Source organism: Roseibium sp., assembly GCF_051016195.1.
GTDB lineage: Bacteria > Pseudomonadota > Alphaproteobacteria > Rhizobiales > Stappiaceae > Roseibium.
Genome location: NZ_CP134616.1, coordinates 3421792 through 3536517, shown reverse-complemented (window position 1 = coordinate 3536517; position 114726 = coordinate 3421792). Strand labels below are relative to the sequence as shown.

107 protein-coding genes, 1 tRNA gene and 1 pseudogene (2 of these 109 cut by a window edge) are annotated in these 114726 nt (G+C 57.8%); 43 read left to right on the top strand and 66 right to left on the bottom strand.

Annotation, left to right across the window (positions count from 1 at the left end; genetic code table 11):
• Positions 1 to 599 carry the 5' portion of an acyl-CoA dehydrogenase family protein gene (locus tag RDA78_RS16135; RefSeq protein WP_434050844.1) on the bottom strand. It extends 562 nt beyond the left edge of the window, so only the first 599 of its 1161 coding nucleotides appear in the window; the start codon lies at positions 597 to 599; its stop codon lies off the left edge, out of view.
• Between the two features lie 284 nt (positions 600 to 883).
• Here RDA78_RS16135 and RDA78_RS16130 point away from each other — a divergent pair, with 284 nt between their 5' ends.
• Together RDA78_RS16130 and RDA78_RS16125 are read left to right on the top strand one after the other, a co-directional pair.
• Positions 884 to 1624, top strand: a complete 741-nt coding sequence (locus tag RDA78_RS16130; protein WP_434050843.1) for a GlxA family transcriptional regulator — start codon at positions 884 to 886, stop codon at positions 1622 to 1624.
• 201 nt (positions 1625 to 1825) lie between these two features.
• Positions 1826 to 3778 (top strand): multiheme c-type cytochrome, encoded by a 1953-nt coding sequence (locus RDA78_RS16125; protein WP_434050842.1) that lies wholly within the window; start codon positions 1826 to 1828, stop codon positions 3776 to 3778.
• 137 nt (positions 3779 to 3915) lie between these two features.
• Here RDA78_RS16125 and RDA78_RS16120 read toward each other — a convergent pair whose 3' ends face one another.
• The 14 genes from RDA78_RS16120 to RDA78_RS16055 all read right to left on the bottom strand — a co-directional run bounded on the left by RDA78_RS16120 (position 3916) and on the right by RDA78_RS16055 (position 15479).
• Positions 3916 to 4245 carry a hypothetical protein gene (locus tag RDA78_RS16120; RefSeq protein ID WP_434050841.1) on the bottom strand — a complete coding sequence of 110 codons (330 nt, stop codon included), beginning with the start codon at positions 4243 to 4245 and terminating at the stop codon, positions 3916 to 3918.
• A complete protein-coding gene (locus RDA78_RS16115; RefSeq protein WP_434050840.1) occupies positions 4242 to 4640 on the bottom strand; it encodes a hypothetical protein in 399 nt (132 codons plus the stop codon). Before RDA78_RS16115 ends, RDA78_RS16120 begins: the two co-directional genes overlap by 4 nt.
• A complete protein-coding gene (locus tag RDA78_RS16110) occupies positions 4640 to 5554 on the bottom strand; it encodes a glycoside hydrolase family protein (protein ID WP_434050839.1) in 915 nt (304 codons plus the stop codon). Before RDA78_RS16110 ends, RDA78_RS16115 begins: the two co-directional genes overlap by 1 nt.
• 77 nt (positions 5555 to 5631) lie before the next feature.
• Positions 5632 to 6093, bottom strand: coding sequence for a hypothetical protein (locus RDA78_RS16105; protein WP_434050838.1), 462 nt, complete (start codon positions 6091 to 6093; stop codon positions 5632 to 5634).
• A 308-nt stretch (positions 6094 to 6401) separates the two neighbouring features.
• The gene (locus RDA78_RS16100) at positions 6402 to 6872 is read right to left on the bottom strand and encodes a hypothetical protein (protein ID WP_434050837.1); all 471 of its coding nucleotides are present in this window, start codon (positions 6870 to 6872) and stop codon (positions 6402 to 6404) included.
• A gap of 289 nt (positions 6873 to 7161) precedes the next feature.
• Positions 7162 to 7986, bottom strand: coding sequence for an ABC transporter permease (locus tag RDA78_RS16095; RefSeq protein WP_434050836.1), 825 nt, complete (start codon positions 7984 to 7986; stop codon positions 7162 to 7164).
• Positions 7979 to 8746 carry an ABC transporter ATP-binding protein gene (locus tag RDA78_RS16090; RefSeq protein WP_434056158.1) on the bottom strand — a complete coding sequence of 256 codons (768 nt, stop codon included), beginning with the start codon at positions 8744 to 8746 and terminating at the stop codon, positions 7979 to 7981. The genes RDA78_RS16095 and RDA78_RS16090 overlap by 8 nt, the downstream gene beginning before the upstream one ends.
• 94 nt (positions 8747 to 8840) lie before the next feature.
• Positions 8841 to 9857: an ABC transporter substrate-binding protein gene (locus tag RDA78_RS16085; RefSeq protein ID WP_434050835.1), complete on the bottom strand. Its 1017-nt coding sequence runs from the start codon at positions 9855 to 9857 to the stop codon at positions 8841 to 8843.
• 26 nt (positions 9858 to 9883) lie between these two features.
• Complete coding sequence (locus RDA78_RS16080; protein ID WP_434050834.1) at positions 9884 to 10564, bottom strand: GntR family transcriptional regulator; 681 nt, start codon at positions 10562 to 10564, stop codon at positions 9884 to 9886.
• Positions 10565 to 10692: 128 nt separating this feature from the next.
• The gene (locus tag RDA78_RS16075; protein WP_434050833.1) at positions 10693 to 12162 is read right to left on the bottom strand and encodes an aldehyde dehydrogenase; all 1470 of its coding nucleotides are present in this window, start codon (positions 12160 to 12162) and stop codon (positions 10693 to 10695) included.
• A gap of 9 nt (positions 12163 to 12171) precedes the next feature.
• A complete protein-coding gene (locus RDA78_RS16070) occupies positions 12172 to 13206 on the bottom strand; it encodes an LLM class flavin-dependent oxidoreductase (RefSeq protein ID WP_434050832.1) in 1035 nt (344 codons plus the stop codon).
• 2 nt (positions 13207 to 13208) lie between these two features.
• On the bottom strand, positions 13209 to 14132 hold the full coding sequence (locus tag RDA78_RS16065) for a flavin reductase family protein (RefSeq protein ID WP_434050831.1): 924 nt from the start codon (positions 14130 to 14132) through the stop codon (positions 13209 to 13211).
• Positions 14129 to 14908 (bottom strand): alpha/beta fold hydrolase, encoded by a 780-nt coding sequence (locus RDA78_RS16060; RefSeq protein ID WP_434050830.1) that lies wholly within the window; start codon positions 14906 to 14908, stop codon positions 14129 to 14131. Before RDA78_RS16060 ends, RDA78_RS16065 begins: the two co-directional genes overlap by 4 nt.
• Positions 14880 to 15479, bottom strand: a complete 600-nt coding sequence (locus RDA78_RS16055) for an amino acid synthesis family protein (RefSeq protein WP_434050829.1) — start codon at positions 15477 to 15479, stop codon at positions 14880 to 14882. The genes RDA78_RS16060 and RDA78_RS16055 overlap by 29 nt, the downstream gene beginning before the upstream one ends.
• Before the next feature lie 116 nt (positions 15480 to 15595).
• Here RDA78_RS16055 and RDA78_RS16050 point away from each other — a divergent pair, with 116 nt between their 5' ends.
• Positions 15596 to 16465, top strand: coding sequence for a LysR family transcriptional regulator (locus tag RDA78_RS16050; RefSeq protein ID WP_434050828.1), 870 nt, complete (start codon positions 15596 to 15598; stop codon positions 16463 to 16465).
• A gap of 61 nt (positions 16466 to 16526) precedes the next feature.
• Here the strand turns inward: RDA78_RS16050 and RDA78_RS16045 are convergent, their stop codons facing one another.
• The 3 genes from RDA78_RS16045 to RDA78_RS16035 form a co-directional block, all read right to left on the bottom strand.
• A complete protein-coding gene (locus tag RDA78_RS16045; RefSeq protein ID WP_434050827.1) occupies positions 16527 to 16907 on the bottom strand; it encodes a hypothetical protein in 381 nt (126 codons plus the stop codon).
• A gap of 88 nt (positions 16908 to 16995) precedes the next feature.
• Positions 16996 to 17187, bottom strand: coding sequence for a ribosome modulation factor (locus tag RDA78_RS16040; RefSeq protein WP_434050826.1), 192 nt, complete (start codon positions 17185 to 17187; stop codon positions 16996 to 16998).
• Between the two features lie 162 nt (positions 17188 to 17349).
• A complete protein-coding gene (locus tag RDA78_RS16035) occupies positions 17350 to 17622 on the bottom strand; it encodes a hypothetical protein (protein WP_434050825.1) in 273 nt (90 codons plus the stop codon).
• Between RDA78_RS16035 and RDA78_RS16030 the strand changes: the two genes are divergently transcribed.
• Positions 17623 to 17760: a hypothetical protein gene (locus RDA78_RS16030; protein ID WP_434050824.1), complete on the top strand. Its 138-nt coding sequence runs from the start codon at positions 17623 to 17625 to the stop codon at positions 17758 to 17760.
• Positions 17761 to 17765: 5 nt separating this feature from the next.
• Here the strand turns inward: RDA78_RS16030 and RDA78_RS16025 are convergent, their stop codons facing one another.
• Positions 17766 to 18170, bottom strand: coding sequence for a hypothetical protein (locus RDA78_RS16025; RefSeq protein WP_434050823.1), 405 nt, complete (start codon positions 18168 to 18170; stop codon positions 17766 to 17768).
• 100 nt (positions 18171 to 18270) lie between these two features.
• Between RDA78_RS16025 and RDA78_RS16020 the strand changes: the two genes are divergently transcribed.
• Both RDA78_RS16020 and RDA78_RS16015 read left to right on the top strand, forming a co-directional pair.
• Positions 18271 to 18996, top strand: coding sequence for a LexA family protein (locus RDA78_RS16020; protein ID WP_434050822.1), 726 nt, complete (start codon positions 18271 to 18273; stop codon positions 18994 to 18996).
• 179 nt (positions 18997 to 19175) lie between these two features.
• Positions 19176 to 19475: a hypothetical protein gene (locus tag RDA78_RS16015; RefSeq protein WP_434050821.1), complete on the top strand. Its 300-nt coding sequence runs from the start codon at positions 19176 to 19178 to the stop codon at positions 19473 to 19475.
• A gap of 54 nt (positions 19476 to 19529) precedes the next feature.
• Here RDA78_RS16015 and RDA78_RS16010 read toward each other — a convergent pair whose 3' ends face one another.
• Positions 19530 to 20297 carry an IclR family transcriptional regulator gene (locus RDA78_RS16010; protein ID WP_434050820.1) on the bottom strand — a complete coding sequence of 256 codons (768 nt, stop codon included), beginning with the start codon at positions 20295 to 20297 and terminating at the stop codon, positions 19530 to 19532.
• Between the two features lie 165 nt (positions 20298 to 20462).
• Between RDA78_RS16010 and RDA78_RS16005 the strand changes: the two genes are divergently transcribed.
• The 10 genes from RDA78_RS16005 to RDA78_RS15960 all read left to right on the top strand — a co-directional run bounded on the left by RDA78_RS16005 (position 20463) and on the right by RDA78_RS15960 (position 29183).
• On the top strand, positions 20463 to 21302 hold the full coding sequence (locus RDA78_RS16005) for a cyclase family protein (protein WP_306143040.1): 840 nt from the start codon (positions 20463 to 20465) through the stop codon (positions 21300 to 21302).
• A gap of 62 nt (positions 21303 to 21364) precedes the next feature.
• Positions 21365 to 21712 carry a cupin domain-containing protein gene (locus RDA78_RS16000; RefSeq protein WP_434050819.1) on the top strand — a complete coding sequence of 116 codons (348 nt, stop codon included), beginning with the start codon at positions 21365 to 21367 and terminating at the stop codon, positions 21710 to 21712.
• Entirely contained in the window at positions 21712 to 22512 is an 801-nt protein-coding gene (locus RDA78_RS15995; protein WP_434050818.1) for an SDR family NAD(P)-dependent oxidoreductase, read from the top strand. The genes RDA78_RS16000 and RDA78_RS15995 overlap by 1 nt, the downstream gene beginning before the upstream one ends.
• 3 nt (positions 22513 to 22515) lie before the next feature.
• Positions 22516 to 23439, top strand: a complete 924-nt coding sequence (locus RDA78_RS15990) for a 3-hydroxyacyl-CoA dehydrogenase family protein (RefSeq protein ID WP_434050817.1) — start codon at positions 22516 to 22518, stop codon at positions 23437 to 23439.
• A 42-nt stretch (positions 23440 to 23481) separates the two neighbouring features.
• A complete protein-coding gene (locus RDA78_RS15985) occupies positions 23482 to 24768 on the top strand; it encodes an ABC transporter substrate-binding protein (protein ID WP_434056157.1) in 1287 nt (428 codons plus the stop codon).
• 64 nt (positions 24769 to 24832) lie between these two features.
• Positions 24833 to 25561, top strand: a complete 729-nt coding sequence (locus tag RDA78_RS15980) for an ABC transporter ATP-binding protein (RefSeq protein ID WP_434050816.1) — start codon at positions 24833 to 24835, stop codon at positions 25559 to 25561.
• Entirely contained in the window at positions 25548 to 26258 is a 711-nt protein-coding gene (locus tag RDA78_RS15975; RefSeq protein ID WP_434050815.1) for an ABC transporter ATP-binding protein, read from the top strand. The genes RDA78_RS15980 and RDA78_RS15975 overlap by 14 nt, the downstream gene beginning before the upstream one ends.
• Positions 26259 to 26350: 92 nt before the next feature.
• Positions 26351 to 27214: a branched-chain amino acid ABC transporter permease gene (locus tag RDA78_RS15970; protein WP_434050814.1), complete on the top strand. Its 864-nt coding sequence runs from the start codon at positions 26351 to 26353 to the stop codon at positions 27212 to 27214.
• Positions 27214 to 28242, top strand: coding sequence for a branched-chain amino acid ABC transporter permease (locus tag RDA78_RS15965; RefSeq protein WP_434050813.1), 1029 nt, complete (start codon positions 27214 to 27216; stop codon positions 28240 to 28242). The genes RDA78_RS15970 and RDA78_RS15965 overlap by 1 nt, the downstream gene beginning before the upstream one ends.
• Before the next feature lie 2 nt (positions 28243 to 28244).
• Entirely contained in the window at positions 28245 to 29183 is a 939-nt protein-coding gene (locus tag RDA78_RS15960) for a 3-keto-5-aminohexanoate cleavage protein (protein ID WP_434050812.1), read from the top strand.
• A gap of 124 nt (positions 29184 to 29307) precedes the next feature.
• On the opposite strand, the gene RDA78_RS15955 is transcribed toward RDA78_RS15960, so the two are convergent.
• Complete coding sequence (locus RDA78_RS15955; RefSeq protein WP_434050811.1) at positions 29308 to 29787, bottom strand: RNA polymerase sigma factor; 480 nt, start codon at positions 29785 to 29787, stop codon at positions 29308 to 29310.
• A gap of 498 nt (positions 29788 to 30285) precedes the next feature.
• On the opposite strand from RDA78_RS15955, the gene RDA78_RS15950 reads away from it, so the two are divergent.
• Positions 30286 to 30597: a hypothetical protein gene (locus RDA78_RS15950; RefSeq protein WP_434050810.1), complete on the top strand. Its 312-nt coding sequence runs from the start codon at positions 30286 to 30288 to the stop codon at positions 30595 to 30597.
• Between the two features lie 282 nt (positions 30598 to 30879).
• Positions 30880 to 32136, top strand: coding sequence for a hypothetical protein (locus RDA78_RS15945; RefSeq protein WP_434050809.1), 1257 nt, complete (start codon positions 30880 to 30882; stop codon positions 32134 to 32136).
• A 302-nt stretch (positions 32137 to 32438) separates the two neighbouring features.
• Here the strand turns inward: RDA78_RS15945 and RDA78_RS15940 are convergent, their stop codons facing one another.
• The 5 genes from RDA78_RS15940 to RDA78_RS15920 all read right to left on the bottom strand — a co-directional run bounded on the left by RDA78_RS15940 (position 32439) and on the right by RDA78_RS15920 (position 38422).
• Complete coding sequence (locus RDA78_RS15940) at positions 32439 to 33845, bottom strand: exonuclease domain-containing protein (protein WP_434050808.1); 1407 nt, start codon at positions 33843 to 33845, stop codon at positions 32439 to 32441.
• A gap of 5 nt (positions 33846 to 33850) precedes the next feature.
• Positions 33851 to 34372, bottom strand: coding sequence for a hypothetical protein (locus tag RDA78_RS15935; RefSeq protein WP_434050807.1), 522 nt, complete (start codon positions 34370 to 34372; stop codon positions 33851 to 33853).
• Positions 34373 to 34430: 58 nt separating this feature from the next.
• On the bottom strand, positions 34431 to 36260 hold the full coding sequence (locus tag RDA78_RS15930) for a DUF294 nucleotidyltransferase-like domain-containing protein (RefSeq protein WP_434050806.1): 1830 nt from the start codon (positions 36258 to 36260) through the stop codon (positions 34431 to 34433).
• Between the two features lie 102 nt (positions 36261 to 36362).
• Positions 36363 to 38150, bottom strand: coding sequence for a sodium:solute symporter family protein (locus RDA78_RS15925; protein WP_434050805.1), 1788 nt, complete (start codon positions 38148 to 38150; stop codon positions 36363 to 36365).
• Between the two features lie 11 nt (positions 38151 to 38161).
• Entirely contained in the window at positions 38162 to 38422 is a 261-nt protein-coding gene (locus RDA78_RS15920) for a DUF4212 domain-containing protein (RefSeq protein WP_434050804.1), read from the bottom strand.
• A 439-nt stretch (positions 38423 to 38861) separates the two neighbouring features.
• On the opposite strand from RDA78_RS15920, the gene RDA78_RS15915 reads away from it, so the two are divergent.
• The 3 genes from RDA78_RS15915 to RDA78_RS15905 all read left to right on the top strand — a co-directional run bounded on the left by RDA78_RS15915 (position 38862) and on the right by RDA78_RS15905 (position 40799).
• A complete protein-coding gene (locus tag RDA78_RS15915; RefSeq protein ID WP_434050803.1) occupies positions 38862 to 39269 on the top strand; it encodes a hypothetical protein in 408 nt (135 codons plus the stop codon).
• A 9-nt stretch (positions 39270 to 39278) separates the two neighbouring features.
• Positions 39279 to 39824, top strand: a complete 546-nt coding sequence (locus RDA78_RS15910) for a TlpA family protein disulfide reductase (protein WP_434050802.1) — start codon at positions 39279 to 39281, stop codon at positions 39822 to 39824.
• 255 nt (positions 39825 to 40079) lie between these two features.
• Complete coding sequence (locus RDA78_RS15905) at positions 40080 to 40799, top strand: VPLPA-CTERM sorting domain-containing protein (RefSeq protein ID WP_434050801.1); 720 nt, start codon at positions 40080 to 40082, stop codon at positions 40797 to 40799.
• A 140-nt stretch (positions 40800 to 40939) separates the two neighbouring features.
• On the opposite strand, the gene RDA78_RS15900 is transcribed toward RDA78_RS15905, so the two are convergent.
• From RDA78_RS15900 to RDA78_RS15885, 4 genes are read right to left on the bottom strand one after another with little or no spacing between them, the layout of a single operon-like run.
• Positions 40940 to 43168: a glycosyltransferase gene (locus RDA78_RS15900; protein ID WP_434050800.1), complete on the bottom strand. Its 2229-nt coding sequence runs from the start codon at positions 43166 to 43168 to the stop codon at positions 40940 to 40942.
• A 14-nt stretch (positions 43169 to 43182) separates the two neighbouring features.
• A complete protein-coding gene (locus tag RDA78_RS15895) occupies positions 43183 to 43644 on the bottom strand; it encodes a hypothetical protein (protein ID WP_434050799.1) in 462 nt (153 codons plus the stop codon).
• A 17-nt stretch (positions 43645 to 43661) separates the two neighbouring features.
• Positions 43662 to 46547: a caspase family protein gene (locus RDA78_RS15890; RefSeq protein WP_434050798.1), complete on the bottom strand. Its 2886-nt coding sequence runs from the start codon at positions 46545 to 46547 to the stop codon at positions 43662 to 43664.
• 38 nt (positions 46548 to 46585) lie between these two features.
• On the bottom strand, positions 46586 to 46879 hold the full coding sequence (locus RDA78_RS15885) for a hypothetical protein (protein ID WP_434050797.1): 294 nt from the start codon (positions 46877 to 46879) through the stop codon (positions 46586 to 46588).
• Positions 46880 to 47029: 150 nt separating this feature from the next.
• On the opposite strand from RDA78_RS15885, the gene RDA78_RS15880 reads away from it, so the two are divergent.
• From RDA78_RS15880 to RDA78_RS15870, 3 genes are read left to right on the top strand one after another with little or no spacing between them, the layout of a single operon-like run.
• The gene (locus tag RDA78_RS15880) at positions 47030 to 48103 is read left to right on the top strand and encodes a glycosyltransferase family 4 protein (RefSeq protein WP_434050796.1); all 1074 of its coding nucleotides are present in this window, start codon (positions 47030 to 47032) and stop codon (positions 48101 to 48103) included.
• Positions 48100 to 48534, top strand: a complete 435-nt coding sequence (locus tag RDA78_RS15875) for a hypothetical protein (protein ID WP_434050795.1) — start codon at positions 48100 to 48102, stop codon at positions 48532 to 48534. The genes RDA78_RS15880 and RDA78_RS15875 overlap by 4 nt, the downstream gene beginning before the upstream one ends.
• Positions 48503 to 49465, top strand: a complete 963-nt coding sequence (locus RDA78_RS15870; RefSeq protein WP_434050794.1) for a hypothetical protein — start codon at positions 48503 to 48505, stop codon at positions 49463 to 49465. Before RDA78_RS15875 ends, RDA78_RS15870 begins: the two co-directional genes overlap by 32 nt.
• 283 nt (positions 49466 to 49748) lie before the next feature.
• Here the strand turns inward: RDA78_RS15870 and RDA78_RS15865 are convergent, their stop codons facing one another.
• The 11 genes from RDA78_RS15865 to RDA78_RS15815 form a co-directional block, all read right to left on the bottom strand.
• Complete coding sequence (locus RDA78_RS15865) at positions 49749 to 50174, bottom strand: universal stress protein (RefSeq protein ID WP_434050793.1); 426 nt, start codon at positions 50172 to 50174, stop codon at positions 49749 to 49751.
• A gap of 71 nt (positions 50175 to 50245) precedes the next feature.
• Positions 50246 to 51259 (bottom strand): Ldh family oxidoreductase, encoded by a 1014-nt coding sequence (locus RDA78_RS15860; protein ID WP_434050792.1) that lies wholly within the window; start codon positions 51257 to 51259, stop codon positions 50246 to 50248.
• A gap of 48 nt (positions 51260 to 51307) precedes the next feature.
• Positions 51308 to 52489, bottom strand: coding sequence for a UxaA family hydrolase (locus RDA78_RS15855; protein WP_434050791.1), 1182 nt, complete (start codon positions 52487 to 52489; stop codon positions 51308 to 51310).
• 12 nt (positions 52490 to 52501) lie between these two features.
• Positions 52502 to 52792, bottom strand: coding sequence for a UxaA family hydrolase (locus RDA78_RS15850; protein ID WP_306143073.1), 291 nt, complete (start codon positions 52790 to 52792; stop codon positions 52502 to 52504).
• 10 nt (positions 52793 to 52802) lie between these two features.
• Positions 52803 to 53798, bottom strand: a complete 996-nt coding sequence (locus RDA78_RS15845) for a zinc-dependent alcohol dehydrogenase (protein ID WP_434050790.1) — start codon at positions 53796 to 53798, stop codon at positions 52803 to 52805.
• Positions 53795 to 54547, bottom strand: a complete 753-nt coding sequence (locus tag RDA78_RS15840) for an SDR family NAD(P)-dependent oxidoreductase (protein WP_434050789.1) — start codon at positions 54545 to 54547, stop codon at positions 53795 to 53797. Before RDA78_RS15840 ends, RDA78_RS15845 begins: the two co-directional genes overlap by 4 nt.
• 4 nt (positions 54548 to 54551) lie before the next feature.
• Positions 54552 to 55865 carry a histidinol dehydrogenase gene (hisD, locus tag RDA78_RS15835; protein WP_434050788.1) on the bottom strand — a complete coding sequence of 438 codons (1314 nt, stop codon included), beginning with the start codon at positions 55863 to 55865 and terminating at the stop codon, positions 54552 to 54554.
• A 7-nt stretch (positions 55866 to 55872) separates the two neighbouring features.
• Positions 55873 to 57204, bottom strand: a complete 1332-nt coding sequence (locus RDA78_RS15830; protein WP_434050787.1) for a TRAP transporter large permease — start codon at positions 57202 to 57204, stop codon at positions 55873 to 55875.
• An 11-nt stretch (positions 57205 to 57215) separates the two neighbouring features.
• The gene (locus RDA78_RS15825; protein ID WP_319383235.1) at positions 57216 to 57731 is read right to left on the bottom strand and encodes a TRAP transporter small permease; all 516 of its coding nucleotides are present in this window, start codon (positions 57729 to 57731) and stop codon (positions 57216 to 57218) included.
• Positions 57732 to 57844: 113 nt separating this feature from the next.
• The gene (locus RDA78_RS15820; RefSeq protein WP_434050786.1) at positions 57845 to 58987 is read right to left on the bottom strand and encodes a TRAP transporter substrate-binding protein; all 1143 of its coding nucleotides are present in this window, start codon (positions 58985 to 58987) and stop codon (positions 57845 to 57847) included.
• Between the two features lie 30 nt (positions 58988 to 59017).
• Positions 59018 to 59233 (bottom strand): hypothetical protein, encoded by a 216-nt coding sequence (locus RDA78_RS15815; protein WP_434050785.1) that lies wholly within the window; start codon positions 59231 to 59233, stop codon positions 59018 to 59020.
• 83 nt (positions 59234 to 59316) lie between these two features.
• On the opposite strand from RDA78_RS15815, the gene RDA78_RS15810 reads away from it, so the two are divergent.
• On the top strand, positions 59317 to 60408 hold the full coding sequence (locus tag RDA78_RS15810; protein ID WP_434050784.1) for a LacI family DNA-binding transcriptional regulator: 1092 nt from the start codon (positions 59317 to 59319) through the stop codon (positions 60406 to 60408).
• An 86-nt stretch (positions 60409 to 60494) separates the two neighbouring features.
• Here the strand turns inward: RDA78_RS15810 and RDA78_RS15805 are convergent, their stop codons facing one another.
• The 5 genes from RDA78_RS15805 to RDA78_RS15785 all read right to left on the bottom strand — a co-directional run bounded on the left by RDA78_RS15805 (position 60495) and on the right by RDA78_RS15785 (position 65616).
• Entirely contained in the window at positions 60495 to 61316 is an 822-nt protein-coding gene (locus RDA78_RS15805) for a citryl-CoA lyase (protein WP_434050783.1), read from the bottom strand.
• Positions 61313 to 62506: a CaiB/BaiF CoA transferase family protein gene (locus RDA78_RS15800; RefSeq protein ID WP_434050782.1), complete on the bottom strand. Its 1194-nt coding sequence runs from the start codon at positions 62504 to 62506 to the stop codon at positions 61313 to 61315. The genes RDA78_RS15805 and RDA78_RS15800 overlap by 4 nt, the downstream gene beginning before the upstream one ends.
• A 28-nt stretch (positions 62507 to 62534) precedes the next feature.
• A complete protein-coding gene (locus RDA78_RS15795; protein ID WP_434050781.1) occupies positions 62535 to 64058 on the bottom strand; it encodes a tripartite tricarboxylate transporter permease in 1524 nt (507 codons plus the stop codon).
• A 1-nt stretch (position 64059) separates the two neighbouring features.
• The gene (locus RDA78_RS15790) at positions 64060 to 64551 is read right to left on the bottom strand and encodes a tripartite tricarboxylate transporter TctB family protein (RefSeq protein ID WP_420333363.1); all 492 of its coding nucleotides are present in this window, start codon (positions 64549 to 64551) and stop codon (positions 64060 to 64062) included.
• Positions 64552 to 64635: 84 nt separating this feature from the next.
• Positions 64636 to 65616, bottom strand: coding sequence for a tripartite tricarboxylate transporter substrate binding protein (locus RDA78_RS15785; RefSeq protein ID WP_434050780.1), 981 nt, complete (start codon positions 65614 to 65616; stop codon positions 64636 to 64638).
• 114 nt (positions 65617 to 65730) lie between these two features.
• On the opposite strand from RDA78_RS15785, the gene RDA78_RS15780 reads away from it, so the two are divergent.
• Genes RDA78_RS15780 through RDA78_RS15770 form a run of 3 tightly spaced genes read left to right on the top strand, consistent with a single transcriptional unit; the run spans position 65731 to position 68788 of the window.
• Positions 65731 to 66396 (top strand): response regulator transcription factor, encoded by a 666-nt coding sequence (locus RDA78_RS15780; protein ID WP_434050779.1) that lies wholly within the window; start codon positions 65731 to 65733, stop codon positions 66394 to 66396.
• Positions 66393 to 67778 (top strand): sensor histidine kinase, encoded by a 1386-nt coding sequence (locus RDA78_RS15775; protein ID WP_434050778.1) that lies wholly within the window; start codon positions 66393 to 66395, stop codon positions 67776 to 67778. The genes RDA78_RS15780 and RDA78_RS15775 overlap by 4 nt, the downstream gene beginning before the upstream one ends.
• Positions 67748 to 68788 carry an ABC transporter substrate-binding protein gene (locus RDA78_RS15770; RefSeq protein ID WP_434050777.1) on the top strand — a complete coding sequence of 347 codons (1041 nt, stop codon included), beginning with the start codon at positions 67748 to 67750 and terminating at the stop codon, positions 68786 to 68788. The genes RDA78_RS15775 and RDA78_RS15770 overlap by 31 nt, the downstream gene beginning before the upstream one ends.
• 3 nt (positions 68789 to 68791) lie before the next feature.
• On the opposite strand, the gene rraA is transcribed toward RDA78_RS15770, so the two are convergent.
• The 3 genes from rraA to acnA are packed head-to-tail and all read right to left on the bottom strand — an operon-like array spanning position 68792 to position 73022.
• Entirely contained in the window at positions 68792 to 69292 is a 501-nt protein-coding gene (rraA, locus tag RDA78_RS15765) for a ribonuclease E activity regulator RraA (RefSeq protein WP_434050776.1), read from the bottom strand.
• Positions 69289 to 70443: a PrpF domain-containing protein gene (locus tag RDA78_RS15760; protein WP_434050775.1), complete on the bottom strand. Its 1155-nt coding sequence runs from the start codon at positions 70441 to 70443 to the stop codon at positions 69289 to 69291. The genes rraA and RDA78_RS15760 overlap by 4 nt, the downstream gene beginning before the upstream one ends.
• Positions 70443 to 73022 carry an aconitate hydratase AcnA gene (acnA, locus tag RDA78_RS15755; protein ID WP_434050774.1) on the bottom strand — a complete coding sequence of 860 codons (2580 nt, stop codon included), beginning with the start codon at positions 73020 to 73022 and terminating at the stop codon, positions 70443 to 70445. Before acnA ends, RDA78_RS15760 begins: the two co-directional genes overlap by 1 nt.
• Before the next feature lie 89 nt (positions 73023 to 73111).
• Here acnA and RDA78_RS15750 point away from each other — a divergent pair, with 89 nt between their 5' ends.
• Positions 73112 to 73786, top strand: coding sequence for an IclR family transcriptional regulator (locus RDA78_RS15750; RefSeq protein WP_434050773.1), 675 nt, complete (start codon positions 73112 to 73114; stop codon positions 73784 to 73786).
• 97 nt (positions 73787 to 73883) lie between these two features.
• On the top strand, positions 73884 to 74759 hold the full coding sequence (locus RDA78_RS15745; RefSeq protein WP_434050772.1) for an isocitrate lyase/PEP mutase family protein: 876 nt from the start codon (positions 73884 to 73886) through the stop codon (positions 74757 to 74759).
• 52 nt (positions 74760 to 74811) lie between these two features.
• Here RDA78_RS15745 and RDA78_RS15740 read toward each other — a convergent pair whose 3' ends face one another.
• The 4 genes from RDA78_RS15740 to RDA78_RS15725 all read right to left on the bottom strand — a co-directional run bounded on the left by RDA78_RS15740 (position 74812) and on the right by RDA78_RS15725 (position 78883).
• Complete coding sequence (locus tag RDA78_RS15740) at positions 74812 to 75591, bottom strand: IclR family transcriptional regulator (protein WP_434050771.1); 780 nt, start codon at positions 75589 to 75591, stop codon at positions 74812 to 74814.
• A gap of 9 nt (positions 75592 to 75600) precedes the next feature.
• Positions 75601 to 76959: a TRAP transporter large permease gene (locus RDA78_RS15735; RefSeq protein WP_434050770.1), complete on the bottom strand. Its 1359-nt coding sequence runs from the start codon at positions 76957 to 76959 to the stop codon at positions 75601 to 75603.
• Positions 76959 to 77627 (bottom strand): TRAP transporter small permease, encoded by a 669-nt coding sequence (locus RDA78_RS15730; RefSeq protein WP_434050769.1) that lies wholly within the window; start codon positions 77625 to 77627, stop codon positions 76959 to 76961. Before RDA78_RS15730 ends, RDA78_RS15735 begins: the two co-directional genes overlap by 1 nt.
• A 92-nt stretch (positions 77628 to 77719) precedes the next feature.
• The gene (locus RDA78_RS15725) at positions 77720 to 78883 is read right to left on the bottom strand and encodes a TRAP transporter substrate-binding protein (RefSeq protein WP_434050768.1); all 1164 of its coding nucleotides are present in this window, start codon (positions 78881 to 78883) and stop codon (positions 77720 to 77722) included.
• Positions 78884 to 79060: 177 nt separating this feature from the next.
• Here RDA78_RS15725 and RDA78_RS15720 point away from each other — a divergent pair, with 177 nt between their 5' ends.
• A complete protein-coding gene (locus RDA78_RS15720) occupies positions 79061 to 80659 on the top strand; it encodes a GMC family oxidoreductase (protein WP_434050767.1) in 1599 nt (532 codons plus the stop codon).
• A gap of 95 nt (positions 80660 to 80754) precedes the next feature.
• Here the strand turns inward: RDA78_RS15720 and RDA78_RS15715 are convergent, their stop codons facing one another.
• Genes RDA78_RS15715 through RDA78_RS15705 form a run of 3 tightly spaced genes read right to left on the bottom strand, consistent with a single transcriptional unit; the run spans position 80755 to position 84214 of the window.
• Positions 80755 to 82368, bottom strand: a complete 1614-nt coding sequence (locus RDA78_RS15715; protein WP_434050766.1) for a 5-guanidino-2-oxopentanoate decarboxylase — start codon at positions 82366 to 82368, stop codon at positions 80755 to 80757.
• Positions 82356 to 83555: a pyridoxal phosphate-dependent aminotransferase gene (locus RDA78_RS15710; protein ID WP_434050765.1), complete on the bottom strand. Its 1200-nt coding sequence runs from the start codon at positions 83553 to 83555 to the stop codon at positions 82356 to 82358. Before RDA78_RS15710 ends, RDA78_RS15715 begins: the two co-directional genes overlap by 13 nt.
• 2 nt (positions 83556 to 83557) lie before the next feature.
• Positions 83558 to 84214 carry a TetR family transcriptional regulator C-terminal domain-containing protein gene (locus RDA78_RS15705; protein ID WP_434050764.1) on the bottom strand — a complete coding sequence of 219 codons (657 nt, stop codon included), beginning with the start codon at positions 84212 to 84214 and terminating at the stop codon, positions 83558 to 83560.
• Positions 84215 to 84495: 281 nt separating this feature from the next.
• Here RDA78_RS15705 and RDA78_RS15700 point away from each other — a divergent pair, with 281 nt between their 5' ends.
• The 3 genes from RDA78_RS15700 to RDA78_RS15690 all read left to right on the top strand — a co-directional run bounded on the left by RDA78_RS15700 (position 84496) and on the right by RDA78_RS15690 (position 89986).
• Positions 84496 to 85659, top strand: coding sequence for a M20 aminoacylase family protein (locus RDA78_RS15700; RefSeq protein WP_434050763.1), 1164 nt, complete (start codon positions 84496 to 84498; stop codon positions 85657 to 85659).
• Positions 85660 to 86282: 623 nt separating this feature from the next.
• Positions 86283 to 86765, top strand: a complete 483-nt coding sequence (locus RDA78_RS15695; RefSeq protein ID WP_434050762.1) for a toxin-activating lysine-acyltransferase — start codon at positions 86283 to 86285, stop codon at positions 86763 to 86765.
• 50 nt (positions 86766 to 86815) lie between these two features.
• Positions 86816 to 89986, top strand: a complete 3171-nt coding sequence (locus RDA78_RS15690) for a hypothetical protein (protein WP_434050761.1) — start codon at positions 86816 to 86818, stop codon at positions 89984 to 89986.
• A gap of 86 nt (positions 89987 to 90072) precedes the next feature.
• On the opposite strand, the gene RDA78_RS15685 is transcribed toward RDA78_RS15690, so the two are convergent.
• The gene (locus RDA78_RS15685; RefSeq protein ID WP_434050760.1) at positions 90073 to 90954 is read right to left on the bottom strand and encodes a bile acid:sodium symporter family protein; all 882 of its coding nucleotides are present in this window, start codon (positions 90952 to 90954) and stop codon (positions 90073 to 90075) included.
• Between the two features lie 3 nt (positions 90955 to 90957).
• Positions 90958 to 92679, bottom strand: coding sequence for an AMP-binding protein (locus RDA78_RS15680; protein ID WP_434050759.1), 1722 nt, complete (start codon positions 92677 to 92679; stop codon positions 90958 to 90960).
• A 355-nt stretch (positions 92680 to 93034) separates the two neighbouring features.
• On the opposite strand from RDA78_RS15680, the gene RDA78_RS15675 reads away from it, so the two are divergent.
• Both RDA78_RS15675 and RDA78_RS15670 read left to right on the top strand, forming a co-directional pair.
• Positions 93035 to 95155 (top strand): GNAT family N-acetyltransferase, encoded by a 2121-nt coding sequence (locus RDA78_RS15675; RefSeq protein WP_434050758.1) that lies wholly within the window; start codon positions 93035 to 93037, stop codon positions 95153 to 95155.
• Positions 95145 to 95576 carry an ASCH domain-containing protein gene (locus tag RDA78_RS15670; protein ID WP_434050757.1) on the top strand — a complete coding sequence of 144 codons (432 nt, stop codon included), beginning with the start codon at positions 95145 to 95147 and terminating at the stop codon, positions 95574 to 95576. Before RDA78_RS15675 ends, RDA78_RS15670 begins: the two co-directional genes overlap by 11 nt.
• A gap of 268 nt (positions 95577 to 95844) precedes the next feature.
• Here RDA78_RS15670 and RDA78_RS15665 read toward each other — a convergent pair whose 3' ends face one another.
• The gene (locus tag RDA78_RS15665) at positions 95845 to 97233 is read right to left on the bottom strand and encodes an adenylate/guanylate cyclase domain-containing protein (RefSeq protein ID WP_434050756.1); all 1389 of its coding nucleotides are present in this window, start codon (positions 97231 to 97233) and stop codon (positions 95845 to 95847) included.
• A gap of 86 nt (positions 97234 to 97319) precedes the next feature.
• Entirely contained in the window at positions 97320 to 98192 is an 873-nt protein-coding gene (locus RDA78_RS15660; protein WP_434050755.1) for a DUF4437 domain-containing protein, read from the bottom strand.
• Between the two features lie 121 nt (positions 98193 to 98313).
• Between RDA78_RS15660 and RDA78_RS15655 the strand changes: the two genes are divergently transcribed.
• Positions 98314 to 99216, top strand: coding sequence for a LysR family transcriptional regulator (locus RDA78_RS15655; protein WP_434050754.1), 903 nt, complete (start codon positions 98314 to 98316; stop codon positions 99214 to 99216).
• Between the two features lie 210 nt (positions 99217 to 99426).
• On the opposite strand, the gene RDA78_RS15650 is transcribed toward RDA78_RS15655, so the two are convergent.
• Both RDA78_RS15650 and RDA78_RS15645 read right to left on the bottom strand, forming a co-directional pair.
• Positions 99427 to 100050 carry a VPLPA-CTERM sorting domain-containing protein gene (locus RDA78_RS15650; protein WP_434050753.1) on the bottom strand — a complete coding sequence of 208 codons (624 nt, stop codon included), beginning with the start codon at positions 100048 to 100050 and terminating at the stop codon, positions 99427 to 99429.
• Between the two features lie 837 nt (positions 100051 to 100887).
• Positions 100888 to 103122: a hypothetical protein gene (locus tag RDA78_RS15645; RefSeq protein ID WP_434050752.1), complete on the bottom strand. Its 2235-nt coding sequence runs from the start codon at positions 103120 to 103122 to the stop codon at positions 100888 to 100890.
• Between the two features lie 405 nt (positions 103123 to 103527).
• Here RDA78_RS15645 and RDA78_RS15640 point away from each other — a divergent pair, with 405 nt between their 5' ends.
• On the top strand, positions 103528 to 104163 hold the full coding sequence (locus RDA78_RS15640; protein WP_434050751.1) for a recombinase family protein: 636 nt from the start codon (positions 103528 to 103530) through the stop codon (positions 104161 to 104163).
• Between the two features lie 1435 nt (positions 104164 to 105598).
• Here RDA78_RS15640 and RDA78_RS15635 read toward each other — a convergent pair.
• Positions 105599 to 106183 carry a hypothetical protein gene (locus RDA78_RS15635; protein ID WP_434050750.1) on the bottom strand — a complete coding sequence of 195 codons (585 nt, stop codon included), beginning with the start codon at positions 106181 to 106183 and terminating at the stop codon, positions 105599 to 105601.
• A gap of 222 nt (positions 106184 to 106405) precedes the next feature.
• Between RDA78_RS15635 and RDA78_RS15630 the strand changes: the two genes are divergently transcribed.
• The 4 genes and pseudogenes from RDA78_RS15630 (at position 106406) to RDA78_RS15615 (ending at position 112068) form a co-directional block, all read left to right on the top strand.
• Positions 106406 to 107083, top strand: a complete 678-nt coding sequence (locus RDA78_RS15630) for a metallophosphoesterase family protein (RefSeq protein WP_434056156.1) — start codon at positions 106406 to 106408, stop codon at positions 107081 to 107083.
• A gap of 50 nt (positions 107084 to 107133) precedes the next feature.
• Positions 107134 to 107514 (top strand): annotated as a pseudogene (locus RDA78_RS15625) (integrase core domain-containing protein); the annotation flags it as partial.
• 1438 nt (positions 107515 to 108952) lie between these two features.
• Positions 108953 to 110932 (top strand): hypothetical protein, encoded by a 1980-nt coding sequence (locus RDA78_RS15620; protein ID WP_434050749.1) that lies wholly within the window; start codon positions 108953 to 108955, stop codon positions 110930 to 110932.
• Complete coding sequence (locus RDA78_RS15615; protein ID WP_434050748.1) at positions 110932 to 112068, top strand: hypothetical protein; 1137 nt, start codon at positions 110932 to 110934, stop codon at positions 112066 to 112068. The genes RDA78_RS15620 and RDA78_RS15615 overlap by 1 nt, the downstream gene beginning before the upstream one ends.
• Positions 112069 to 112310: 242 nt before the next feature.
• Here the strand turns inward: RDA78_RS15615 and RDA78_RS15610 are convergent, their stop codons facing one another.
• The 3 genes from RDA78_RS15610 to RDA78_RS15600 all read right to left on the bottom strand — a co-directional run bounded on the left by RDA78_RS15610 (position 112311) and on the right by RDA78_RS15600 (position 113422).
• Positions 112311 to 112700 carry a hypothetical protein gene (locus RDA78_RS15610; protein ID WP_434056155.1) on the bottom strand — a complete coding sequence of 130 codons (390 nt, stop codon included), beginning with the start codon at positions 112698 to 112700 and terminating at the stop codon, positions 112311 to 112313.
• A gap of 163 nt (positions 112701 to 112863) precedes the next feature.
• Positions 112864 to 113235: a DUF6538 domain-containing protein gene (locus RDA78_RS15605; RefSeq protein ID WP_434050747.1), complete on the bottom strand. Its 372-nt coding sequence runs from the start codon at positions 113233 to 113235 to the stop codon at positions 112864 to 112866.
• Between the two features lie 110 nt (positions 113236 to 113345).
• Positions 113346 to 113422 (bottom strand) — tRNA-Ile (locus tag RDA78_RS15600).
• Between the two features lie 296 nt (positions 113423 to 113718).
• On the opposite strand from RDA78_RS15600, the gene RDA78_RS15595 reads away from it, so the two are divergent.
• Positions 113719 to 114726, top strand: partial view of an AI-2E family transporter gene (locus RDA78_RS15595; protein ID WP_434050746.1) — the 5' portion only. It continues 39 nt past the right edge of the window; only the first 1008 of its 1047 coding nucleotides appear in the window; the start codon lies at positions 113719 to 113721; the stop codon falls past the right edge of the window.

Genomic DNA, 114726 nt, shown 5'->3' with positions numbered 1-114726 from the left:
TCACGCACTTCGAAACCGGGCGTGCCACGATCCACGAGAAAACAGGTGATCCGCTTCTTCGGTCCCTTCGGTGTTTCATCGACGCCGGTTGCGACGAACACAATGAAGAAATCTGCATGTTCGGCCCCGGAAATGAAATGCTTCGACCCGGAAACCACCCAGTCGCCGCCAACCCGGACGGCCTGACACTTCATGCCCCTCACATCGGACCCCGCATCCGGCTCCGTCATCGCCAGGGCATCCATCTTGTCGCCGCGAACAGCCGGCAGAAGGTAGCGCTCGCGTTGCTCGCCGGTACAGGCCATGAGTATGTTCTGCGGCCGGCCGAAAAAATGCGTCAAAGCCATGGAGCCGCGTCCGAGTTCACGCTCCACGAGCGTGAAGTCCAGGTGGCTCAAGCCGGCCCCGCCGACTTCCTCTGGAAAGTTGCAGGCATAGAACCCGAGATCGAGGCACTTGCGCTTGATCTCCTCCCCGAGATCCGCCGGAACCTGTCCTGTTTTTTCGACAAGGGTTTCATGAGGATAGATTTCATTTTCGACGAACGAGCGCACCGTCGAAACGATCATGTCCTGCTCGTCGCTCAAACCAAAATGCATCTTGTCCTCCTGTTGCCACCAGAGATGAAAAGTGAGACAACAGGCAAGCACATGATGTGCAGTTTTGGTACTATAATATGCAGAAATCAAACAAATTGTCTCAGTGCCGGTCGATCCATGTTCTGCTGTTCGACAATTTCTCAAATCACTGTCTGGCAAACGCAATTGAGCCCTTTCGAGCAGCCAATACGATTGCGCGTCAAGAACTGTATGTTTGGGAACATTTCAGCCTTCCAGGTGGAAAGGTCACATCCTCAAGCGGCTTGCCGGTCGAGACCAGTCCGATGGCCGGTAAGGCACACCGCGGCGACTACTTTTTTGTCATGCCGAGCTACGGTTATGGCGAATTGTCAAATCCAAAGACGAGCCAGTTGCTGCGTGCTGCGCGTCGTCGTTATGGCATGATGGTCGGGATGGATACCGGCGCCTGGCTCCTGGCAAAGGCCGGGCTGTTGGACGGCTGCAGGGCAACAATCCACTGGGATGAATTTACAAGCTTTATGGAAGCGTTCCCGGATGTCAGAGCGGTTGAGGACAGGTTCGTTATCGAAGACGGTTTTGCGACCTGCGGTGGCGCGTCAACCACGTTCGAACTCACCCTGGAACTGATACGCCGCGAACACAGCCCGATGTTCGCGCTGGAGATTGCGGCTCTGTTCATGCATGGAGACAAGCTGGACATGCAGGACCCGCTGCAACGCTGGTCGTCCGATGCGCTTGTTCGCAGCGCGACAGCGCTCATGCGGAGAAATCTGGAACAGCCCTTGACCATTCCCGAACTGGCAAGACAGCTCCGCTCCGACCAAAGATCGCTGGAAAAGCGGTTTCAGCAGGAAATGCAAAGCACACCGCTCTCTGTTTACCGGGGAATTCGATTGCGTGAGGCTCGCCGCCAGGTGGAACTGACAAGATTGAGCATCGCGGAAATCTCAGAACGGTGTGGTTACCGGAACACGAGTGCGATGATAAGGGCATTTCGTCAGGAATTTGGGCACCCACCAGGACACTACCGACGCATATCGTGAAAAATCACTTTGCCCTCGAACCAGGAAACGGCGCCGGACCCGGACTACTCATAGGCCCGTATGCCCGGGAACGCACCTTGACAAAACTCCCGCGACGATACCCGATGCCCTTAAGCGAGCAGGCAGGGTATTGGTCAAGCACCGTTCATTGACACGCGCTTTGTGCTGAATTGAACAACAGTCAGACCGGGATAAACGAATATGTTGGCATTCGTGCGCAGTGTCGCAATTCTTCTGACCCTCTCCGGGCTCTTTGGCTCAGCACAAGCACAAGCACGAGAAGACAATGCGCCCCAATTCGTTGGCACCGGATCATGCGCGCAATGCCACGAATCCGAGGTCAAGTCCTGGCAATCGTCGCACCACGCCCTGGCCTGGACAGAACCGAGCGACGAAACGGTTGACGGTGATTTTGACGGCTCCGAGTTCGTCCAGCTCGGCCGCACGAGCAGGTTCTTTCGCCAGGATGGTGCATTTTACATCGAGACCGATGACTTCAAGGATGGGACCACGACATTCCAGGTCATGGGCGTCGGGGGCATCGCGCCGCTGCAGCAATATCTGATTGAGACGGAACCGGGGCGATTGCAGTCTTTCGATGTTGTCTGGGATCAAATCAGGAAAGAATGGTATCATCTGTATCCGTCTCAGGAATTACCGCCGGAAGACGGCTTTCACTGGAGCGGTCCCTACAAGAACTGGAATGCACGTTGTGCAGAATGCCACTCCACGGATTTCCAGAAGAACTACAGCCTTCGCGACAGGAAATATCAAAGCGCGTGGAGTGAAATCGGTGTGGGTTGTGAAGCCTGCCACGGGCCGGGTGAAGCGCATTTGGCCTGGGCAAAACAGGAGACAGTCGGCGAGAGCCCTTTCCCGGGTGTCAATGAAAAAGGATTGTTGGTTGAATTTTCTCCCGACAACGCACAAACCGAGATACAGCAATGCGCCGCTTGCCACTCGCGACGAGAGCCGTTTCAAGCATCAAGCCCACTTCCCGGAACGCCTTTTCACGACGCCTACCGCTTGGCACTTCTGAGGGAAGGCCTCTACCACCCGGACGGTCAGATCCTGGACGAGGTCTATGTCTACGGCTCTTTTCTGCAGTCAAAAATGCATCAGAGCGGTGTGCGCTGTTCGGATTGTCACGAACCGCACAGCGGTCAATTGAGGGCCGAGGGCAACGCGATGTGCACGCAGTGTCACTCGCCCGCCGGAAACAGCGGGTTTCCGAGCCTGACGATGAAAAACTATGACGACCCGGCGCATCACTTCCACGAAACGGGATCCGAAGCTGCACAGTGTGTCAGCTGCCACATGATCGAGCGCACATATATGGGTATCGATGGCCGGCGCGATCACTCGTTCAGAGTTCCGAGGCCCGATGTTTCATCCAAGGCCGGAACCCCGAACGCCTGCACCGATTGTCATCAGGACAAGACCGCCGAATGGGCGGCCGAAGAACTTGAAGCCCGTTTTCCCGACAGTCGGCATAGGGATCCACACTTCGGCGAGGTGTTTGCTTCCGCACGCAAGGGGACCGCCGGGATTGGCGAGAACCTGTTGGCGATTGCAAATCAGCCAACCTATCCTGCAATCGTCCGTGCCACGGCGCTCGACCTCTTGATGCGCAATGCAGATCCGGCACTTGCCGAGCGCGCGGGAAACCTGCTGGGTGATCCGGACCCTTTGGTGCGAAGTGCAGCCGTCGCGACACAGCGCAATGCACTGCCTGAAACGGCCGCCCGGAACATTGCGCGCGCGCTCGATGATCCGGCGAAAGCCGTGCGTATCGCGGCGGCACGCCAGCTATTGACGCTTCCGCGCGGACAATCGTCCGCACTCTCTTCGGACCCGGCGCAGTCTGCCACGCGCGAATGGCAGCAGTCGCTTGCGGCAAAATCCGATTTTCCGGAAACCCACATGAGCCTCGGCGGCACCGCCTTGGCAATGCGAAATCCCCGCGCAGCAGTTTCCGCCTTTGAGGAAGTGACCCGGCTGGACCCGCAACTCGCAGAGGCCTGGGTGTTTCTTGTGCGGATACACCTTGCGCAGCAAAACCTCGCGGCTGCAGAATTCGCTCTCCAGAAGGGTTTGGTTCAAAACCCGGAAAACGAAGACCTGCTGACTTTGAAGAACCAGTTTTTCAGATAAATGCCGGCGGGTCTCCCACGCATTGGTGATGCTCCAATCGAGCCTTGCACGGACAGGGTTCGGCAAAAGAAACCGAAGGGAAACGACGGCTTTCCTGAAGCCGTCGACACAACGCGTGGAAGGTTCTCAGATACCGGTTATTCACCGGGCTTCCGGCGCCATAGCTCCAGCAACACCTTTCCGGAGCCCACGGGATCACGGGAAACCCTCAAGATGAAAACGGCAAGGTTGCGGCCCGTCATGGCAAGAATACCTGCCATTCCGAATGCCCAGCTGTCAGACATCGACAGGACTTCACGTAGCGGTTCGCCGAACACCATCGCGGCCATGAAGCCGACAAAGAAAGTCATGAGCCGGTCGCGAGGAGACAGGTCCTTTGGAAGAGCTGCCCCTATCACGGCGAAAATGGCAATGACGGCAACCTTTGTAAGCGGCATTGCGACGAACCAGTCAATAGCAATTTTCAACGCCGCCCCCTGATCGCGCTCGCGATTGCCTGGCTTGCAAGGGCGACACCGCCGGAACCAAAGATGGATGCAAAGATGAGATTCGCCTTCGGTTGGATACTGTCCGGCAGATCGGCAATGCCAAGCCGCACGTGAAACACGCCGGTCAGGGACGTGTCGATCAGCACAAGGGACCACCAGAACCCGAGCGGGAACACGAACAGGCCCCAGGCAACCCAGAAAATGCGGTACTTGCGCGCGTCCGAGCGGTCCAGGACAGCCGTTTCCGCGTACTTGTTCAGCGCATTCGCTCGAATGCCTTGCCGCTGTGTTTCGTTGTCGATTGCATGATCCACCGTATCGAAGATCCGGTTGAACGGACCTCCGAGAAAGATTTGTGCAATTTTTGCCAGCATCACGTGACCTCCCGGCCGGTTTTTGTATTGAACCGCCGCTGGATCACGTCCCGATAGCTCCAGGCGAAAAACACCAATGCCAGAACGGCCACCAGGGCCGCAACCCAGCCCCAGGGAAGTCCGGAAAAGAAAGCACCGAAACCGGACAGGAACGTCAGTCCCCCGCCCTTCCCGGCTGCGGTCTTGAGGGCGAGGCCGTCCCGGCGAAGCTGTGCCATCGTGGCCGGTCCAATGATGCCGTCGTTTTCAAGATGCGGATGCGTCTTCTGATAGGCTGTGACCGCTGCTTTCGTGTTCCTGCCCATCCAACCGTCGATTTCACCCGGATCGAAACCAAGACGTTTCAACGACGCTTGCGCATCCTTCAGGATCGGGTCCGGGTCAACAGGCTTTTGATCGGCGACACTATGTTGTGCGGTCCCGTTGATGCCGACATACTCACCCGTGGAAAACAGCTGAGCCTCTTCTTTCCGGCGACGGACCAGGCCCGGCAGTTTCCGCCCGCCAGCCGTGTTGTAGTTGTTTGCCCAATAGGCAGCAGCCGCCTTGCGTTGTCCGCTCTTCCAGAGCCTGGCAGCTTTCCACTTCATGAACCGTCCTCCGAGATTGAAGGTCGCCGAGACGGCCGCATCAAACTCGTGCTGCAATGCGTCTGGCGGCATTCCCGCGGCAACGGGCGGCTCAAACTCGTTTGCGAGCGCGGCTTTCAGGATCTTCCGGTTTTGCTCGCGTGTGATCGTGTCGCCTGGTTTCAGCGGACGGCCGTGCTTCCGGATCCAGTACTGCCGGAAGACATCGCTTCGATTTGTAAAGCCGGTGCCAATCGTCAGAACGTTCACAGGGTCAAAATACGCGCGCGCAACAAACCCCTCGTGCGCCTCGATGAAGGCCACACCCTTTTCACTGGTCTGCATTTGAATTCCTTTCAGGCGCACAAAAAAACCGCCTCAGGGGCGGTTCACTTGTCACACTCTGCTGTTGATTTGTTTGTTTAGGTGCTCGCAACAGCTTCCAACTGTGCGGCATAGTCAGCCGGTATCGGGCTTATGGCTTCCAGTTCATCCGATTTGGCACGTATCGCCTTGACCGTGGTCCAAAGCGCTTGCATGGCCGTTTCTTCGGCTTCTTCTTCTGGTGTCAACGTGCCGCCAGTTTGAACCTTGCGGATGAGTTCAGAGCCGCGCGCGATGTAATTCCGCTGTTGCCAGTCCGGCGCAAGGGACAGGATCAGCCGGGAAGCCGCCGCCTTGACGCCTTCCACCGTCCCCGCCGGCGGGCTTTCCGTCGCGGTTTGACCATCAATATAGAGGTCGGCAATCAGCCACCCTTGGTCATTGTGAAACGAAAACCCGCCTTGGGCCGCAACATGCGCGTCCGCGTCGGCCTGATTGTCGAAGTCCATAAACTTCGTGACGCGGTTGTTTTCAACCGAAACAATAGCGAGATAATCCATCACCTGTACCTCAGATGTGCATTGCCAGCGACACCGGTATTTGTGCCGTCGCCAGTGATGCGGACACGATCAATCCGTTCAGTGAGATTTTTCCGGCCGAACCCGTAAAGCGCACCGGCCGTGGCACGCTTTCCGCTCAATTCAGCCACCCAGGATTTGCCCCCAGTCCCGAGTGCCGACAGTTTGAGCACGAAACTGACCGCGACTGCCGGGTCAGCCCCGTTTTGCGATGGCGATCAATCCGTCCAGCCCGAGGTTTTTCATGATCGGGCCGATCTCAGAGGCATCTATGGCTACAATCGTCGCCATCACTCCGTCTCCCCTGAAAAGGCGACATAAAGTGGATAGTGCTCCTTGATATAGTCCTTGGCCTGTTCGGTTTTCAAAGACGTTAACTTTCCTTCCTCCATGCGAATCGCCAACCATATCGCAACGATCAGGTTGCTGTCGTCGAAGGGAAACAGTGCTTTCATCAGGTACCACCGCTCAAACGCAATAAATGTGTCGTGTGCCTCAATCGGATTTTGCTCCCAGAATTCATCCTGGTGGGGTTCCAGATCGTGCTCTTCCGCGTAGTCACGAAACCAGATTTTTTTCCGCAGTGCCTCATGCAGTTCTTCGTCGGCGAAGATCAGATCAACCATCTGCACCACGTTTTCATAAGGCATCTTCACGCCGCGATAGCGCTTGTTCCCGGCAAAAAAGGCCCTTCCCTCTTCCGTCTTTTCAAACGCCTCCAGCTCTTCCCGCCAGCCGGTGATATCGTCAAAATCTGCCATTGCTTTTGTTCCTGTTCATTCGCCGCACTATGTTCATGAATTGTTCCGAAGCGCAACCTTTGCGCGAAAGCCTTTCAAGGCAGCGCGCGCACGCACACGGCCGTCAACGCGGCTTAAAGCGCAATTTCCCAATGTACTGGAATAGCGGCACTTTTAGCCGCGTTTTGACGAACTGTCCACGAAGGGCTCAGATCTCAAACACTGTTTCAGACAGTGTGCCCTTAAAGTCCGTTTTGTGTCAGCACCTTATCTCGGGTTGACTGCTTGGCGTTTTGAGGCGGATTCCAGGTCATACCCGCCATCCGAGCAGCCGCTTTTCCAGAAGACCGATCAGAGCGCTGACGAGAACGCCCAGCAGCGACAGGATCACAACCCCTGCGAAAAGACGTTCCAGATCATAAAGCGAGCCGGCCTCGAGGATATACGCCCCGATGCCGTATTCAGCACCGAGCATCTCCGCTGCCACCAAGAGGATGATGGCAATCGCGAGGCTGATGCGCAGGCCGGAGAGAATGCCTGGCATGGCGCCGGGCAAAACGATCTTGCGCACGATCGAGGACCAGGAAAGACCGAAGCTCTGGCCCATGCGGATCAGTGACCGGTCGACATTGTCGACCGCGCCATAGGTCGCGACCACCGTCGGTGTGAAGGTGCCGAAGGCGATCAGAGCGTATTTCGAGCCCTCGTCGATCCCGAACCAGATCACGAAAAGCGGCAGAAGCGCGATCTTCGGGATCGGAAAAATCGCTGCGACCAAAGGCACCAGTCCGGCGCGGACATAGGAAAACAGTCCGATCAGAACCCCGATCGCGATCCCGGTGCTTGCGCCGAGAGCTGCGCCGATCACGAGGCGTGTCAGGGAGGGTTGGAGGTGTTTGAAGAGAAGACCGCTCTCCCAAAGCTGGACGAAAGTTGCCAGCACATCGGTCGGCTTGGGGAGTGTCAGAGCGGAAATCCAGCCGCTCTCGGTGCCCCACTGGATCAGCCCGATCAGCACAATGAAGACGGCAACGCCCACCCAGCGGAGCGATCTCGGTGCAAAGCCGCCGCCGCGGAACCGGACCTCGATCGGCGTGTCCTGCTCCCGGCTTTTCCCGGTCTCCGTTTCAGCCATCGATCAGTTCCTCATCGGCTGCGCGCGCCTCCTCACGCATGAGGTCCCAGAGAAGGTCGTGTTTGGTCTGGCAGACGGGGTCGCCCGCTCGGCGTTCGCCGATCGGCGTATCGATCCTGACAATCTCGCGGATCCGGCCTGGCCGGCGCGACAGCACCACGATCGTGTGCCCGAGCCGCACCGCTTCGGCCAGGTTGTGGGTGACGTAGACGGCGGTGAAGGGCTGGCGGGTCCAGAGCGCCACAAGGTCGTCCATAAGCAATTCACGCGTCTGCGCATCGAGCGCCGACAGGGGCTCGTCCATCAGCATCACCGCCGGGTTGACCGCCAGCGCGCGCGCGATCGCAACCCTCTGCTTCATGCCGCCCGACAGCTGTTTCGGAAGCGCGTCCGCGAAATCGGCGAGTTTCGTGCGCTTCAGGACATCGTCGATGATTGCCTTGGACCGCTTGCCCCGAATGCCATGATCCTCCAGGACCAGCGATATGTTGCCCTTGACGGAGCGCCAGGGCAGCAAGGCAAAATCCTGGAACACGAATGTCAGTGGATTGAGGCTGTCGGCAGGGGGCGCGCCAAGCTGGAGCACCCGCCCGCCACTAGGCCGCTCGAGCCCTCCGATCAGCCGCAGAAGCGTCGACTTCCCGCACCCCGAAGGACCGACAAGGCAAACGATCTGCCCTGTCGGGATCTCCAGCGAAATGTCGCGCAACACTTCGGTATCGCCATAGGAATGGCAAATGCCGTCCAGCCTGATATCCATGCCCATGGGATCGCCGCCCGTTCGCATTCCGTTGATGACGGTGGCGGCCGCCACGGTATGCCGCGACAGCCCCCTCCGTCGTTCCGCCTCGCGCCTAGCCTTCGTAGGTTTCCACGTAGCTGGCGTCCACAAGGGTGTCGAGCGTGATGTCCTTGCCGACGAGGTCTTCGGACTGGAACCACTCCAGTTGATCCTTGAGCGAGGCCACGTTCAGACGTGATCCTTCGTTGATCCGCATCGTTCCGTTGATGATGGATGGGGCCGCCTTTTCGCGCGGACGGTCGGTGTAGACGTATTGGTGGATCAGATCGACCATCTCGTTCACGCCGGCATCGCCGCCTGCCTTGTCGATCATCGTGGAATTGTAGTCGCCGACACCCTTGCCGAACCCCGCCAGGAAATCTTCCGTCTGACCGCGTTCGTCGGAGGCATTCTTGGCTGACGTAAAGACGGTCGTCACCTGGTAACCCGGCAGATAATCCGAGATGTTGCCGATGATACGCACCGCGCCGGACCCGGCGAGCGGCTTGGCGATATGGGGAACGATCGACCAGGCATCGATCTGGCCGGACTTCAGCGCCCCGATGATCGCTCCGACCTTCTGCAGCGGCTTGAAGGACATGTCGACACCCTCGGCCTGTGCAACTTTGGAGCCCATGTAATGGAAGGACGACCCGGCCGTCGACATGCCGAATGTCTTGCCACCAAGCTGCGCCGGCGACGTCAATCCCGCCTTGTGGGCCGCATCGGACGCCAGGATTTTTTGCCCGTCAATGCCGTCCTCCTCGCTGAGAGCACCACCGATCACCTTGATCGCGCCCTTGTCCGCCAGTGAAATCAGGCCACCGGAAACGGCCGTTACGGCGTAATCCACGTCACCGGAGGCAATCGCCACGGCCATCGGCTGCGCCGCCTGAAAGAACTTCAGTTCCACATCGAGGCCTGCATCGGCAAAATAACCGCGTTCAACCGCAATGAAGCTGCCGGAATGCGATGTGAAACGCAGCGCGCCCACGACGATTTTCCTGTTCTGCGCAATCGCCGGTGCCGCCAGCGTCGTCGCTGCGGCGGCCCCGATCAGGCCAAGGGTCTGGCGTCTGTTGAATCTCATGGTCTGGTCCTCCCATACTGTTTCATTCAAGTTGTTCTTTGTCCTGCGCCGAGATCGGCGCGAATGTCATCTTCAAGCAGCGCAAGCGCTGTCTCTTCATCCCTTCCGAGCACGGCATTTTGCAGCTTTTCCATCCGCCTTGCGCGCGCTGTAAAGTCGATCCGTCCTTCCCGCAGAAGCGCAAGACGGAAGCGCCGCGACTGATTGTAGAATTTTCCGGCCATTTGAATAAGCCGCCGCGACCCGCAGGCGGACAAAAGCGTTTCGGACACCGCACGGCAGGCCTCGTCCCACTCCAGAGCCGATAAGTCATCCGGGCGCTCGAGGACTGAAGCTTCCGCACGGCTGAGCGCATGAAACGCGGCGACCACCCGCGACTCCCAGGTAACGTCTCCCCGCTCCATCGCCCGTTTCAACCCCAGTTTCTCGGTTTGAAGCCGCATCAGCAGAATGTCTTCCAGATCTTCCTGTGTCGCTGACATGACCCGGAAACCGCGCTGGCTGGTCGCTTCGACCAACCCTTCAGCCGTCAGCATCCGCAAGGTTTCGCGCATTGAATGATTGGAGCCGCCATAGGCCTGGCGAAGCGCCTCAATCTTGAGCTTCTCGTCTGGCGGCAGAACGCCGAACGAGATGTCGCGGCGGATCGCGGAGGCAAGCATCGCCACAACCGTCTCGTCATCCTTGTCGCGTCCACCGAAAAGCATTTTGTGCCTCGATTTGAAAAAAGTTGGATATTTTTCCGATAACCGACAAAGCACTGTCAAGTGCACCAGCACATGACACCGTCGCCGCACGCGATGCAAATTAAGGTTTCGACAGAATGGAGCCCGGTTCAGCGCATGACGAACGGATTGCTCATGGGCGCTTCCGACATGTTGATCCAGGTCGTTTTCGTGCGTGTGTAGTCGAGGATTGCCTCTAGCCCTGCTTCCCGTCCATAGCCGGACTGGTTGAACCCGCCGAAGGGCGCGATCGGAGACACGGCCCGATAAGTGTTCACCCAACAGATCCCGGCCTTCAATTGCGACGAAACGCGATGGGCACGCGCGACATTCTGCGTGAAGACGCCCGAACCGAGGCCGTAAGGTGTGTCATTCGCAAGAGCGATGGCCTCTTCCTCCGTGTCAAAAGGCAGGAGCGACATGACCGGTCCGAACATCTCCACATGAAGTGTCGCCGTCTCCGGCGTGCTGCACTCCACAAGCGTCGGAGCCATGTAGTTGCCGGGCCGGTCGAGCGGCTCGCCGCCAAAACGGATTTGGGCCCCCTGGCCCCTCGCCGTGTCCAGCGTTGCCTTGATCCGCTCGACCTGCGCGCCCGTGCAAAGCGGCCCGACATGTGTCGCCGCCGCGAGCGGGTCACCCACCACGATGCCTTCGGATTTTTCAGCAATGCGCCTTGCCAGCTCTTCAAAGACAGGCCGCTGAACAAGGCCCCGCGTCCCGGCGACGCAGCTTTGCCCCGATGCGCCGAAATTCCCGGCGATCAGACCATTTGCGGCCCCTTCAAGATCCGCATCCTCAAACACGAGGATCGGAGATTTACCGCCAAGTTCGAGCGTGGTCACAGCGAAATTCTCTGCCGAATTGCGCACCACGTGCCGCGCGGTCTCCGGCCCGCCGGTAAACGCGATCCTGTCGACATGCCTGTGCCGCGTGAGCGGAATAGCGCAGTTCTCTGCATCACCTGTGATCACCGAGACGACACCTGCCGGAAACCCCGCTTCCTCGATAAGCCGGGCGAATTCCAGCATCGGTGCCGGCGCGATCTCCGAGGCCTTCAGAACAACGGCACACCCCGCCGCCAGCGCAGGGCCAAGCTTCGTTGCCGTCAGGAACATCTGCGCGTTCCACGGCACGATCGCGGCAACGACGCCGATAGGCGCACGCTGCGTGAAGACATGCATGTCCGGTTTGTCGATCGGCAGAACCTGGCCCTCGATCTTGTCCGCCAGCCCTGCGTAATACCGATAGTAATCGCCGACATATCCGGTCTGGCTGGCGGTCTCGGCAAGCAGTTTGCCGCTGTCCGTTGTCTCGATCTCCCCAAGCTTCGCCGCATTTGCTTCGATCAACTCCGCCAGCCGATAAAGCAATTTGCCACGCGCGGTCTGGGTCATGTCCCGCCATGAAGGGTCCTCAAGTACCCGCCGGGCAGCGGCAACCGCCCGGTCGACATCGTCCGCAGAAGCGCAGGCAAAGGTCGCCCAGTCTTTTCCCGTTGCCGGATTTTGCGACGACATCACCTGACCGTTGCTGCCCTCGGTCCAGACGCCGTCGATGAAAAGCTGATAATGCTGCATCTTATTCCCTCAGCTGAAAGCCGGCATGACGTCATCGATGAACCGGCTGAGAGACGCTCGCTTGCGCTCCGCGCTCATGCCGCTGTCTATCCAGAATGAAAACTCATCATAGCCCAGATCCTCGTAGCGTTTGATCCGGTCGATCACCTCATCGGCCGTGCCGATCGTGAGGTCCCTTGCAAGGTTCTCCGGCGCCATCATCCGGTTTCCGGCGATTTCCTCTTCCGAAAGCTCGGCAATCAACCCTTGCGAGACGGGCCGCTTGTTCTGGAACCAGGCACCGAAATAACAATAGAAACGGGAAAGCTCCTGGGTGGCGAGATACACGTCATCGCCGTCGGCGCCGACATAGGTGTGATGCAGAAGCATGATTTTTGGCCTCGGCCCATCATATGTGGCACAGGCATCGTTGAACCGCCCCATCAGCGTCTCCACCTCGTCATGCCCCTGCCAGAGCGGGGTGACCTGGATATTGAAGCCTTGATGCACACCGAACTCGTGGCTGTTCGGGTCCCTGGCTGCAATCCAGATGGGGGGCCCATCTTCCTGGACCGGTTTTGGCGAAGAGGTGGAATCGGGAAAGTTGAAGAATTCGCCGTCATGCGCGTGATCGCCCTGCCAGAGTTTCCGCAGGAGAGGCGTCGTTTCCCGCATTCTCTGCCCTGCCTCCCACGCGTCCATTCCGGGCATCATCCGTTCGTACTCATAGGAATAGGCACCCCGCGCAATTCCCAGTTCGATCCGCCCGCCGGTCATCAGATCGGCAGCTGCGGCCTCGCCTGCAAGCTTGATCGGGTGCCAGAACGGGGCAACGATCGTGCCGGTGCCCAGGCGGACATTCTTTGTGTGGTGTGCGAGATCCACGAGTGACAGAAACGGGTTGGGGGCGATGGTGAATTCCATGCCGTGGTGTTCGCCGGTCCAGATCGCGCGCATCCCGCCCTCATCCGCCATTTTGCAAAGCGAGAGGAAGTCTTCGTAAAGCTTGGCGTGCGGTTCCTCCGGAGACAGCCGCTCCATATGCGCAAAAAGGGAAAACTCCATGGTCAGGCCCTTGCCTGGATCTGGTGCGTCTCGCCCGAGACGGCATCGCCCAGATAGAGATTGAAATTGCGTGTCCGGGCTTCTTCGGCGAACCGCTCCAGCATGTGCGCGGTTGCTGCCGAACGGAATGTCAGGCCCGATAGCTCTGAGAACGGGATGTTTTCATAACCTGCCGTTGAAGCAACGTTCGTCGCCTGTGCGCGCAGGTAGGCAAAATGAATGCCCTGGGACTGGTCATCGAAGACGGAGTAGACCGGCCCGAGTTCAACATCCATTCCCAAACCCTGCAGCTCATCGCGAAGACAGTCCCTGAGCGATGTCCTGTCCGGGGCGACGCATTCCGGCAACCTGTATCCCTCCGGCGACGGCTTGAGCAGCACGCCACCATTGGCCTCGACCAGGGCGCCACAGATGTTCGTTCTGGCTCCGGGATCTCGCGCCTTGTGTTCCAGACCGAGACTGAAGAACCGTCCACCCGCGTAGCCCAGCCCGCGTCCCTCACTTTGCGAGAAGTCCATAACCTCACCGATCAGGATCGCATGATCACCCGCCGGCATGACCTGGTGGGTCCGGCATGAGAAAGACGCAACGGCCCCTTCGATAACCGGAACACCCGAGGCGTCGATGGCGTGGCCCACACGCGAAAACCGGTCGCCCTTGTAACCGGCGAACACGTTGGCAATGTCTTCCTGTCCCTCGCTCAGCACACTGACGGCAAACCTCTCACACGCGTTGAAAGCCTTGAAACTCGTGAGGAATTTTCCGGGACAGACAAGCAGCAGCGGCGGCGTCAGGGACACGGATGAAAACGAATTGGCTGTGAACCCGACGGGCCGGCCCGTTTCATCGAGGCATGTGACGACTGTAACGCCGGTCATGAACTGCCCGAAGGCGTCCCTGAGAGCGCGCGGCTCGATCTTTTTCATTCCTGGCACCTCTTAGCAAACGCGAGCAAGGCCCGGTTGACCTCTTCCGGATGTGTCATCGGCATCATGTGCGCAGCGTCTTCGACAACCATCGCCTTGCCGCTTGGCACAAGCGCGGCCATGGCGCGGCTCATTTCAGGCGTGGAGTTCTCTTCCCTGCTACCCGTCATGAAAAGTGCCGGGCAAGACAGGGTCCTCAGCGCGTTCTCATCCGGCCCGTCTTCGCCGGCAAAGACGGAGTAGGCTGCCTTGTATCCGGGTGGATCCACGGATGTCAGCCAGTCGCGACAGGCCGACCGCTCCGGGCTCGGCGCGTCGCCGAACCATCGTGCGAGCGTCGCAGCCGGATCGGAAACGCTTTTCCCATCGAGTGCGGCAGCGCGTTCTTTCACCGCTGCACGGGCGGCACTGCTTCGTTTGAAAATCGCATTGAGGGCCACCACCCCTTTCACTTTGCCGGAATAGCGGTTGGCGAGATCGAGCGCGATCATCGCGCCCATGGAGTGCCCTACGACCACGGCCGGTCGATCAAGCAGTTTCGCGATGCAGTCACCGAAATCCTGCAAACCCGCAGAACCAGGCAATGCAGCACTGGCGGAATGTCCCGGAAGGTCAGGTGCCAGAATTTCGTAATGCAGGCTCAGGTCGGCAATCTGCGCATTCCACGCCTCCGCCCGCAGACCGACGCCATGAATGAGCAAAATGCGCGGACCCGCGCCTGAGGTTACGACGGCAAGGCCGTTGACGTCAGACCGCGGCCGGGTTGTCCAGGTCATGGCCCATCTCTTCCAGATCCTGATACCTGTCGCCGATCCGGTGAAACGGCCGGCCGCTCGTGGCCCCGCCAAGCACCACGACGATTTCGTCGGCGCGCGGAGCATCGGGAATGGCAAACTGGATGGTCAGATAGTGAGACCGGCGACCGGCGTCATTCTTGTCCATCAACGGCACCATGATCGGTGCATTGGCGGGGCCACGCGTGTTGGTGAACGCCAGGTAGGACTTTGCGCCAACCGCATGCCGGTAGTGGTTGCCGAACCGAAGGGTGTGGATCAGGCCGGATGCGTGTTCCACCTCGCCGTCCAGCCCGACCACGGCGGCCTTGCCATAGGCCTCGATCGCGTCGCCGCTGCCTGCCTGCTTGATCATTCTCTCGGTCATGAGTTCGCCGAGGACCGGACCGAAACTCCGGATTTCCGGACGAAGGTCCTCGACGTAGCGGCCAGCCCACGGGTTTTGCACCACGGCTGCCACGGCAAACATCCGCCATGGAACATCCGTCTTACGAAAGCCTTCGATGAAGACTTCCTCGTCAAAGGTCACGATTTTCCTGATCTCAGGATCCATTCCGTCCTCCGAAATCCCCTCCCGGTGTCTCAGGCCAGTATCGAGTGCCTTGACTTTACGAACAAACGAATGATTTTCAGTCTCATGTATTAGTCAGACTAATGGGTAACTTGATCATGGCGCCGGCTTTGCCACCCCTGAATTGGTTTCGCGCGTTCGAGGCCGCTGCCAGAAACCTCAGTTTCACGTCAGCCGCCGGCGAAATCGGCATGACACAGTCAGCCGTGAGCCAGCAGGTCAAATCGCTGGAAATGCGCCTCGGCGTCCCGCTTTTCGACCGCAAGGCGCGCGGCCTTGCCCTAACCGACCACGGCCGCCGGCTGCTCCCCCAGGTGGACAGTGCGCTGGCCACCTTGACCGGAGCCACTGCCGCCTTCGTCGCCGATCAGGCCTCCGACCTTCTGACGGTTTCAGCTTCGATCAGCGTTATTCAGTGGGTCATTGCCCCGAGGCTTCCGGACTTCACCGAAAAGCATCCTGATGTCGCGCTTCGCCTGATCGGCGCTGTCTGGCCGGACGAATTCACACAGACGGCAGCCGATGTCGAAATTCGGTTCGGATCCCGCAAACAGGCCGGTTCCGACGCCGAACTGCTGGGCACAGACAAACTGGTTGCCCTGAAATCTCCGGCTCTGCAAGGGGACTTCGAACACATGCCTTTGATCGAGGCAGTCGGAACCTCGGACGGCTGGAAACCCTGGGCGCTGGCAGCCGGAGTCTCACCGCTATCGCCAAGCCTTTTTGTGGATTCCTATGGACCGGCGCTGCAAATGGCCATCCACGGGAACGGTGTCTGCCTTGTCCATGAACATCTGGCGATCGCGCCCCATCGGCAGGGCCTGATCGAATTCGCGCACAAGGCCACGCTAACAGCAAACGAAAGTTACTATCTCTCTATCAAATCGAAGACCGAGGCGGCAGTTGCGTTCCGAGACTGGATTGTCGCATCTGTCGCCAAGGCCGATACTTCGGGCACTTTCGACTGAGCGCAGAACCTTCTTCCGGAAAGCGCATAAACCTTCCTGGTAGAATCAAGAACCGGCTAAGTCAGTCGGTCACCGCAAGTTTCCGCGCAAGTTCGTTCAAGACCACGCGGTTCCGGCTCGTTACGGTGGATCTTTTCCATCCGTATGTGTCGCAGATGCTGCTGAAGCGCCCACCTCCTGCCTTGCACAGAACCTCGAACTGCAATGCACGCCGGCTGTCCGGGTCATCAACGAGGGCAAACCAGGTAAGCGCCTCCTCCGCCAGCGAAATCTGCCGCGGCTCAAAGGTCCTTTTGCGCCGGGCGATTTTGCGCTGGTATTCAGGCCACGCGGACAAAATGGACCTGGGACCGTCACCCTTGGCCGTGCAGGCAACAACGACCATCGCTTCCACCAGCCGCGACATGATCTCCTCGGCATCCAGGGAAAAGGACCCGCTCATCTCGGCTGCCTTTCCAACAACCCGTAAGCGGAAAGGACAGGTTTCCGGTCTCTCGCAGGCACGCGAAGAAGGCAACGCTGCAGATCGTTTAGTGCTCTGGAAGTGGCCGTTGCTCCGCGCTTCGGTCCTTCTGCTGTGCCTGCTGATAACCCTGCATCCAGAACGTGAAATAATCCGCTTCGCGCGGATAGGGATTGTCGGTCTGCGACTTTCCCTTTCCATAGGCCTGAAAGCCCCGTTCGAACGCATGGACCTGCGCCTTTGTCTGATAAACACTCATTTGCCCCACCAAAGATCGGCGGCTTTTGTCCGATTATACCGCCCTGCCTGAGTCCCCGTCCGGATCCGCGCACCAAGTTTGGTGCGCCTTGCCACATTCCATCCACACATCTTCTGATTGCCGATGAAAGTGTAATCAACCCTCCCCTCATAACAAGCACTCTCACGCCACTTTCCCCGTTAAAATTGTTGATACGGACAGATCCAACTCATACGCGAGAAGCACCGCCAGTGTGATTGTCGGCGCACTCGGATTGATTTCCTTGGCGCGTTCGAGCATTTCGTCGAGCTTGAGCAGGTCGAATTGCGCAACAAAGGCCGGATGCCCAACGAGATCGGGCTTGTTCAACACCAGCCATGAGACGGCGGAAAGAACTTGTGAAGACCAGTTGCCGCGGTTGGCCGGTGTATTGATCAGGCCGAAAACCAGGCGCAAATGTCCCGGTCCGTGCTTTCTCAGCAAGGTCTGGCACGTCCGGCGCGCCTTGCACTGGTTTCGCCCGTCAATGCGCCTGTCCGGAGCTACGAAATGAACGCCGAATTCGGCAGCGAGCCTGTCCAGGAGACCGCCTGACGCCATCAGCAACCCTCCGGTGTTTTGATCTTCTTCCCCTGAAGTGCGGCGAAAGAAGCCTCTGCCCTTTCCCGGGTGCCAAGGCTCAAATGTTTATGTTTTGTTCTCATTACCTCGCCCACACGCGGATTGCAGGAAGAGCGTTCACCGCCTTTTATGGCGCAGCCTCTACCTTGTTTTCCCGAGTGATCAATCGACCTCATCTGCGACTTCAGGTTTTTCAGTTCGAGCGTCAGCAATCGTGTCCTCGCCTTTTCCAGTGCATACGCATCTTCCAGGCGCGCACTCGGTCTTTCTGCGCGCAGACGGAAATGAGCCACGCGATCCCTTGCCTCTTCAATTTGATCCTTGAGTCCATCCACCAAGCCTACCCTTTCCAGCTCTGAATCAACTGACTTCAGCGTTGCCAAAACGCAATTCAAGTTTGTACGTATTTAGCGTACACTTGTCAACGCAAATTTCATACGGTAAAAGAGAAGCCAATCCTCTAGAGATCACGGCACCAACGACATGAACCAGTCCGAGACAACGCTGCGCGACAAGCTCCAGCAACTGAAGGAAAGATCAGGCCTGTCTCTCCGGGCAATCGCCAGAGAAATGGGATATTCGCAGGCGTCATCAATCCAGCGCTATTTCTCTGCCGACTATCCGGAAACAGGCCTTCCCGCGAATTTCATCAGCAAACTCCTGGCAGCCCTGCCCGGAAAAGGCGATCCGGCCATTACACGCGAAGACATCCTCGCCCTGGCAGACGGTTCAGTTGCGGAAATCCAGAAAAAGGTTCCGGATCTGCCGAAGTCCGGCGTCCCGATTGTCGGTGAAGTTGCCGCCGGCCTTTGGATGGAGGCAGCGCTTTTCGAAACTGAAAATGCTTCGGAATCAACAATATCTTATGATGTTCGCTTCCCTCCGCAAGCCCAGTTCATTGTCAGGGTTCGCGGCGAATCCCTAAACAGGATCGCGGGCAACGGCGATCTGCTTTTGTGCGTCGACTATCTCGCCGCCGGTATTGAATTGAAGGAAAATGACCTTGTCCTCGTCGAACGCTCAAGGGACGAGGGCATGACCATCGAACGCACAGCCAAACGCCTCATAAACGTGAACGGCCAGTCCGAACTCATGCCGGAGTCCGACGACCCGAGATTCCAGGACACCATTGTCTATCGCGAGGGCGATGCCGACCATACCGAGGTCAAGATCAAGGCAAAAATCGTCATGGTGTTCAAACCCCTCTGACGCTTGAACCGCATGGTAACTCGCAGATCGCACCAACGTTTCAATCCCGCGCATCGGCATGTTTTTTGTACGCATAAACGTACAAGGAAAACAAATCTTCTTGATTTGTACGCATTTTGCGTATAATCTCATGTGAAATGTAAGGGAGGAACTTCGTGCGACCCAACCTGGATAGAACAATGTTCTCGGTCATCTGCGAAATCGAGACGTGCCTGTACACGCCGGAACTTGAGCTGGCAGACATGCGCAAACACAAACTCGTTGATGACATCAGAAACGGACAACTCGAACGGGTCAGGGCCGTTCTGGAATTCAACGCCGTGGAGGGTTGGTGCAACGACATCACCGAGGATGTAATGAGCGAAGCCTTCCCGGACCCGCAGGACCTGTGGTCCGATACCAGGGAAGACTGGTCCGACTATCGCGCCGAACGCATCGAGAACCGGCGCGCAGGCGTGTCTGCACGTGTGGCTGCGTGAAACTGGGCCGGCTTGAGGGAGGGCGCGCACCGGCAATCGCGCCTTCAAGACGTTTCAGACCAGCTTGAGCACAGCCGTGCGCGCTTCGGAAAGCTGCTCCGCCAGGCTTTCCTTCAAGGTGCCAAATCGATGCGAAGGAACCGGAACCGAGATTGCATAAGTCAGTCCGACCGGATCCTGAAAGGCAAAACCCGCGGCCGAGATCCCCTGGGTATGCTCATCAAGATCCCACGCTATTCCCGCCTCCCGAATATCTTCAATCTCTCTCAGAAAGTCGGACAGGGGTCGCTGACTTTCTCCGCCACTCTTCAGCTCCCGGCTGGCGATTGCGACAACGCGATCGTCTTCAAACAACGACAGGGCCGCTTTGCCGTTTGCCGTATCGGTCATGGGAAACACCTCTCCGACCGCCGAAACCGTCCGCAGTCGATGTGTGCCCACAACCTGGTCCAGAAACACCATGTGATCGTCGCGGAAAACCGCAAGGTCGACGGTCTCCTTCATGCGCCTTGCAAGATCTGTCAGGACCGGATGAACCAGTTCTGCCATGTTCACGCGCCCGGCTGCCGCCAGCGATTGAATTTCTGAACCGAGGCGGAGCCCGCCTTCGGCCGAAGATGACATGACGAGACGCTCGGAAAGAAGCGCGTTGACGATCCGCTGTACCGTAGAACGGGGCAGTTGTACGCGTTCTGCAATCTGCCCCAGACTGAGACCACTGTTGTCGTTTTTCAGAACGCGCAGAATTTCAGCCGCGCGCGATATGACTTGCACGCCCTGATTTGATTGGGCTTTTTTCTCGGATTCCATCGCCAAAACCATTGCTTGCCCTCTTTGACCGGACGCTGGATTCGCTTTTTTGCACAGCGCTGAATGCAGCATATAGGTCAAAATTTTTGCCGTGTCGAGATTTCGACTTGACCACATTACGATGCATCTGTACCGTTTAGCAATACAGTGATACGCTGACTGACGGGAGGAACGCATATGTCAGTGACTATTCGCGGCATCGAGTTTCAGGACAATCTGAACAACGATATGGGCGTCGAATTCTACAACCTGTCCCACCGCTACGGCTTCCAGTGCCCGAACTGGCCCTATTTCCAGGACGTCCAGATCGACCGGAAGCACTACATGGCCAAGTCCGGCGTGCTCTCGCAGACGATCACGACGACGATGCATGTCACGACGCACATTGATGCGCCGGCTCACGTGGTCCAGGGCACGCCGTTCATCGACGAGGTCCCTCTGCCCCACTTCTTCGGATCTGGTCTTGTTGTCTCCGTTCCAAAACAGAAATGGGAACAGATCACGGCCGACGATCTCGAAAAGGCCTGCGGCCACGCCATTCGCAAGAATGACGTCCTGATTATCAACACCGGCTGGCACAAACAGTATGAAGACGGCGATTATTTCGCCTACTGCCCCGGCCTCGTGCCGTCTGCCGCTGACTGGATGGTTGAAAAGGGTGTCAAGGTCGTCGGTCACGACACCCAGGCAAACGATCACCCGCTGGCAACCGCGATCGGGCCCCAGCGCAACGGTCCGATCCTGCCGCATCTGGAAGCGGAATATCTGGAATGGTCCGGCGGGCGCGATTGGAAAGACGACTTCCCGGAGTGGGAACCGGTCCACAACACCCTCTTTTCCAACGGCATCCTCGGGATTGAAAACGTCGGTGGAGATCTTGATGCCGTGACCGGGAAACGCTGCACCTTCGCGTTCTTTCCCTGGAACTGGGACCGCGGCGACGGCTGCATCATTCGCCTCGTTGCCATGATCGACCGCGGTCAGCAGTACCGCATCGAACCGGGTGAAGACTTCTGATCCCTTGAAAATGCGAACCGCCGCGCGGCGGCGGTTCCGTATGCAGCGTCTGGGAGGAAGCGATGCATGTGAAGCGTTTTGAAGACGCACAGCCTTACGAGGCACCCAATCACCGCGGCGTGGTCGGCCTGCGCCTGCAAGGCTTTGAAGACGGCGGGCCTCAAAACCAGTGGATCGGCCTGAGCCAGTTTCTTCCGGGAGGCGGTGCCGGACCGGACTCGACCCCGTTCGAAAAGGTATATGTCGTTCTCGAAGGCGAAATGACCGTAGAAACCGGCGGGACAACCACCGTCTTGAAAAAATACGACAGCTGCACGATCGCCCCCGACGAGCTGCGCACGATCGAAAACCGGTCAAACCACACCTGCACCATGCTTGTCGTCATTCCTTATCCGCCGGAGACAAACTGATGGCTGACGTCTGGACCCATCCGCTCGAACTGTTCGACATCAAGGGCAAGGTCGCACTTGTCACCGGAGCAACCGGCGCATTCGGCGCTGTCGCCGCAAATGCACTCGCTGGCGCCGGCTGCGATCTCATCTTGGCCGCAGGAAACAGCGAAGCGCTTGAGAAAATCGCCGAGCAATGCCGCGAGAAAGGCGCGGCCGTCGAAACGGTCAACAAGCGCCCGTCAAATGCGGAAACCTGCGAAGAGATGGTTGAGAACTGTGTCAGGCATCACGGCTCTCTCGACATCCTGGTCGTCGCCTCCGGCATGAACAAGGTCGCCAAGATCAATGACATGGCACCGGAAGACTTCTCCAGTGTCATGGAAGCCAATGTCACCCAGTCCTGGCTGCTCGCCCGCGCGGCAACCGCGCAGATGATGAAGCAGCCTCTCGGTGGAAAGATCGTGCTGGTGTCATCGGCCCGGGGACTTCTCGGTCATCCGGCGGGTTACACCGCCTATTGCGCCTCCAAGGCAGCGGTCGACGGCATTACCAAGGCGCTCGGCTGTGAACTGGGAGCTGACAACATCACCGTCAATGCCATTGCACCCACGGTTTTCCGGTCTCCCCTGACTGCGTGGATGTTCGAGGATGACGAACTCGCGAAGGGGTTCCGGGACGGCTTTTTGGCGCGGGTGCCAAAAGGACGGCTCGGTGAGCCGGAAGACCTGATCGGCCCGCTCCTGTTCCTGTCCTCGCAAGCGTCCAACTTCTACACCGGACACATTCTCTACGCCGATGGCGGCTACACGGCAGGTTAGGCGATGAACGGGACCAGAAACATCGCAGTCCTTGGAGCCGGTCTGATGGGCCACGGTATCGCGCTGTCATTCGCGCGGGCAGGTCATCAGGTCCGGGTCTACGATGCCTTTCAGAACAGTCTGGACACCTTGCACGAAAGGGTGCGCGCGAGCCTCGCATCGCTTGGCGCCGATGACGCTGAAATCGCGTTGTCTGTCGCCCGTATCGCGCCGGTCTCCGACTTGCCCGACAGCGTTCGGGATGCCGACTTCGTCTTCGAGGCCGCCCCTGAAAAACCGGAATTGAAGCGCGCCCTCTTTGCCGAAGCCGAACGCCATGCTCCGGCAGACTGCATCTTTGCATCAAACACCTCGGTGATCCCGATCACCACAATCATGTCGGAGCTGGGCGAACGTTCGCGGGCGCTCGGAACCCATTGGTGGAACCCGCCGCATATGATCCCGCTGGTCGAGGTCATCCGGACCGAATGGACCTCCGAAGCGGTCGTGAATGCAGCGATGGAGCTCCTGGCCTCGGTCGGCAAGACACCGGTGCGTGTCGAAAAGGATGTTGCCGGTTTCATCGGCAACCGGCTGCAGCACGCGATGTGGCGCGAGGCGATCAATCTCGTTGAAAAGGGGGTTTGCACCGCCGCCGACGTCGACACTGTGGTGAATACAAGTTTTGGCCGACGCCTGTCGGTGCTCGGTCCGCTGGCGAACGCGGATCTGGTCGGCACTGACCTGACCCTCGACATCCATGAAAACGTTTTGGCCGATCTCGACAATCGGCCCGCACCTTCTCCTTATCTGCGCGCTCTTGTGGAGGCAGGAAAGCTCGGAATGAAGTCTGGTGAAGGTTTTCGGAGTTGGACACCAGAGGAAGCGGACCAGCTCCGCCTGCGTGTTTCAACTCACTTGCGCAAGCTGGACACCATCTTGGAGTGAAGCAGCCTGCGACCATGTAAAGCGCATCCGGGAGGATAGATGATGACGCTCATTGGAAAGAAACTGGGCATTACGCGCCGAGGCTTCATTGCCGGTGCAACAGCGGGACTGGCAGCACCTGCCATCCTGACCAGGACCCGGGCATATGCAGCCGATCCTGTGATTAAAATCGGCCACGTGAGTCCGCGTACCGGTCCCCTGGCAGGGTTCGCCGAAGCGGACGATTATGTGCTTGCCGGAATTCAAAAGGCCCTTGCAGGCGGCGTTGAAAACAACAACAGGTCCTACAAGGTCGAGATCATCTCCAAGGACAGCCAGTCCAATCCGAACCGGGCGGCCGAAGTCGCTTCGGAACTGATCCTGAGCGACGAAGTCGATATTCTGGTCGGGGCGTCCACGCCCGACACCACGAACCCGATCTCCGACCAGGCGGAGCTCAACGAAGTCCCCTGCATCACCACCGATTGCCCGTGGCAGCCCTACTTCTTCGGCCGCAACGGCGACCCGGCCCAGGGCTTCGACTACACCTATCACTTCTTCTGGGGACTGGAAGACGTCATCAAGGCCTTTCTGGCACTCTGGGAGGAAGCCGGGGTCGAGCGAAAGGTTGGCGGACTGTTTCCCAACGACGCGGATGGGAACGCCTGGGGCGACGACAAGGTCGGCTTCCCCCCTGCCCTTGTCGGCAGCGGTTTCGAACTGACCGATCCGGGCCGTTACCAGCCCCTGACAGACGATTTTTCCACGCAGATCTCGGCCTTCAAGGAAGCCGGATGCGAGATTGTCACGGGCAACATGATCCCGCCCGACTTTGCAACCTTCTGGTCCCAGTCGGCCCAGCAGGGTTTCCAGCCCAAGGTGGTCACCATCGGAAAGGCGCTCCTGTTCCCGTCGGTCATTGAGTCCCTCGGTGATCGCGGTGACGGACTGACCTCTGAAATCTGGTGGACGCCGGAACATCCGTTCTCGTCCTCGCTGACCGGCGAAAGCGCCAGGCAGCTGGCAGACGGATACGTCGCCTCTTCCGGGCGCCCCTGGACCCAGCCTATCGGCTTCAAGCATGCGCTTTTCGAAGTGACAACCGATGTCATCAAGCGAACCGCAGACCTCGAAGACCCGAATGCGATCCTCGAAGCCATTCAGGCGACGGATCTTCCGACGGTGGTTGGACACGTCAACTGGGGTTTCGGCCCGGTGAAGAACGTTTCCAAGACACCGCTGGTCGCGGGCCAGTGGCAGAAGGGCGCCAATGGCATGGAACTGGTCATTACGTCAAATCACAGCGCGCCGGAGATCCCCACAACCGGCAAGCTGAAACTGCTGGCGTAATGCCCCATCGGCGCACGGCTTCACCGCCGTGCGCCCAGGTTTTCTCCCCCCGCAAGAGGTGCCGATGGCCCCCGTTCTCGAACTCAAGGACCTGTCCAAATCCTACGGTGCAATCACCGTGGCCGATCAGTTGTCCTATCGGCTCGATCAAGGCGAAGCTCTTGGGGTCATCGGGCCCAATGGTGCCGGCAAGACCTCCATGTTCAACCTGATCACGGGAACTGTGCGGGCCGACAGCGGGCAGATATTTTTCAGCGAAGAAGACATAACCCGGCACTCGGCCGCACGAAGATGCAGACAGGGCATCGCCCGCTCTTTCCAGATCCCGCAGCCGTTTTCAGGCATGACCGTATTCGAAAACGTCCTTGTCGCGGCAACGCACGGCGCCAAACTGCCTGCACAAAAGGCCGACCGGCATTGCCTTGAAATGCTTCACCTCACGGGACTGATCGACAAGTCCAACGATGTGTCAGGCTCCCTGACCTTGCTCGGCCGCAAGCGCCTGGAACTGGCCCGTGCACTGTGCGCGCAGCCGAAACTGCTGCTGCTGGATGAGATTGCCGGCGGCCTGACCGAGAACGAATGTCACTCGCTGGTCGAAACCATCAACACGATCCGGGCGACTGGCATTTCGATCATCTGGATCGAGCACATCGTTCATGCACTTCTGTCGGTTGTTGACCGTCTGATCGTGATCGATTTCGGCCGGAAAATCGCCGAGGGCGATCCGAAGGAGACGATGGCAAGCCGGGAGGTGCAGGAAATCTACATGGGAGTGGATGCCGATGCCTGACGCCCTCCTTGCCACGCATGCGCTCACGGCGCACTACGGCGACTTCCAGGCCCTGTTCAACGTCGATATCAACGTTCGGCCCGGCGAAGTCGTTGCCATCATCGGCGCGAACGGCGCGGGCAAGACGACACTCATGCGGTCCATCACCGGTCTTTTAACCAACGGGCCGGGCATGGTCACGTTCAACGGTTCCGAGATTGGTGCGATGCGCGCAGATCAGGTGGCCAGAACCGGCATCGCCATGGTGCCGGAGGGCAGACAGCTTTTTCAGTCGCTCTCCGTGGAGGAAAATCTGGTCATCGGCGGACAGATGGGACGCAAGGGCGCATGGGACCTGGAGAAGGTCTATGCGCTCTTCCCGGTCCTGAAGGAAAGACGTCTGGTCCAGGCAACCGCACTTTCCGGCGGCCAGCAACAGATGGTCGCCATCGGACGCGCGCTCATGTCCAACCCGGAACTCATCCTGTTCGACGAGATCAGTCTGGGTCTTGCACCGATCATTATCAAGTCGATCTACGACGCCCTGCCCGGCATCATCGGCCAGGGCATGAGCGCCGTCATTGTGGAACAGGATATCGCCAAGGCACTGAGTGTCGCGGGCCGGGTCTATTGCATGCAGGAAGGCAGGATCTCGCTTGAAGGGCGTTCGGACGAACTGACCCGCGAGCAGATCAGTGCTGCCTATTTCGGGGTGTAGACAATGAACGGCCGAACCAGACGACCGCGCTGGAAACGCGCATTCCCAAAAATCGGAACGGACGGTTTCAAGGACCGCGGAAAGGCACTTGGATGGATTGGGTAAACGCCATCTTGCAAGGCGTGCTGCTGGGGGGTCTTTATGCGCTTTTTGCAGCCGGCCTGTCGCTCATATTCGGCGTCATGCGCCTGGTCAACATCGCGCATGGTGACTTTATCGTCCTTGCGGCCTTCCTCGCGCTGACGACGACAACCACCTTGGGCGTCAGCCCGTTGCTCGCCCTGGTTTTTGTCGTGCCGCTCATGGCCCTTCTTGGCTATGTGCTCCAGCGCGGCATTCTCAACCAGACCCTCGGCGACGATATCCTGCCACCGCTCCTGGTCACCTTCGGCCTCTCCGTGATCATCCAGAACGGGCTTCTCGAGATTTACAGCGCCGATCCGCAGAAGATGAACGCGGGAGCGATTGAGACCGCCAGCCTTGCGCTTCCGGGTGATCTCAACATCGGCGTGTTGCCGCTGCTCATGTTTCTCGTGTCAGTCGCCGTCATTGCCGCTCTGCAGTGGATTTTTTACCGCTCGGCACTCGGGCGGGCCTTCCGGGCGGTATCGGACAAGCAGGACATTGCCCAGTTGATGGGCCTCAACAAGGCCCATGTTTTCGGGCTCGCCATGGCTCTATCCCTCGCCGTCGTCGGCATAGCAGGGGTCTTTCTCGGCATTCGCACCAGTTTCGACCCGTCGATCGGTCCAGGCCGGCTCATCTTCGGCTTCGAAGCCGTCATCATCGGCGGACTGGGCAATCTCTGGGGCACCCTGATCGGCGGCATCATTCTTGGCGTCAGCCAGAATATCGGCGCACAGATCAATCCCGGCTGGCAGCTCCTGGCCGGTCACATTGCCTTTCTGATCGTTCTCGCGGTGAGACCGCGCGGCCTGTTCCCACGGATCGACTGATGACATCGGCAACCTACACAATATCGAGATCGTCGCCCGCAAGCCGCATCGCTGCGCTTGTCGGCATCCTTTTCCTTGCGGCCCTTATTGCCGCTCCCTGGTGGGCGGGCCGCGCCGATATGCGGCTTTTGAGCGAGATCTTTCTCTACCTCTCCCTCGCCTGTCTCTGGAACCTGCTTGCCGGATATGCCGGGCTTGTCTCGGTCGGCCAGCAGGCCTTTGTCGGCTTCGGAGGCTACATGCTGTTCGCGCTGGCCATCTTTGCAGGATTGTCACCGCTGGCAGCAATTCCGATTGCCGGGCTTCTCGGTGCGCTCGTCGCCGTGCCCGTCGCCTTCCTGATCTTCCGGCTTCGCGGGGCCTACTTCGCCATCGGCACATGGGTGATCGCGGAAGTGTTCCGCCTCAGCTTTGCCCAGATTTCCGCGCTTGGCGGCGGCTCCGGCACCAGTCTGCCGGTCGCCATCGTCCGCTCCATGGCCTCGAGCCGGTCCATGCGCGAGGCAACGACCTATTGGCTCGCCCTCGGCATGGCCGTTCTCGTCCTGGCCGTGATCTATGTTCTCCTCAGATCGCGAAACGGACTTGCTCTCACCGCCATCCGGGACAGCGAAGTCGCCTCCAACAGCTTCGGCATCGACATCTGGCGCCACAAGTTCATCGTCTATGTCGTGACCGCTGGCCTTACGGCATCGACAGGCGCCCTGATCTTCCTCCAGAAACTCCGGATTTCGCCGGACGCCGCCTTCAGCGTGAACGACTGGACCGCGTTCGTGATTTTCATTGTGGTCATCGGCGGCATCGGCACGCTCGAAGGCCCGATCATCGGTGTGATCGTCTTCTTCCTGCTGCGCGAAACGCTCGCGGATCTCGGCACGACCTATCTCCTGCTGCTCGGCCTCGTTGCCATCGTGGTCATGCTGAAGGCCCCAAGGGGGATCTGGGGCTTCGTCAAGGACAGGACCGGTCTGGAACTTTTCCCGCTGTCGCGGCGGGTCGTGGACCAAAATCAGAAAAACGGGAAGTAGAGATGGCTCGCAAACGCAAAAAGACAATCATTACCTGCGCCGTGACGGGCGCCATCCACACGCCGACCATGTCGGATGCGCTTCCCTTCACCGCCGAGGACATTGCCGATCAGGCGATCGAAGCGGCCAAGGCGGGCGCTTCCATTCTCCACCTGCATGCACGCAATCCGGAAAACGGATCCGTCTCGATCGCACCCGATCACTTCAAGGCGTTCCTGCCGGTGATCAAGCAGGCAACGGACGCCGTTGTGAATGTCTCGACCGGCGGCAGCCTCGTCAACACGATGGAAGAGCGGATCGCGCCGGCCAAATGGGCGTCTCCCGAAATGTGCTCGTTGAACATGGGATCGATGAACTTTTCGTTCCACCCGATCGCCGACCGGATCAAGGACTTCAAATACGACTGGGAAGAAGACTACATCCGCAACTCTGAAGGCTACATTTTCAGGAACACTTTTGCGGATATTCGCTTTGTCGCAAACGAACTTGGTGGATCACATGGTGTCAAATTCGAGCATGAATGCTACGACGTCGGCCATCTCTACAATCTGAAATTCTGCATGGATGCAGGCCTCTTCAAGGCACCTGTCTTTATTCAGTTCATATTCGGCATTCTGGGCGGCATCGGCCCGGACATCGACAATCTTGTCTTCATGAAAAGAACGGCGGATCGCCTGTTCGGTGACGATTATCAATGGTCCGTTCTGGGAGCGGGCGGCGCTCAGATGCCTTTCGCCACGACCGCCAGCCAGATGGGCGGCAACCTGCGCGTTGGTCTGGAAGACAGTCTCATGATTGCCCGCGGCCAGCTTGCCAAATCCAATGCGGAACAGGTCACCAAGATACGGCGCATTGTCGAGGACCTCGGCTGCGAAGTGGCAACCCCGGACGAAGCACGTGAGATGCTGGACCTGAAGGGCGGAGACCGCGTCGCGTTCTAGGTGTGGATTCTAAAAGAGGTTGTTCATTCCATCGATCCTGAAACTGATTGTATTTGGTCACCAACCAGTCTCAGATCTTCAATACGGGTGAACAGCCTTTTTTGGATTCCAACACTTTGGGTCGTTACGCGGCGAGCGCCTGGCGGGCACGCGACAGCCGGCTCTTCACGGTGCCGATGGCAACGCCCATCTGGCTGGCAATCTGGTCATGGGACAGGCCCGAAAAAACACAGAGTTCGAGGACGTCCCGCTCTTCCGGACGAAGGTTTTCCAGGCTCTTGGCAACATCGCCGAGCTCGACGTGCTTTTCCTGCGCGGGTGCAGCCGTCACCTGCTCATACCATTCCTCGATCGGGACATGGTGTCCCCTGCGTTCCACTTTTCGGAATTCATCCAGCTGCGCGTTGCGGGCGATTGCAAAGAGCCAGCTTCTGAGCTTGGTTCCTTCCGCATATTGAGCCCGGTTGCGCAGGGCCCGCTCCAGGGCGGTCTGCATCAGGTCGTCGGCTGCTTCGGACGAAGTTGAGATGGATCGGGCAAAACGCCACAAGTGCGGAATTTCAGATTGCAGGTCTGCTGAGAAGCGATCTTGTAAACGGGTCATCTAGCCCTCCCTGGCGGCTGTTGCGATGACCAGCATCTAATGTTGGAAACGAACTTGTTTTAGATCTTTCAAAGGAAGTTCATGACGAGTTGATAGTCCGTGCGCAAGATCGGCTCAAGACTTCGAACCACGCAAAAGTTACTTGTAGTGATCCGGAAAAATCCAAGATGTCTAACGTACGGATGAGTAAGCGAAACTTTCAGTGACGCATCACCTCAATGAAGCAGCGCCATGAAAAAACCTCGCGCCATGAACGGCTTCAATAACTAACACACAAGTTGATGAGTGATTTATATCACAAAATAAATAGTATAGATTATGATTTTAATCCAAAAGAAAACAAGAAATTTTTCTCTCTATTATAATGAGTGCGTTTTATTAAAAGATTTTGGGAACCTTTACATACCCCAGGCGTTCATATGCTGTAACCGAGGTGCAAACGCAGGCCAATCGCCACGCACCTCAAACAGACACAAGCATATGAAAAGGAACATACCAATGCGTACCAGCAAGAAAATCATTTCGTCCGTTATCGCAGCAGTCTTTGTTTCCGGTGCATTCGTCGGCACGGCAAGCGCAATCGACTTCGGTGGTCTCTATGGCGACTCCAACGGTTCCGAGCCGGTGTTTTTCACCAGCAACCAGCAGAACATCAACAACAGCCAGCTGAGCCGTTCCACGAACCGCGCCAAGCAGCCTGACGCCCGCATTTTTGCCGACTTCGCCGACCAGGCCTACGGTGATCTGAATGGCAACCAGCCGGTTTCCGTCCGTCGCCTGCAAGCCGACAACGCACGGGCTCTGCGCTGATCCCGAAAAGGATGCGAACGGACTGACTGTCCGCATCCGCTGATATCAGCCGAACACCAAATGACAGCCCCGGAACCGGGAGCCTGTCGACAAGAAAGGGCCACGCATCGCGCGTGGCCTTTCTGTTTGGAAAGGAGCAACTTGGCTCGGCTGGCTCAGGAAAAACGTCTGCGTCAGCCACGTTGCAAAACGGTCATCTGCAATCGATTGACGGGTAAAGTGCGATCCGGCCTAATGGAAGCGCCAACACGAAGATCGTGACACACCGGGGACCTGAGCATCATGGACGCGCTGCCATTCGACTATTCCGATTACGAACCCAAGGGTGACAAGAAGAATTCGGAATTCTTCGAGGAATATTTGCCGAAAATATATGACCGCCGGGCGAAGACCGGCGTGAACGATCTCGTCGGTGCGATGAAGGCGGTCGTTATTCAGGTCGAGACCGGCGACGGCGTTCCGACAATGGCCGAACTGCACCGGATGACGCCGAACCGGTACCACTCCAGCTACATTTCCGGAACGCACAAGTTTCATGTGCTGCACAACAGGCCGGAATTTCCGGCGGTCATTCTGATGGAGCCGCTTTCAGACAGTTACGAAGACTACATCAGGCGCCTCAACGTGCTCTACCCGTTGTCGCGCCAGAAGCCCAATACCCGCTATGTCGGTGAGGTATTTCATTGCTCCGATACCGCAGAACTCCAGAAAACCCTGGAAGCGCAGAGCATCCGCTTTGATTACCCCGGCGATACCGAAAACGATGTCTACACGTCGAAGGGCATGGTGTTCTCCACACCCTCGGATTTCACCGGCAACCGGATCGGCTATTCCAACCATGATTTCAACGATCCGGAGAGCCTCGCGCTGGGCGAACGGGTCGAGTTGACCGAGGCCGAAAAGACATCGCTGCAGGACGGCATCGCCTTTGCCGAAAAACACGGTCTCAACGAACTGATGCTTGGCTATGACCACATGGCCACGCGCATCCTGGCAGGTGAGCGCGAAGACGCGATCCTCGAATTCCAGACAATGGTTCCCTATTATTTCTGGGGTGCCTACAACATCTCCGACATGAACTCCTCCACCAACGTGAACCGGTGTCCGATTGTCGGTGATGACAAGCAGTCACCGGCCAAGGTGTTCACGGCGAACAACACGCCGTCCTTCGTCAATTCATTCGAGAACCTGCCCATGCCGACGGAAGACTTCGTGCGCAATTACGGGCGAAGAATGCATCACATGGCGGTTGAAATCCTGGACGGCGACCATCCTTCGAACCAGAAGAATGTCGACTATGTTGTCGGCCTGCTCGGGCAGCAGGGCATCCCGTTCCTCGCGCATGTCGTCGGCGAGTGCAAGGATTCACCGGATCTGAAACAAATTTTCTCCAAACACTCGAAACACACCCTGCTTATCACCGAGTATATCGAACGCTGCAAGGCCTTCGACGGCTTCTTCACCAAATCCAACGTCGCCGCCCTGACCGAAGCTGCCGGCAAGGATGAACGGTATAAGCACGGCCACGTGTTCGACTAGGTGATGGACCGATAAATAAGACCGTAATGGTTTGAGGCGGCTTGCTTCTCATCAAGGCGCGGAAGCGCAGGAAATGTCCCTCATTTTCAAGCCTTTCGCAACGCTGAGGAGGAGCAAGCCGGTCAAATCCGAAGGACATGGAAATGGCTTCACCCCGTGGCGTCAGCGTGCTTGACCGGGCAAAAAGCCCGTTCCGCACACCCTTCCCAACGGGATTTCGCCATTTCGCATGCCATTTCAGTCTCATTTATGGGTCCATCACCTAGGGTATGGACCCGGAGTTCGGGCACCAAAACTGCCTGTCAGTTCAGGTCTTTCAACAGCCTGCCGTGTTTGCGGGTCTGCTGAATGACCTCGCCGAATGTCTTGTACCCGCGTGACGACAGGATCGGCAGCATCTTGCACAGCGCCTCGGCCGTCGCCTGCGCGTCTCCGAGCGCGGTGTGCCGGTGCTCGGGCGCAATCGTGATATCGAGCCGCTTGCAAAGGGCATCCAGAGAATGCTCTTCCGTCTCGCCGAAGAGAACAGCGGACAAGAGCACGGTATCAAGCATCGGGTGATCCCAGGAAAGGCCGCAAACCCTGGCGTGCCGGTTCAGGAAGGCCATGTCGAAAGGCGCATTGTGCGCAACCATGACACAGTCGCGGGCGAAGCCGTGGAACCGCGTCACCGCAGCGCCCGCATCCGGGGCACCGGCGACCATTTCGTCCGTGATCCTGTGTACCTTCGTTGAAGCCGGGGGTATGTCGCGGCCGGGATTGACCAGTTGATCCACGGTTTCGCCGGGTACAATCCTGCCCCTTACGACACGAACCGCACCGATCTGGACAATTTCATCCTTGTTCGGCATCAGGCCTGTGGTTTCCGTGTCGAAAACGACAAATTGCAGATCCTGCAACGGCCTGTTTTCCAGCGCGCGTTCGCTTTCCTGTTCATCGAGATCGAAATCATAGATCAGAGGGCGCTCTGCCTCCGGTGCGATCTGTGCTTTTGTTCCATCAACCAGGATCATATAGCCCGGGACCTTCTTGAGTTTCTTGAGGCGAAGCTCAAAACTCAATTGTCCCTTGCTGCCGCTGATTTTGGCAATAACCTCGGAGCGCCCTTCGGTAAGTTTCGCCTGGGCCGCGCGCAACTCCTCTTCATTGAAATAGTCGAAAACAGACGCGCTGAGGCGCGGAACATGGACCTGGCCCAGAACATCGGCGGCCTGCCCGTCATAGAGCATGATCCGGTGGTTTGGACTGACCAGGATGATGGCGACCGGAATTTCGGTCAACAGCATGGAAAGATGTGCTTTTTCCGCCATGAGCCGCGCGGTTTCGTTCGCCACCATGTCATCGGTTTCCGCAGATACCTCCGAGAGCTTTCCCGTCACTGCCTGAATGGCCGGTCCAAGGTCACCGAGAAAGCGGGATCCGTGCAGATCCACCAGTGCATCGACGCCAGCATGCGCGCGCGTCCGGATCGTGGCGGCCAGGTGATCGATGGGCTTGGCGACATTTTCATCGAAAAGCAGCCAGACCCTCGTGGTCACTGCAAGGATCGCGAAGGCCGAGAGCGAACCTGAGATCAGGAACGCGGAGACCGCGCCGCCCTCGTCCAGCCGGTTGAACGCAAAGTAATGAGACAGGACGACAAGTAGGGAACACAGAGCCGCGGAACCTGAAAAGAGCATGAAGGTCCGCATTCTCAGACTGAGCGACATCAGCATCATTCCGCTCCGCAGATTGTGGAAACGATCGGGTCATCGGCAGGAACGTGGATCCAGTCCGCACCGGAGACGGCACCACCCTCAACAAACGCAATGGCATCTGCCAATGCGGCTCGCCGGTTGCCGGCGCAGTCCGCAAGCACCGTGAGTTTGTTCACCGGCGACCATCTGCCGAAAAAGTAGGTCTCTCCGAGACGTTCACCCGGCCGGTCCGGATGCGTTTTTATGGTGCCGACATCAACGGCGACAAAACGCTCCACGAAAGGTTGGATATATGTCCAGGGCCTGTAGAACGCCCTGTTTTCGATTGTCTGTGCGATCACGATGCCCTCGGGCAAGGCCTCCTTGGTCCGGGAAAACCAGCCATATTCATTGGCAATCGTGGTGACAATCATCGCAGCGCCGGCAGCAACCGGAGCAAACCAGCGCGGCAGCCGTCCGCCCAGCAGGCGGTTGACCAGCATGACAACGCCTGCGGCCGCGATGCCGGCGACAAAGGCTGCAATCAGCTCGACAAACATGTCTTTCCTCCCGGACAGGGTCCTGTTTCCGCCCCGTCCATTCCACTTCCGCAGTGATTTAGCCCAGCATTCCGCGACCATGTCCTATCGAGGACTGCATTGTTTTGACCACGACAAATGCATCCCGCAAATGACTTCGCTCAAAATCCGACAGTGCCGAGGGCTGCAGAAAGTTGTCCGGCTTCTGTCCGAGCTTGATGAGACCCGCCTGGTGCAACAGCCGGGTTTCGGCGATCAGGTCATAAGCGTCCAGCAAATCACTGCCACCGGATTGGCTGAGCCGCCCGTTCGCACGTGCTTCCACCAGGCGTGCCTTGGTGTTGACAGCGGTAATCTGCCCCTGCAGCGCATAGATCCGCGCAAGGTCGACAATCGGCACGACGCCGTTCAGCTTGGTATCAAGCGTATTCTTGTTTTCGCCGGAGCGGATCGTCGCCAGTCCCCTGAGCAGGTTGAGGGGTGGATGGTGCTTGAGCGAGTTGCTGACCATATGCGCAACGAAGATGGAATTCGATGCAGCAGCCTTCAGCGTTTCTTCCTGGAGATTTTCGAAAAGCTTCTTGTCACCGCCAATCGGCCGCAGATCGAACATGACCGAACTCAACATCTGTGCTTCCGGATCCGGCTTCTGGATCCAGCCTTCGAAATAGCTTCTCCACACATGCACGGGCTGACACCAGCGCGGGTTGGTCGCCATCATGTCGCCCGGGCAATAGACATAACCGCTCGTGTTCAGACCATCACACACGAAGCGGGCAAGGTCGGCGAAATAGCCTTCCCTGTCACCGTCAGTCACTGCGTCGTCGAGGAACAGGCAGTTGTCCTGATCACTGACGCCCGTTTGCTCCTGCCGCCCCTGGGAGCCGCAGGCAAGCCACAGATACGGCACGGGCGGCGGCCCGAGCGCTTCCTCCGCCAAAACCAGAAGGCGGCGCGTAACGGTATCGGCGATATCGGTAATCAGCCGCGTGACCACTTCGTGCGGGCTGCCTGCAGCCACGAGCTGCAGCAGAAGTCGCGGAATGTTGGCCGTGACCGCAGCCATCTTCTCGGCCGTCGCTGCGCGGGTGATCTGGCCGACCATGTCCGCCGAGCTGATTGCCTGGAAACGGGTCAGGTCGGTCTGCGTCACCATACCGACCAGGCGGCCGCCTTCGACAATCGGAATATGTCCGATCCGCTTTTCCATCATCAGGTGCAGGATATCGGTCCCGATCGCAGATGGAGCCAGCGCCAGCGGGTTTGGTGTCATGATCTCGGTTATGCCGGTCGAACCCGGCAACCCTTCCGCAAGGACCTTTCCTGAAAGGTCCCGCGTGGTCACGATACCGAGCAGTGTTTCTTCCTGGTCCGCTACGCAAAGCGAGGAAATATGCCGGTCGCGCATCATGCGTGCGGCGTCCTGAACCGATGCATCGGGCGAACATGTGATCGGGTTCCGCGCCATCAGCGTTTCGGCAAGCGTGGTCGCGAGATCTCTGCTGCGGATGCTTGCCTTGCGCGCCCTGTCGAAAAAGCGCGCCACGATTTTCTGTTCATCCAGGAGTTTGCGGAAATCGGCGGGTGGCAGAACCAGGAGCACGGACGACTCGTCTGCCTGTGCCGACGTCGCAGCCGTCCCGTCTTTCAAGAGGCCGCGTTCGCCAAACGTGTTCCTGTGAACCAGATGGCTGACGACGACGCTGTTTTCGTCCCGGATCTTGACCCCGCCCTCGTAGATGACGAAGAGGCCTGGCAACGGGTCGCCGAGTTTGTAGATAGGCGCATCCTGTTCAACGCGATGCACCTGGAAACGCTCGGCCAGCTTTTGCTGCACATCATGCGAAAGCGCATCGTAAGGATGAAGCGATTTCAGGAACCCCAAAATCTGGCTGACGCTTAAGGACATTCAAACCGCCTCGCACTGAAAGATTGTCCTGCCCGGCAAAGACCGGGCAGGACCGGATCATACGGGGCTGGACGGCTGGAAACCAGCCGCCAGCCGGGGTGATCAGTGGTCCTGCGCGACGCCCGCACCACGCGGAATGCGCACGCTTTCGACCAGTTCCTTGATCGCCTGCGGTGTCTCCTTGGTCATGCCGGAAACGACATAGGCGACCAGGAAGTTCACAGCCGCGCCGATTGCTCCGAAGGAGGTCGACTTGATCGGTCCGAGCAACGGATCGGCATCCGTGAAGGTGTTGGTGCCCGGGATGAAGAACCAGCCCTTGTGCAGGAAGATATAGACAAGGGTCACGATCAGGCCGGCCAGCATGCCGGCAACGGCGCCGGTGTTGTTGATGCGGGTCGAGAAGATCCCCATCATCAGCGCCGGGAAGATCGATGCCGCCGCCAGTCCGAAGGCCAGCGCCACCGTTTGCGCGGCGAAGCCCGGCGGGTTCAGTCCCAGATAGGTTGCCACCACGATGGCGACCGCCATCGCGACCCTCGCTGACAAGAGTTCCCCCTTTTCGGAAATCCGGGGATTGAAGGCCCCCTTGATCAGGTCATGACTGACCGCTGACGAGATTGCCAGCAACAGCCCGGCAGCCGTTGAAAGCGCGGCGGCAAGCCCCCCTGCTGCCACAAGCCCGATCACCCAGCTTGGAAGGTTGGCAATCTCCGGGTTTGCAAGAACAAGAATGTCACGGTTGAACTTTGTCAGCTCGTTTCCAACCCAGCCCTTTTCAGCGGCAAGGGTCTGCATTTCGGCATTCTGGTCGTTGTAGTACTGGATCTTGCCGTCGCCGTTCTTGTCTTCCCAGTCGAGAAGACCCGTCTTCTGCCAGGTGTCCATCCAGTCATACTTCGGATCTTCGGCGATCGTCTCGACCGCGACCGCGCCGCCGTTGATCCCGCCATTCGGCCACATCATTTCCGTGATGTTGAGGCGCGCCATGGCACCGACGGCCGGAGCGGTCAGGTAAAGCAGCGCAATGAACACAAGCGTCCAACCGGCGGACCAGCGCGCGTCGGAGACCTTCGGCACCGTGAAGAACCGCATGATCACGTGCGGCAGGCCAGCGGTGCCGATCATCAGCGACAGCGTGAACAGAACCATGTTCAGCGTGTTGGAGTGGTGAGCGGTGTAGGAGTTGAACCCGAGTTCCGTCACCACCTGATCCAGCTTCTCCAGCAGAGGAACACCACTGGCGACATCATTTCCAAACAGGCCAAGGCCCGGGATAGGATTGCCGGTCAGTTGGAGCGAGATGAAGATCGCCGGAATGGTATAAGCCGTGATCAGGACCACGTACTGTGCCACCTGGGTATAGGTCACGCCCTTCATGCCGCCAAAGACGGCATAGGCAAACACGACACAGGCCCCGATCAGCAGACCGGTGGTGTTATCGACTTCCAGAAAACGCCCGAAGGCAACGCCAACGCCGGTCATCTGACCGATAACGTAGGTCGTCGAGGCAACGATCAGGCAGACAACGGCCACGATCCGGGCGGTCTGGCTGTAAAACCGGTCGCCGATGAATTCGGAGACAGTGAACTTGCCGAACTTGCGCAGATAAGGCGCGAGCAAGAGCGCAAGGAGCACGTAGCCGCCGGTCCAGCCCATCAGGAAGGAGCTGTTGTCATAACCGGTAAACGCGATCAGGCCCGCCATCGAAATGAACGACGCCGCAGACATCCAGTCCGCCGCCGTTGCCATGCCGTTGGTGACCGGATGCACACCGCGGCCGGCTGCATAGAATTCGGAGGTCGAGCCCGCCCGGGCCCAGATAGCGATGCCGATGTAGAGCGCAAAGGAGCCGCCCACAAACAGCAGATTGATAGTAAACTGATCCATCTGTCAGGCCCCTATTGTTCGTCGACACCGTGGTCGCGATCGACCTTGTTCATCCAGAACGCGTAAAAGAAGATGATCGCGAGAAAGACAAGGATCGAACCTTGTTGCGCGAACCAGAAGCCGAGATCCGTCCCGCCAACGGAAATCCCGCTCAAGAGCGGGCGCAGCAGAATGCCGAACCCGAAAGAGACCAGCGCCCATATCACGAGGCTGATCGATATGATCCGCATGTTCGCAGACCAGTATCCATTGTTGGATGAGTTTTCGGACATGGTGTCTCCTCCACTTCGTCCTGCCGCAGGCAGCGGCCGACGGCTATGTGCGGCGCCCTGCATTTGCTGCAATTGCTTTCGTCTTCGACCAGAATCTCCCGCATCGCACAAAGCGAACGCGAAACCAGAAGGTGAGGCATTGAAATTCATGATCCGTTTGGAGTGGAGACTGAACAGCGGTTACACGAACTGTACCTGCGCCTGCCCCCAGCAAGACAAACTTGGAATTTTACTCGAAAATTGCTTCGATATTTTCGTGAAATCCGCCTCACATGGACCCACAATCGAAAACAACTTGATAGAGCAAAACTGAAGTGATCAGAATTGAGTTCGGGACACTAGCAGCGCAAATCTCGTTTACAACACTACTTACGAATTACGCTACTTAGGTATAATCATACGTATGAACACTATCATTCCGACGAATTAATACTTAGGTATGATTGCTCTCAGCCCGCAGAAATCCGTCATTTTGAGCGGGTGCGGAAGGCTACGCGCCTTGCACACGACCAAAGGACACTCCGAAAACAGGGTTTTCGTAACGAACATCAATTCGCGTATTCAACCAATTGATAATGCACTGCAGCATATCAGTGTCATCACTTCGCGGTGGCGGTACATGCAGGGGGATTTCATCATCAAGACCGCAAGCCGATTTACATGGAAAGGAAACGCTGTAACCGGCGCGCGGTGTACTGCCCAGGCAATGGTCATAATCAGCGATGTGATCGCACACACGTTTTTGATCGCCGCCACCATCGACGGGGACACCAAACCTGATAACTCAAGTGGGATCTTGGCCCACGCCAATTTTCCTTTAGCCGCCTTGAAGCCGAATTCGACCTGAGCTTATTGCATGCGTTCATCACTCACGACGTTCCTGGTACTGATCGGCAGCTTCGTTCTTGTCGCGAATGTCTATCCGCTTCTGTTCAGCAAGCAGTTGCCCCCGGGCCGGTTCACCATGCTGGACACCCCAAAAGACCTGCCCGTAACGGAGTTCTCGAGTGCATCGGGAGAAGCGCTGAACCTGGGCGATTTCAAGGGGGCTTACCTGATCGTGAATGTCTGGGCCACATGGTGTGAGCCGTGCCGCGAAGAAATGCCTGCCCTCGATCAGCTTGCACGCAATCTGGATGACCGGAACATTCGCGTGATGCCGATCTCCATCGATACGACCGGTTCCGGAAACATCGAAAGCTTCTACCGGCTCCACAAACTGACAGACCTGCGCGTTTACCTGGACCCGTCCCAGAATACGATGCGCACCCTCAATGTCTTCGGCATACCGACAACGGTTCTGATCGACCCCGAAGGACGCGAAATAGGCCGCATGGTTGGACCAGCTCAATGGGACAGTCAGGAAACACTGGACCAGTTGTCCAATATTGTCGGGCCTTGAGAAACCGGATCAAGCCATTCTTTGGAACGATCCCCGCGAAGAACGCTCGTTGCGAAGGCCCTTGGGCGCGTTGAGGGAATGCCATTCAAGGCATATTGCGTGACTGTTTCGCGCCATGAGTGCGTGCCGGTTGTGCGTAGTTAAGGTGTTTGCCCCAGCGGCACTTTTGGATTGACTGTCAGCGAAAAACTGCTAAATATTTTGTTAATACTAATAAAAATTGCGCTTAGATATTGCAATGAGAGGAGACCCCCCATGCTACGCAGCGTTTTGCTGGGTGCTTTTGCCCTGATTTTCAGTGTGCCGGTTGCATCGGCTTTGACCGTTGTCGAGAGATATAGCGTGATGAGCTACAACATGAACCAGCACAGTCTTTTCATGAACAACAACAAGTACCATTTCTTAAGCGGCGCAGTCTTCGAACGTTATGATGACGGCACCGGTAAGTTAACCGGAACCGCAACCAAGAATGCCAATCCAGGCGCAGAAGGTTTTAAGGTGAGTTTGGATTTTGGAAACCTGAACAACACATACACCGACTTCAGAACGTGGTCAGAGCAACAGGCATTGGGATCCGGCGCAAAAACAGGTGGTGGGAACAACGTGCAGGATTGGACCTATATGGATCTGCTCCCCAGCTCAACACTTATGGGCCTAAACGGCATTTCAGCGACCTACAACCTGATCATGAAACCGCTTGCGTACGGCTCGGCCACTTTCCAATACGGAATCGGCGCAAATGACAAACAGGCTAATGTGCTCGGTCTCTCGGGGTGGTTTTATACGGCCGGGACCAATGCGAATGGTACTGGTTATCCTTGCAAAAAGAACGCTAACAATAACGGCGGATCGACTTGCGACTTCAATCTCAAGCTGACACCAATCCCCGTACCGGTCCCCGCCGGCATTGCACTTCTCCCGGTCGGTCTTGCCGTTCTCGCCGGAATGCGGATGCGCAGACGCAAGGCTGCCTGACAAAGGCACTGAAGCTGTAACATCACTTTGAAAAACAAAACCGGGTTAGTTTCTGACCCGGTTTTTTGTTGCATTCGGACATAGGTATTGGTCAGAGCGGTTTTGTTCCGTCCGATCCGTCCGCATCCGTCTCGGCACTCTCAAGAGGGGAAGTATCCGGCTGCGCTGCCGCCCGAAGCTTCCCGGACCATTATCGTTTCACACAGGCTGGCGATCGCCTCGGCCGCCTCGCCCGCACCGTTTTCGGCCAGAGTTTGACCGATACCTGCATGAGCCGCACGCATTGCCTCACGGGTTCCCGGCTCAAGCATCCGATCGAGTGCATCCTTGAGCGTGAAATCTGCCCTGTGCCGGACGAGACGCCCGAAACCTTTCGCTTCGGCAAAACGTCCCCTGAGAATTTGCCGATCCTGCTGCGCGTGTTCGTTGGGCACCCAAACTGTTGGAAGCCCTTCCGCCATATGTTCCGTGAACGTGTTGTAGCCCGCCGCGGCAACGGCAAAATCGAACGCCCCAAGGTACTTGCCGAACGGATATTCGGTAAGTCGGTTCACGCCTGCCGGAAGATCGCTTTTTTCACCGGCAATGCGCCATTCCGCGACAGCCGTTCCGACCCCGGTTCGCCCGTGGAGGTGCGCCAGCGTCCGGGCCGTGATGCGTCCGGTGTCCGTGTTGTTGCCCGACCCGAGTGCGACAAGCACATTGACATGCCCCGGGTCCAGGCCGAGTTGTGCGCACGCGGCCTGCCTGTCCAACAACTGGTTCCCGTCCAATAGCCGCACAGGCGGCACCAAAAGCACTTGATGCCGGTAGTCCGTGGTCGGTCCGTCATCGCGCGCCCATGCGAGTTCCAAAGGCTCAACGACGAGGTCGAAAGATGCCCCGCGTTCCAATGCGTCGAGATCGCGGTTCGGGCCCCAAAAAGCCCGCCGGATCCAGACCCTAGCCACCTCGGGGCAAGTGTCCATTGCTCTCATGAGCCCCAGAAACGGAACGTTGCCATCGAAAACCAGGGCACTGGGGCCGTAGAAGTCCAGAGCCGCTGTCAAGGCATCCGAAAGCGCAACGTCCCAATGCTCCTTGCGTTCTCCGTAAGCCGAGTGATATGGCAGATGTTCACCTGCATACCCATAGCCGTGCACGATATCGACGGCCTTGGAGTGGCTCAGAAAAACGGGCGTAAGGCGGGAAGGCAAGCGCCGGGCAATCGCAAGCTGGCGCGTCAGGTGCCCAAGACCAATCCCGTTTGTCGAATAAAAGAGCACCCTCCCCCCTGTAGCCGTGTGCACTGCCGGTGCATGAGGATTGTCTCGCGGTTTGCCGATAAGGTCCCGCACCCTCGAAACGGCGGCTTCGGCCGAAAACAGTTTTTCAACGAGTTCTGTTCCGCTGGCCCGCAGATCGCTGGCGAGCCCGGGCTTCTCGTGAAACTCAAGCGCACGCTGGGCGACCTCCGAAGGACGCCCGTAGATCGCCGTTCCGGCAAAAACGGATCTGTAGTCAGGCTCAAGAAAAGGGACAACCCCGTTTCGAAGCGCGCAAAGGACTTCGACTGGACAAGGGTCGTCGGCGGCATGATCGGCATTCGCAAGAATGTCGATCTTGCCAAGGAAATCCGGGAAGGTGATCTGATCATCCGGCCAGATTTCGATTGGCGATCCTTGCGGCCAGGATGGACGCTCCGCATCGGGCGCGGCCAACAGCCGCCAGAGGACATTGGCGGACTGGAAAGCACGTGCCCCTGCACCCGCGGACACGATCCACGGCACCTGCCGTGTCCGTACATGGCGGCCCAGGCCGACCGTCGGCCGTGCGCGTTCGATCCGATCGCGGCGTGAACCGCCTCCGGAAGGAGCCGTCGGCAGCCACTCGACACGGGTTGTCGGCCAGTGCGGGACGCAATAGGACAGAGCATCCCTGGCGATCCGGGTCGACGGTGCCCAGAGAACCTGTCCCCCGAGAACCTCACTGACATTCTCCGCCACCCGCTCAAGCTGCGCGGGACTCATCGACGCAAAATCCGCAGGCCGTTCAAGCGTGACGATACGATGATCAGCCTTGATGGAGCACACCTTGGAGAGCGGGAGCGCAAACAGGCGCGCGTCAAACCCGAGCGCAAGCGCGCATTCAGCGCGGACGCCTCGTCCCAGCCTCTTTACACTGCCGTTGGTGAAAAGCCGGCGATAAGTGGCGTCAATCGAATACGGGTCCGCTTTTATTGCGGCGGGCGCGAGCGGAAGCACGCCGACCCGGTACCCGGCATCAGCCAGTCCCTCGAGCATGGCTGCGTGACAGGGCGCTGCGACATCGCCGCTGCGAATATCGGCAAGCACGAAAACATCAAGCCGCAAGACGGATGACCGTGTCACCTACGACAGTCCGGTCAGGCTGCGCGGCATGTCAATCCCGAGCGGAAGGTAGCCTGGCTGCGAGGCCCGAACTTGATCCCGGTCAGGCTGGTGTTCGCGCCCCGGCCCCGTGTCTTAATGGTTACGATGTAGATGCCGTCACGCCCCGAATTGCTCAAGATACCGTCTGATCGGGGCGTGAGTTGAAGATAGGCATCGAGTGTAATGGTTTGCGTCTGACCATCTGCCGTGCGCCGACTCGCAGGAATGCGGGCGAAGCTGTTAGAGCCGCGCTTGCATTCCACGGCTGCATTGACACGCCCGCTATAGCGCAGAATGCGCGTCCCGTCTGATGTCCGTGTCACCTGCCGGAACCCCAGTTGACTGAGACGGGCAACCTCTTCATCGATGGACACGTCGGGACGGCTGACTGAGGAACTGACACACCCAGCCAGGAACACAGTTAGGACGAATAGAGCTGCAATGGTCTTGATCATTGGTTCCCGCCTGTCTTTCATTCCATTTGTGTCAGTCTCGACAAAACATCGAGGGTGATGTCATCTCCGGGCGGTGTCAGCCCGCGCTCCGCGAAAGCTTCATTGACGGCACGGCGCGTTGCCGGCCCAAATTGCCCGTCCGCCGGACCGGACAGTACTCCGAGCTCCGACAGGATTGTCTGGGCTGCCGCGACAAACTCTTCCCGACCGTAGGAAGATGTGTTCTTGGCAACGGTGTCGGCCAGATTTGCATTGTCGCTTAATCCGAGCGCCGTGGCGTACCAGATCAGCGCAGCGCGCCTGTCCTTGGGAACCCCGCGCCCGGCTTCCGACAGGCGCGCCAGATCGAGCGCCGCCCAGGGGACACCCCCCTCAGCCGCGATCCGGAACCAGCGCGCCGCCTCCGTCAAATCCGGTTCGGCACCGTCTGCGGAAGCCCAGGCACGCCCCGCATCGCGCGCGGCCCAGGGATTCTTTTCAGCCTCCGCAGCAAAAAGTTCACGCGCCCGGTCCACGTCCTTTTCAACACCCCGTCCTTCGAAAAGCAGCCGGGCCAGGCCACGCTCTGCTCCGAACACCCCGTCCTGCATCGCGCGTTCGAAGAGCGCGGCTGCACGCGTCGGATCGTCAAACAGCGGATGCCCGGAGGCATAGACACGGCCCAGCCTGAAATAGGCTTCCGCGTCGTTTTCCCGTGCAGCCCGCGTAAACAGCCGCACGGCGGCTTCCACGTCCTTGTCCAGACCCTGACCATTCTCGTACATGATCCCGAGCCGCGTAAGAGCATTCGGCACACCGCGGCCCGCAGCGGTTTCAAACCAGAAACGGGCCTGTTCGAAATCCTTCGGGATGCCGTCGCCGACCTGATACATCCGCGCAAGACGTGTTTGCGCTGTCAACTCGCCGCTCTTCGCGGCAGCGGTGTACCAGGTAACCGCCTCGTCCGGGTCCTTTTCGACGCCAAAACCCTTCTGGTAGAACTCGGCAATATTGGTCATCGCCCAGTCGTTTCCAAGATCGGCCCCTTCCCGGTAGAATTCCAGGGCCTGGTCATAGTCCTGCGGAACACCGACGCCCGCACGATAGATCCAGGCAAGAGCGGTATAGGCGGCTGTTTCGCCCCGGTCGGCCGCCTCCTCGAAAAGCGCCTTGGCACGCGGATAGTCGCGCGGGACGGCCTGGGCATCCAGGTACATCTGACCCAGGTAAACCATGGCGGATGCATAGTCGGCATCAACCGCTTTTTGCTGCCATTCGATCGCCTTTTCATAGTCTCCCGCCGAACGATAGGCGCGGGCAAGCTGTGCCCAGAACCGTTCCACGTCCGGGTAATTCGCAACGGCAATTTCGCAGACTTCAATGGCGGCATCAAAATTGCGGTCAATAATGAACTGGCGCGTGCCGGCAGTGACCCGCTGGCTGTCATAGGGATTGCCGGCGAGGATATCGCAGGCGTCGACATAGACGTCGAGCTGTGCCTCGAGCGGGGCAGTATTCCCTTCTTCCTCCAGGGCAAGGCTGCGGAAGGAATCGCGGCCGCCGTTGGAACCGACCTGCGGCGTATAGGACAGCTGATTGTCATTCGAAAGCCAGTGGACCGTGCCGCCGTGAAGTGCCTTGCCGGAACCTTCTGTCACGACGCCAAGACGCGATGCGCTTTCGACATAGACCCAGCCATTATCAGCGGAACTGGTCTCCAGCTGCTTTTCGCCCACCCCGATCGGAACGTTCAGACGTGCGCTGTCGAGCGCTGCAATGATGTCGTTGCGGCCATTGTCACCCGCGGGCGCGGTTCTGGCAGGTGCGACGTCCGGCAGCGCCGTGTCGGAAACCAGAATACTGTCGGGGTCACCTCCAAGTTGCCTGAGCTGCTCCTTGGCGTCCTCGACGAAGGCGCCCCGCGGCATGGTGCGGATATAGGAGGCAAACGCTTCCGACCGCTCGCTGTCGCGAATGGATCGCCAAAAGGTCCGGTCGATGATACGGCGCGGTGGCAGACCGCCCAGCGTATCGGACGCAATGGACATGCCCGTCGTTGCGGCGCGCAGATCGTCCACAAGCGGAATGAAATAAAACCGGCTCTCCAAAGTGCTCGTCGTCCAGGTGATCTGTTCCCCGGCCGTATTCTCGCGCACACTGCCGCGGATCCTGCGGAAAAGATCGATGATTTCGAGCCCGGGCTCGCTGATATTGTCGGCAATCGCCTGCGTATAGGGGCTATGCCGGCCTTCACCGTCATAGGCGACGGAGCCCGGCGCCGTCGCGAAACTGATAACGGTTTCCGTACCACCCGCCGTCATTTCAGCCAGCCCTCCCCGGCTGGATTGGGACAGCTGCTCCAGGCCTCTGGAGACTTCTTCGCGCGACGCGCCCAGGCTGATGGCGCGCGAGGCGATCGTCTCCGATTCCGCATCTGTTATCTCACCGAAGGGATTGTTGCGGCACGCATCCAGAAGCACGATGTTCAGTTTGGCTCCTGAGTTGGACATGATGTCCACGAAAAGCTGCGCATCGATCGACTGTTCGATCAGTTCTTCAACGGACCTGGGTGCGACGGAAACAGGCAGAAGGTAGTTGCGGCCGCCGATCTGAACACCATGTCCGGCATAGTAGAACAACGCCTCGCTGCCTTCCCGGAGGCGGCTGCGGAATGTTGCGAGATCGGCGAGCATCTTCTCCCGGTCGCCATCCAGCGTTTCGATCACCTCGAACCCGGCTTCCCAGAGCTTTTCCGCCACCAGTTCGGCATCATTGACAGGGTTGGGCAGAGGCGCAACCGAGCGATAGGCCGAATTTCCGATCACCAGGGCGACACGGGACGTGGAACCTGCAAGTGCATCAGTTGTCTGCGCTTTCGCAGGCGCAAGCAGAACCACCGCAGCGATCGCAATGGCTCCGGTCAATTTGAAAGATACCCGAAATGCCCACCACATGGTTTTTCTCAATAGAGGCCGGGAGTCGGAGCCTGACGCGGTCCGGTGGAAGCCGATGTGTTCTGGTTGAATATCGCGATCATTTCGTCGCGTGACAATCCGGGATTTTCGCTCATCAGCCGAAATTGGACGAGTGCCAGAAACGCCGCATTGGCCTGTGGCCCGTCGGGATTCGCTCGCAGATATGCCCTCGCGGAAGCGGGTGAATCGAATTGCCGGACGTTCTGCGCCGCAGCGTTGCACAGCGGAATGCCGAGAACACTCAGCAAGGCCAGGACTTTTCCGAGAACCCTACGTGGCATGCTGCCTTCACCTGAGATTTTGACATTAATAGAAATATGCAAAAGATTAGAAGCGACGACGGATAACGTGTCAAGTCAAACACCGATGAGTTTGATATCGGCTGATGGCCCCTGGCCGGCCAACCACGGACGCTCGGAATTGCCGCCATCATGACCGCCCAGTACCTAACTTCTCAGCACATAACGTTTTTCCCGGACTACAGGGCAACCAACCCGTATCAGACGCTGCTCTACGAAGCCCTGGAACCGGCTTTCCGCGCCGAACCGGGTTCGATCACCGACGCGTTGGAGCGGCAGGCCTTGGCATCAGACGGACCGAATCTGTTCCATCTGCATTGGGAACACGCCGTGCTCGTGGGAGCTGGAACACCGACATCCGTGGAGGAGTTTCTGAATGACCTGGGCCGGTTCCGTGAAACCGGTGGCAAGGTGGTCTGGACGATCCACAATCTTGCACCGCATGACACGCAAAAAAACACCGCGAACGAAGATCTTCAGACAGGCTTGTGCGAGCTTGCCGACATACTCCATCTCCATTCGCTCCACGCTCTGACCGCCGCACGGGCTGAAATGGCACTGCCTGAAAAAAAGACCCGGATCATCGCCCATCATAACTACGAAGGCGCGTATCCGGTCTATGCACGCAATTCCGCACGCGACGATCTGAACCTTTCGGCGGCGCGTCGGATTGTCCTGTCTCCCGGGCGGATCGCGCCGTACAAGCAGCCCGAAGAACTGGCAGAAGCCTTCCTGGCGTTTGCGCATCCGGATGATCGTTTGATCTTTGCCGGCGAAGTGGCGAGAAACTATGATTTAAAGCTGCCTGACGACGCGCGTTTGCTTTTTCGGGAGGGCTTTGCAACCCAGGAAGATGTCGGCAGGCTTCACGCCGCTGCCGACTTCGTTGTGCTGCCCTACCGCGCCTCGCTGACATCCGGTTCCGCCATACTCGCCGCAACCCTTGCTCGCGCGGTTCTCGGACCGGACTCGCCGGGGCTTCGGGACGTGATCGATCCTCCGAAGTCCGGCCTGATATACGAAGATGGCGCGCTCGCGGAAGCTCTGAAAAGTGCACTGGACGAAGACCCCGGAACGTGGACAGACCGTGGCCGTCACGCCGCCGCATCCGCTGCATCCCGCGACCGGAAGATGCTCGCCGCCACTTGGCAGGATGTGCTCTCATCGCTTACAAAGTCACCTTTCGGCAGGCTTGGGGCGGAATGAAAAACTTCTCTTTTCAAATAAGCTGGGGCGGCAAGAAGGAACCACAGGAACTGGATGCCCGCGAGGCCGCATGGCCGTTCAACAGTGATAGTCCCGTCATCAAGGGCGTTGCACGCTCGGACAAGGCGTTGTCGGTCATGCTGGTCAATCTGTGCGGCCTCGATTGGGAAGAGATCGAGCCGCTTCTGTCGGCAGCCGGCAAGGGGGCAGAAGACCAGGGCATGGTACCGGTGATTGTTGTGGACCTGACCGATCTTGTACCGCTTCAAAATGCCGGAATGGCTTATGATTCATTGCCTAATGTCACCGCAGGTGCATTGATGCAGCCCGAACTTGATTGGCGCGCCTATTTCGTCAGGCGGAAGGACCTGCTGATCGAAAAATGGCAGCCCGAGGCGATTGTCCATCTCGGCGACGACCGGGACTGGTGACACTGTGCTCGACCTGTCGACCTGCGATGCCATTTTCCTGAGCTTTGACGAGCCGAATGCCGATGTGCATTACAAGCGAGTGCTCGAGCTTCTGCCGCATGCAAAACGGGTGCATGGCGTTGAGGGCTTCGATGCAGCGCACCGGCAGGCGGGCGAAGTTGCTTCGAGCGACCACGTCATCACGATCGACGCGGACAACCTTCTGGTTGACGACCGGTTCTTCACCGGGAGATTTGACGTGTCGCCAAGGGACCGGGGCGCAGTTTTTTCCTTCAGCGCCCGTAACGTGTTGAACGCTCTGGAATATGGCAACGGCGGCGTAAAAATCTGGCCCCGCGAAACTCTGACAACGCTTCGCTCTCACGAAAACGCTCAGCGCCGGGAAGCCGCCGTCGACTTCTGCTGGACAACTCCCTATTTCCAGATCAATCGCGTCCTCTCCGAAGTGCACATGACGGCAACTCCGTTCCAGGCATTCCGGGGTGGATTCCGCGAGGGCGTGAAATTCAATCTGGCCGGCGGCATTCTTGCCTACGAGGCATGGCCTGATCTTCCGAAAAGCGAAGCGCTCTTGCGGCACATAGGCGCTGCGAACCATGAGCGCCTGAGGGTCTGGTGCAGCGTCGGGCTGGATACACCCAACGGCGACTGGGCCATTCTCGGAGCGCGCCTGGGCTGTGTGATGACGGCACTTGAAGACTTTGACCACATTCACGTTGCCGACTACGCCTGGATCGAAACGTTCTGGCGGCAGGAGGTCTTTCCGAAATGGAACGACGCCGATACGCGGCGTGACACGGTCGCGGAACTCGGCGCGCGCCTGAACGCGGAACTGGCACTGGAAATTGCCGATCTCAACGCTGAAGCTTCCCGCTTCATCAAGTCGACATATCGCCTGCAACGCGCATTCGGCATGACAATGACCGTCTAGGTGATGGACCCATAAATGAGGCCGGAATGGTTTGAGGCGGCTTGCTTCTCGTCAAGGCGCGGAAGCGCAGGAAATGTCCCTCATTTTCAAGCCTTTCGCAACGCCGAGGAGAAGCAAGCCGGTCAAATCCGAAGGACATGGAAATGGCTTCACCCCGTGGCGTCAGCGTGCTTGACCGGGCAGGAAGCCCGCTCCGCACACCCTTCCTAACGGGATTTCGCCATTTCGCATGCCATTTCAGTCTCATTTATGGGTCCATCGCCTAGGCCTTTGTCCGAAAGCCTTAACTGTCGCTGTCGCCGTCCCTGACAACAAAAACCGAGCATCCCGCCCTGCGCACGACCCGTGAAGCCGTCGATCCAAGGAAATAATCCTGTGCCGACGGGTGGTGCGATCCGACCAGGATCAGATCAATACCCGAAGTCTCGGCATGAGCGGCAATCTGCACGCCCGGTTTGCCGGTGACGACCTTGCAATTGATGCGTTCGTCCCCGTCAACTGCGGTCTTGAGCCTTTCTTCCACTTTCTGTGTCAGATGGTTGTCGATCTTGAGATCGACAAACTCGGAGACAAAGCCGGGAATGTTCTCAAGTACGGTCAAAAGAGTGATCTGGCCTCCCTCGGCCAGAAGGTGCCGCGCAATTTCAAGCTTCCGTTCGACAAGCGTTTCATGATCGAGCGCGACCGGAATGAGGATGTGTTTGTACATGCGAGTATCGTGCCTCCGTTTTCCTCTTGTGGCCGGATCGCTCCGGCGCGCGCCGGCAGACGCGTTCCCGGTCAGGCCTCGCCGGCCGCCAGTTTGCGCAGCGCGTCAATATAGCGAACCGGCACATCGATCCCGTTGGTTTTTGCCTCACGGATCGCGTCAGACCGTCGGCTGCCGGGCAGGCGTGCACCTTCCTGCGTTTCGATGAGCGCCAGTAGCTGTTCCAGCCGTTCTGCGAACTGACCGTCCTGCGGTCTCATGGCGATCAGAAACTGACCGACACCCGGGGACGGACCATCGGCCTTGAAGAATGAAGTTGCTTGCGAACTGAACGATGCTCCGGTCATGACGGATGCGAGGATTTCAACCATGAGTGCCAGGGCCGTGCCCTTGGCCTCACCAATGGGAAGCATCGTCCCGCCGAGCGCTTTCTCCGGATCGGTCGTCGGCTTGCCGTTTGCATCCAGCGCCCAGCCTTCAGGGATCGGCTTGCCGGCCTTGTGTGCGCTCATGACCTTGCCGCGCGCAACCCTGGAAAGGGAAAGGTCCATGACGAGCGGATCACGTCCCTCACGCGGTGCGGCGAATGCGATCGGGTTGGTGCCGAACACCGCCTCCTTCGCGCCAAAGGGCGCCATTGCAGCCGGCGTGTTGGCGACCATGATGGCGACAAGACCCTCCCGCGCGAGCCTTTCGACCTGCACCGAAAGGGCGCCACAATGATGCGAACGCGTGACACCCATCGTGACGCAGCCACAGGTCGGGGCCAACTCGATGCCTTTTTGCATGATCTCGTCCAGTGCGGGATAAGCAAAACCGAAGCCCGCATCCGCCAGAAGACTGCCGGTTCCTGTCTGGTGGATCTCGACGACCGCATCCGCCCTGATCTTGCCGGTTCGAACCTGTGCGGCGTAATCCTCGACACGGGAAAAGCCGTGCCCCACCTGTCCTTCCGCTTCCGCGGCAACGAGCGCCTTTGCAACGCAAAGAGCAATGTCGCCGGAGACACCAACACCGGTGAAGGCTGATTGTATCAGGCTGGTTGCCTCATCAAGGCTTAGTCGCTTGCTCGGTTCCACGGGCATTCCTCTGTCTTGCAGGCGGCCATCTGTCAGGCCGCCTGCGGACTGCAATCAGGCGCTGCGGTAGAGCTTGGTCATGGAGAATTCCCTGTGACCCAGCGCTTCGGCGGCCGTGTTCCGGCCGTTTGCGGTGCGGCGGATCATGTCGATCAGCTCATCACCCGCTTCATCGATCGTCATATCACGACGGAGAATGCCGGATACATCCACATCGACATGTTCGCTCATGGTGCGGACGGTACGCGGATTGGCCGTGATCTTGATGACGGGAACGATCGGATTGCCGACGACGTTCCCCTGCCCTGTCGGGAAGGTGTGAATGACCGCACCGCCGGCCGCCATCAAGGTCACGCATTCCGCTGCTGCGGACGAGGAATCCATGAAATAGAGCCCCTTGCCGGACTTCGGTGCTTCCGCGGGTTCCAGAATATCGATGTACTGCGATGTCCGGCCGATCTTCTCCAGGTTGCCAAGCGCCTTTTCCTCGATCGTGGTCAGGCCGCCCTCGATGTTACCCTTGGTCGGCTGGCTGTCGGAAAGGTCATCGGTCTGATGCGCGAAAATCACGTCGTCCTGATAGGCCTTCCACATCTTGTACCAGCGCTCGCCGACTTCCTCGTTGATCGCACGTTTCTGGCAGATGTGTTCAGCACCGGTGATTTCGGAGGTTTCGCCGAAGAACCCGGTGATACCTTCCGGCAGCAGCTTGTCGTACATGTTGCCGACGGTCGGGCATGATCCGAGACCCGTGGTTGTGTCGCTCTCGCCGCATTTCGTGGAAACCCAGATATCCGAGATGGAGCATTCCTCGCGCTGCAGCTCGGTTGACCAGTGCACGAATTCCTTCGCTTTCCAGGACGCCGCCCGGATGGTTTCGAAGTCACCGTTCTGCTCGATCGAGAACTCGGCCACCGGTTTGCCGGTTTCCCTGATCCCGTCGGCAATCCGCTTGGTCCAGCCGGGTTCGATGCCGATCACGACGACGGCGGCCACATTCGGGTTCGCTCCGGTTCCGATCATGGTCCGGAAGTGCAGTTCCAGATCCTCGCCGAACTGCAGGCGGCCATAGGCGTGCGGGATCGCAAGCGTGCCCTTCACATTGTTGGCAACCGCTTCACAGGCAGCATTTGAAATATCGTCGACCGGAAGAATGACCACGTGGTTACGCACGCCGACCCTGCCATTTTCGCGCCGGAACGCCTTGACCGTGATGTTTGAGTATTTGGAAGACATGGACACGGCTCCTTACCAGCGCTTGGTTTTGCAATTATGCGTGTGGACGTGGCCGCCCTTCGGAATCTCGGCGATGATCTTGCCGATGTCCTCGCCGTACTTGATGGCGGTGTCGCCGTCGTTCAAATCCTTCAGGGCGATCTTGTGCCCGATCGGCACGTCTGCGCCCGCCGTCAGCCGGAACGTGGAATTGTCGTGGGTGACACAGCACAGCATGTCGGTACCGGCGGTCAGGCCCTCCACGACGACCACACCGACATTGTCGGCGTGTTCATGGACGAGAAGGTGGGGAATTTCAGACATGAATGTCTCCTTAAGCGTCTGGTGTCAGTAGAATCTTCGGAACTGCGACATGACCCGCGCGCAGATCGGTGAAGGCGCGCAGCCCCTCCGATAGCGGACGGCTTTCAACCCAGTCGAGTGCGCCGAGCCGGCCATCGAACATGGCTGCTGCGGTATCGCGGAAGTCTTGTGCGGTGTAGGTGTACGTGCCGATAAACTGAATTTCCTGAAGGGTGATCCGCCTTATGTCAAGCCCGCCTTCGGCGGAACCAAGCCCGATATGGGCGATGACGCCACCGGGTTTGACGCAGGCCGATGCCGTGGCACGCGTGGCAGGATATCCAACGCCGTCCACCACGATGTCATAAAGGCCGCTCGCTTCCGCTTGGTCAGGGCTCAGAACATCCATGCCGCAGGTCGTCCGCAGAAAGCGCGCCCGTTCAGCGTTCGGCTCAATCAGCCGGACATTCTCGATGCCCTGTGCCTTGAGGCACAGTGCCGCCCCCAGTCCGATGGCACCACCGCCGATCGCAAGCGCGCACGCGTCCGCCGGGTCTCCGGAAAGCGCCTGTTTTGCCAGCCGAACAGCATGCCAGCCGCAGGCGATCGGTTCGGCAAGCGCGGCCTGCGCATCTGTGACGTGATCCGGCACGGTTACCAGATTGCTCTCGGGCATCGAGAGGAAATCAGCAAAGCCGCCTTCACGCGGCGGCATGGAAATGATCTGACGGTTGGCGCACAAGTTGTCCCGCCCGGCCAGACACGCTTCGCAGACACCGCAGCTCACCAGCGGATTGACAGTGACGCGCCGTCCGGATTGTGCACCGGACACCACCGTCCCCGCCACCTCGTGACCAAGGATAAGCGGTGCCGGGCGGCGTTCATCATGGCCGAGAAAGGCATGCATGTCCGACCCGCAGATGCCGGAATGGGCGACCCGGATCAGCACCTCACCTTCCGAGGGAACCGGATCGGCAACCTCCATGTAGGACTGGCTTTCAGGACCGGTATAGACAAGCGCTTTCATTTTGCGGTGAACCCTCCGTCGACCATCAGAACCTGGCCGGTCACATAAGCAGACGCGTCCGAGCAAAGAAACAGCAGCGGCCCGTCCATATCCTCCAGCGCGCCATTGCGCCCGATACAGGTTTGTGCGGCGTTGCGCTTCGCACGCTCGTTGTCGCCGAAGACGGCCGCCGTCAACTCCGTCGGGAAAAACCCTGGACCGATCGCATTGGCGTTGATGCCATCCTTCGACCACGCCTCGGCCATGGCCCGGGTGAGCTGGCCGATGCCTCCTTTCGAGGCGCCATACGCAATGCCTCCGGGAAACGCGCGCGTTGTCTGCAGGGACGCAAAGGTAACGATCCGGCCCCATTGCTTTTCCTTCATCGCAGGCACGAAGGCCTTTGACAGGAAGAACGGGACGGTCAGGTTCAGCGTCAGGGTGATGTCCCAGCCCTCGGGCGTGACATCATCGGCCGCCTCGCGCGTATTGATGCCCGCAGCATGCACCAGGATCTGCGGTGGTCCGAACGGACCGGCGATGTTTCCGGCAACTTTGGCAATGCTTTCACGGTCGGAAAGATCAGCCGTAACGGCTGCCGTCTGTCCGCCGGCTTCCCGTCTCCAGTCTTCCAGATCGGCAGATCGTCTCGCAACGCCGACAACGGACGCACCGGCCCGCGCAAGCGCGGTTGCTGCGCGTCGGCCAAGACCGGAACTTGCGCCGGTGACACAGGCCACCTTGCCGGAGACATCGAACAGGTTCGACATGCGCTCAGGCTCCCGGATCCGCTGTCAGATCGAACGTTTCCTGCGGGAAGTATTTCTTGAGCCGGATATCGGCCGTGCGGGCGTGGCCTTCCATCCCTTCAAGTCGGGAGATCCGCGCCGTCGCCTCCGCGATCGGCTTGGCACCGTCGCGCGTCGCACGCTGCCAGGTCACGATCTTCATGTATTTGTGGACCGAAAGCCCGCCGGTATAGCTCGCAGCGCCGGATGTAGGCAGCACATGGTTTGTGCCCGATGCCTTGTCGCCGAAGGCAACGGTCGTTTCTTCGCCAAGGAAGAGTGAACCGTAGCAGGACAGCCGGCCGAGCCACCAGTCGAGATCCTCGGCCTGGACCGTCAGGTGTTCGGGCGCATAGGCATCCGACGTTGCCGCCATTTCCTCGCGGGTGTCGCAGACGATAACCTCCGCATAGTCGCGCCATGCAGCGGTGGCATTGTCCCGGTTCACCTCCGGCAGGTCGTCGATTAGCTTCGGAACCAGCGACATGACCTCCTCCGCAAGCGACCGGGTGTCGGTCACCAGCCAGACAGGCGAGTTGTAGCCGTGCTCCGCCTGTCCGACGAGATCTGCCGCAACAACCATTGCGTCAGCGCTGCCATCGGCGAGGATCAGGCTGTCGGTCGGCCCGGCGATCATGTCGATGCCGACCCGGCCGAAGAGGATCCTCTTGGCTTCCGCCACGAATTGGTTACCGGGTCCGACCAGAATATTTGCCTTGGGCAGCCCAAAGAGACCGAATGTCATGGCCGCGACACCCTGAACCCCGCCCATCGCGAGGATCTTGTCCGCCCCGCACACCTTTGCGGCATGGATGATGGCGGGGTTGATGCCGATGCCGGGCCGTGGCGGCGAGCAGGCGATGATGTTCTTGCAGCCGGCAACCTTGGCTGTCGTCACCGTCATGATCGCGCTGGCGATATGACTGTAGCGGCCGCCCGGAATGTAGCAGCCCGCCGTTTCCACGGGGATGCTCTTCTGCCCGGCGATCAGGCCCGGGATCACCTCGACCTCGATATCCTGACAGGTCTCCTTCTGCGCCTCGGCGAACCGCTTCACATTGGCATGGGCAAACTCGATATCCCGTTTCAGTTTCTCCGGGACCTTGGCCGCCGCCTCCGCGATTGCCGCATCACTGAGCAGGATGTCGCCTTCATACTTGTCAAACCTGGCCGCATAGTCGAGTGCCGCTGCATCTCCGCCAGCCTCGATCGTATCCAGGATTTCCTGGACGATCTTGGTGGTCTCGGACGCGTCGGTCTTTGACGTCAGGACCGCTTTTTTCAAATACTCAACAGTCATGGTGAACCTACTTGTAAATGTCTGGAAGCAGCGTGGTGGAGAGCGCCGGCACATAGGCGATCAACAGCGTCACGAGCAGCATGAAGAAGACGAACGGAACAGCCTTCGCCGCGATCTTCAGGATCGACTCGCCAGTCAGGCCCGACACCACGAACAGGTTGAGACCGAGCGGCGGCGTGATGAAGCCCACACCGAGTGCAGTGATCATCATGATACAGAACTGGATTTCGTTCATGCCGATATTATCGGCAAGTGGCTTCAGGATCGGCGCCAGGATCACGATGTTGGGAGTTGTCTCCATGACGCAGCCGGCCGCGATCAGGATCAGGATCATCAACAGGATCAGAACCGCCGGTTCGTTGGTCAGCGATGTGACCGCGTAGACGAAGCCCTGCGGAACGCCGAGAATGGCGAGAGCCTGCGCGAGCGGCAGGGAAAAGGCGATGATCGGAACGATGACGCCGTTCACCTTTGCCGAACTTACAAGCATCGCCGGGAAGTCCGACAGCTTCAGCGTCCCCAAAAGGAACCCCATGCCGATCGTGATCATGACCGCCACGGCTCCTGCCTCCGTTGGCGTCAGGCGGCCGGAAAAGATGCCGTAGAAGATCACGCCCGGAACGATGAAGGCATACCAGCCGGACTTCAGCGCCTTGCCGAGGTTTGCAGCCCACTCGCCGAAGGTCATCAGCCCGCCGCCCTCATAGGCATAGATGCGGTTCATGACAATATTGGTCACGAGGATCGAGACCAGAATGGCGATGCCGGGTATCAGCGCGGCCAAGAACAGCGTCGAAGCCGAGATTCCGAGCACGAGGCCGATGATGATATAGGCAATAGAAGGTGGGATCAGGATGCCGGTACACGCACCGGCGGCGACCAGCGCACAGGCATAGGGGCGCGGATAGCCGCTTTCCACGAGCCGCTCAATGGTCATCCGGCCAACGGCTGCGGCACCGGCGGCGTCGGACCCGGAAATGGCCGAGAACATGCCGCAGACCAGAACCGTCGCGGACCCGAAACCACCCTTCGCCCAGCAGGTGAGTGCTTCGGCCACATCGAGAAACTTGCGGCTGAGACCGGTGCGCACGAGTACGTCACCCGTCAGGATAAACAGTGGGACAGCGGTCAGCGCGAAATGGTCAATCCCGTGAAACAGGCTTTCACCGACCAGCGAAAGCGGCAGGGCACCGGAGATCATGAGCATGGCGATCGCCGCAGCACCGATCGCGGCCCAGACCGGAACGGCGAGCGCGACCAGTACGACGAAGATCAGAACCGGGCCATAGAAGTCCCATCCCAGTTCGACGGTCTGTTGCTGAAGTTGATTCCAAAGCATGGCTGTCTCCCTCAGTCGAACAGTTTGTCGCCCTCGTAGACGGGACGGCCGTCACGAAAGTCTTTGATGTCACGAAGAAGGGACTGTGCCAGACGGAACAGCACCAGGGCGAAGCCGAAGGGAACGGCGGACAGGAACCAGACCTGGGATATCCTCAAGCCGTGGGTCACGGAGCCGAATTTCGCGGAAACGAGAACCGTTTCGAGCGACCAGTAGAAGGCAATGACGGCAACGAATGCCATGACCAGATCGCCGAAGATGTAAAGGACCGCTTTCACCCGCGGGCTGACATACTGCATGATCACGTCAATGCGAATGTGCCCGCGCTCCTTGACCGCCGCAGCAGCCCCGATCCAGGCGAGGTAGATGAAGGAATAACGGACGATTTCCTCGCCCCAGATGGATGAGTAGGCAAAGACCTCACGCCGGACCACTTCAATGAACATGGTCAGCACAAGCATCACGTAGAAGACCAGCAGGAGCCAGCGCTCACCGTTCCGGTCCAGGGCTTGAAGTACATTCGACATGGGGCACTCCTCTGCCGTTCCCATCAGAAAGGTCTGACGCGGTCATCGGGCGTGGTGATGTTTGAAAAGGGTATGGCCAGCGCCCGTCGGCGCTGGCCGGTCAACGCATCAAGTTAAGCGTCGTGAACGTAGTAGCGTCCCATCGTGTTGGCTGCTTCTTCCAGGCGTCCGAAGGCGTCCATGGACCCGGCAAGCTCTACCTTGAACTGATCCCATTCCTCGCGCTGGTATCCGCCGGCAGCTTGCCACTCAGCGAGTTGGTCCTCCGAAAGCGAGTGGAATTCCACACCCGACTTCACCAGTTCGGACATGGCGTAGGAGCGCGCAGCCGGTACCTTGGCCAAGTTCTGCTGGGCGGTGATCTCTCCTGCGAATTCGATGCCTTCCTGGACATCGGCCGGCAGTGAATTGAACCACTCCAGGTTCATGGAATACACCTGACTGTCCGGCACCGCCTGGGTGAAAGTGACGTGGCTCAGGATGTCCTTGAAGCCAAAGACGTAGAGCGCGCCGACCGACGGATCAAGCGCATCGGCAACACCTTGCTTGATGGCCGACGGCGTCTCGCCCCAGGCAACCGGTGTCGGGTTTGCGCCGACCATGCGGTAATACTGCTGCAGCATCGCAGATCCCGGAACACGGAATTTCACGCCTGAAAGGTCAGCCGGTGTGAGCACCTTGTTGCCGCCCTTGCGCACGGCCACGACGCGCGGGTCGATGACGACATAGAACAGCGCCTTGAAACCGGAGGCTTCAATTTTCGGGTGAACTTCCGTTTTCCAGGCGTCGGATGTCACGAGGTTCGTGAAGCGCTGGTTGGAACCGCAGAAATACGGCATGTTGATGAGGTCGACAGCCGATGCGAACGGAGCGAAGTTCGACAGGGAATGCTGTGCGGCCTGGATCGTTCCACCTTGAACCGCCTGCGCCAGCGCGCCACCGGCACCCAGTTGTCCGCCCGGTGCAAGCTTGACGTATACCTTGCCGTTGGTCGCGTTCTGGATGTTTTCCTTCAGGTCGAGCTGCATGATCGGATAGCTGCGCGACGCACCCAGCACATAGGCTGTGGCAAGCGTCATGATGTGATCAGCGGCCTGCTCGCGCGCCCGCTCTTCCTGTGCGGTCTGCGCCACTGCCGTGTCGGACCAAAGCACACCTGCTGCACCTGCAACGACAGCCGCCGTGAAACCGCCGGCACTGGCAAGCTTCAGGAAATTGCGGCGCTCGTGTGAGGCGAGATCATCTGTTTTCTTCATGTTTTCCTCCCAAAAATCCGAATAAGTCCATTATTCGCCGGTTCTTTTCTTTGCTTCTTTCTTCAGGACAGCTGCGGTGAACGCAATCGAGATGGCGAGCAGCAAAATCATTTCGCCAACGTTGCCAAGCAACGGCGTTCCACCAATTGAACCGATCGAAACATTGATTACGAAAGCGGCAAATAGGACGGCCGCAAGAGCCAAAAGCATGATCACCTCCCAACGATCAAATAACCCGGCTTTCAAAAATGTAAGCGCTTACATTTTTATTTGCAAGCAGAAAAAAGCGTTCTCTGAAAATGAAAATGCATGTAAGGGAGTCCGAACCTTTGACACGTGTCGCGTTTCAACGCTCAACTGGACCGATGGAAGAAGTCTCGAATTCACTGACCGGGGAAGTTCCGACGCTCGCTGATGTTGCCGCAACAGCAGGTGTCTCGACGGCGACGGTGTCCAGGTGTCTCAACACGCCGGACAGGGTCACCAAGAAGACACTGAAGATCGTCATGGATGCGGTCGATCAGTTGGGATATTCGCCGAATTACAGCGCGCGCGCGCTTGCGGCGGGACGCACCAATACGATCGGTGCGATCATTCCCACCATGGAAAACGCAATCTTCGCCCGTGGCATTCAGGCCTTCCAGGAAGAGTTGCAGCAAAACGGCTGTACACTACTCGTCGCCTCTTCCTCCTACCGGCAGGATCTTGAGGAAGAACAGATAAAAACGTTGACGGTCCGGGGCGCGGATGCCCTGCTTCTGATCGGCTATCAGCGCAATCCGCAAATCTACAATTATCTGGCAAAACGCAACATACCCACGGTGCTGACCTGGGCGTCCAATCCGGAAAAACGGCATCTGTCGGTCGGCTTCGACAACCGTCTCGCCATGCGCTCGCTCGCCGATCTGGTCTTGCAGAACGGCCATACCGTCATCGGCTGTGTTTCGGCCGACACCACCGCCAATGACCGGGCACGTGACCGCGTCAGCGGTATCCGCGATGCCATGGCCGCGGCAGGTCTGGACCCGTCGGATCTGATCGTCCAGGAAACGCAGTATTCGATTGAAAAGGGCGATATGGCCTTTCGCAGCCTCATGTCGCGGGAGGTTCGTCCGACCGCCGTCATGTGCGGCAACGATGTTCTTGCGGTCGGCGCACTCCGCGCTGCCACCGCCTTGAACATGAGCATTCCGGGCGATGTCTCGATCACAGGCTTCGACGACATTGAGCTGGCCAGCGTTGCACCGGTGCCGCTGACGACCGTTCACGTTCCCCATCGACGCATGGGTCAATGTGCGGCGCGTGCGCTCATGAGTGCAATCAACGGCGAACGTCCCGAAAGCGTGGAACTCCCGACCACGATCTGCCGCAGGAACACCCTGGGACCGGCGCCACATGCAGGCGTCGCAAGGAAGTCTTAGCCGACGCAGGCGATATGCATGTCCGATCGCGGCATAGGGCGCGGTGAAACGCCTTAGGCAAAGCGCTGGTTTTCAGTCTTCTGATGTCAGTCCCGGTCCTCGATCGGGTTCGGCCCCGTGTAGGTCCAGCGATAGGCAGGAGGTGTCGGTCCCTTGTTCCGTCCGCCCTGTTGCATCTGTTCCCAGGCATGGGCAAGCACGCCGACCGAGCGGGACAGGCAGAACAGACCGCGGGCGAGCTGTGGCGCAAACCCGAGCTCCGCATAGACAACCGCGGTCGCTCCGTCGATGTTCATCGGGACCGGATTGCCTTTCCGGCTATTGAGAATCTCCTGAACGGCTCTCCCGATGGCGGCGAACCGTCCGCTTACCGTCCCCTCCTCGGCAGCCGCATTGATAAGCCCAAGCAGCCTCGGCGCGCGCGGGTCTTCGGGCTTGTGGAACCGGTGCCCGAACCCGGGAACATACCGGCTCCGCTCCGCCTGCCAGCGGTCGATTTCCTGTGCGGCCGCGTCTTCAAGCGTGAGCCCGCCTTCAGCCGCCTCGTCGATCGAACAGTAGAGTTCCACGGCTTGCTCACCGGCGCCGCCATGCACATCGTCGAGCATGTTGACGGCCGACGCCATGGCGCCGTTCAGGCCGAGCCCACACGTGACCGCCATGCGCGCGGCAGCGATCGACGGCGCTTGCGGCCCGTGGTCAACCGCCGCCACCAGCGCACACTCGAGCAGCCTTGCCTGCCCGGCATCCGGGAGGTTGCCGCGTGTCATCAGCCAGATCATTTGGGGAAACGAAACATTGCCGATCAGCTCTTCGATCGGATGGCCGCGAAACCGGATCTGGCCCGGCACCATGTCGATGATCTCCGTCGACCACCAGTCGGAGACGTCCTTGCCCGATGAACTCATAACGCACCGTCTTTCTGCAACGCGACCAGCTCTTCTTCGGAAATGCCGAGGTCGCGCCAGATTTCGTCATTGTGCTCGCCGAGCAGGGGTGGTGGGTTGTCGACTTCCGGAGCCTTGCCATCGAGCTTGATCCCGGTTCGTGTGACCGTGATGTCGCGCCCGACACCGGGGACATTCTCGTAGGTGCCCAGGAAGCCCCGATCAGCAACCTGCGGCATCTCAAGCACTTCTGGAACCGTCAGAACGGCACCCGAGGGCACGCCGATGCAGTTGAGTTCCTTGGCCCAGTCACGCGCCGGCCGGGTTTTCAAGACAGTTTCCAGGTCCGCCTTGAGCGCCAACCTGTTCCGTTTCCGGTCTTCCCGGGTCGCATAGTCGGGCTGCTCACGCAATTCGCTCAAACCCAGGTGATCCGTCAGCAGCACCCACTGCTCGTCCTTGTTCGCGGCAATGTTGAGCAGGCCGTTGCCGGCCTCGAACGCGCCGGAGGGTGCGGAAGTGACATTCTCGTTGCCGTTGGCAGCCGGTTCGACGCCCGCGTTGAGATAGTTCGACACCACCCAGCCCATCGTTGCCAGAACGGCCTCCAGCATTGACACATCGATGAAACTGCCTCTTGGCGAGGCGTTCAGTGCCGCAGAAATGGCAAACGCTGCCGTGATCCCGCCGACCGTGTCCGCAACCGGGTAGCCGACCCTGAGCGGTGCGCTGTCACTGTCACCGGTGATTGACATGACCCCGGACGCACCCTGGATGATCTGGTCATAGGCCGGACGATGCACCCAGGGTCCGTCCTGGCCGAACCCGGATATGGCGCAATAGATGAGCTGCGGGTTTTCCTGTTTCAGCGTCTCGTAGCCGACGCCGAGCCGGTCCATGACACCAGGGCGGAAATTCTCCACCAGGACGTCGGCTGTCTTGATCAGCCTGAGAAAGAGTGCCTTCCCCTTCGGATGCTTGAGGTTGACCGTGACCGATTTCTTGCCGGCATTCTGGGCGAGAAACGAGACACCCATCCCCTTGTCATTCAGCTCCGGGTCTGCCCCGAGCTTGCGCGCCAAATCACCGCGGCCGGCGGCCTCGACCTTGATCACGTCCGCCCCCAGATGCGCCAGGTGGTGGCAGCAAAAGGGGCCGGCAAGCACATTGGTCAGGTCAAGGACCCTGATCCCTTCAAGCGGTTTCGACACCTGGCGCGTTCCTTGTTCCGGCCGTCAATCAATCCCCGTCGGCAACGCCTTCGGCGCGAAGCCGGGCGCGCCTGGCCCGGTATCCCGGCAGAACCACCAGGACAACTGCGAGGATCAGCAGTCCCAGCGTCATCGGGCGTTCCCAGACGAAACCAACACCGTCATAGAGCTGCATCGCGCGGGAGAAGTTGTTTTCAAGCAACGGCCCGAGAATGAACCCGATCAGCAGCGGTGCAAGCGGATAGTCGGCAAACCGGAACAGCGTCGCACAGATCCCGAACCCGACAAGGATCAGAAGTTCCGTCGCGTTGTTCTGCCCGATATACGCACCCATCAAGGTGAAGAACAGGATGAACGGGATCAGGTAATTGCGCGGAACTGCAAGAACTTTTGCGATATAGGGGATCAACGGCAGGTTCAGGATCAGCAGAACCAGGTTGCCGAGATACATGGAGATGATCACGGCCCAGAAGATCTGCGGTTCGTCCACCATCAGGCGCGGGCCCGGGCTGACATTGAGCGCGATCAGGGCCCCCAACAGGATTGCCGTGGTGCCGGAGCCTGGAATGCCGAGGGTCAGAAGCGGCACGAAAGATCCGGTACAGGCGGCATTGTTGGCGCTTTCCGGCGCCGCGATGCCCTTGACCGAGCCCTTGCCGAACTGCTCCTGCTCTTCCTTTGAGGCGATGTTGCGCTCAACGGCATAGCCCAGGAACGACGCGATTGTGGCACCGGCACCCGGCAGGACACCGATGAAGAACCCCTGCAGCGATTGGCGCCCGATGACCGGCGTAATGCTGCGGGCTTCTTCGCCAGTAATACGCAGATTCTTGATCTTGCCGCTATCACTGCCGTCCCCGGTCTTGGAGCGGTTCGGGTCAAGCACCAGAAAGATGGCCTCCGGCAGCGCGAACATGGCCATGGCCAGCGTGATGAAGCCGAAGCCCGACTGCAGGTCCATGACGCCCATGGTGAAGCGTGGCGCATTGAAGAGCACGCCCTCCCCGACCGTTGCCATCATCAGGCCGAGGAACGTCATCAGCAGGGCCTTGCCCACCTGTCCGGTTCCAGCAAAAGCGGCGATCGCCGACAGGCCGACAACCATGAGCGCGAAATATTCGGATGAATGGAACAACAGCGCGACGGAAGCAAGCGCAGGCGCAAACACCATGAGCAAGACCGCGCCGATCGTGCCGCCGGCAAAGGATGAAATGGCTGCAACTGTCAGGGCCTTGCCCGCCTGCCCCTTGCGCGCCAGCGGATAGCCGTCGAAGGACGTTGCAACGGTGGAGGCAACACCCGGTGCGTTGATCAGGATAGAGGATGTCGATCCGCCGAAAACCGCACCGTAATAGACACCCGCCAGCAGGATCAGGGCGGCGGACGGATCGCCGATCGTGATCGCGACCGGGATCATGATGGCGATGATCGACATTGGACCGAGGCCCGGCAGCATGCCGATGAAGGTGCCGATCAGACAACCTCCGACAACCATCATGATGTTTGTAAACGTGAAGGCCGTGGAGAGGCCGGTCAGAAGTCCTTCAAGCATCTCAGCCCCCGCTCACGAAAAATGGGAAAGGACTCAGGAAGATCCCGAGTACCACATCCACCAGGTACCAGACCGTCCCCGCCGCGATGGCGGCAACAAGCCCCATTGTGATGTAGCGTCGCTCTCCAAGGATAAAGCTGCCAACTGTCAGGAACAGGAATGTGGCAGCGAGAAAACCAAGGGGTCTCAGCAGCAGCGCATAGGCAACCATCAGGGCGAGCAAGAGCACTGCCTGGCCGACCTTGTATTCATGCAGACGCGACAGGTTGATATCCGCTGCATCTTTCTTTTCGGGAGATTTCTCAAGTCCCAGCAAAACGGACAGGGACAGCAGGATCCCCCCGATCACCAGAACCTTCGGAAAGCTCGATGGCCAGATCGGACTGCGCTTCATGATCGGCGGCAGCAGCGCGTCCATGGTGAAATAGGCTGCATAGCCATAGGCCAGACAGATCAGCAGGATGACTAGGGCCAGCCAGCGGTCGAGCGCCATCGTTCCCCCCCAGGATTTTGTGATTGGTTGACGCGTCCGGGCGAACCCGGACGCGCATATCGTCTTATCGGTGTGAACCGGGACTTAGAGGAAGCCGAGCTGCTTCATAAGATCGCCAATCGTCTGTTCCTGCTGTTCCAGGAAAGTGCGGAAATCATCGCCCGGGTTGTGGATGTTGACCCAGCCGTTGCGTGCACGCACTTCTTCCCACTCCGGGGTGTCGTACATCTTGGCGATCGCGCCCTGATAAGCAGCCAGCTTGTCAGCTGGAAGGCCCGGTGCAGCAAAGAAACCGCGCCAGTTGACAAAGGTCGTGTCATTGCCCTGCTCGACCATGGTCGGTGCATCGGCATAGGCGTCCACGCGCTCAGGCGAGGTCACGCCGATGATGCGGACTTCACCGGCCTTCGCCAGTTCAACGGCCTCGGAGAAGCCGGTGGAAACAGCCTGGACTTCGCCTGAAAGCAGGCCGGCCATCGTCTTGCCACCGCCATCATAAGGCACGTATTTCAGCGCAACCGGATCAGCACCAGCCGCCTGGAAAACCATTGCGGCAACGAGGTGGTCCATGCCGCCCGGAACAGAACCGCCGCCGACAGCAGTTCCTGCCGGATCTGCCTTGAAGGCTTCGATCAGACCATTGACATCCTGAATGTCGCTGTCAGCAGGCACCACAAGCGCTGCGTAGTCACCGATCGTGCCGGCAACCAGGGTCAGATCACGGAAGTTCTGCGGGAACACACCTGTCAGCGAACGGATCACGATCGGGGTCGAGTTGACCATGAGCGTGCCGTGGTTGCTGTCGGCGTTTTCGATCAGGTAACCGATGGCCTTGCCGCCACCGCCACCGGACATGTTTTCATAGGATGCGGATCCGACAAGACCGGCTTTGGTCAGGGCTTCGCCCGTTCCGCGCGCGGTTCCGTCCCAACCGCCGCCGGCACCACCCGGGATCAGGAAGTGAATGCTGTCGACGGCTTCGTCAGCAAAGGTCGGTGTTGCGAATGAAAGAGACGCGGCAGCAGCCGCAAGAACGACCCGGCGGGTCATCTTCATAAGTGTCATAATATCCTCCCAGACACGCAGAGGCTTCACGAGCCTCTTGCAAACCACAAAAGAAGTGGGAAAGCTGACAGGAACCTGTCACGTCATCAAAAACATTGGCAAACGGCTGAAAACATGCGCTTCCTGCTGATTGAGGACAACGAAAAACTGGCAAAGGCCATTGTCGATCGGTTGAGTCTGGACGGGCATGTGGTCGATCACGCGCCGGATCTGGAGACCGCTGCGCACTGTTTGGCCAGCACGGGATACGAACTGATTCTGCTCGATATCATGCTGCCCGACGGCGACGGCAGAACCTTTCTTGAAACACACCGCACGGGCGACAACGACACGCCCGTGATCGTCCTGACCGCGCGCTCGGAAGTCTCGGACCGGGTTCGTATGCTCGATCTAGGTGCCGACGACTACATCACGAAGCCGTTCGACTTTTCCGAACTGGAAGCCAGGTGCCGCGCCGTGCTCAGGCGCCGCCAGGGCGCGGCCCGCAATCAGAAGACATTCGAGGACGTGGTGTTCGATCCTCTGGCAGGCACCGTCGCGGTCGCGGGAGAGGTATCAGATCTCAGGAACCGCGAACTGCGCCTGCTGGAGGTTTTCTTTTCCGCACCCGACATGATCTTTTCAAAGTCGCATCTGGTCGACCGGCTTTTTTCTTATGACGAAGACGTTTCTGAAAACGCGATCGAGGTCTATGTCGGCCGGGTGCGCAAGAAACTGCAGGGAGGCCGCGTCAGGATAGAGACCGTGCGCGGTGTCGGCTACCGGATGACCGCCACATGACGACCGTCCACGCGCGTGGTTCTCTTCGCAGACGCCTTCTGCTTCAGCTTCTTCTGGTCGCGGCAATTCTCTCCGTCGCGCTTTACTTCACAGTCCGCGCGCTGGCGCAGCAGGCCGCCGAGACGACCCAGGACAACATTCTCATTGCCTCCGCCACGGCTATCTCGGAAGCGGCCCGGGCCGAACGCGGCCAGATCCTGGTGGACGTTCCCTATTCCGCCCTTTCCATGCTTGGGTCAATCGCCGAGGAACGGGTGTTCTACCGTGTCACGGCGGACGACCTGACCGTGACCGGTTACGATGACCTGCCAATGCCGCCTGCCGCCTCAGAAGTCGGTGCAGCGGTCTTTTCCACCACGGTCTACAAGAGTGACGAAGTCCGCGTTGCAGCACTACCAAGGCGCCTCACCGTTGGCGACGAGACTGTGATCCTGACGGTTCTCGTCGCCCAGACGCGGCTGGGCCTTGCCGCCGTTTCGCTGCAGATCTCCATCGCAGCGGCGGCCGCCGGTGTCGGTTTCTTTCTGCTGTCGGGCGCGCTCAGCTGGTTTGCCACCAACAACGCCATGCGCCCGCTGAACCGGCTTGCCCAGTCCGTCGAGCGCCGCGGCCCGCAGGATCTCAGTCCCGTGGAAACGTCCGCACCGACCGAACTTGTTCCCTTGCTCCAGTCCCTCAACACCTTCATGGCCCGTTTGAGCGCGTCCCTGGCGCGAACGGAGGACTTCATCGCGGAAGCCGCCCATCACGTCCGCACGCCGCTCGCGACGGTACGGACTCAATCCGAAATCGCCATGCGCAGCGTGCGCAAGCCGGAGAACAAGCAGATCCTGCGTGAAGTCATCCGTGCTGCGGACGAGAGCTCGCGCTCCGCAGGCCAACTCCTCGACCACGCCATGGTGGCGCTGCGCTCCGACAATCTGGAAAAGGAAAGACTGAACATGAAGGATCTCGCCCAGGACGTGATCCGGTCAATCAGCCCGACGGCGGACCTGAAGGACATCCGCATCACCTGTTCCGGCTCCGACACCACAAGCTCCGTCGAAGGAGACCCGATCCTTCTGCAGAATGCCCTGCGCAATCTGCTCGACAACGCAGTGAAGTATTCACCCGAGGACAGCCGCATCAAGGTCGAGATATCGGAAGCTGCGGCCACAATTCAGGTCGATGTGCTTGATGAAGGCAGGGGTCTTGGTGACGGCGACCGGCAACATCTGACGCAGCGCTTCGGACGGGGAGACAACGTGAAGGATATCATCGGATCGGGCCTCGGCCTGACGATCGTGGACGAGGTCGTGCGCGCGCATGGCGGAGCACTGGCATTGACAGACAATCCGGAAGGGAGAGGAACGTGCGCTTCCATCACCTTGCCCTCTGCCTGATCGCAGGGCTGACCGCCCTGGCGTCGACGGCACATGCGTTTGTCGCCGAAGAGGAACGCCTGTTTGACGTCGACAATCCATCGGCAACGCTGAACATCATTTCAACTGCGGATCTCGACATCTTCTCCCCCCTTGTCGATGCCTTTCAGGAGCGCAATCCGACAATCCGGGTACGTTACGTGACGGCGTCAAGCAGCGAACTCATGAAGGCTCTGTTTGAGGAAGGTGCTGAATTCGACATCGCAATTTCTTCCGCCATGGACTTGCAGACCAAGCTCGTCAATGACGGCTTTGCGGAGCGGCATGTCTCTGCCGAGACCGGGTCCCTGCCCGCCTGGGCAAAATGGCGGGATCGGCTGTTTGCCTTCACGCAGGAACCAGCCGTTCTGGTCTATTCCAGGGAAGCCTTTGAAGGTCTGCCGCAACCCACCAACCGGGACGAGTTGATCGCACTACTGAGGGAAAACCCCGACAGGTTCAATGGCCGCGTCGGCACCTACGACATTCGGGAGAGCGGCGCCGGATATCTTTTCGCGACGCAGGATTCCCGGCAATCTGAATCGCTCTGGCGCATGGCTGAAGTCATGGGACGACTGAACGCCCGGCTTTATTGCTGTTCTAGCCAGATGATCGGGGATGTCGCCGATGGACAACTGGCGCTGGCCTACAATGTCCTCGGCAGCTACGCGGCCCAGCATCTGGAAGACCACCCCGATCTCGACATTCTCCAGTTCAAGGATTTCACGACCGTGATGCTGCGCACGGTCCTGATCCCCAAGACCGCCCGGGACACGGATTTGGCCGGCCAGTTCATTGACTTCCTGGTGTCGGCGGAAAACAGGGAGCTCATAGAGGAACGGACGGGTTTGCCGGCCATCGACCCCGCGGTTCTGCAGCGCGAAGCCGCTTTCCGGCCGATCCGGCTCGGTCCGGGGTTGCTGGTCTACCTGGATCAGCTCAAGCGCAGGACCTTCATCCGCGCCTGGCTGAACGCCATGGTGCAGCCGTAAAAGCTATAGATTGAGTGGCTGATCGGTGACGATCACCCCGTCCGCATCGCAATAGATGAACATACCCGGTTCGATGAGCACGCTTCCGAAGGCAACGGGCACGTCAATGGCACCCGTTCCGGCTTTGGCGGATCTGACGGGACTCGTTCCAAGTGCCTTGATGCCAAGATCGAGACCGGCCAGCATTTGCGCGTCGCGGACAGCTCCGTTGATCACGATCCCGGCCCAGCCGTTGTTGATGAGCCGTTCGGCCATCCTGTCGCCCAAAAGGGCTGTTCGCACCGAGCCGCCGCCGTCCAGTACGATGACACCACCATCGCCCTTGGCCGAGAACAGCTCTTCCTGGACCAGTTTTGTGTCCTCCACCATCACCGCTGTCCTGATCTTGCCCGCAAACGCCCGCCGCCTGCCGAAGTCCCGGAACGGCAATTGTACAAGCCGCACCTTGTCCGGATGGGCATCGTTGAGGTCGCAGGTCGGATGAAATGTTACTGAATGACTCATGACGTCTCCTCGAGCAACTTGGAGGGGTAAAGCACCGCTCCCTCCATCATGCGCCGCTGCGTGCGGAACGTCCCGGCGCTCAGCGCCTCAGGTCCGTCGGCACCTATACGAACATCGGCTGTGACCGTCAGAACACCCGACGGGGTCCCGACACGAAGATCCTTGCCGTCGATCCCGGCGATTTCCTGCACCAGGGAACCTGGCACCTGCGCCGCGACCGCCGTGCACATCCCGCCGGTCAGCGTGATGGCCCGGTGGAAATTCCCCATGGACACAAGACGCACATTGAGGTCGTGGGTCGCCGTGTCGTGGCCTGCCCCGTCAAGCGACCTGAAACGTGAGGCCGGTCCGAGCATGGCCACCTTCGGATTGGAGCGTTTCACATCATCAGGCGTTGCCGCCATACCCATGGCGATCGCTCCCGCCCGGCGGACAGCCTCGATGCGTGTCATCAGGTCCACGTCACCGTCGAGGTCCCCCGGCTGTTCCGTTGCCGTCTTGCCGAGATCGGACGCTCTGACGTAGACAACGGGATTGGCCGCATCGACAAGAGAGGCCCTGACCGTGCCGAGCCCTTCGACCGTCAACGCATCGACCGCGTTGCCTGTCGGCAGGAGCTTTCCCGTGGCCGCGCCGCCTGGAGCCAGGAATTCAAGCACGATCGGCGCTCCGGTTCCGGATACGCCCGGTATGGAAACATAACCCTCTTCAACGGCCTTGCCGCCCTCGACCGGAAACCGGCTGTGATAGATGCGGTTGGTGTTGGTGTCATAGATCCGCACAAGCGCATCGGTCTGTCCCGGCGCCAGGTCGATCATGCCGTCATCAACGGCGAAGGGTCCGACACAGCTCGCCATGTTGCCGCAAGCCGATCCATAATCGGCGAGCGACTCATCGACGGCGATCTGCACGAACGTGTAGTCGACATCCGCGTCGTCACGATCAGACGGCTTGACGATCACGACCTTTGACAGCGACGACAGTCCGCCGCCCATCCCGTTCAACTGACGGCCATAGGCGTCGGGGCTGCCAAGCACATGCAGGAAGATCCGGTCGCGCGCGCCCCTTCCTTCCGGCAGGTCCGCGCCGTTGAAGACAACCGCCTTGGATGTTCCTCCACGATAGAAGGCGGCACGCAAGCGGTTTGGCATCAGGCTGCTCCTTGAAGGAAGTTGCGGAACGCGCGCGGCAGGAGGCCACCTTCGGCGAAAGTCGCGCGCTCACCGTCATTGTAAAGACGCAGATCCAGGGGTGTCATGTCGTAGCTGCCGTCCTTGCGATGCACCGTCAGCATCGCGCCTGTCAGGTCCCCATCGAAGTCGATGTCATAGGTCTCGCTGCCGTCCAGCCCGAGCGTATGCCGCGTGACACCTTTCGGGAAACAGAGCGGAGCAATCCCCATATTGACCAGATTGGACCTGTGGATGCGCTCGAAGCTTTCCACGATCACGGCCCGGACCCCGGCGAGCCATGGTGCCTTGGCCGCCGTGTCGCGCGATGAGCCGCAGCCATATTCCTTGCCGCCGATCACCACGAGTTTCTGGCCCCGGTCGAGATAGGTCTCGATCGCCTTGTAGATCGAGGTGACTTCCCCTTCCGGTTCAATCCGGGTCCAGGAGCCTTCCTTGTCCGGCGTCATCTCGTTGCGAAGCCTGTAATTGGCATAGGTCGAGCGCACCACGACATCGGAACAGCCCCGCCGCGTGCCGAAGGAATTGAAATCGCGCGGCGATACGCCCAGTTTCTGCAGGAACTGTCCCGCTTCCGATTCCGGCGTGATGATGCCGGACGGCGATATATGGTCCGTGGTGACGCTGTCACCGAGTATGACCAGCGGCCGCAATCCCTTCAGGTTGCTCAGGGGCGGTGTCTTGCTGTCAATCTCGCGCACGAACGGCGGAAACGAGATATAGCTCGAAGCCACCCACTCATAGGTTCCATGCCCGGCTTCAAGAGCGTTCCAGTGCGTGTTCACATCGCTGATCGCCGCATAATTCGTGCTGAACTCCTCCGGCGTCACGAAAGTCTTGACGATGTCCGTCACTTCATTCGCATTGGGCCAGAGATCCGACAGCATCACCGGGTTGCCGTCCTTGTCGGTGCCGAGGGGCTCCGATGTAATGTCCTTGAGGATCGTTCCCATCAGTGCATAGGCAACCACAAGCGGCGGCGAAGCAATCATGTTGCGGGACGCGAGCGGATGAATACGTCCGGCGAAGTTCCTGTTGCCCGACAGAACCGCGATGCCCTTGATATCGTTGTGTTTGATCGCGGCCTCATGCGCGGGGTCCAAGGGACCCGACATGCCGTTGCAGGTTGAACAGGAAAAAGCAGCCACTTCAAATCCGAGCGCATCAAGAGAAGTCTGCAGCCCGCTCTTTTCGAGATATCCGGCAACGACCCTTGAACCTGGCGCGAGAGACGTCTTCACATGAGGCGGAACCTCCAGGCCACGGGCAACAGCATTGCGCGCCATCAGGGCCGCCGTGACCATGTTGCGCGGATTGGCCGTGTTGGTGCAGCTTGTGATCGCAGCGATGATCACGTCGCCGTCGCCGATATCGTGGTCTTTGTCCGGCACGCTGACGCGGCGCACTGTTTCGCCCTCCAGCTTCAACCGGTCGCTGGCATTTGCCAGATCGATACGCTGTTCGGGACGCGAGGGTCCGGACACCGACCGGCCGATGCTGCTGAGATCAAGCCGGACAACCTCGTCATACTCGATTGCAGGATCAGCGTCTGCGACCCAAAGGTCCTGCGCCTTGCAGTATATTTCCGTGGTGCCTGCCGCCTCGGCGCGTCCCGTGTCGCGCAGGTATGCCGTCGTGCGTTCATCGACCGGACAGAACACCATCGTGGACCCGTATTCCGGCGCCATGTTGGCAATCGTCGCGCGATCCGCAACGCTGAGTGAGCCATATCCGGGACCGAAGAGTTCGACGAACGTGTCGACGACACCGAGCGCACGCAGTTGTTCCGCGATCACCAGTGCAATGTCGGTTGCCATGATCTCGTCCGACGGAGCACCGCTGATTTCAAGACCAATGACACGCGGAACATTGACGGGCGTGGTCTCGCCGAACAAAACGGCCTCAGCTTCCAGTCCACCGACGCCCCATCCCATGATGCCGAGCGCGTTGATCATCGGCGTGTGGCTGTCGGTTCCCAGGCAGGAATCGGGAATAAGGAGACCCGGGTCTTCATTCGAGGGCAAAACGGTTTGCCCGAGATATTCAAGGTTCACCTGGTGGCAGATGCCGCCGCCAGGCGGCATGACGCGCAGGCGCGGGAACCGGGTTTCACAGGCTTTCAGGAAGGCGAAGCGCTCGCGGTTGACCTCGAATTCGCGGTCCATGTTCTTTTGCAACGCGAACCTGTCCGCCCAATGATTGATCGACATGGAGTGATCGATCACGAGATCGACGGGCAGGCTCATGTCAACGCTGAGCGGATCGCCACCCTGTTCCTCGAGCAGGTTGCGCATCGCCATGATGTCGATCAGCGCCGGGATGCCCAGCATGTCATGCAGCAGCAGTCTTGCCGGCCGGAAGGGGACAGCTTCGCCATTGCGTGCGAGCACGTCGAGTGCCGCCACCCCTTCGCTCGAGTGGCGCGCCGCGTTTTCGGCCAGAAGCCGCAGGGAATACGGCAGGCTCCGGTATCTGTCGCCCAGAATGGCCTGATAGTCTGCCGCCTGAAATGATGAATTTGCGATCGGATGGGTGCGCACTTTGCCTCTCCTCAGTTGGTGTAACGCTAGACAGTCAAGGGGGATTGCAGCAAGGTGCTTCTCGCACCGTTTCACCTGACAGAACGCAAATGGCAACCAATCGTACTGAATCCGTCGAAAGGGCACTCTCGATCCTGAGCTCTTTCTCGACACAGAAACCGGTCATGACCCTCGCGGAAATCGCCGAGGAGACAGGTCTGCACAAGAGCACGATCCTGCGTCTGACCAACTCCATGCAGATCTACGGTTTTATTCAGCGCGACGATGACGGCCGCTACAGTGTCGGGCCGAGTGTCTGGCGTCTCGGGCTGATCTTCCGGCGCGACTTCACCAAACGGGAACATGTTGCCCCTTCGCTCAGGATACTGGCCGAAGCAACGGGTGAAACCGCGTCGTTCTACGTACGCGTCGGCAATGAACGTGTTTGTTTGTACAGGGAAAACTCGCCAAACCTCCTCCGCTTCCATGTTGAGGAAGGCATGCGGCTGAAGCTCTCGACCGGTGCGTCCGGGCTGGTTCTGCGCCACTTCTCAGGGGATGATGTCGGCGATCTCGGCAACTTCAACAAGAACGGAACCGTGAGCACGGTCGGGCAGACCAATCCAAACATCTCCTCTGTCTCGACACCGGTTTTCAAGAGCACAGGCGAGCTTGCCGGAGCGCTCACCGTTTCCGGTCTCGCCACCCGGTTCGACGAAGAAGCGCGCGCGAATGCAATTCCCCTGCTGGAGAGCCTCGCGAAGAGCCTCATGACCGCAGACTGAGCGTTTCGTCTGACAGAACGCTCATCGCCACAGCTTGCCAATTAGCGGACCGGGGCCTAGTCAAGAGCACAAGGCAATCCAACCGGAGTTCGCGAAGATGATGAACCACGAAATCAACAAGGCGTTTCGGGAGCGCCTCGCGCGTGGCGGCGCGGTCCTGATGCCGGGCGCAGCCAATGCCCTGGCCGCACGGGTCATCGACGGGCTCGGCTTCGAAGCGGTCTACATCTCCGGTGCGGGTCTCACCAATACCTATCTCGGCATGCCTGATCTCGGGTTCGTTTCGCTTCCGGAGATCGCGCAGCACACCTCGGCGATCCGCAACGTCACCAACCTTCCGATTGTCGTCGATGCGGATACCGGTTTCGGCAACGCGCTCAACGTCACCCACACAGTGCGCACGCTCGAGCGCGCCGGGGCCAGCGCCATTCAGCTGGAAGATCAGGTCAACCCGAAAAGGTGCGGACACTTTTCAGGCAAGGACGTGGTCGATCTTGCAGAAGCGCGCAGCCGGATCAAGGCTGCGGCCGACGCGCGCATCGACCCGAATTTCCAGATCGTTGCACGCACGGATGCCTGCGCAACACATGGCTTCGATGCCGCCATAGAACGCGCCGAAGTCTTCATCGAAGACGGAGCAGACATCACCTTCATCGAAGCACCGCGCAGCCTTGAGAACGTCCGCGACATCCCTGCCCGGCTCCGCGGGACGCCGCAATTGATCAACCTTGTCGTTGGCGGCAAAACGCCGATCCTCGACCTGTCGGACCTCGATGACATGGGGTTTGGACTGGTGCTGTACGCCAACGTTGCCCTTCAGGGAGCTCTCAAGGGAATGCATGACGCACTCGGAGCGCTGAAGTCGGAAGGCCGCATGGACGAAGGCGCCCTCGTCGCCAGCTTCGAAGTCCGCCAGAACGCGGTCCACAAGGACTTCTACGACGCTCTCGAGAAAAAGTATGCGGCCGACTAGAACGGTCTCGTTTTCGAAGGCCAAGTGCAGCGTCTGCAGATTACGGCAGCCTTCACTCCACGACGATCTGCTCGAGCCTTGATGCCGCATCCTGAAGTTTCGGCAACTGGGTTATCAGGCTGTCAATGTCATGCCGCTGTCTTGGCGCATGGATGGACAGCGTCGTCATCAGGCGGCCCCTGTCGTCGCGGATCGCGACGGCGACGGCTGTCATTCCGTCCATGAATTCCTCGTTGTCGACCGAAAACCCGCGTGTCTTCGTCTCGGCGAGTTCGCGTTTCAGTGCATCGGGTTCGACCAGCGTCTGCTCGGTCCGCCGCTCCAACTCCACGGACGAGAGGAGGCGATCGAGAACCGACCCCGGCAGTGTTGAGAGATACATCTTTCCGCTGGCGGTGCTGTGAAACGGAACCTGCGTTCCGATCGGCAGCTGGATGCGCAGGGGCCAGTGGGTCTCGACGCGGTCCAGGTAGACCATGCCGTCTCGCCCGGGTGCCGCCAGGTTGCAGGTCTCGCCCACCTCCGAGGCCAGATCCCGCATCACCCGGAGGCGTTCCGTCCTTATCCGCTGCGACGACAGCGTGTTCGTCGAGAGCTTCCGCATCCGCTTGCCGGGACCATAGGACCTTCCGTCAAGGCTGCGTTGCAGGAACCCTTCGGTTTCAGCGGTATGCAGCAGACGGTGAACGGTCGGTTTCGGCAAACCGACCAGTTCGCAAAGCGTTGAGGGAGCAACCGGAACCCCGGCTCTTGCGACTTCCTCCAGAATGACCAGCAAACGCAGGTTCGTCGGTATCTTTCCTGCTTCTTCTGTTTCGTGGTCGTCTGACATCTTCGGCAATCATCGGTTCGGCAGCAGCATCAACGCCAGTTCAGGGGTCAGGGACACGACGATCCAGACACTGATCAGGGCGACTAGGTAAGGCACCGTATAACGAAGTAACCGGAAATAGGGAACTCCCGTGACACCGGACGCCACATAAAGGTTGAGCCCGTAAGGCGGCGTAATGAAACCGATGGATGCACCGACCAGGAAGATCACGGAAAAGTGGATGGGATCGACACCGACCGAAGCCGCGATCGGAGCCAGGATCGGCGCCAGGATGATCGTGACCGGAAGGCTTTCCAGAACCATGCCGGAAACGAACACGATGATCATCGACGTGAACAGAACTGCATGGTAGCCGCCCATCGACGTCACAAAATCGCCGATGGTCGCCTGTGCGCCGAGAAGCGACAGGATCTGCTGCATCACGACCGAGATCGCGATGAGCGGCGCGAGAATTCCGGTGATCTGCGCCGAACGGATCACGATCGACGGAACCTCGGTAACGGTGAACCCCTGAACCACGAACATTTCGGCATAGCTTTTTTCAACAACCGGCCGATCGCCGCGTTTGCCGAGGATCTTGTTGAGCGGGTAGCTGACGAAACCGGCGAGCATGCAGAAGCCGACGGTCACGCCGGCCGCTTCGGTCGGCGAGAACTTGCCCGTGTAGATGCCCCACAGGACCAGCCCGATGGCAAAGAAACCGAGCCACGCGCCGAAGGCGGTTTTCAGGATACGGTTCAGTTGGAACGGGATCAGGAACCCCCACCCGTTCAGGCGGCAGATTATCCAGCAGGCAACCTGCATGCCGATGACCATCAGCGATCCCGGGATGATGCCCGCGACGAACAGATCGGAGATCGGCAGGTTCATCAGGAAGCCATAGACGATGAAAATGATCGACGGCGGAATGATGATCCCGACCGTACCGCCGGCCGCGGCCGTTGCCGCCGAGAAGCGTTCGTCGTAGCCGCCCTTGACCATTTCCGGATGAAGCATGGACCCGATGGTCGCGGTCGTGGCCGAATTCGATCCGGAGATCGCGGCGAACAGACCGCAGGCGCCGAGCGAGGCCATTGCCAGCCCGCCCCGCAGCCAGCCGAGAACGGCATAGGCGAAGTCCGACAATCGCCGCGCGATGCCGGAGCGGTTGATCAGGTCTCCCGTCAGGATGAACAGCGGCATCGCCAGGAGAGCAAAGCCCTTGTTGAAGACGTTCAGCAGTTCCGCGCCGAGATTGTCGAGCGTCAGGCCAAGCACGAAAGAGCATCCGATGACCCAGTAGGCAATGACCAGCAGGACCGGCACGCCGATCATGAACAGGACCGTGACACTGATTGAGATCAGGGTAACCCAGGTTGCGTCGGTCATCAGGTGTCCTCCCCGATCACGGCCTGCTTGATCAGCGGCTGGTTGGTGCGCCAGTTCCGTATGTCATCCATCAGGTTTTCAAGCACCCTGGCCGCAAGCATCAGAAAGGAAAGCGGCGCGGTGATCAGGAACCACCACTGCATGACGTTGTCGGTCCCCAAGACGATCTGGAAGTTCGAGGCGGAAAGCGCCGTCAGCCTCAAGGTTGTGACGAGAACGATCACCGCGAAGATGAACCAGAGCAGAGCATCCAGGCAGAGACAGGCCATCTGTCCCCAGCGCGGCATGATCGATCTGAATTCGGAAAAGCTCAGATGCGTGCGCAGGCGCACGTTAAAGGCCGCGCCAAACCAGGTCATGATCATGAACAGAAGCGGCGGGATGGTGGTGGACCACGGCTGCTGGTTCGCAAACACGAACCGGTCGATCACGCCCCAGAAGATGATGAAGGCGATCGCGAGGTAGCTCCACACCATGATGGTGCGCTCCAGATGCCGGTCGAGAAAGGGCACAAGCCGGTAAATCAGGACGATGAGCAAGCCGCCGACCAAAGTCACAAAGGCACCCATGATCCAGGCGGCCTCCGATTTCAATGCGTTGCGGATTTCCCAACTGTCTTGTGATGCTAAAGCGCTCAGGATCGCGCCAAGATCCGACCAGATTGCCATCTGCCCCTCCCTGTTCCGCCGGTTTTCCCGATCTGAAGACGAATAGGGCTGGCGCGGAGTGAACGCGCCAGCCCGGTCAGCTTAAAGGGTAATCAGCCTCTCCACCAACGCCGCGGCTCGACGTTTTCGGGCTTCATGTCGGCCGGAATGCGGCGCGCGATGTCGTAGATTTCCTGGTAGGTGTCGATGCCACCGGCCCAGCCGTTCAGACGGTCACGCCATTCCTGCCACAGCTGCGGCTGGAACTCGGGCGAGCACATTTCTTCCGCAAGCTTGATCTCGCTATCCGGCAGGAAGGCCGGACGCACGTTGTTTTCAACGAAGATCGTATCCGGCAGCTGAGGATCGGAGAAACCGACCGTCTTCACGAGTGCAGCCTCGTTGGCCGCCTGCACGTGCGCCTGCGCCCAATAGGCGGACTCCATGACCGCATCCTGCAGGTTGCCTTCCAGGCTGTCGAAGACGCTCGCCGACATCGACGTGTGCTCGGTGCCGCAGAAGAACTTCAGGTCGACCGATTGGCTGACGACCGGCGACATGTTGGCGTATGCCACCGCACTTGCCCAGGTCTCGGCACCATCGATCAGGCCCTGTTTCAGGCCGTCGAGGGTTTCTTCCCAGGCAACCGGAACCGGGTTCAGGTTCAGCGCCTTCATCGCAATACGGCCGAGCTGCGTTCCGGTCACACGGTTCTTGGTGCCGAACAGCTGCTCGAGTTTGGTGACCGTCGGACGGTCTTCCCATCCAAGCCCCAACTGGATACCGCGCAGTTCGCAGTGGCTGAACAGGAACTTCAGGCCGTGGCGCTTTTCGAGCGGATCACGCAGGATCTTCTGCGATTCCGGGCTGTAGAGGAAATAGTACTGGGACGCCCGTCCCGGGAACATGAACGCATAGTCCAGAACGTTGAGGTACGGTGCGCCGCCAGCAGAGTTCTGCGTCGAAGCGGCGTAGATATCGATGATGCCCTGCTGAGTCTTTTCCACACAGGAAAGCTGTCCGCAGATCTGGTTGTCGCCGATAAATTCGATGCGGATCTCGCCGTCCGTCCGTGCTTCGAGATCGCGCGCAAATTCAAGGGCACCTGCCCGCTCGATAAGAAGGTTCCGGGCATTGAAGCCCGCCGCACCGAACTTGAGCGTATGCTTGGCCGGCTTGGAAAAGCGCTTGTCGTAGGTTGATTCTGCCGCCGACGCGAGGTTGGCTAGGCTCATTGCACCGCCGAAGGTACCCGCTGCAAGCAGCGTCGAGCTCATCCCGTAAGTACCTGCAACGCGGAACAAATCGCGCCGAGAAATCTTGTTTAGTTTATTTACCACACTCATTGCTTCCTCCCAGTTCGCAATTTTTGAGACGTTTTGTTTCAAAAAAGGCTAGTTTATTTTGTCCTTTTTGCATAGGCTTTTTTCAAAGAAATAATTGGGAGACCAAAAATGGAGGCAGATTTCGTCGTAATCGGGGCCGGCTCGTCCGGTTGCGTTATCGCCAATCGTCTTAGCGAAAATCCCTCCAACAAGGTCATTCTGCTGGAGGCAGGAGGCCGGGACATAAACCCGTGGATCCACATTCCTGTCGGATATTTCAAGACCATGCACAATCCGACGGTGGACTGGTGTTACAAGACGGAACCCGATCCGGGCCTGAATGGCCGCTCGATCGACTGGCCGCGCGGAAAAGTGCTTGGCGGATCGTCTTCGCTGAACGGCCTGCTCTACGTGCGCGGACAGAAGGAGGACTATGACCGCTGGCGCCAGATGGGCAATGAGGGCTGGAGCTGGGACGACGTCCTGCCGCTCTTCAAGCGCTCGGAAGACCAGGAGCGCGGCGCCGACGAGTTTCACGGAACGGGTGGCCCGCTTTCCGTTTCGAACATGCGCATCCAGCGGCCGATCTGCGACGCATGGGTCGCGGCCGCGCAAACGGCAGGATATCCTTTCAATCCGGATTACAACGGCGCGACCCAGGAAGGCGTCGGCTATTTTCAACTGACCACGAAAAACGGCCGCCGCTGCAGTTCCGCAGTCGCTTACCTGAAGCCTGCACGCTCACGCGAGAACCTGCAGATCATCACCCACGCACTCGTCAGCCGGATCAACCTGGATGGCAGGAAAGTCACCGGGATCACCTACAGGGACAAATCCGGTACAGAGCAACTGATCACGGTCCGGCGTGAAGTCATTCTTTCGGGCGGCGCGATCAATTCGCCGCAGGTCCTGATGCTGTCCGGCATCGGCAATCCGGATCAGCTGCGCGAAAACGGCATTGAACCGCTGCACGAACTTTCCGGCGTTGGTCAGGGTCTGCAGGACCATTTGCAGGCAAGACTTGTCTTCAAGTGCAACGAACCGACTCTCAACGATGAGGTCCGGAGCCTCTATAACCAGGCGCGGATCGCGTTGAAATACGCCCTCTTCCGGGCCGGCCCCATGACCATGGCCGCAAGTCTTGCAACCGGGTTCCTGAAGACAAGGCCGGAGCTGGAGACACCGGACATTCAGTTCCACGTTCAGCCCTGGTCGGCCGATTCGCCCGGCGAAGGCGTGCATCCCTTCTCGGCCTTCACCATGTCGGTCTGTCAATTGCGGCCCGAAAGCCGCGGCGAGATCCGCCTATCCGGTCCCGACCCCCGCAGCTACCCGAAGATCATTCCGAAATACCTGTCGACGGAAACCGACTGCAGGACCATTGTCGACGGCGTCAAGATTGCACGAACGATAGCCCGCCACGCACCGCTCACCTCCAAGATCGCCGAGGAGTTCCGGCCGACGGCGACCCTCGACATGGACGACTACGACGGGACGCTCGACTGGGCCCGCCAGAACAGCGTCTCGATTTATCATCCGACCGGAACCTGCAAGATGGGAACGGGCGCCGGTGCGGTGGTCGACTCGCAGCTGAAAGTGCACGGCATCGATGGTCTGCGGGTCGCGGACTGTTCGATCATGCCCGAAATCGTTTCGGGGAACACCAATGCGCCCGCGATCATGATCGGAGAAAAAGCTTCGGACCTGATCCGTGCCAACGCCGCGTGACACGGCGCGAACGGTCGTGTGAGAGCACGGCCCGGCGCGGTGAATCTGACGTTGGTTCAAAGCCTGCTACAAGGTGAGACCTCAGGTTAAGGTGACTACGCCGTCGCGCCGCGCGTGCTCGTTTCGTGGATTTCGATCAGGCCGGGTCCGTTCCGATCTGCGAACTGCTTGAGCGCAGGAGCAAGCTCGTCAACGTCGTTCAGCCGCATCGACGGGACGCCGTAGGCCTCGGCGATCTTCAGAAAATCGGGCGCGGAGGGTGTCACGCCCTCCGGCTCGATCCCGCATTCGATCATGTAGGTGCCGATTTCGCCGTAGCCATCATTGTTCCAGACAAGAAAAATGACGTTCGCCCCGCAGTCTTTCGCGGAGCCGATTTCGGCAAGTGAAAACTGGAATCCGCCGTCCCCGACAAGACAGACCACGGGCGTATCAGGTTCGCCAAGACTGGCACCGATAGCGGAAGGCGGTCCGTACCCGAGCGCCCCGAAACCGGTTGCCGCGTTGAACCAGCCTTTCGGGCGTCCTGCCTCGAAAAAAAGATTTCCCGAATAGATCGCCTGGGTGGAATCCCCGACGATGACGCAGCCCGGCAGGGTATCCCGGATTGATTCCAGCACGCTGATTTCGGTGCGCATCTTTGGCGTGAGACCGGACAGGACCGCCTCCCGGCATGCCTGCGCCCTCGCGGGACCGTTTCTGCCGCCTTTGCTCTCAGCGAGTTCCGGCAGAAGGTCGTCCAGCAGCAAGTCCACGCTCGAAAGGATGCGAAGAGACGCCGCCGGCCCGCGCGTGAGCTGATCCGGATCGATGTCGACACGCACAAGATCTTTCAGCGCCGGAAAGCCCCCGTCGCAATACATGTCATAGTCCGTCTGCCCCATCTGTGTTCCGAGCGCGATCACGGTGTCGGACGCCGCCAGAAGCTCGCGCACCGCGGCAAGGCTCGGACTTGCAGGAACGGAAAGCGGGTCGCCCGAAAGCAGACCTCTGGCGTTGACGGTGGTCACAACCGGTGCATCGAGGCGCTGGGCCAGCGCCCTGACTTTTTCAGCGGAAGAGACCGCTCCGCCGCCGCACAGGACCACAGGTAACTTCGCGCGCCGGCATTTTTTGCTCAGCGCTGCAACATCAGACGAGGCTGCACGCGGTCCGCTCAGCTTCGTTGTCACCGCTGCCTCCAGTTCTATGGGTGTGTCCATGACATCGGTCGGGATCTCGATATGCACCGGCCCGGGTCTGCGGCCTTGAAGCATTGTAAAGGCGCGTTCCATGACTGCTGGCAGGTCGCGCGGTTCGTGCAGCGTATGCGTCATCCGCGAAATGCTCGCCATCGTCGCCCGCTGATCGGGCAATTCATGCAGCCAGCCTTCGCCGTGGCCAAGGCTCGCCCGTGCATTGACGCCCGAGATCACCAGCATCGGTATGGAATCCTGATAGGCCTGCGCCATCGCGGTAATCGCGTTGGTCACGCCGGGTCCGGTGATCAGGAGTGCGACACCCGGTTTTCCGGTCATGCGCGCATAGCCATCGGCCATGAAACCGGCCCCCTGTTCGTGGCGCGGCGTGATGTGCCGTATTCTGGAGGCCGCAAGCCCCCGGTAAAGCTCCACCGTGTGCACGCCCGGAATACCGAAAACGACGTCAACACCATTGTCCTCAAGAATGTCGATCAGCGCCTCGCCGACCGTTTTTGTCACGACGCCCATTTATGCGTACCCTTGTCTTTGTCCAGGTTGTCGGCAAATGCCGCGATCCGGTCCAGTGCTTCCGCAAGGACCTCATCCTGTACGGTCAGGGAGAGGCGAATGTAGTTTGCCGCCTGATCACCGAAGGAAGCCCCGGGCATCACGGCCACCGCCTTCTCCTGAAGCAGCCGGTCCGCAAAAAGGGTTCCGTCCAGACCGGTCGCACCGACATCGATCAGCAGGAACATACCCGCCTCCGGCATCATCGGCCGCAATGCGTTGTGTTCACCGAGACGATCCATGATCAGTGCCGCCCGCCGCGAATAGAGCGCGCGCATGCGCTCGGCGGTATCGAACTCTTCCGTCAGCGCCTTGGCCGTCATGTCGGCAATGAAGGGCTGCCCGCCAAAAAGCATGGTTTCGGAGACGGCCAGAAGTCGCGTGCAGAAGTCTTCCGGTCCGACCGCCCAGCCCGAGCGAAAGCCGGGCGCCGCATGGGATTTCGAAATGGACGACACGACAATCGTGCGCTCGGCGAGTTCCGGAAGATCGAACGGAGACGCAAACTCGCCGTCGAAGATCAGTTCTTCATAGACCTCGTCGCAAACAATCCAGAGATCGTGCCGGATGCACACCTCGCCGATCGCCATGAGTTCGTCCCGCGTGAGCGTTGCCCCGGTCGGATTGTGCGGCGTGTTCAGCAGCAGAACCCGGCTTTGTGGTGTCACGGCCTCTTCAAGATCGCCGGCCTGAAGATGAAATCCGTTCTCCGCGCGCAAAGGCACGGGCACCATCGACGCCCCGGCCGCCGCGATCACGCCTTCATAGGTCGCATAGAGCGGGTCACACACGAGTACCGAGTCCCCGGTTTCCACGAGGCCGAGCATGACCGCAAAGAGCGCGGTCTGCGTGCCCGGGAAACAGAGGATGTTGCCTTCACCAACGCCAGCTTGTCTTCGACCGTACTTTTCCACAAGGGCGGCAACGACACGCGGTTCGCCGCGCCCGTTCGAATAACGCGTGCGCCCTTCCCGCATTGCCCGGTTGGCTTCATCGAGCAGGGCTTCGTCGGGCCGGATATCCGGCTCGCCGATTGTAAGTTCGATAACCGGAGTTCCTTCAGACGCCATCTCGCGCGCCTTCAGGTGAACGGCCCATTTGCCGGAACCCAGGTGGGCCAGACGGTCGGTAATCGACGCGTATCGCATGGTCAGGTCTTTCGGATTGGAGGAGAGGTGTTTGTGTCCAGGGTAACCCCGCCCAGCAGGGCTTCGACGGAACGGATCGCAATGTCGGATAAAGGCGTATCGGCAAAAAGATCCCCCGCCAGGGTGCCTTCGAGCCAAAGGCCGTCGATCAGACCGTTGATGGCGATGGCAAGCTCCCGGCAGGTGACCGGGTCGGCGTTGCGGCCAGACTCCGTCAGGACATCTGAAACGAGATCTTCCAGCACGGACCGGAACGCCGTGTAGCTTTCCAGGTGTATCTGGGCAAAGACCGGGTCGACGCGGACGCGGCTGATGAAGGCGGCCCAGAGAGACAACCGTTTCGCATCAGCGACAGGTGCGCTCAGATTGGCGACGACAAATGCGCGCAACCTTCCACGCGCGGTCGGATGAACCCCCTCGGCTGAATCCATGACGCCGCCGATCAGACCGGCCATCAGGTCCCGGTAGGCGGCGTGAAGCATCTGATCCTTACTGACGAAATAGTGGCGTATGAGCCCCTGCGTGACGCCGGCGCGGGCCGCAATCTCGCGAACCGTCGCATTTTCCAGCCCGCTTTCGGCGATACAGTCCAGGGTCGCCGCAATGAGATCCCTGCGCCGGTCAGCCTCGCTCGCACGATGAAACGCACGGCGGCTCATCGAAGTGTTCGCCCGCGGACAGACGTCGAGTGATGGACGCACGCACGGAAAGGCAAGAGCGCATCTGCGCTCCAATATGCGTGCCGGCCGTCGCAAAACATGAGCAAAAAGTCCTTTTGAATTGTCGCAGGGATTCGGTCTGGAATACTGTTATTATACGCTTGAATAATAAGCGCACAAGTGCAAAACTTCGGCCACATTTTGCGCGAATGATCCTGCTGTGCCGAGTTGACCTACCGGCATTCACCGGTCGGATCGAGACCAATAGTCATCGGAGAGTTATGACCTTCCAGCCTCTGAACAGTGATCCCGGTCTTGTCGCGATGCGGCGCCGGCTCCATGCCATCCCGGAAATCGGTCTGTCGGAATACAAGACCTCTGACGTCGTTGCGGACGAACTCACAAGGCTCGGCTATCGCGTAACCCGGGGACTTGCCACGACCGGGATCGTCGCGAGCCTGAGCAACGGGGAAGGTGAAAAAAGCATCGGCATCAGGGCCGATTTCGATGCCTTGCCGATCGAGGAACAGACGGGGGCTGACCATGCCAGCACTCATCCGGGCTGCATGCATGCCTGCGGCCACGACGGCCATACCGCGATGCTGCTCGGAGCCGCAGCGTTGCTTGCCGAAAGGCGGCGGTTCGACGGCACCGTTCATCTGATCTTTCAACCGGCAGAAGAAAACTTCGGCGGCGCGAAACTCATGATGGAGGACGGCCTCTTTGACCGGTTTCCTTGCGACGCCGTCTTCGGGCTCCATAACGAGCCCTCCCTGCCGCTCGGCAATTTTGCGTTCAGGGAGGGGGAGATGATGGCGGCTGCCGACGAGTGCAGGATCACCATTGTCGGCAAGGGAGGGCACGGTGCCGAACCTCATCTGGCCGCGGATCCGATCGTATGTGGCGCGAGCATCATCATGGCGCTTCAAACCATCATTTCCCGCAACACGCAGGCATCTCAGCCGGCGGTCATCACCGTCGGCACATTCAACGCCGGCAATGCCAGCAACGTCATTCCCGAGCGCGCCGAAATGTGCCTGACCGTGCGCGCCCTTGATCCGGACATCCGCAACGACCTTGAGGACCGTGTCCGCACCGTCGCCGAGGGGCAGGCCGCAAGTTACGGCATGCAGGTCGAGATCGATTATGAGCGTTTCTATCCGCCGCTGATCAATCCAAAGGCCGAAACGGGTTATGTCCGCGCCTTCGCAGAGCGGTTTGCCGGCACCGAAAAGGTTCACGACATGCCGCACCCGATCATGGGCAGCGAGGACTTTTCATACTTTCTGGAACAAAGACCCGGATGCTATTTCCTGCTCGGAACCGCCAGAACGGAAAACGACCCGCCGCTGCATCACCCGAAATATGATTTCAACGACGATGCCCTGCCGATCGGTGCAGCGTTCTGGACAGAACTTGTCGAGGATTTCCTGACGCAGGACTGAGCTCCGATCGCCAGGCCCGTAACCCCTGTCCTCGCATTGCCCGCCCTTGGGGCATCGCAATTGATAGAAACTGATGCGAACCCAGTGAATACTGGTATTCGAGCGAGCATGACAAACAATAGTGATTCAAAAAAGTAATATTATAAGATTTTTCGAAACCGTGATTGATATCACAAGCCAAATTAACAATAATAATAATTAAAAGTGATCGAAATCACAATAAGTATATAAAATTATTACTTTGTGACCTGAATCACGATAAAAGTTATCAATTATAATTCTTTAGTGACGCACATCACTACAGGTTAATCCAAAATAACCCAAGGTCACCTTGTCACGAGGCGGTCGCTCCTGGAGCTGACCGGCACATGACGGGGGCTCAGTGTTAATACATCGGACCAATCGTCCGGCATTCCCCCAACCAGACTTCCTGGCCGCTGTTGCGGTCCGACAGACAATTTCAGCGGCTGCTGGTCGCTGCAGTTTTGCGTGTGTTTTGAGTTGGATGCGGGCTTCCGAAAACCCGTCTCCGGAACAAAAACCGCCGGTCCTTCAAGACCGCCGGAATGGATATGTGCGGCTTTTTCTTAATACTCGCCGCGTGCAGGAAAGCGAGCTGAACAATGAACGCGACTGTTGTAACACAAGACCTCGGCCTCCCGGATTTCACCCTTCTTGGTGAGAGCCTTGCGCTAATGGCTCACTGCGACCTCTACCGCTCCCGCAGCATCGACCAGTTCGGTGCATTGATCCTCCCGCCGATGCGATTGGGCCAGTTCAGAATCTGGCGCCGGAACGGTGTGGCGGTCGCCCTTGCGACATGGGCCTATCTCGACGAAGAGACGGAGCATGCGGTCCTCGAAGGCGATGAACCTCTGGGCCCCGAAGACTGGGCCTGCGGAGACCGGCCCGTGGTCATGGATCTCGTCGCGCCCTTCGGCGACGGTTTCGCGGCATCGCGGGATCTGGTTCGCACGATCTTCCCCGGCATCGCCTTCAAGGCCGTGCGCCGTTACCCGGAAGGCGACACTCGCCGCATCGTGCAATTCGCCGGTCTGACCGCCGACGGACATAAGGTTGCCCCCTCCTCCCGGATCGCAGCCTGACATTCACAAAAAACGTATCTTAACAATAGCTTAGACAAGGAATTTGACCCATGGGTAGTTCGAAGAAATCAATCCACCAGACCTATAAGCTCTACGGCTTCAGCGTTTACAAGAATGCCGGCAGCGGCAACGACAAGCTCTACGGTTACGCAGCGAAAAACCACCTGCTTGGTGGCTCCGGCAACGACACGGTCTATGGCTACGGTGCCTGGAACAAGCTGGACGGCGGCTCTGGCAATGACCTCATCAAGGCATGGGGTGCTTCCAACTATCTCTATGGTGGTTCCGGACATGACCGGATGTATGGCTACGGCGCCTACAACTCCATGTCCGGAGGATCAGGCAACGATTCCATGTACGGCTACGGAGCCAAGAACAAGATGTGGGGCGGCTCCGGCCACGACTACATGAAAGGCACCGGCGCTTACAACTACATGAGTGGTGGTGATCATAACGACCGCATCTACGGCCACGGTGCCCGCAATGAAATGTATGGCGGCAACCATGACGACAAGCTCTACGGTTATGGCGCGTCCAACAAGATGGACGGCGGTGCCCACAACGACAAGCTCTATGGTTATGGCGCACATAACGACATGTATGGCGGCAGCGGCAACGACTACATGGAAGGCTGGGGCGCGGTCAACAACATGCGCGGCGGCAGCGGCAACGACACGATCAAGGGCCGCGGCGCCCTCAACAACATCTACGGCGAAAGCGGCAATGACACGATCGAGGCCATCGGCGGCGTCAACAACGTGCATGGCGGCACCGGCGACGACAACATCAAGGGCATCGGCGGCACCAACGTCCTCAGAGGCAATGAAGGCAACGACACGATCACCGCGGTCGGCGGTGTCAACACGGTCTTCGGCGATTCAGGCGACGATCACATGGTCAGCGCCGGCGGCGTCAATGTCATGTTCGGCGGAACCGGCAACGACAAGATGATCGCAAGCGCCCTGCTGGCAACAAGCCAGAGCGGCGAAGCGGGCGACGACACGATGGTTGCCGTCAGTAACGCCAACCTCCAGTGGGGCGGCGACGGCAACGACACCATGGTCGGCATCGGCAACCTCAACATCCAGTCCGGTGGAAACGGCGATGACCTGCTGCTGGCAGCCGGTCAGACCAACGTCCAGCTTGGCCAGGACGGCAAGGACAAGATGTTCGCCGTCGGCAGTCTGAACGTACAGGTCGGTGGTGATGATGAGGATCTGGCCGTCGCAGTCGGCAGCACCAATGTACAGTATGGCGGCAACGACGCCGACATCCTCATCGCCGGCGGCGGCGCCAACATTCAGATCGGCGGAACCGGCAACGACTGGCTGATCGGCGCGGGCAAGGGCAACGTCCAGTTCGGCGCGGAGCTCTGGTCGACAATCCCGGACGGCGTCGATCTCGCCGGCTTCGATCTCGATGCAGCCAAGGACAAGCTGGCCGACTACGCTAACTCCACCGGCACCGACGGAACGAACGTCATGCTTGCCGGCGGAGAGCTCAACATCCAGCTCGGCGGTTCGGAAACCGACATCGCCATCGGAGCGGGCAAGGGCAACATCCAGGCCGGTGGCGGCGGCACCGACGTTCTTCTCGGCGGCGGCAAGGGCAACCTGCAGTCCGGCGGCGACGGCACCGACCTGATGATCGGACTCGGCCGGGTCAACGTTCAGGAAGGCGGCGACGACACCGACGTGATGATCGCTCTGGAGCGTGGCAAGGATGCCGGCGTGCAGCTGCAGTTCGGCGGCGATGCGACCGACTTCATGATCACCCGCGGCGGCGACGGCGAAGCCGATCCGTTCAAGGCTTTCGTCGATCACTTCAAGGACAAGATCGCCGACAAGGTGAACGAGAACAAGGACGAGCAGGGCGAGGAAAACACGGACACGGAAACCACCGCAACCGAGACCGAGACCGAGACCAAGCAAGACGACGATACCAAGAAGCAGAGCCTCAAGGACAAGATGCTGGAAAACGCACCCTCCCTGAACCTGCAGTTCGGCGGTGAAGGCGGCGACCTCTTCAACACCGGCGGTGATCTCGGCTTCCAGATGGGCCAGGAAGGCAACGACATCTTCCTAGGCGGCGGTTCCTTCAACTTCTCCTTCGGCGGCACCGGCGACGACCTGATGATGATGACCGGCGAAAAGACCAACTTCGTCTTCGGTCAGGACGGCGGCGATTGGCTGATCGACACGGGCGCGTTCTCCGACCTGTTCTGGTCGGCCGTCTTCCCGCAGCTGCCGGATTTCGGATCGAGCGACAGCTCCGATGCCTCTTCGCTGCTGCCCTTCGATCTGTCGTTCGGTGACACGCTGTCCGATATCAACGGCAAGGTCGACGACGTCAAGGATTTCCTCGATGAGATGAACCCGCTGGACGATATCATTGAAGCGGTCGGCGAGGTCGTTGACGAAGCGAAGGAAGCTGTCGAAGGCATCCACGACACGATTACCTCGATCCTCGATTATTCCAGCACGCAGTACTTCGGCGGCGACGGAAACGACTTCCTGACCGGCGGTGAAGCTGGCGGCGACGCGGTCGGCGGCAAGGGCGACGACACCTACCTCTTCACATTCGGCTCCACCGGTGAAATGGATGTCGACGAGGCCGGTCTCGACGCAGCCCGCGAACTCGGCGACTTCGTCGGCTTTGCCAGCGACAAGCTGGACGCCATCTCCGGCGGCGGCGGCGGCTCGGATGTTCTGGAACTGCGCAATGCCGGTGAGATGGATGCCAGCAACCTGAAGTTCTTCGTTGAAGGCGGCAAGGACCTGGTTATCGAAGGCGACGGCGGCAGCGTCCGGATCAAGAACATGCACGAGGAAGCCACCAAGGTGGAAACCCTGCGCATTGTTGGCGAAAACGGCACGCAGGACATCGATATCGGCGCGGCCTTCGATGACGGACTGTTCGTCTTCACCTGGGCCGACCGCTCCGGCGACACCGGCATCGAGGCGCTCGACGATTTCGAAACCAGCTACGACGACCCGAATGCCGGCCTGATCGATTTCGACGGATATTTCGGCGCGTTCAATGACATAAGCTCGACCGAACAGGCCTTCGCGGCAGCCTTCGACGGCTGGATGGACACCATCGTCGATGCCGGCTCCAGCCTGCCGCTGGTCGGCGGTGCAATCGGCACTGCGGGCGATCTCGCCGAGAGCGTCTTCGCCTTCCAGACCCCGGAAGTTCCGGACGAGTTCAGCTTCCTCTGATCCGCAACCAGATTGGACCAGACACCAAGCCACGCTGCCTGTGCAGCGTGGCTCTTCTTTTCGTAAGGAAGTCTTGGGGCAGGATCCTAAAGCAGGCTATCGGCCATCTTCTGTTCGGCAGCCGTGTTCGCCCGGCGGAAGATCAGGGTCACCAAGGTCGACGTGATCACGATGAAGAGGGAATAGAGTGCGGCGACCGCCATGATCGGCTGCTGTTGCTCGCCGGGAAAGGTGAGCACGATGATGGCAACGCCGAGCGGTGCGTTCTGGATCCCGGTTTCCAGCGCCACGGTCCGGGCATTGCGCGGATGCAGCTTGAGCGCCCGCGCGAACAGGTAGCCGATAGTGATGCCGAAGACCCCGAGCATGATCGCAACGAAATAGGTCGAGGGCGCGGTCGTCATCAGGAACTGCCAGTTGCGCGGGATCCAGGAAATCGCGATGAACGCGATGAAGATCAGCGCCAGCACCGACCCGAAGAACTCCGTTACCGCGCCTGCATTCGCATTGAACCGCCTGAGGGTCATGCCGATGGCAACGGGCACAAGCAGGATCACCAGCGTCGCGATGATGTTCTCGCGCGGGATCTCGAGATCGAGCGCGGAAGCATAAATCAGCAGAACCAGCGGGATCAGCACCACGCCGAACACGGTCGAGGTCACCGTCATCAGGACCGACAGCGCGAGGTTGCCCTTGGAGAAATAGGTGAAGATGTTCGACGTGGTCCCACCCGGCATGCAGGAGACGATCAGCAGGCCGATCGCGATCGGCGCCGGCAGCGCCAGGGCAATCGTCATCAGGAAACCGATCAGCGGCATGAAGCCGAATTGCGACACCACCCCGATGCCGAGCCCGTAGGGCCGGCGCAGCGCCAGCACGAAATCGCGCGGCGTCAGCGACGCGCCCATGCCCAGCATGATGACGAAGATCATCGCCGCCAGCAGGGCCTGTTCCAGGGGTCCGACCATGGCTCACTCCGCCTCGCTGGTGCGCATTTCTTCGGCGCGCAGGTCTTTTCGAAGGATCTTTCCGACAATCGACTTCGGCAACTGCTCGCGAACGGCCACTTCCTTGGGCACCTTGTAGGCCGTCAGGTGTTTCTTGCAGAAGGCGCGGATATCGGCTTGCGACAGGCTCTTGTCGGTAAGGACGACGAAGGCCTTCACCGCCTCCCCGGTCGTCTCCTCCGGAACGCCGATCACCGCCGCCTCGAAGATCCCCGGATGGGCCGTCAGGCAGTCCTCGACCTCGTTCGGATAGACATTGAAGCCGGAGACGACGACCATGTCCTTCTTGCGGTCGACAATGGAGAAATAGCCGTCCGCGTCCATCACGCCGATATCGCCCGTCAGGAACCAGCCGTCGCGGAAGACGCCTTCCGTTTCCTCCGGCTTGTTCCAGTAGCCGGACATGACCTGCGGCCCCTTGACCGTGATCTCGCCGCGCTCGCCCTGGGCGACGACATTTCCGTCATCATCCTCGCAGCGCATCAGCGTCGAGGGCAGCGGGATGCCGATCGCCCCGTCCCTTGCCTTGCCGATTGGATTGAAGGACAGCACCGGCGAGGTCTCCGTGAGCCCGTAACCCTGAACGACGGGTCTTTGCGTCACCTCTTCCCAGCGTTTCGCAACCTCGCTCTGCAGCGCCATGCCCCCGGCGGAGGCAAACTTCAGATATTTCGGCGGACTGTCGCGGAACCACAGCTCGTTGTTGAGCCCGTTGAAAAGCGTGTTCACCCCGCTCATCCAGGTGATCCTGTAATTCTCGAACGCCCGCTTCAGGTTGCTCAGCGGCCTCGGATTGGGGATCAGGATGTTGCGCCCGCCGATCCAGTAAAACGCCAGCAAATTCAATGTGAAGGCGAAGATGTGATACATCGGCAGCGCCGTCAGCGCGACCTCCTTGCTCCGCTCGAAAGCGGGGATCATCTCCAGCGTCTGCTCCATGTTGAGAATGAGGTTCCGGTGACTGAGCATCGCCCCTTTGGCAATGCCTGTCGTCCCGCCGGTGTATTGCAGGCACGCCGTGTCATCTGGCGCAACCTGCTGGTGATAGGCATCGACCTCGATGCGCCTGCTGCCGAGCTGCGCCCGCCCGGCATCAAGCGCGTCCGGAAAACGGATATGCGAAACGTCGATCGGCTTGACCGACCGGTCCCAGTATCTCTGCACCAGGCCGATGATCCCGCGCGGCAGAACGGGAAGAAACTCCGCGACCCGCGTGACGATGATGTTGGGGATCGGATGTCCGCGCGTCGCCGCCGGGATCTTGTCGGCGAACATGTCGACAATCACCAGTGCTTTCGGTTCGGCATCCTGGAACTGGCGCGCCATTTCCTCCGCGGTATAGAGCGGATTGACATTCACCAGCACGCAGCCGGCCTTCAGAATACCGAAGGCCGCGACCGGAAAGGTCAGCCCGTTGGGCAGTTGCACCGCCACCCGGTCTCCCTTCACCAGCCCCGCGACCTCGCGCAGGTAGACGGCAAAGGCATCGGACATTTCGTCCACCTGTTCGAAGGTCAGCGTGCCGTTCATGCCGTTATGCATCACGGTGGTGAACGCCGGCGCTTTGCCGAACGTACCGGAGGCCGAGCGGATCAGGTCGGGGATCGTCCGGTAGGACGCCTCCTCGATATCCGCCCGCATCTCCGGCCCGTAAAACGCGGTCCAGGGCCGCTCCTCTGTCGTCACACTCTCCTCCAGGCCCCACCCCTGTCGCCACACGTTTCGCACCCGTGGCGCGTCCAGGCAGCTTAACCGCAGCCCCGACAGAGCGCGACACCCACTTTCACCTGTTCACAGGTCCACTTCGGAAACGATGTGGCGGTGCCGAACAGGGAGCCCGGATGCAAGGGGCGGTCTGGAAACCGTAGGTAGGTCGGTGGGAGAAGATGGGTAGGGCTATTTCTTCCCCAGGCTTCCAACTGTTACTCATGCCTAGGACCCGGCGAAAAGTGTCTCACATAAAAAGTAGCCTTGCCTACACCATTTAAAAACTCTTATAAGTTGCATTTCCGAGTGTAATTTTGAGATTTGGACTAGAGATATGATCCCAGTTGAGATTATTATCGACCCTAGTTCTTTGAAGAACCACCTAGATGAGCTGACTTATATTGCTGACAAATATAAGTCTGAGATCGGGTTTTGGTCGCGGGGTAGTATAGAGCAAGCCATTTCACGCGGTCGACTAATGGCAGCCAGAATAGTATCTTCGGACAATCGAAAGATAGCTGGATTTCTGATTTTTGGAGGCGTTTTTCCCAACGCTAGAATTCAGGCCATAGCAGTTGACCCGCAGCATCTCAGGCTTGGAATAGCACAAACACTACTAAACACGATCGTAGCTAGACTAGAGGCCGAAGGCTTTCTCGCAATATCTGCGAAACCAGCAAGAGACTTACTTGTTGCGCAATCATTTTACCAAAGGAACGAGTTCGAAATCGTAAGGACCCAAAAAGGCGGGCAATCAAGAAAGCGAGACATTGTTGTAAGAGAAAAGCTACTCAACAGCCCACACCTTTTCGGTACTTTCGAAAAGCAGTCTTATCCAATTCCGCAAACGCGCTCTGAGGTATCGGCTAATCTCTGGATAATAGACATTAACGTGTTGTTGGACTTAGTAAAAACGGGACGGCAGCAATACCCATTAGCTAGCGATATTTTTGCCGCTGCGCTAGATGGTCGCGTGCGCATAGCAGTAACTTCCGAGTTTTCGAAAGAACTTGAGCGGAGTACACCGATAGGAAAAATCGACCCTCTTCTAGAGATGGCTAAAGCGCTACCTCGGCTAAAGCCCGTTGATAGTGGCAAAATCGCTCCTCTAGAGAAAGCACTACACAAGGAGATTTTTGAGACTGAAAAACCTTCTCAGGCTGGATCGCCGCAAGCCCACAGCGATTGCAGACACTTGGCTGAGTGTGTTTTTGGAAACGTCTCTGCATTTGTAACTAGTGACGGGGTCTTAATAAAAAACCGGAAGTTTATTCGTGATAATTGGGGGCTCGAAGTAGTCACTTTGGAAGACTTTCATGAAACTCTATCCTCAACCGTGGCGCCAAAGGGACCTAGAGCGACCCAAGGAGATGGATTTAGAATTGAGAGAATAGATTCAAAGACAGCAGAAGGCTTCTTGCCGCAAATATTTAAATCCGAACTATTCAGAACTGCCTTACAAGAAGATAGTCTACGATCTTCTAAATATTTCACAGCAGCACTAGACGATGATGGCAATTTGATAGGGCTCTTGGCCTCGACACCGCCTGCAACCCTTGGGCTTCCACATGAAATTACACTTTCAATAAACCACAACCATTTGAGAGCAGAGATTATTGCAGACACACTACTTGCACAATTAATTGATAACCTAGACCAAACAAGCTTAAACCTCATTTCAATTAAAAATACTCCAGGTCAAATTCTCACTTATAAATCCGCGCTCCAGGCTGGATTTGTTCACGATCATGACAAAAATCAACTTACTAAAATTGCACTTGGATATCCGATAACACCCAAAAATTTCAAAGCGCATCTAGACCGGCTACGACTACTAGTCGATAGGAAATTTGTTACGCAGTTGCCGACTACGATCGAAAATTTTGATGAATTGCTAAGCTCACGCCCAGGGGACTTGGTGCGAATTGAAAAAGCATTGTCACCTACTTTGATAGTTTCAAACAATCGGCAGGTTTGCATACAACCAATCGCTGAAGCTTATGCAGCTGAATTGTTAGGAACTTCAGACCAAACAAGCTTGCTAAATCAATTCGACGGCGCATTTCGCTCGCAAAAAATTTACGTTAGCAGCGGACGAACTAAGAATTTGTTCAAACCCAACCAACTAGTTTTGTTCTATGAATCTTCACGAACAGGTGGACGTGGAGCAATCGTAGCTGCCGCACGTGTCGACAACGTTGTTACGCAAAACAAGGCTGAGACCAATGACAGCGACCTTAGAAAAACGGTGCTTGACAGCGTCGATCGGTTTGCGGCGGGAGAAGAAGTTACTTTGACTGGATTTAGTTCTGTTTTGCGGTTTCCACGCCCCGTCTTTCTGAACGAAATGCGGCGGTTGAAGGCAACAGGATCACAAAACTTGCAAACAACCACTGTGATAGCAACGGAAGCTGCACAGCGCATTTTTGACTTAGGTTGGTCCAATGAAAAATAATGATCAAGCGATGATTTCAATAAAATCTCAGCACGCTATGAACATTGTGGATGGTTCCAAAACAGTTGAGTTGCGGCGCCGCTTCTTACCAATGCCTCGTGGCTCGCGACTTTGGATCTACGCAACGCTTCCCGTCGGAGCAATCGTCGCCACAGCTACAATTGTCTCAATAGAACATGATCAGACGTTCAAACTGTGGGACAGATACAGGTTTGACGTGGCCGTGTCGAAAGAACTTTTTTCCAAATATTTTGAAGGCTGCAGTACAGGTTATGCAATACGCATGACCAATATTGAAGCAATATCGCCTGTATCGCTTGATCGAATCCGCGAGATCCGCGGCAGGAGTCATATACCTCAAGTTGCAACCAAAATTTCATCGCATGAAGCTAGTAGATTTGAGCAATTCAGGCTGAGTTGAAACACCAGACTGCCATCGTGCTTAAAAGTGCCGGGACTAAAACTGAGCTTCCCAGCCTTGCTCTCGTCGTCTGCATGTCACCAATGGCATGGTATAAAGTCTTTTTTTGATTGCTCTGCGCTCACCGTAGGATAGCGAAACGTAGTATTTGCCTTCCGCGCTCAAGAAAAGAACGCCAGATGCCTGATGTGTCGAGGCCTCGTAGATGACGACCGCCCTCAGCCAGCCATCACCGCCGCTGATCGAGCCGTCGACCTCTTCCCGGAGCTCAAGGAAAGAGGAGTACAGACCGGCACCCACCCCCCAACGTCCAGACCGTAACAGCCTCCCGCCGCCCGCGGATGTCAAACGTTCCGGCGTTCTGAAGTCCCGGCGCAATCTCGTGCGGGTCCGCTCCGCTTGCTTTCACCGCCTCGATCAGCTCGTTGCTGACGACGACATCGGTGCCGGTTTGGCGGGTCAGGCTTTCCAGGCGGCTGGCGACGTTTACCGTGTCGCCGAGAACGGTGTATTCCAGCTTGTGCGCATCACCGATATTGCCGACGACCGCGCGTCCGTAGTGAACGCCGATGCCGACGCCGATCGGCGGGTCGCCGGCCTGCTCGCGCTCCGCGTTCCATGCGTGGATCGCATCGGCCATCCGTGCCGCGCATGTCAGCGCCCGCACGGCGTCATCGGGCCGGGTGCGCGGGGTGCCGAAATGCACCATCACCGCATCGCCGATGAACTTGTCGATCGTTCCGTCCTGCTCGAAGGCGACTGTGGCAAGGCGGCTGTGAAAGGCGCGCAGAAGCGCGATCAGATCCTGCGGCGGCAGCCGTTCGGAGATTGACGTGAAATCGACCATGTCCGCGAACAGCACCGCCACGGGGCGGTTGCCGGGCTCGTCCGGCTGCCAGCGGCCTTCGGCAAATTCGCGCACGATGTTGGGAGAAAAGTAGCGCGACAGCATCGCCCGCTGCGCTTCGGCTGCCACCTGGCGGCGCACCAGCGCCCGCGAGCGCACCACCACAATGGTGAGAATGACGGAGATCAGCACCAGGAACACGACCTGGTTGGAAAGCCGTGCAAGACCGACAGCGTTCGGGTCCAGCACCTTGGCGAGCGCCGCTTCCGCCCCCATGCCTTCGTCAAGCACATCGCCGGAGGTGAACGGAATGGCGCCCGGGCGGGTCGCGACCCAAAGGTAGCCAAGCGTCCAGGTGCTGGCTGCCGCCAACCCGGTCCAGATCACCAGCGCGGGCTTGTAGCTGAGCGCCATGCTGACCACGAACACCCCGAGATAAAGAAAGGCGGGTGTTCTGAGGTTCATCTGTTGCGTCCAGCCCTCGAAGTCGAAAGGAGTCGGAACAATCAGAACAAAGCTGAGCGCCGCCGCATCGAGGAAGATGAAGCCAAAGAGCAGCCGCGTGTGCGCCGCATACCTGTGCCGAAGCGCAAAAGGAACGATGCCGAGAAGCGCGAAGGCCGCAACCGCGGTGAGATATAGCTGGGAGCGCTCAAAGGGAAGCGTGAGCGACACCCAGGCGGCCAGGATCAGAAGAACCGCGCTTCGTCCCCAAAAGACGTAGGCGAGACCGGAGGCTTCCTCGCGCGCGATGGCGTCGCTGACCGACCGGGAAGTGATCGGCCCGCGGGCAATAGGCAAAAACCGCATCTTTCTGCTCCCTCGCGCGGCCCGCTGCGATGATCGCAATGAAAACGAACGAAGCGCGCGTGACTAGGTGATGGACCCAGCCTCCCTCAGGAGCGCGAAACGTCGTATTTGCCCTCTGCGCTCATGTAAAAGACACATTCCTGCGTCCCGCTGCAGGTCACCTTGTGCACCGTTTTTGTCTTCGAGCCGAAATAGCTGCCCGGGTCGAGCGGTGTGGATTCGGACGAGCCTGGCAATTGGTGGGTTGCGGTGCCGCTGATGACGACGGCCTTCAGCCAGGCATCGCCGCCGGAAATCCTTCCTTCGAAACCGGCGGGCAGTTTCAGAAAGGTTCCGTTTTTCCCGGCCTCCGACGGATCACCCCACAGGAATGCCATCTTCGGCTGGTCCGCGCCGGAGGATGCCCCGGGCGCATCAACCCAGGCGACATCCGCCGCATCGATCCAGACGATGTTGTCTGCCTCGACATTCACGGGAAATTCGCCATTGGCAAAGGCCCGGTCCTTGGGCTGAACAAGGTAAGGCCCCTCCTGGATTTCCAGAAAGGCGGTCGACAATCCGGCATCTTCGCGCGCGGCCGTGATGTGGGTTGCCCCGGCGGGCTGCGTCCAGAACGAGCCCGGCCCCATCCACATGGGTTCGGCGGTCGGATCGTCATTGTGAACAGCCCCGCTGATAACGACAGCACGGTAGGTGATGTTGTGAATGTGCGGCGGCGAACTGAAGCCGGGCTGGAACCGGATGATGGTTCCGGTCGGCACATCCTCGCGGATATCGCCCCACAGCACGCCCGCCTGCGGGCTGGCATCCCCGCGTGCGGGGTTCAGGGGCTGGAAGGACACCTCCTCGCTCGGCACCACCTCCACCGCCCTGGACGATTGCAGGGTCTGGGACGCAGCCGCAACTGCAACAAGCGAAACGATGACGGACGAGGCAACGGCAAGGCTGAAGAGGCGCATCTTGAAACTCCCGGATACTGGCGCAGCGCATGGCGCGCGTTTTGTCTCGCCCTTTAAATATGGTCCGCATTTCGCTAATAATCGGCAGGCTTTCAAAATTACTATTTGGAAAAACAAAAGAATGTCTGTCGACCTGAAATCACTCGAACTGTTTGTGCGCGTGGCCGCGCTCGGTGCAATCGGCAAGGCCGGGGCGGAATTCGGGCTCTCCGCGACGGCAGCGACCCAGCGCCTGCAGACGCTGGAAGCGACGATCGGGACACAGCTGTTTCACCGGACCACCCGGGCCGTGTCTCTGTCGACGGACGGCGAAATTTTCCTGGCCCATGCCAAGCGCATTCTGGGCGATGTCGAGGAAGCGCTCGCGGATATCAGGCCCGACCCGCACGACATCAAGGGCGAACTGCGGATTGCCTGTTCGGCTTCCTTCGGCCGCCTGCACATTGCCCCGCACGTGACGGAATTCCTCGAGTGTCACCCCGGCGTCTCGCTCCAGCTCGCCATGAGCGACAGCGTCATTGATATTGTGGAACAGGGGTTCGACATGGCGATCCGCATCGGTGCATTGGCCCCCTCAACGCTCAAGGCGCGCAAGCTGGCCGTGAGCCCGCGGGGCCTGGTCGCCGCGCCCGGCTATCTGGACAAACATGGGGTTCCATCGACGCTGGACGATCTGAAAGGGCACAATTGCCTTGCCCGCGAAGACATGCGCACCTGGTCACTGGCTGCATCCGACGGCACGCTCCATGATGTCAGGACCAGCGGCAACTTTTCCAGCACAAGCGCCGAGGCGATCACCGAGGCCGCGCTTTCGGGACTTGGAATCGCACGCAAATGCACCTGGGAGATTGCCGACCATCTGGCTGCCGGAACACTGGTGCCGGTTCTGGACACCTATACCGTCTCGCCCTTCTGGCAGGTCTTCGCCGTCCGCCCGCCCTCTCGCCTGCCCTCCGCTCGCGTGCGCGCCTTCACCGACTTTCTTGAAAGGTGTTTCAGAAAGGTTCCCGCCTTGTGCAGCTAGGTGAACTTAAGCGGAAGACCCGACCGCAGCCCTTATCCTGCCGGCCGGCCAAAGACGTGCCTGCCGCGAGGTCGTGACGATAACACCGCGAAACAAAAAACCCCGCCGAAGAGATCGGCGGGGCTGGAACGCTGTTCAGGGTGCACATTCACGTAAAACCCTGAAACGTCTGATTGTGTATCGGTCCGGCGGGATTCCCGCCGGCCATCTTCACGAGGCCTTTTTGCGGCGACGGCTGACGAAGCCTGCAAAACCAATCGCGGAGCCAAGCAGCAGAACGGATGCCGGAAGCGGAACCACGTTCACCTTGCTGTAGTGCAGCGCCTTGATCTTGAAGTTGTCGTTCTTGTCCCAGGCGCCGATGCCGAACATCGTGCCCTGCCAGATGCTGTTGAACGTGTAGGTCGCAATCCCGCTGCCCGGGATGTCGACGTTCCGCGCGATCACACCCAGCGGACCACCATCCATTGTCGCGAAAGAAAACTCGTCTTTGCGGTCCACATACGTAAACGTCACTGCCTCGAGAATGACTTCGTAATCGAACGTGAATTTGACGATGTCGTTTTCGTTGCGTCCATCAACCTGATGGCTGTCGCCCCGATGACTATAGACACCGAGACCACCCCAGTATTGACCGGCGACGCCGCAGCTCAGACAGATTGAGCCTGAACCGTTGAATGTTCCGCCGTCCACAGTCACGTTGACCACACCATCGGTGTAGGTCTTACCGTCGACGTTCGTGTCGGTCGGCCCGCTGAAGTAGACCGGAGCCGCCTGAGTTACCGTTGCACTGACTGAAAAGACAATAGCAGCGGCTAATGTAGCTAATCTCACCACAACCTCCACTTACAAAAAATACGCCTAAATTAACCATAAATTCTGGCCACTGTTAAACATACCTAACAACCTGACTTAACGCAAGGTTAAAATTTCCGGTGGTATTTCTGCGATTCAGAGAGACATTGATCAACAAAAAACGATTTTACTTCAATAACTTAATAAAAAAATATTGTGCGCATCCTGATTTTGTATCCGGTTGCGAATTACACTATTAACGTGACCAAATCCCCTGCCGTGCAACCTGAAAAATAACCGGGATTCGGCCTCGGCCAGCTCTTGCCCCAGCCTGTTTCAGGAGACCCAGGCAGCGGCAATGCAACTCATGCGCTTACCAACGTCGATCATGTGGGAAGTCCGGAACTGCGACGGTGCCGACGAATGGGTCAGCCGCAACAGTTCGTCCTGGCGGCAAGATAAATGGTGGGCCCGGAGGGAGCGCCCACCACCGCTTTAACACCTTGTAATCACTGAATGCAGCGGCGAGAGGTGGAACACAATGTCCCACCTGCGTGTCTCACCCTTAGCAGAACTACAGACACCGTCCAAGCCAATCATAGACGGGGTGATCGAAACGTATTTCTAGTTGCACTGATTGCCGTGAACGGCCTCATTATCGCAGGCACGCTTCTTGCCAAAAGCCTAGGGGAGAAACAGGTGGATTCAACGCTTCTTCGAGAGACTGTCTCCCTTTCATGTCTCACCTCAGAAAACAGTACGGGGTGCCTAGGCAAGCCTGTACACCGCGCGCGGTGGTGGTATCTGTGCGCTACCAGTATAACAATTTCTCTGAAGCTAGCATGACCTAACGCGACCAGCCGAACCAACTTTTAGTTAAAGCCCATCAACTTCCAGCCAAAGCGGATCGGTGCTTGCCGAGAGCTCATCTAGGATGGCTTGCATCCGGCGTGTATGAGCTCGCACTGGCGAGTATACAGTACCTTCATTACCCTTGAATGTAGTTAATAGGCCCTCTCTGATCAAAATATTCAAAACGCGCGTAGCATAATTCTTACCGGAAATCATGCCGAGGCCGCGTAGTAGGGCTTCTTCCTTTCTGCCCGCTCCCTTTTGAAAGAAAGTCTTCCGGATAATCGTTGTCAGAATTTCATGGGCAGGCTTTAAGCCAATTTTTCGAATACGAGAAACGCTTGCTACAGAGTCGAATTCTTCGACTTCTAAGCCTTTAATCCAGGCAGGTAGTGCGGATTGAGACGCAACACCCGTAACCTTTGGCGATATGCAATTCTCAATCGCGACTTGCTTGCAAGATTTAACCGGAAAAGCTAGTTCGCCTATATAGCTATCAAGCAATCGAAGGTTGGAAAGCGCCCTTTCATCAAGTGGCAGTAATAAAAAGTCTCCGTTTCGCAACTCCAAATGTTCGAAATCCATCAGGGTATCACTAGCGCGCATCAACGCCGCAACAATGTCGCTCGCCAACACGAGATTTCCGTTTTTGACGGCCATCTGGGCGAGTTGTAGTTTCGTCTGTTCAGCTAAGGAAGTATCTGAAGCAAAAACACGCTGCCCCAAGTCATCGAGTGGATTCTGCCATTTTTGGGTTGTAGCGCTATCCGCTCCTTGATCATCGAACAAGCTAATAGAAGCTATATCTTTTGCTCGTAATCCATCAAGAATATAAATATCCACGAACTGACGGTCATTAGATTCGGCGCCTACTCGACCAAGACTTGGCAACCGTTGCAGCATAACGGAAGCTTCCTCAACGGGTGCAGATCCCGTCGCAGCCTCAAATGCATTTTGCAGCTCGGCAAGAGATATTGGCCCTACATTGGATGCCTTAGTTCGCGTCAACCGTGCCAGATGTACAAATATCTGCATTATGGTTTGAGAATCAAAAGAAACGTGGATGTTCGCGTCGCGTTGGCAGAGAACATTTATGAAATGATTCCAGAAAGATATCTCATCTCCCTCTTCTCCAAACATCTTTTCGAAATCATCTTCTGCGAGTTCTCCGATGGTTTGACAAATAAGAGGACGTCTGGGTAGCCAAGTCGGAACCTCAACATCAATGTCCCTATTTTGAAAGTATTCAAGCAATTCACTTTCACTGAACTCGTTTTTAGACCGAATTATTACAGTGTTATTTCGTTGCATTCCTAGAGCGTTAAACATTTCTTCTGTGCTCGGAAAATAGTGCTCCCGTCCTGCGACTAAGCAACCTCCACCGTTGCTCTGGATTATGTCTTTTACCCCTTCCAATGACTTTGCTCGTATGAACTTTAGACGATTACTGTCATTACTCCAGGCTTGAGAACCAATTTCGTCAAACCCATCTAATAAAATAATAAGTGATTTTGCGTTAAACGCTTTAATCGCGCTACTTTCGAGGGTGTCTAATCCTAACTCGCTAAAATGACGGCGCAATAGTTCCGTACTTTGACGCAACCCCCAAGATTTGCGTAAGTCTATCGCAACTGGATAGCAAAAATTATCTATTGCAGTTTCGCTGAGGAGATTAAATACTTCTCGGATGCACCTGCTTTTGCCGCTGCCGTATTCCCCAAGAAGGACTACATTTTTTCCGCTTAGAAGGTATTCGGCAATTTCTTTAGTTGATATGTCATGTTTTTTGCCTTCAACGTTGTACTGAACGCGAACGTATTTTGTGTCATCGGCATCACCAGTTATAGGATTAATCGAGCTACCAAATGTTGATACTTTTCTCGCTGAAGCGTATGTATTAAAGTCAAAGAATTGCTTGCTGAATTCATCAAATGAAAGCACGTGAATGTGCTGCTCTTTGCCAGCATCCCGCATGGCAGGAGTAACTCCGCCATCTACGACGCAAAAGCATCTGGCCATCACCCCTTTCAAAAACATAGCATTTTTTGCTGTTTGGAGTTTAATGATGTCCTCGCGAACTTTCGCCAGAGACCGCTCTTGAGTTATCTCAACGAAGCATTGAATTTCAGAGTCAAGTACCGTAACGCCATCGATATTCACCCCTCCTACGCGTTGCGGAGTGCAAGGACGGCCCCACATAACTCCTGCCATTTCGCGCACACGATCTTCAAAAGTGGACCAATTGCGCTTCTGGCTCATAACACTTCACTCCCTATTTCAATGCACTACGCCACTAAAAGAATCTCTCGTCAACTGCTACGCTTAGTTGAGATTGCGTTCGAATTTAAGGTGCAATCTGATCGCGATTCCCGACACTAAAAAAATTTACGAGTGGGTATAAGAGCTGCTTCGTATGGCCGTTTCCCCCTCAGGGCTCTGGTGTTCTAGCCTCCATAAATTTACTCTACCAATGAGTACAATCTTTCAATGTCAACCTAAGATGCAAGCCAAAAGGTACAAGGAGATGGGGGTTTAGGCACGCGTCCGTAGTGGTATACCTCAACGTACATACATCGGCATCGACATCTCCATGTACGTAAGGGTTGACATCAATCAACGTACATGCACTCTAACGGACATAACTCTAACGGACGGATAGCTGTTATGTCCCAAACAATTCTCTATGCTCGTGTGTCAACCGTCGACCAGACGCTAGACCACCAAACAACGCAGGCTGAAGCTGCAGGCTTTATCATCGACGAAGTCGTTGCAGATCACGGAGTGTCAGGCGTAAGCACCAAACTTACGGACAGGTCAGAAGGCAAGCGCCTCTTCGACAAGCTACGTAGAGGGGACACGCTCGTCGTACGCTGGGTGGATCGGCTCGGGCGAAACTATGAAGACGTGACCGACACCATTCGCCGCTTCATGAAGGAAGGCATAATAATCAAAACCGTCATCAACGGGATGACATTTGACGGCGCGACGACAGATCCGATGCAGCAGGCCGTCAGGGACGCGCTGATAGCGTTTATGGCTGCGACGGCTCAGGCCCAAGCAGAAGCCACGAAAGCCGCTCAGCGGGCCGGAATTGAAGCTAGAAAGGGCGACACGACACGCTATCGCGGTAAAAAACCTAGCTATGACCGAGAAAGATTCAATGCAGTCCTGGACCTGTTAGCCCAAGGCGTTGGAGCTTCGGCAATCTCAAAGGCAACGGGGTTAACCCGTCAAACTGTACTGAGGATCAAAGGGGACCAAGCTGGAGCAGAAGCCGCATTGCGAAAATGGGGAATCTAGCAATTGCGAAAGGCTAGCAGGCGAAATGTAGCTTGCATCCGTATCCCGCGAGCAACCAAAGCAGCGGATAATCCGCAATAACTAGAGAATTACGATCCGGTTGCTTAGTGCTCCGGCATTGATAGTTAGCAACCCGATTAGAAACCAATAGTCATTGCTACCTTTACGAATCAAATCTGAAATTTGCATGGACATTTTAGTAGTAGTCGCCTGTACATAACCCCTGTACTTAGGATTTTTGGCTAACTTATTGACTTAAATAACTTATTTCTATCCGGACCCTATAAGGAATAATAGATAGCAATTAAGCTAGAACACCAGCTAGCCTACTATTAGATTTATTAATATATAATAAGATAATATACTAGTATAACAATACAGTTAGTAGTATAGTTAGATATTAAGTTAGATATACGGCTATATATACAGCTAGATTTCCAGATAGATACTAAGCTAGATACTCAATTAGATATACAGCTAGATACTCTGTTAGATAAACAAGCTAAATATATGGATCTTAGAGTCTATAGTTATAATGCTATTTGATTATACTATCCAATCAACGGCGCTAACGTACCTTCATGTGCATTAAAAACGAGAACAAAACTACAAAACAACGCCAGAGCACAGACGAGAAAAAAGCACAGTAAAAATACCGGCAGAAGCATCCGCCTCAAGAAACCAGCGCAGGTACAGATTATTTCTACGTTTTCTCAATACAAGTAACTCACTACTAATGCACTCTACACGCAGCATGAATGCTAGATGATTTTGAAGATAACTTCACAATCCTTGAAAAATAGCGAGAGAAAACTCCATCCCCACAGTAAACGTGCTTTAGATCGGCCAGAAATGCACCTCTAGCACGCGAACACGCTCCAGGAGCTCCTACCCTACCCAAAATTGCTCGTCGGCCTCCTGCCCCCCCTCAAAATCCTTTTTTGGATTTCGGAGCAGAAAGACGATCCGGCAAGGTTTCACCTCAACGCGATCAGCACCAGCGCAGCTTGGTCCCGGTCCATCTCCGCGCCAAGCCCTCTGACACGAGAATGTCGCCAAGGGACTTGCCGTCCCGTACAAGTAACCGCAGCTTGCGTCCGTACCTGTCTTCATCACTGCCCGACCACACCTTAATCTGGAAAGCACCAGCATTGACCAGATCCAAGGGCCGTAGCGTCGCCTCCTCACCTAGCTCTCTTTCAGCCGCACAGTGGGGGTCTACTGATTTCTGGTGCGTCTATCTCTGCAATTCGGATCTTGACGCTCTTATGCCAAAGCGTGTCGACGATGCAGTTAATCCGTATTCCCTTGCCGCACCGCTCAAAGTACACCCCTGGAGCGTCTGCACGGACCGAATGATTAGCGATGCCCACGAAGTGGTCAAACCAGATCGCAAGCATGCAACAATATATGCGGCGCATCGCAAGCGATGCGGTCAGTTGACTATCTCGTGGTATCCGGCGGCTGCGAGGCGTGGATGAGTTCCCGCCAAAAAACTTGCATGGACCTTCGTATCATCAACAGCGGACAATCTAATGGTGGCCTCTGAGGGATTTGATACCAACCGTTCAAACTCGTTGGCAAAGGCGGCACGGTAGCTTTCGTAACTCGCAAAAGTTTCGTGGTTCAGACCGTTTTCGTGGCAATACATCGCAGCTGCTACCAGTGGGTCGTCACCTTGCCTGTAGGCCTCATAAAGGGTGTTGTCATCCAAGACGTCACTATCTTCGTGCTCGAAATACGATTGGCCGCAAATGCGGTTTACCTCATCGCAGAAGATTTTGCAGAATGACTTGTATTGATCGTCAGTCACCATCCTCGTCTTTTGCTGCATATGCTTTGGTGCCAAATCGGGCTGCAGACTTTCGTAGTGAAATTCGATTTCCTTGGTTGGCGATACCGAACGGGCAAAGGCTGTATACCAAGATGGCATATCGGAGCGCATGCCATTCCTGTAGGCAAAGCCAATCATGGCAATCTGTTTGCCATTGTGCACTTGCCGATATTCCTCGCGAGCCATTGCCACTGCACGGCTCGCCAAGTCGGAAGCGAGATCGTTTAATGCAAACGTTTGTCGTCCGTGTCTGATTAACGCTCGCGCAAGCTAAGGAATGAAAGTTCCGGGGTTCCTTTCGTCACAAGTTTTTCATTAATTAGCTTGGACAAAGTGAACGTCACAACCTATCGTTTTACTAGCTGACTTATTTAATACATGTTTTCATATGGGAGGGACTTGAACTTTATGCGGCTTCTCGCTTCAGCTGACATTCATCTGGGCTCGCCGATCCGCTCGGCCGCGATGCGCAATCCGGAACTCGGAGACCAACTGAAACTGGCAAGCCGTGATGCGTTCATCAACATTGTCGACTTGGCCATCTCGGAAAACGTCGACGCACTGGTGCTTGCTGGCGATATCTTTGACAACGACCAGCCTGACTTGAAATCCCGAGCCTTCCTGATCTCGCAACTGACGCGGGCTGCGGACGCCCGTATCCCTACGGTGCTGATCCGTGGCAACCACGATGCCCTTCTGGAGCACCGTGCCCACGGAAATCTTGGTCCGAATATCCATCTGCTGAACAAAGACACGCCCAGCGTTGAGATCGCTGGCGGTTGGTTCCATGGGCTGTCGTTCCACAAAGCCCACGTTTCACAAAGCCTCCTGCCCGGTTATCCGCCATTTTTATTGGTAGGGCTTCTTCGATGGCGAGTGGTCGATAATTGGGCGCTCGTCGCCGGCAGTGATGCCGCCGCAGATATGATGCTAGAAGCCGTAAACTACGCACTGCCACGCTTGAAGAGACAGGCTGAATCCCGACCAAATTTGCTTCGACTGTACAAAGCGCTAAGCGATGTGCGTGAAGAACTTAAGGGGGCGGGCCGAAATCCGGATTTGCTGCTGGAATTTGCATCTCTTTGACTGCTCGTTTGAAAATTTCCGCAATGAATTGGTGAGCAAATTCCGGTGGCTCTTACCAGAAAGGCGTCACGCTGGACTTCTCCCGCCCGGGCAAGCCGACCGACAACGCCTTCATCGAGGCATTCAATGGGCGGTTCAGGGCGGAGTGCCTGAACGCGCATTGGCTCCTGAGCCTTGCAGATGCTGCCGAAAAGTTGGAGGATTGCGGCGTCGAATGGCACTACATCGCCCTAGGCAAACCCATGCAAAACGGTTTTGTCGAAAGCTTCAATGGCCGGCTTCGAGATGAATGCCTCAACGAACACCTGTTTCGCAGCTATGCGCTACACACTGTGTATTTGGTGCAGTTCTCATATCTCTTTTTAATCTTCTCTTTTTTCACTATTTCTTTGTGTTTCAGTCTGTCTGTTTGTCTCAAGTCAGTAATATGATAATATAAAGAGCGATTTAGAACTGGACGTAAGGTTAAGACATCCGTCGGACAACCAGCTTCCTGCATTGACGTTTGTCTCCCATCTCGTGACGGCCACGACCGCGTTCAATCGGCTGATGCCGCGCAGCCAAACGGACCTATTCGCGGGAGGTTTTAAAGGCTTTGAGTTGGCGTGCTAGTAGGAGTTTTCGATCTTCAAAAGGTTCTACTGGAAGGCTTCGGATCAGTACATTGCTTCGCCTGGTTTGAACCACGCTTCCATGTCCACGGTGCCGGGTTTGAGATCGGCCGATGAAACCTTATCGCCTCCGGAATGCCTAGTACCGTGCCGAGCAGGCCAATAGCGCGATGCTTGTTGCTAGGCATATTGCGCTGGCGGGCGCACCGCCAGGAGAGAAGGGGTATAGAGCAATCACAATTAATCGGTCTGGTCTTCCTTACCTATTTACAACTAAGAGATTCATATCAATAATAGGTATATCAAAAATAGATATATAGGCGCTGTTATGAGATTTTTTTACTTGCTTCTGGTTTTGGTTTTGGCTTCTTGCGCTAGCACAAAAGGTGATAATTCCGACGCTAGCGTTCAAGGAGAAATAAACCCAACGGTAACAGTGAACTAGCAGTTACGTCATGAGACTCATAATATTTTTATCACTTCTTCTTGGGTCATGTGCAAGCACTGAAGGTGACTATTCACCTGCGACCTCCAGAACGACAATTGATGTAGGCGGGGTTTTGAATTCCCTGACTCCTCGTGGATGCGCTACCGCGTATGGTGTGTGTCCCTACGGTGTGGGTGCGGCGGATCAGCCCTGTCTGTGTTACCCGAACGGATTTCCAGTACAGGGTCGAACGGTGAAGTAGGGACTTTGCCGAGCATATAGATCCAACACTTTATTCCGTCGCCTGGTCGTAACGTTTCGCTTGAATGACTGTCCGCTTCGCAGATAAACCCAAGACTTATTCAATGTCGGGTTGGATCAGTTGGGCCCACCAAGGAGTCAAGGCAGCGCCGAAACAAAAGTTAATTGATGAGCAGGTCATTGCCATGATTGATTGCATGAAGTCGAATTGGGCGATGATTATTTAAGGAAACGCTACGTAAGCACTGTCGATAAAAGTGCATATATACAAAATACATCTAATTTGACACGGGGTTCAATCTAGATGTACGATGCAATTTCAAATGGAAAGCACGGTTGGTAAATCAACCCTAAGTACTTCGTTTTACTTGAATATCAGATGATGCGAGTTTGTAACGAGTAACACGGAAATTCTTCGACAATCTATTTGCGAGGGCCATCACATGCGTATCATTTTTTTGTGCCTTTTCTTGACGCTTACGGTTCCAGCTTTGGTTGAAGCACAAACATGTCCTCCTTCTCAGTGCCGCTGACCGACTTGATTAAAAGTCTTCAAAAGCGGAGACAAAAATGTCCGAATTATCTGAATGGGCTGGCCTGCTTTTCGGAGCATTAGTGGTCGTATTTTATTCATTTGAACGCTTCAATAGAGCGAACTATGAGGAACGTTACAATCTTGATGATCTGATATTGTTGCTGGCGCCCGACCAGTTGCGAACACGCACAGTAGTTATGCGCGCGTATCTTGGATATACTCTTATGTTGTTGAGCGTGTATTTCTTAGTTTGCGGTTTCTCTAATGTATTTGCGCTTTTGGGTTTTGGCGGCTTGTCCGGGGCACAAGTGGGAGCCGGTGCTGGGGCTGTTGGTAGCAATGCTGACGGAACAGCCACACAAACAACGTTAGGTATAAATCCGAAAGTATCGCTTACGGTAGCTCTCGTAATGGTAGGCTTGGCACCATCAGTGCCAATACTCAAACGCCTGGAGGAGCAGGCAAGAAATTGGGCACACAGGTTGGCGGGTATACCGACACGGGTAATTGGTATCCGGGATTCACTTCTCCACCGGGGCATTTCGCTAACAGAAGGTCATAACTACGAGGTAGATGGCCTTCTCATCGATAAAAACGATTGGAAGCGCATCGAATGCTGCAATCGCAATCTGAAAAAGCTGGGCTTGGATTCGCCGAGTGTTGATCGAGACTTGCTGATAATTTTTTCGACATCTAATTGGATATTGGACAAAAAGCTCAAACTTAATAGTTCCTCAGACAGGCAGCGCTTTCTTCATTTGGAAGATAGATTGTCAGTCCAAAGGAAAAAGTTCACGACTGATTTAGATGAATTGAATCGCTTTTTTCTGCAGGCAGAACAGAATACTGCAGACCCTAAAGCAAAAGCAGAAACGGACAGCCAAACTGATACTGAAAGCCGCGAAATCAATACCGAAAGATCGAAGAAATGGGAGAGCTTTGTTGACAGTGCAAACGAGTTGGCACGCGGGTGTTGCCTGCTGATCGCTTTGTACGCGGAACGTGGGATAATTCAGCAAAGCTCAAAACAACTGCTCGCATACGAAAACCCTAAGCGATCGCATTGGGAGCGACAATATGTTAAAGCCGTGCATCTGCTCGATGAGTTCATCGCCAACCCGATAAAAGCCTCCCAAATCCAGAACGCGAACACTCAAGAAATCATGCGAGTGTATGCCTGGATTGCAACAACGACAGTTCTAGCAACCATTGCGTGGAGCTTAACGTTAGGGAAATTTTCATATGAACTTAGAACAAATCAAGAGATTGAAAACTGGTTAAATCCGGTTTGGTTTCAATTCTTAGAAGCCTTGTTCAGTTTCTGCATGCCACTGGGCATTGCTTTGATGGTCTATATTTATTTGCGAAATCGTTTTCGATGGAAGGATACTTGGTCAACTAAATTGACGGGCTTACTGCCCCAGTACCTTCTGGTTATGGTCTTTTCATGGATATTGACCATGCTAATTGTTCTTGGAATTTTTATTTGGCTTACCGCAGCAAACTATAGTTGGGAGCTGGCTGTAAGGGATCTCCCAAGTGTATTCGAGTATGAGGTCGTATCGAAGTTGCGCGGTGTTATTTTGGCAATCTTCGTGATCATGTTGCTTGATGCTTTCCAAGTTCGAGAAAGCCCCAAGAAAAAGCCTGATCAACTACCAGAAACTAACCAGCAATATCCAAATGATACGCGAACAAATTTTAAACCAGACGAGCCGCTAAACTCGCAAGAGAAGCAGGCTAACCAAAGCTGTCGTATGGTTCTGTGGTTGTTAATTTCGTTTGTGTCTATGGGATTTTTGGGATTCTCCGGTCAATACCTAAGGTCAGCGGTTTTCGCTCGTGAACAAAGTCGGATTGCGTTCGACGCGATTGATGGGGGACTGATTTTTTACTCGACACTCTACTCAGCACTGATCGGTCTGATTGTAGTTTATGTCTTTGTTCGTGCCTTGCATGACTGGCGTGAAGGTGAGTCCGATTTCCGCAAAATGACGTTGGATGAGAGGGTTTGATGAAAGCTATCATAGCCACGTTTCTTTCGTTTTTTGTTTTTGTTAACCCAACGCTGGCGCAAATCGATGATCTGCCAGGTCATGTGGTTGTTGGAGTGCGCACTGATGCCAGACCTTTTGTTTGGTGGGATGAAAGCACAAAGGGATTTAATGGCTTTGTCTACAGTCTTTGTCTCAAAGCGGTCACGCACACTGGCTACATGCCAGCATTTGTTAAAGTTGACTCAATAGCTCGCACAAAATTCCTCGAAACTGGTGCTGGCGATTATGACTTATTATGTGACCCGACAACACTGACCCTAAGCCGGGCTATGCACTTCGCGGATCATTCCAAAAGTGGTAACAAAAGCTTGGGGTCGCTTCATTTCTCTCCGATCTATTTTGTTGCTAATGGTGGCCACGTAGAGTTGAAAGCCAAGAGCAAAATCATAGGCAAAGGAGCTTTTCAGATTGAGACAGAGCATTTGCAGAAAACAAATGCTTGCGTTGATGCAATTAAGGAAGTTTGGGCCCCGTCGGAAATCGATCAGGACGCCCGTCAAGCACGTGTATCAGAAGACCAATCAAGCCAAAGTCGTCTCAAAAAGTGGCTGAACGACAATATTCAGCTAAGATATCACAAGCCTGATGAGAAAATTGAAACTCCTGTCACAAATGTATCGGTTTGGGGGTATGTCAGAGGGGCTTCGATCGAAAAAAGGGTTTTGTCGGACCAGCAGGAAAGCTATGAGGATAGAACCACTGTTTGCCTTCACGTTTTCGACACACACGAAGAAGCTGCGGCTCGGTTTTGTGACGGTTATCTTTCCCGGTACTACGGGGATCTAGACATCATTCGCGCCACGCTATTAGTGGCATCAGATACGAACTCCGCATGCGAGTACGAAGAAGCTTCTGAACAGCAGAGGACCTACGAACCGTACGCATTCGTTGTCTCGTCCGGTCGTTACCCCGACTTTCCGAACAAATTTGCAGCTGCTCTTTATGCTCTTTTCCATAGCAATAGCGTGCAAGACGAACACGCTGCTAGCTTTCCCGGCGTTAGTACGACGACCTATCTCAAAACTCTGTTTCTGATCAATAAAGTGCCGTCCGGAGAAAGTGGTGGAGCTGCATCGCCCATCGGGGATGATTGACTTTCTGACCTGAGACCCGATCCTCTTCCACTTCGGCGCGGAGTCCTTCTGTTGATTGGAGTGCTACCCAACGTGCCTCCGGGATGGGCTAGAGTTTTCCGGACCAAATCAGGAACACGGGCTGGCTGCGTGTTCTGATTTCATCAAGTCCATCGGCACCTTGTTGCCGATGGCGCCATGAGGTCTGTATTCATTGTAGTCCTTGCGCCAATCCTGCTGCCATTTGAGCATGGCGTTTGACGTTAACTCCGTACCGTTGTCGCTAGCCTCGAGTGAACGTCGGACGGAATCCCCGCCTCGCGGCAAAGATCTTTGAATGTATGGCGGAAGGAATGGAAAACGAGCCCGTCGTCCGTAAGTTTTACGTCGCGCTTAAACCATCTATTGAACTTCTTCGAAGCAAGGCCGGAGGGCGAACCTTTAACGTCCGGTTTGAAGCCCATGATCGTTTCCGAGGCTTGAGCCAAGGCCCAGGTCGTAAAGTTAGAGGCGACTAGATCCTTATGAACCGGAACGCGACGGCGTGAGCTTTCCGTTTTGAGCTTCTTGGTCGTTAAGTCGAAGTACCAGACCCCGCCTTCGCTCTTGAAAAGATCATCTCGGGTTAGAAGGCAGATCTCGCCGAGTCGCATACCGCTTGCGAGAGCTAGCGCCGCCGTCCAATAGAAGCCGTCGACCGGACCGCTATCAAGAGGCTCGGTCGTAAAGATCCTATGGAGCATCTCGGCTGTAAACGGCTTTCGATCTACCGTCTTTTTGACGGTTGGCGCTGAAATACTCGTAAAGGGGCTTTCTTCAATCAACCCGCCTTTGAGTGCGTTTGTGTACCCGATCCTCATGCGTATCAATAAGCCTTGACGCGAGTCTGGCTAAAGCCGTTATCGCCTCTTGAGAGCCGGAAGCGGTATAAACGGGCTCGTCGAGAACGACTCCTAGATCAGCTAGGCGGATTTGAGCGTTAGCGACGGCTTCCGAATCCAACGAACGGAGGCGGCGAAACTCATCGTCGTAGAAGATATCGAGCTTTTGACCGGCTGCCGTCGCCTGCCTTTGGCTATCGGTCTTTAAGCTGTGTTGGATTTTGGTCTTACCGACAATCGCCCGGAGGTCTTTCGGTACTCCGCGCTGGTACCCCCAAACGTTCCCGCGTTTATAGATGCTCGGCATCACCGACCCCTGAGAGACTGAGTAATTTACTCAGTTTTTACTCAATTTTACTCAGTCTAGTCAATTGAAATCATTTAGATTTTAGGAAATTCAAAGACTTAGTGGATAGGTGGTGGGCCCGGAGGGACTCGAACCCCCAACCAATCCGTTATGAGCGGACGGCTCTAACCAATTGAGCTACAGGCCCACGGCCCTGCGGGCGACAAGCCGGTTGCGGGGCACACAGTCCCTATACCATGGCAAACCGGCGGGGCAAGTGCTTTGCGCGGCCAAACCGAAAAAGGTCCTGGAAAGACGAGACATTGCGGACACGCCCGTCATGTGCAGGCAGACCTTCCGGCCAGCTTCGGCAAAGGTGCGGGCGTTGCCCCGCCATGCGCCCAGGCAAGCGATGAAGAAAAAGGTTCCGTTCCCTTAAGGCTTGGGGTCTAAACTGGCGCCGTATCTGACACCCCCGCCGACGGACCTAAAGCCGGAGCCGACATGCGAAGTCCCCTTTTGACCGCAACGCTGACGGTCCTTCTCATATGCATGATCGGCTGGCTGCTCGTTGTCGGGCGCTCGCTGCTGCTGCCCTTCGTCATCGCGCTGATCGTCTGGTACATGATCAACTCGCTCGCCCACGCCTTCCAGAAGATCCCCCTTGGTCCCTGGCGCCTGCCCGGCTTCATCGCCTTCACCTTCGCCTTGCTTGCGATATTTGCAGCCAGCACGGTCGTGCTCGATATCGTCACCGTCAACCTTGCCCAACTCGCCCAGGATGCGCCCACCTACCAGCGGCGCCTTGAGGAGATCTTCGACCAGTTCTCGTCCCATTTCGACCTGAACGACCCGATCGAGCTGAAGGACCTCCTGCCGGACAGCGTCGTCCCGCGCATGGTGACCGCAGGCGCCAGCCTCGTCACCACGCTGGCCGGCTCCGCCAGCCTCGTCTTCATCTATGTGCTCTTTCTGGTCCTGGAACAGTCCACCTTCGACCGCAAATTCGAGCGCCTGTTCGCGTCCCCCGAGCGCGCGCAGTCCGCCTTCGCGATCCGTGCGGAGATCAACCGCTCGATCATGCATTACTTTTCGATCAAGACGGCCGTATCGGTTGCGACCGGTGCCCTCACCAGCCTGGTGCTGATCCTGATTGGCCTGCCTTATGCAGCCCTCTTCGGCTTCATCGCCTTCCTGTTGAACTACATTCCGACGATCGGCTCCCTGATCGGGGTCATCTTTCCAAGCCTGCTCGCCGTCGTCTATTACGACACGCTCGGCCCGTTCTTCGCGATTGCCACCGGTCTCGGCCTCATTCAGTTCGCCATCGGCAATCTTGTCGAGCCGAAGCTGATGGGCTCCAACCTCAACCTGTCCGGCCTTGTCATCATGCTCTCGCTTGCTTTCTGGGGCGCGATCTGGGGCATTGTCGGCATGGTCCTGTGCGTCCCGCTCACCGTGATGATCGTGATCGTCTGTGCCCGGTTTGAAAGCTCCCGCCCGATTGCCGTG

Excerpts from the sequence above, each read along its gene's own strand:
- RDA78_RS16130 (WP_434050843.1), top strand. The coding sequence starts at position 884 with ATGGCCGGTAAGGCACACCGCGGCGACTACTTTTTTGTCATGCCGAGC.
- RDA78_RS16125 (WP_434050842.1), top strand. The coding sequence starts at position 1,826 with ATGTTGGCATTCGTGCGCAGTGTCGCAATTCTTCTGACCCTCTCCGGG.
- RDA78_RS16115 (WP_434050840.1), bottom strand. The coding sequence starts at position 4,640 with ATGCTGGCAAAAATTGCACAAATCTTTCTCGGAGGTCCGTTCAACCGG.
- RDA78_RS16110 (WP_434050839.1), bottom strand. The coding sequence starts at position 5,554 with ATGCAGACCAGTGAAAAGGGTGTGGCCTTCATCGAGGCGCACGAGGGG.
- RDA78_RS16105 (WP_434050838.1), bottom strand. The coding sequence starts at position 6,093 with ATGGATTATCTCGCTATTGTTTCGGTTGAAAACAACCGCGTCACGAAG.
- RDA78_RS16100 (WP_434050837.1), bottom strand. The coding sequence starts at position 6,872 with ATGGCAGATTTTGACGATATCACCGGCTGGCGGGAAGAGCTGGAGGCG.
- RDA78_RS16095 (WP_434050836.1), bottom strand. The coding sequence starts at position 7,986 with ATGGCTGAAACGGAGACCGGGAAAAGCCGGGAGCAGGACACGCCGATC.
- RDA78_RS16090 (WP_434056158.1), bottom strand. The coding sequence starts at position 8,746 with ATGGATATCAGGCTGGACGGCATTTGCCATTCCTATGGCGATACCGAA.
- RDA78_RS16085 (WP_434050835.1), bottom strand. The coding sequence starts at position 9,857 with ATGAGATTCAACAGACGCCAGACCCTTGGCCTGATCGGGGCCGCCGCA.
- RDA78_RS16080 (WP_434050834.1), bottom strand. The coding sequence starts at position 10,564 with ATGCTTTTCGGTGGACGCGACAAGGATGACGAGACGGTTGTGGCGATG.
- RDA78_RS16075 (WP_434050833.1), bottom strand. The coding sequence starts at position 12,162 with ATGCAGCATTATCAGCTTTTCATCGACGGCGTCTGGACCGAGGGCAGC.
- RDA78_RS16070 (WP_434050832.1), bottom strand. The coding sequence starts at position 13,206 with ATGGAGTTTTCCCTTTTTGCGCATATGGAGCGGCTGTCTCCGGAGGAA.
- RDA78_RS16065 (WP_434050831.1), bottom strand. The coding sequence starts at position 14,132 with ATGAAAAAGATCGAGCCGCGCGCTCTCAGGGACGCCTTCGGGCAGTTC.
- RDA78_RS16060 (WP_434050830.1), bottom strand. The coding sequence starts at position 14,908 with ATGACCTGGACAACCCGGCCGCGGTCTGACGTCAACGGCCTTGCCGTC.
- RDA78_RS16055 (WP_434050829.1), bottom strand. The coding sequence starts at position 15,479 with ATGGATCCTGAGATCAGGAAAATCGTGACCTTTGACGAGGAAGTCTTC.
- RDA78_RS16050 (WP_434050828.1), top strand. The coding sequence starts at position 15,596 with ATGGCGCCGGCTTTGCCACCCCTGAATTGGTTTCGCGCGTTCGAGGCC.
- RDA78_RS16045 (WP_434050827.1), bottom strand. The coding sequence starts at position 16,907 with ATGAGCGGGTCCTTTTCCCTGGATGCCGAGGAGATCATGTCGCGGCTG.
- RDA78_RS16040 (WP_434050826.1), bottom strand. The coding sequence starts at position 17,187 with ATGAGTGTTTATCAGACAAAGGCGCAGGTCCATGCGTTCGAACGGGGC.
- RDA78_RS16030 (WP_434050824.1), top strand. The coding sequence starts at position 17,623 with ATGTCCCGGTCCGTGCTTTCTCAGCAAGGTCTGGCACGTCCGGCGCGC.
- RDA78_RS16020 (WP_434050822.1), top strand. The coding sequence starts at position 18,271 with ATGAACCAGTCCGAGACAACGCTGCGCGACAAGCTCCAGCAACTGAAG.
- RDA78_RS16015 (WP_434050821.1), top strand. The coding sequence starts at position 19,176 with ATGTTCTCGGTCATCTGCGAAATCGAGACGTGCCTGTACACGCCGGAA.
- RDA78_RS16010 (WP_434050820.1), bottom strand. The coding sequence starts at position 20,297 with ATGGTTTTGGCGATGGAATCCGAGAAAAAAGCCCAATCAAATCAGGGC.
- RDA78_RS16005 (WP_306143040.1), top strand. The coding sequence starts at position 20,463 with ATGTCAGTGACTATTCGCGGCATCGAGTTTCAGGACAATCTGAACAAC.
- RDA78_RS16000 (WP_434050819.1), top strand. The coding sequence starts at position 21,365 with ATGCATGTGAAGCGTTTTGAAGACGCACAGCCTTACGAGGCACCCAAT.
- RDA78_RS15995 (WP_434050818.1), top strand. The coding sequence starts at position 21,712 with ATGGCTGACGTCTGGACCCATCCGCTCGAACTGTTCGACATCAAGGGC.
- RDA78_RS15990 (WP_434050817.1), top strand. The coding sequence starts at position 22,516 with ATGAACGGGACCAGAAACATCGCAGTCCTTGGAGCCGGTCTGATGGGC.
- RDA78_RS15985 (WP_434056157.1), top strand. The coding sequence starts at position 23,482 with ATGACGCTCATTGGAAAGAAACTGGGCATTACGCGCCGAGGCTTCATT.
- RDA78_RS15980 (WP_434050816.1), top strand. The coding sequence starts at position 24,833 with ATGGCCCCCGTTCTCGAACTCAAGGACCTGTCCAAATCCTACGGTGCA.
- RDA78_RS15975 (WP_434050815.1), top strand. The coding sequence starts at position 25,548 with ATGCCGATGCCTGACGCCCTCCTTGCCACGCATGCGCTCACGGCGCAC.
- RDA78_RS15970 (WP_434050814.1), top strand. The coding sequence starts at position 26,351 with ATGGATTGGGTAAACGCCATCTTGCAAGGCGTGCTGCTGGGGGGTCTT.
- RDA78_RS15965 (WP_434050813.1), top strand. The coding sequence starts at position 27,214 with ATGACATCGGCAACCTACACAATATCGAGATCGTCGCCCGCAAGCCGC.
- RDA78_RS15960 (WP_434050812.1), top strand. The coding sequence starts at position 28,245 with ATGGCTCGCAAACGCAAAAAGACAATCATTACCTGCGCCGTGACGGGC.
- RDA78_RS15955 (WP_434050811.1), bottom strand. The coding sequence starts at position 29,787 with ATGACCCGTTTACAAGATCGCTTCTCAGCAGACCTGCAATCTGAAATT.
- RDA78_RS15950 (WP_434050810.1), top strand. The coding sequence starts at position 30,286 with ATGCGTACCAGCAAGAAAATCATTTCGTCCGTTATCGCAGCAGTCTTT.
- RDA78_RS15945 (WP_434050809.1), top strand. The coding sequence starts at position 30,880 with ATGGACGCGCTGCCATTCGACTATTCCGATTACGAACCCAAGGGTGAC.
- RDA78_RS15940 (WP_434050808.1), bottom strand. The coding sequence starts at position 33,845 with ATGTCGCTCAGTCTGAGAATGCGGACCTTCATGCTCTTTTCAGGTTCC.
- RDA78_RS15935 (WP_434050807.1), bottom strand. The coding sequence starts at position 34,372 with ATGTTTGTCGAGCTGATTGCAGCCTTTGTCGCCGGCATCGCGGCCGCA.
- RDA78_RS15930 (WP_434050806.1), bottom strand. The coding sequence starts at position 36,260 with ATGTCCTTAAGCGTCAGCCAGATTTTGGGGTTCCTGAAATCGCTTCAT.
- RDA78_RS15925 (WP_434050805.1), bottom strand. The coding sequence starts at position 38,150 with ATGGATCAGTTTACTATCAATCTGCTGTTTGTGGGCGGCTCCTTTGCG.
- RDA78_RS15920 (WP_434050804.1), bottom strand. The coding sequence starts at position 38,422 with ATGTCCGAAAACTCATCCAACAATGGATACTGGTCTGCGAACATGCGG.
- RDA78_RS15915 (WP_434050803.1), top strand. The coding sequence starts at position 38,862 with ATGATTGCTCTCAGCCCGCAGAAATCCGTCATTTTGAGCGGGTGCGGA.
- RDA78_RS15910 (WP_434050802.1), top strand. The coding sequence starts at position 39,279 with ATGCGTTCATCACTCACGACGTTCCTGGTACTGATCGGCAGCTTCGTT.
- RDA78_RS15905 (WP_434050801.1), top strand. The coding sequence starts at position 40,080 with ATGCTACGCAGCGTTTTGCTGGGTGCTTTTGCCCTGATTTTCAGTGTG.
- RDA78_RS15895 (WP_434050799.1), bottom strand. The coding sequence starts at position 43,644 with ATGATCAAGACCATTGCAGCTCTATTCGTCCTAACTGTGTTCCTGGCT.
- RDA78_RS15885 (WP_434050797.1), bottom strand. The coding sequence starts at position 46,879 with ATGCCACGTAGGGTTCTCGGAAAAGTCCTGGCCTTGCTGAGTGTTCTC.
- RDA78_RS15880 (WP_434050796.1), top strand. The coding sequence starts at position 47,030 with ATGACCGCCCAGTACCTAACTTCTCAGCACATAACGTTTTTCCCGGAC.
- RDA78_RS15875 (WP_434050795.1), top strand. The coding sequence starts at position 48,100 with ATGAAAAACTTCTCTTTTCAAATAAGCTGGGGCGGCAAGAAGGAACCA.
- RDA78_RS15865 (WP_434050793.1), bottom strand. The coding sequence starts at position 50,174 with ATGTACAAACACATCCTCATTCCGGTCGCGCTCGATCATGAAACGCTT.
- RDA78_RS15860 (WP_434050792.1), bottom strand. The coding sequence starts at position 51,259 with ATGCCCGTGGAACCGAGCAAGCGACTAAGCCTTGATGAGGCAACCAGC.
- RDA78_RS15855 (WP_434050791.1), bottom strand. The coding sequence starts at position 52,489 with ATGTCTTCCAAATACTCAAACATCACGGTCAAGGCGTTCCGGCGCGAA.
- RDA78_RS15850 (WP_306143073.1), bottom strand. The coding sequence starts at position 52,792 with ATGTCTGAAATTCCCCACCTTCTCGTCCATGAACACGCCGACAATGTC.
- RDA78_RS15845 (WP_434050790.1), bottom strand. The coding sequence starts at position 53,798 with ATGAAAGCGCTTGTCTATACCGGTCCTGAAAGCCAGTCCTACATGGAG.
- RDA78_RS15840 (WP_434050789.1), bottom strand. The coding sequence starts at position 54,547 with ATGTCGAACCTGTTCGATGTCTCCGGCAAGGTGGCCTGTGTCACCGGC.
- hisD (WP_434050788.1), bottom strand. The coding sequence starts at position 55,865 with ATGACTGTTGAGTATTTGAAAAAAGCGGTCCTGACGTCAAAGACCGAC.
- RDA78_RS15830 (WP_434050787.1), bottom strand. The coding sequence starts at position 57,204 with ATGCTTTGGAATCAACTTCAGCAACAGACCGTCGAACTGGGATGGGAC.
- RDA78_RS15825 (WP_319383235.1), bottom strand. The coding sequence starts at position 57,731 with ATGTCGAATGTACTTCAAGCCCTGGACCGGAACGGTGAGCGCTGGCTC.
- RDA78_RS15820 (WP_434050786.1), bottom strand. The coding sequence starts at position 58,987 with ATGAAGAAAACAGATGATCTCGCCTCACACGAGCGCCGCAATTTCCTG.
- RDA78_RS15805 (WP_434050783.1), bottom strand. The coding sequence starts at position 61,316 with ATGAGTTCATCGGGCAAGGACGTCTCCGACTGGTGGTCGACGGAGATC.
- RDA78_RS15795 (WP_434050781.1), bottom strand. The coding sequence starts at position 64,058 with ATGCTTGAAGGACTTCTGACCGGCCTCTCCACGGCCTTCACGTTTACA.
- RDA78_RS15790 (WP_420333363.1), bottom strand. The coding sequence starts at position 64,551 with ATGGCGCTCGACCGCTGGCTGGCCCTAGTCATCCTGCTGATCTGTCTG.
- RDA78_RS15785 (WP_434050780.1), bottom strand. The coding sequence starts at position 65,616 with ATGACACTTATGAAGATGACCCGCCGGGTCGTTCTTGCGGCTGCTGCC.
- RDA78_RS15780 (WP_434050779.1), top strand. The coding sequence starts at position 65,731 with ATGCGCTTCCTGCTGATTGAGGACAACGAAAAACTGGCAAAGGCCATT.
- RDA78_RS15775 (WP_434050778.1), top strand. The coding sequence starts at position 66,393 with ATGACGACCGTCCACGCGCGTGGTTCTCTTCGCAGACGCCTTCTGCTT.
- rraA (WP_434050776.1), bottom strand. The coding sequence starts at position 69,292 with ATGAGTCATTCAGTAACATTTCATCCGACCTGCGACCTCAACGATGCC.
- RDA78_RS15760 (WP_434050775.1), bottom strand. The coding sequence starts at position 70,443 with ATGCCAAACCGCTTGCGTGCCGCCTTCTATCGTGGAGGAACATCCAAG.
- RDA78_RS15750 (WP_434050773.1), top strand. The coding sequence starts at position 73,112 with ATGGCAACCAATCGTACTGAATCCGTCGAAAGGGCACTCTCGATCCTG.
- RDA78_RS15745 (WP_434050772.1), top strand. The coding sequence starts at position 73,884 with ATGATGAACCACGAAATCAACAAGGCGTTTCGGGAGCGCCTCGCGCGT.
- RDA78_RS15740 (WP_434050771.1), bottom strand. The coding sequence starts at position 75,591 with ATGTCAGACGACCACGAAACAGAAGAAGCAGGAAAGATACCGACGAAC.
- RDA78_RS15735 (WP_434050770.1), bottom strand. The coding sequence starts at position 76,959 with ATGACCGACGCAACCTGGGTTACCCTGATCTCAATCAGTGTCACGGTC.
- RDA78_RS15730 (WP_434050769.1), bottom strand. The coding sequence starts at position 77,627 with ATGGCAATCTGGTCGGATCTTGGCGCGATCCTGAGCGCTTTAGCATCA.
- RDA78_RS15725 (WP_434050768.1), bottom strand. The coding sequence starts at position 78,883 with ATGAGCTCGACGCTGCTTGCAGCGGGTACCTTCGGCGGTGCAATGAGC.
- RDA78_RS15720 (WP_434050767.1), top strand. The coding sequence starts at position 79,061 with ATGGAGGCAGATTTCGTCGTAATCGGGGCCGGCTCGTCCGGTTGCGTT.
- RDA78_RS15715 (WP_434050766.1), bottom strand. The coding sequence starts at position 82,368 with ATGGGCGTCGTGACAAAAACGGTCGGCGAGGCGCTGATCGACATTCTT.
- RDA78_RS15710 (WP_434050765.1), bottom strand. The coding sequence starts at position 83,555 with ATGCGATACGCGTCGATTACCGACCGTCTGGCCCACCTGGGTTCCGGC.
- RDA78_RS15705 (WP_434050764.1), bottom strand. The coding sequence starts at position 84,214 with ATGAGCCGCCGTGCGTTTCATCGTGCGAGCGAGGCTGACCGGCGCAGG.
- RDA78_RS15700 (WP_434050763.1), top strand. The coding sequence starts at position 84,496 with ATGACCTTCCAGCCTCTGAACAGTGATCCCGGTCTTGTCGCGATGCGG.
- RDA78_RS15695 (WP_434050762.1), top strand. The coding sequence starts at position 86,283 with ATGAACGCGACTGTTGTAACACAAGACCTCGGCCTCCCGGATTTCACC.
- RDA78_RS15690 (WP_434050761.1), top strand. The coding sequence starts at position 86,816 with ATGGGTAGTTCGAAGAAATCAATCCACCAGACCTATAAGCTCTACGGC.
- RDA78_RS15685 (WP_434050760.1), bottom strand. The coding sequence starts at position 90,954 with ATGGTCGGACCCCTGGAACAGGCCCTGCTGGCGGCGATGATCTTCGTC.
- RDA78_RS15675 (WP_434050758.1), top strand. The coding sequence starts at position 93,035 with ATGATCCCAGTTGAGATTATTATCGACCCTAGTTCTTTGAAGAACCAC.
- RDA78_RS15670 (WP_434050757.1), top strand. The coding sequence starts at position 95,145 with ATGAAAAATAATGATCAAGCGATGATTTCAATAAAATCTCAGCACGCT.
- RDA78_RS15665 (WP_434050756.1), bottom strand. The coding sequence starts at position 97,233 with ATGCGGTTTTTGCCTATTGCCCGCGGGCCGATCACTTCCCGGTCGGTC.
- RDA78_RS15660 (WP_434050755.1), bottom strand. The coding sequence starts at position 98,192 with ATGCGCCTCTTCAGCCTTGCCGTTGCCTCGTCCGTCATCGTTTCGCTT.
- RDA78_RS15655 (WP_434050754.1), top strand. The coding sequence starts at position 98,314 with ATGTCTGTCGACCTGAAATCACTCGAACTGTTTGTGCGCGTGGCCGCG.
- RDA78_RS15645 (WP_434050752.1), bottom strand. The coding sequence starts at position 103,122 with ATGAGCCAGAAGCGCAATTGGTCCACTTTTGAAGATCGTGTGCGCGAA.
- RDA78_RS15640 (WP_434050751.1), top strand. The coding sequence starts at position 103,528 with ATGTCCCAAACAATTCTCTATGCTCGTGTGTCAACCGTCGACCAGACG.
- RDA78_RS15635 (WP_434050750.1), bottom strand. The coding sequence starts at position 106,183 with ATGGCTCGCGAGGAATATCGGCAAGTGCACAATGGCAAACAGATTGCC.
- RDA78_RS15630 (WP_434056156.1), top strand. The coding sequence starts at position 106,406 with ATGCGGCTTCTCGCTTCAGCTGACATTCATCTGGGCTCGCCGATCCGC.
- RDA78_RS15620 (WP_434050749.1), top strand. The coding sequence starts at position 108,953 with ATGTCCGAATTATCTGAATGGGCTGGCCTGCTTTTCGGAGCATTAGTG.
- RDA78_RS15615 (WP_434050748.1), top strand. The coding sequence starts at position 110,932 with ATGAAAGCTATCATAGCCACGTTTCTTTCGTTTTTTGTTTTTGTTAAC.
- RDA78_RS15610 (WP_434056155.1), bottom strand. The coding sequence starts at position 112,700 with ATGCGACTCGGCGAGATCTGCCTTCTAACCCGAGATGATCTTTTCAAG.
- RDA78_RS15605 (WP_434050747.1), bottom strand. The coding sequence starts at position 113,235 with ATGCCGAGCATCTATAAACGCGGGAACGTTTGGGGGTACCAGCGCGGA.